General features: G+C 59.8%; 107 protein-coding genes, 1 pseudogene and 1 other annotated feature (2 of these 109 only partly in view). Of the genes and pseudogenes, 49 read left to right on the forward strand and 59 right to left on the reverse strand.

The annotated features are described in order from the left end of the window. Together CPH57_RS09235 and uspE are read left to right on the forward strand one after the other, a co-directional pair. Positions 1–97: the final stretch of an FNR family transcription factor gene (locus CPH57_RS09235; RefSeq protein ID WP_004938278.1), read on the forward strand. The gene continues 668 nt to the left of window position 1, outside the view; only the last 97 of its 765 coding nucleotides appear in the window; the start codon falls outside the window, past its left edge; its stop codon occupies positions 95–97. Between the two features lie 126 nt (positions 98–223). Then, positions 224–1186, forward strand: coding sequence for a universal stress protein UspE (gene uspE, locus CPH57_RS09240; protein WP_004938281.1), 963 nt, complete (start codon positions 224–226; stop codon positions 1184–1186). A 61-nt stretch (positions 1187–1247) separates the two neighbouring features. Here uspE and pntB read toward each other — a convergent pair whose 3' ends face one another. Then, a complete protein-coding gene (gene pntB / locus CPH57_RS09245) occupies positions 1248–2642 on the reverse strand; it encodes a Re/Si-specific NAD(P)(+) transhydrogenase subunit beta (protein WP_025159771.1) in 1395 nt (464 codons plus the stop codon). 10 nt (positions 2643–2652) lie between these two features. Continuing rightward, positions 2653–4182: a Re/Si-specific NAD(P)(+) transhydrogenase subunit alpha gene (gene pntA / locus CPH57_RS09250; protein WP_033643207.1), complete on the reverse strand. Its 1530-nt coding sequence runs from the start codon at positions 4180–4182 to the stop codon at positions 2653–2655. Between the two features lie 537 nt (positions 4183–4719). Here pntA and ydgH point away from each other — a divergent pair. Then, on the forward strand, positions 4720–5670 hold the full coding sequence (gene ydgH / locus CPH57_RS09255; protein ID WP_025302966.1) for a DUF1471 family protein YdgH: 951 nt from the start codon (positions 4720–4722) through the stop codon (positions 5668–5670). On the opposite strand, the gene CPH57_RS24330 is transcribed toward ydgH, so the two are convergent. Then, positions 5663–5857 carry a hypothetical protein gene (locus CPH57_RS24330; protein WP_127897184.1) on the reverse strand — a complete coding sequence of 65 codons (195 nt, stop codon included), beginning with the start codon at positions 5855–5857 and terminating at the stop codon, positions 5663–5665. The two genes, ydgH and CPH57_RS24330, sit on opposite strands and share 8 nt — an antisense overlap. A 57-nt stretch (positions 5858–5914) precedes the next feature. On the opposite strand from CPH57_RS24330, the gene CPH57_RS09260 reads away from it, so the two are divergent. The 3 genes from CPH57_RS09260 to CPH57_RS09270 all read left to right on the forward strand — a co-directional run bounded on the left by CPH57_RS09260 (position 5915) and on the right by CPH57_RS09270 (position 8441). After that, on the forward strand, positions 5915–7306 hold the full coding sequence (locus CPH57_RS09260; RefSeq protein WP_033643208.1) for an amino acid permease: 1392 nt from the start codon (positions 5915–5917) through the stop codon (positions 7304–7306). 222 nt (positions 7307–7528) lie between these two features. Beyond that, on the forward strand, positions 7529–8014 hold the full coding sequence (locus CPH57_RS09265) for a hypothetical protein (protein WP_046687122.1): 486 nt from the start codon (positions 7529–7531) through the stop codon (positions 8012–8014). 31 nt (positions 8015–8045) lie between these two features. Further along, on the forward strand, positions 8046–8441 hold the full coding sequence (locus CPH57_RS09270; protein WP_033643210.1) for a pyridoxamine 5'-phosphate oxidase family protein: 396 nt from the start codon (positions 8046–8048) through the stop codon (positions 8439–8441). A 99-nt stretch (positions 8442–8540) separates the two neighbouring features. Here the strand turns inward: CPH57_RS09270 and CPH57_RS09275 are convergent, their stop codons facing one another. Then, positions 8541–8951, reverse strand: coding sequence for a hypothetical protein (locus CPH57_RS09275; protein ID WP_033643211.1), 411 nt, complete (start codon positions 8949–8951; stop codon positions 8541–8543). A gap of 183 nt (positions 8952–9134) precedes the next feature. Between CPH57_RS09275 and folM the strand changes: the two genes are divergently transcribed. The 4 genes from folM (at position 9135) to CPH57_RS09295 (ending at position 13494) form a co-directional block, all read left to right on the forward strand. Then, positions 9135–9857: a dihydromonapterin reductase gene (gene folM / locus CPH57_RS09280; protein WP_033643212.1), complete on the forward strand. Its 723-nt coding sequence runs from the start codon at positions 9135–9137 to the stop codon at positions 9855–9857. A 75-nt stretch (positions 9858–9932) separates the two neighbouring features. Then, positions 9933–10658 carry a two-component system response regulator RstA gene (gene rstA, locus CPH57_RS09285; protein WP_004938307.1) on the forward strand — a complete coding sequence of 242 codons (726 nt, stop codon included), beginning with the start codon at positions 9933–9935 and terminating at the stop codon, positions 10656–10658. Next, entirely contained in the window at positions 10655–11959 is a 1305-nt protein-coding gene (gene rstB, locus CPH57_RS09290; RefSeq protein WP_033643213.1) for a two-component system sensor histidine kinase RstB, read from the forward strand. The genes rstA and rstB overlap by 4 nt, the downstream gene beginning before the upstream one ends. 35 nt (positions 11960–11994) lie before the next feature. After that, positions 11995–13494, forward strand: a complete 1500-nt coding sequence (locus CPH57_RS09295; RefSeq protein WP_096242292.1) for a carboxypeptidase M32 — start codon at positions 11995–11997, stop codon at positions 13492–13494. Between the two features lie 170 nt (positions 13495–13664). On the opposite strand, the gene CPH57_RS09300 is transcribed toward CPH57_RS09295, so the two are convergent. Beyond that, on the reverse strand, positions 13665–14570 hold the full coding sequence (locus CPH57_RS09300; protein WP_046687124.1) for an alpha/beta fold hydrolase: 906 nt from the start codon (positions 14568–14570) through the stop codon (positions 13665–13667). A 185-nt stretch (positions 14571–14755) separates the two neighbouring features. On the opposite strand from CPH57_RS09300, the gene asr reads away from it, so the two are divergent. Both asr and CPH57_RS09310 read left to right on the forward strand, forming a co-directional pair. Further along, positions 14756–15034, forward strand: coding sequence for an acid resistance repetitive basic protein Asr (asr, locus tag CPH57_RS09305; protein WP_033643216.1), 279 nt, complete (start codon positions 14756–14758; stop codon positions 15032–15034). A gap of 295 nt (positions 15035–15329) precedes the next feature. Beyond that, a complete protein-coding gene (locus CPH57_RS09310) occupies positions 15330–16142 on the forward strand; it encodes a serine protease (RefSeq protein ID WP_096242293.1) in 813 nt (270 codons plus the stop codon). A gap of 96 nt (positions 16143–16238) precedes the next feature. Here the strand turns inward: CPH57_RS09310 and hrpA are convergent, their stop codons facing one another. Next, positions 16239–20126, reverse strand: coding sequence for an ATP-dependent RNA helicase HrpA (gene hrpA / locus CPH57_RS09315; protein WP_071991646.1), 3888 nt, complete (start codon positions 20124–20126; stop codon positions 16239–16241). A 269-nt stretch (positions 20127–20395) separates the two neighbouring features. Here hrpA and azoR point away from each other — a divergent pair, with 269 nt between their 5' ends. Beyond that, positions 20396–21001 carry an FMN-dependent NADH-azoreductase gene (azoR, locus tag CPH57_RS09320; RefSeq protein ID WP_015377994.1) on the forward strand — a complete coding sequence of 202 codons (606 nt, stop codon included), beginning with the start codon at positions 20396–20398 and terminating at the stop codon, positions 20999–21001. A gap of 119 nt (positions 21002–21120) precedes the next feature. On the opposite strand, the gene CPH57_RS09325 is transcribed toward azoR, so the two are convergent. From CPH57_RS09325 to CPH57_RS09335, 3 genes are read right to left on the reverse strand one after another with little or no spacing between them, the layout of a single operon-like run. Then, entirely contained in the window at positions 21121–21444 is a 324-nt protein-coding gene (locus CPH57_RS09325; RefSeq protein WP_033643218.1) for a YdbL family protein, read from the reverse strand. A gap of 8 nt (positions 21445–21452) precedes the next feature. After that, positions 21453–21650, reverse strand: a complete 198-nt coding sequence (locus tag CPH57_RS09330) for a YnbE family lipoprotein (RefSeq protein ID WP_025302979.1) — start codon at positions 21648–21650, stop codon at positions 21453–21455. Then, positions 21647–24259, reverse strand: a complete 2613-nt coding sequence (locus tag CPH57_RS09335) for a YdbH family protein (protein ID WP_096242294.1) — start codon at positions 24257–24259, stop codon at positions 21647–21649. Before CPH57_RS09335 ends, CPH57_RS09330 begins: the two co-directional genes overlap by 4 nt. A 443-nt stretch (positions 24260–24702) precedes the next feature. On the opposite strand from CPH57_RS09335, the gene CPH57_RS09340 reads away from it, so the two are divergent. Together CPH57_RS09340 and hslJ are read left to right on the forward strand one after the other, a co-directional pair. Beyond that, positions 24703–25695, forward strand: a complete 993-nt coding sequence (locus CPH57_RS09340) for a 2-hydroxyacid dehydrogenase (RefSeq protein WP_033650287.1) — start codon at positions 24703–24705, stop codon at positions 25693–25695. A gap of 52 nt (positions 25696–25747) precedes the next feature. Further along, positions 25748–26173: a heat shock protein HslJ gene (gene hslJ / locus CPH57_RS09345; RefSeq protein ID WP_033650286.1), complete on the forward strand. Its 426-nt coding sequence runs from the start codon at positions 25748–25750 to the stop codon at positions 26171–26173. 29 nt (positions 26174–26202) lie between these two features. Here hslJ and CPH57_RS09350 read toward each other — a convergent pair whose 3' ends face one another. Both CPH57_RS09350 and ssmE read right to left on the reverse strand, forming a co-directional pair. Continuing rightward, positions 26203–26457 (reverse strand): DUF333 domain-containing protein, encoded by a 255-nt coding sequence (locus tag CPH57_RS09350; RefSeq protein ID WP_015377999.1) that lies wholly within the window; start codon positions 26455–26457, stop codon positions 26203–26205. Positions 26458–26956: 499 nt separating this feature from the next. After that, positions 26957–27289 (reverse strand): multidrug efflux SMR transporter SsmE, encoded by a 333-nt coding sequence (ssmE, locus tag CPH57_RS09355; protein WP_033632935.1) that lies wholly within the window; start codon positions 27287–27289, stop codon positions 26957–26959. A gap of 247 nt (positions 27290–27536) precedes the next feature. Between ssmE and nifJ the strand changes: the two genes are divergently transcribed. The 3 genes from nifJ to CPH57_RS09370 all read left to right on the forward strand — a co-directional run bounded on the left by nifJ (position 27537) and on the right by CPH57_RS09370 (position 32783). Next, complete coding sequence (nifJ, locus tag CPH57_RS09360) at positions 27537–31070, forward strand: pyruvate:ferredoxin (flavodoxin) oxidoreductase (RefSeq protein WP_096242835.1); 3534 nt, start codon at positions 27537–27539, stop codon at positions 31068–31070. A 229-nt stretch (positions 31071–31299) separates the two neighbouring features. Continuing rightward, positions 31300–32238: a tRNA 2-thiocytidine(32) synthetase TtcA gene (gene ttcA, locus CPH57_RS09365; RefSeq protein ID WP_033643222.1), complete on the forward strand. Its 939-nt coding sequence runs from the start codon at positions 31300–31302 to the stop codon at positions 32236–32238. A gap of 146 nt (positions 32239–32384) precedes the next feature. Beyond that, entirely contained in the window at positions 32385–32783 is a 399-nt protein-coding gene (locus CPH57_RS09370) for a VOC family protein (RefSeq protein WP_033643223.1), read from the forward strand. A gap of 217 nt (positions 32784–33000) precedes the next feature. On the opposite strand, the gene zntB is transcribed toward CPH57_RS09370, so the two are convergent. Beyond that, entirely contained in the window at positions 33001–33984 is a 984-nt protein-coding gene (zntB, locus tag CPH57_RS09375) for a zinc transporter ZntB (RefSeq protein ID WP_033643224.1), read from the reverse strand. 155 nt (positions 33985–34139) lie between these two features. Here zntB and CPH57_RS09380 point away from each other — a divergent pair, with 155 nt between their 5' ends. From CPH57_RS09380 to CPH57_RS09390, 3 genes are all read left to right on the forward strand, one after another. After that, the gene (locus CPH57_RS09380) at positions 34140–34844 is read left to right on the forward strand and encodes a hypothetical protein (protein WP_033643225.1); all 705 of its coding nucleotides are present in this window, start codon (positions 34140–34142) and stop codon (positions 34842–34844) included. Continuing rightward, entirely contained in the window at positions 34796–35887 is a 1092-nt protein-coding gene (locus tag CPH57_RS09385; RefSeq protein ID WP_096242295.1) for a hypothetical protein, read from the forward strand. The genes CPH57_RS09380 and CPH57_RS09385 overlap by 49 nt, the downstream gene beginning before the upstream one ends. A gap of 194 nt (positions 35888–36081) precedes the next feature. Next, a complete protein-coding gene (locus CPH57_RS09390) occupies positions 36082–36330 on the forward strand; it encodes a hypothetical protein (RefSeq protein WP_004930507.1) in 249 nt (82 codons plus the stop codon). Between the two features lie 158 nt (positions 36331–36488). On the opposite strand, the gene CPH57_RS09395 is transcribed toward CPH57_RS09390, so the two are convergent. Both CPH57_RS09395 and CPH57_RS09400 read right to left on the reverse strand, forming a co-directional pair. Next, the gene (locus tag CPH57_RS09395; RefSeq protein ID WP_046687130.1) at positions 36489–38123 is read right to left on the reverse strand and encodes an ABC transporter substrate-binding protein; all 1635 of its coding nucleotides are present in this window, start codon (positions 38121–38123) and stop codon (positions 36489–36491) included. 158 nt (positions 38124–38281) lie between these two features. Beyond that, the gene (locus CPH57_RS09400) at positions 38282–38632 is read right to left on the reverse strand and encodes a hypothetical protein (RefSeq protein ID WP_015378006.1); all 351 of its coding nucleotides are present in this window, start codon (positions 38630–38632) and stop codon (positions 38282–38284) included. A gap of 206 nt (positions 38633–38838) precedes the next feature. Here CPH57_RS09400 and mpaA point away from each other — a divergent pair, with 206 nt between their 5' ends. Then, a complete protein-coding gene (gene mpaA, locus CPH57_RS09405; protein WP_033643228.1) occupies positions 38839–39546 on the forward strand; it encodes a murein tripeptide amidase MpaA in 708 nt (235 codons plus the stop codon). A gap of 3 nt (positions 39547–39549) precedes the next feature. On the opposite strand, the gene ycjG is transcribed toward mpaA, so the two are convergent. Then, a complete protein-coding gene (gene ycjG, locus CPH57_RS09410; protein ID WP_046687132.1) occupies positions 39550–40524 on the reverse strand; it encodes an L-Ala-D/L-Glu epimerase in 975 nt (324 codons plus the stop codon). A gap of 225 nt (positions 40525–40749) precedes the next feature. Here ycjG and tpx point away from each other — a divergent pair, with 225 nt between their 5' ends. Beyond that, positions 40750–41253: a thiol peroxidase gene (tpx, locus tag CPH57_RS09415; RefSeq protein ID WP_096242297.1), complete on the forward strand. Its 504-nt coding sequence runs from the start codon at positions 40750–40752 to the stop codon at positions 41251–41253. 56 nt (positions 41254–41309) lie between these two features. Here the strand turns inward: tpx and tyrR are convergent, their stop codons facing one another. From tyrR to pspA, 7 genes are all read right to left on the reverse strand, one after another. Continuing rightward, complete coding sequence (gene tyrR, locus CPH57_RS09420; RefSeq protein WP_033643230.1) at positions 41310–42881, reverse strand: transcriptional regulator TyrR; 1572 nt, start codon at positions 42879–42881, stop codon at positions 41310–41312. A gap of 313 nt (positions 42882–43194) precedes the next feature. After that, positions 43195–44256: a YcjF family protein gene (locus CPH57_RS09425; RefSeq protein ID WP_033650280.1), complete on the reverse strand. Its 1062-nt coding sequence runs from the start codon at positions 44254–44256 to the stop codon at positions 43195–43197. Further along, on the reverse strand, positions 44253–45650 hold the full coding sequence (locus CPH57_RS09430) for a YcjX family protein (protein ID WP_096242298.1): 1398 nt from the start codon (positions 45648–45650) through the stop codon (positions 44253–44255). Before CPH57_RS09430 ends, CPH57_RS09425 begins: the two co-directional genes overlap by 4 nt. Continuing rightward, on the reverse strand, positions 45631–45897 hold the full coding sequence (pspD, locus tag CPH57_RS09435) for a phage shock protein PspD (protein ID WP_071845135.1): 267 nt from the start codon (positions 45895–45897) through the stop codon (positions 45631–45633). The genes CPH57_RS09430 and pspD overlap by 20 nt, the downstream gene beginning before the upstream one ends. 96 nt (positions 45898–45993) lie before the next feature. Continuing rightward, a complete protein-coding gene (gene pspC / locus CPH57_RS09440) occupies positions 45994–46353 on the reverse strand; it encodes an envelope stress response membrane protein PspC (protein ID WP_033643233.1) in 360 nt (119 codons plus the stop codon). Then, positions 46353–46580, reverse strand: coding sequence for an envelope stress response membrane protein PspB (gene pspB, locus CPH57_RS09445; RefSeq protein WP_004930553.1), 228 nt, complete (start codon positions 46578–46580; stop codon positions 46353–46355). Before pspB ends, pspC begins: the two co-directional genes overlap by 1 nt. 63 nt (positions 46581–46643) lie before the next feature. Continuing rightward, on the reverse strand, positions 46644–47309 hold the full coding sequence (gene pspA / locus CPH57_RS09450) for a phage shock protein PspA (RefSeq protein WP_004930555.1): 666 nt from the start codon (positions 47307–47309) through the stop codon (positions 46644–46646). A gap of 184 nt (positions 47310–47493) precedes the next feature. Here pspA and pspF point away from each other — a divergent pair, with 184 nt between their 5' ends. After that, positions 47494–48501 (forward strand): phage shock protein operon transcriptional activator, encoded by a 1008-nt coding sequence (gene pspF / locus CPH57_RS09455; protein WP_096242299.1) that lies wholly within the window; start codon positions 47494–47496, stop codon positions 48499–48501. A 155-nt stretch (positions 48502–48656) separates the two neighbouring features. On the opposite strand, the gene CPH57_RS09460 is transcribed toward pspF, so the two are convergent. Beyond that, a complete protein-coding gene (locus CPH57_RS09460; protein WP_060660659.1) occupies positions 48657–49787 on the reverse strand; it encodes an MFS transporter in 1131 nt (376 codons plus the stop codon). Positions 49788–49817: 30 nt separating this feature from the next. Next, positions 49818–50717 carry an oxidoreductase gene (locus tag CPH57_RS09465; RefSeq protein ID WP_230079595.1) on the reverse strand — a complete coding sequence of 300 codons (900 nt, stop codon included), beginning with the start codon at positions 50715–50717 and terminating at the stop codon, positions 49818–49820. Between the two features lie 149 nt (positions 50718–50866). Between CPH57_RS09465 and CPH57_RS24570 the strand changes: the two genes are divergently transcribed. Further along, on the forward strand, positions 50867–51004 hold the full coding sequence (locus tag CPH57_RS24570) for a hypothetical protein (protein ID WP_154582449.1): 138 nt from the start codon (positions 50867–50869) through the stop codon (positions 51002–51004). Positions 51005–51161: 157 nt separating this feature from the next. Here CPH57_RS24570 and zigA read toward each other — a convergent pair whose 3' ends face one another. The 3 genes from zigA to folE2 are packed head-to-tail and all read right to left on the reverse strand — an operon-like array spanning position 51162 to position 53836. Then, a complete protein-coding gene (gene zigA / locus CPH57_RS09470) occupies positions 51162–52349 on the reverse strand; it encodes a zinc metallochaperone GTPase ZigA (protein ID WP_033650275.1) in 1188 nt (395 codons plus the stop codon). Between the two features lie 10 nt (positions 52350–52359). After that, on the reverse strand, positions 52360–52920 hold the full coding sequence (locus tag CPH57_RS09475; RefSeq protein ID WP_033643236.1) for a carbonate dehydratase: 561 nt from the start codon (positions 52918–52920) through the stop codon (positions 52360–52362). Further along, positions 52910–53836 carry a GTP cyclohydrolase FolE2 gene (gene folE2, locus CPH57_RS09480; protein ID WP_060660656.1) on the reverse strand — a complete coding sequence of 309 codons (927 nt, stop codon included), beginning with the start codon at positions 53834–53836 and terminating at the stop codon, positions 52910–52912. The genes CPH57_RS09475 and folE2 overlap by 11 nt, the downstream gene beginning before the upstream one ends. A gap of 204 nt (positions 53837–54040) precedes the next feature. Here folE2 and sapA point away from each other — a divergent pair, with 204 nt between their 5' ends. From sapA to sapF, 5 genes are read left to right on the forward strand one after another with little or no spacing between them, the layout of a single operon-like run. Continuing rightward, positions 54041–55690, forward strand: coding sequence for an ABC transporter substrate-binding protein SapA (gene sapA, locus CPH57_RS09485; RefSeq protein ID WP_033643238.1), 1650 nt, complete (start codon positions 54041–54043; stop codon positions 55688–55690). After that, positions 55687–56652: a putrescine export ABC transporter permease SapB gene (sapB, locus tag CPH57_RS09490; protein WP_004930575.1), complete on the forward strand. Its 966-nt coding sequence runs from the start codon at positions 55687–55689 to the stop codon at positions 56650–56652. The genes sapA and sapB overlap by 4 nt, the downstream gene beginning before the upstream one ends. Further along, positions 56639–57529 carry a putrescine export ABC transporter permease SapC gene (gene sapC, locus CPH57_RS09495; protein WP_004930580.1) on the forward strand — a complete coding sequence of 297 codons (891 nt, stop codon included), beginning with the start codon at positions 56639–56641 and terminating at the stop codon, positions 57527–57529. The genes sapB and sapC overlap by 14 nt, the downstream gene beginning before the upstream one ends. Then, complete coding sequence (gene sapD, locus CPH57_RS09500) at positions 57529–58521, forward strand: putrescine export ABC transporter ATP-binding protein SapD (RefSeq protein ID WP_016927551.1); 993 nt, start codon at positions 57529–57531, stop codon at positions 58519–58521. The genes sapC and sapD overlap by 1 nt, the downstream gene beginning before the upstream one ends. 1 nt (position 58522) lies before the next feature. After that, on the forward strand, positions 58523–59335 hold the full coding sequence (sapF, locus tag CPH57_RS09505) for a putrescine export ABC transporter ATP-binding protein SapF (RefSeq protein ID WP_016927550.1): 813 nt from the start codon (positions 58523–58525) through the stop codon (positions 59333–59335). 145 nt (positions 59336–59480) lie between these two features. Here sapF and CPH57_RS09510 read toward each other — a convergent pair whose 3' ends face one another. Beyond that, positions 59481–59738, reverse strand: coding sequence for a hypothetical protein (locus CPH57_RS09510; protein ID WP_046898217.1), 258 nt, complete (start codon positions 59736–59738; stop codon positions 59481–59483). Positions 59739–59755: 17 nt separating this feature from the next. Here CPH57_RS09510 and CPH57_RS09515 point away from each other — a divergent pair, with 17 nt between their 5' ends. After that, entirely contained in the window at positions 59756–60940 is a 1185-nt protein-coding gene (locus CPH57_RS09515; RefSeq protein ID WP_047575019.1) for a peroxidase-related enzyme, read from the forward strand. Positions 60941–61392: 452 nt separating this feature from the next. Further along, the gene (locus CPH57_RS09520; RefSeq protein WP_033643240.1) at positions 61393–61941 is read left to right on the forward strand and encodes an inclusion body family protein; all 549 of its coding nucleotides are present in this window, start codon (positions 61393–61395) and stop codon (positions 61939–61941) included. An 88-nt stretch (positions 61942–62029) separates the two neighbouring features. Here the strand turns inward: CPH57_RS09520 and CPH57_RS09525 are convergent, their stop codons facing one another. Both CPH57_RS09525 and dacD read right to left on the reverse strand, forming a co-directional pair. After that, positions 62030–62935: a LysR family transcriptional regulator gene (locus CPH57_RS09525; RefSeq protein WP_033643241.1), complete on the reverse strand. Its 906-nt coding sequence runs from the start codon at positions 62933–62935 to the stop codon at positions 62030–62032. A gap of 64 nt (positions 62936–62999) precedes the next feature. After that, a complete protein-coding gene (dacD, locus tag CPH57_RS09530; protein ID WP_096242300.1) occupies positions 63000–64169 on the reverse strand; it encodes a serine-type D-Ala-D-Ala carboxypeptidase DacD in 1170 nt (389 codons plus the stop codon). Between the two features lie 282 nt (positions 64170–64451). On the opposite strand from dacD, the gene CPH57_RS09535 reads away from it, so the two are divergent. Beyond that, positions 64452–66758 carry an FdhF/YdeP family oxidoreductase gene (locus tag CPH57_RS09535; RefSeq protein WP_047026021.1) on the forward strand — a complete coding sequence of 769 codons (2307 nt, stop codon included), beginning with the start codon at positions 64452–64454 and terminating at the stop codon, positions 66756–66758. A 15-nt stretch (positions 66759–66773) separates the two neighbouring features. On the opposite strand, the gene CPH57_RS09540 is transcribed toward CPH57_RS09535, so the two are convergent. Continuing rightward, positions 66774–67628 (reverse strand): LysR family transcriptional regulator, encoded by an 855-nt coding sequence (locus CPH57_RS09540; RefSeq protein ID WP_046687144.1) that lies wholly within the window; start codon positions 67626–67628, stop codon positions 66774–66776. A 99-nt stretch (positions 67629–67727) separates the two neighbouring features. On the opposite strand from CPH57_RS09540, the gene gloA reads away from it, so the two are divergent. Then, a complete protein-coding gene (gloA, locus tag CPH57_RS09545; RefSeq protein ID WP_019452681.1) occupies positions 67728–68255 on the forward strand; it encodes a lactoylglutathione lyase in 528 nt (175 codons plus the stop codon). 186 nt (positions 68256–68441) lie between these two features. After that, positions 68442–70376 (forward strand): exoribonuclease II, encoded by a 1935-nt coding sequence (locus tag CPH57_RS09550; protein WP_096242301.1) that lies wholly within the window; start codon positions 68442–68444, stop codon positions 70374–70376. Between the two features lie 74 nt (positions 70377–70450). On the opposite strand, the gene CPH57_RS09555 is transcribed toward CPH57_RS09550, so the two are convergent. After that, a complete protein-coding gene (locus tag CPH57_RS09555) occupies positions 70451–71761 on the reverse strand; it encodes an MFS transporter (protein ID WP_033643247.1) in 1311 nt (436 codons plus the stop codon). 30 nt (positions 71762–71791) lie between these two features. Next, positions 71792–72955, reverse strand: a complete 1164-nt coding sequence (locus tag CPH57_RS09560; protein WP_033643248.1) for a M20 aminoacylase family protein — start codon at positions 72953–72955, stop codon at positions 71792–71794. Between the two features lie 384 nt (positions 72956–73339). Here CPH57_RS09560 and CPH57_RS09565 point away from each other — a divergent pair, with 384 nt between their 5' ends. Then, positions 73340–75406, forward strand: coding sequence for a carbon starvation CstA family protein (locus CPH57_RS09565; RefSeq protein ID WP_046687146.1), 2067 nt, complete (start codon positions 73340–73342; stop codon positions 75404–75406). 48 nt (positions 75407–75454) lie between these two features. Here CPH57_RS09565 and fsa read toward each other — a convergent pair whose 3' ends face one another. Beyond that, the gene (gene fsa, locus CPH57_RS09570; RefSeq protein ID WP_033643250.1) at positions 75455–76120 is read right to left on the reverse strand and encodes a fructose-6-phosphate aldolase; all 666 of its coding nucleotides are present in this window, start codon (positions 76118–76120) and stop codon (positions 75455–75457) included. Between the two features lie 149 nt (positions 76121–76269). Here fsa and CPH57_RS09575 point away from each other — a divergent pair, with 149 nt between their 5' ends. The 4 genes from CPH57_RS09575 to osmB all read left to right on the forward strand — a co-directional run bounded on the left by CPH57_RS09575 (position 76270) and on the right by osmB (position 80879). After that, complete coding sequence (locus tag CPH57_RS09575) at positions 76270–77169, forward strand: glycyl-radical enzyme activating protein (protein ID WP_096242302.1); 900 nt, start codon at positions 76270–76272, stop codon at positions 77167–77169. Between the two features lie 4 nt (positions 77170–77173). Further along, a complete protein-coding gene (locus CPH57_RS09580) occupies positions 77174–79606 on the forward strand; it encodes a formate C-acetyltransferase/glycerol dehydratase family glycyl radical enzyme (RefSeq protein ID WP_096242303.1) in 2433 nt (810 codons plus the stop codon). A gap of 50 nt (positions 79607–79656) precedes the next feature. Next, positions 79657–80403: a DNA-binding transcriptional regulator YciT gene (locus CPH57_RS09585; protein ID WP_004930631.1), complete on the forward strand. Its 747-nt coding sequence runs from the start codon at positions 79657–79659 to the stop codon at positions 80401–80403. A gap of 257 nt (positions 80404–80660) precedes the next feature. Then, on the forward strand, positions 80661–80879 hold the full coding sequence (gene osmB / locus CPH57_RS09590) for an osmotically-inducible lipoprotein OsmB (RefSeq protein WP_004930634.1): 219 nt from the start codon (positions 80661–80663) through the stop codon (positions 80877–80879). Between the two features lie 188 nt (positions 80880–81067). Here osmB and yciH read toward each other — a convergent pair whose 3' ends face one another. Both yciH and pyrF read right to left on the reverse strand, forming a co-directional pair. Beyond that, positions 81068–81394, reverse strand: coding sequence for a stress response translation initiation inhibitor YciH (gene yciH, locus CPH57_RS09595; protein WP_047575613.1), 327 nt, complete (start codon positions 81392–81394; stop codon positions 81068–81070). Positions 81395–81404: 10 nt separating this feature from the next. Then, a complete protein-coding gene (gene pyrF / locus CPH57_RS09600) occupies positions 81405–82133 on the reverse strand; it encodes an orotidine-5'-phosphate decarboxylase (RefSeq protein WP_046898957.1) in 729 nt (242 codons plus the stop codon). Between the two features lie 329 nt (positions 82134–82462). On the opposite strand from pyrF, the gene CPH57_RS09605 reads away from it, so the two are divergent. Both CPH57_RS09605 and CPH57_RS09610 read left to right on the forward strand, forming a co-directional pair. Further along, a complete protein-coding gene (locus CPH57_RS09605) occupies positions 82463–82723 on the forward strand; it encodes a YdgH/BhsA/McbA-like domain containing protein (RefSeq protein WP_033643254.1) in 261 nt (86 codons plus the stop codon). A 172-nt stretch (positions 82724–82895) separates the two neighbouring features. Then, positions 82896–83195, forward strand: a complete 300-nt coding sequence (locus CPH57_RS09610) for a hypothetical protein (RefSeq protein WP_033643255.1) — start codon at positions 82896–82898, stop codon at positions 83193–83195. 61 nt (positions 83196–83256) lie between these two features. Here the strand turns inward: CPH57_RS09610 and lapB are convergent, their stop codons facing one another. From lapB to CPH57_RS09665, 11 genes are all read right to left on the reverse strand, one after another. Then, on the reverse strand, positions 83257–84429 hold the full coding sequence (lapB, locus tag CPH57_RS09615; protein ID WP_019452693.1) for a lipopolysaccharide assembly protein LapB: 1173 nt from the start codon (positions 84427–84429) through the stop codon (positions 83257–83259). Positions 84430–84435: 6 nt separating this feature from the next. After that, the gene (locus tag CPH57_RS09620; RefSeq protein WP_033643257.1) at positions 84436–84738 is read right to left on the reverse strand and encodes a LapA family protein; all 303 of its coding nucleotides are present in this window, start codon (positions 84736–84738) and stop codon (positions 84436–84438) included. A 292-nt stretch (positions 84739–85030) separates the two neighbouring features. Continuing rightward, the gene (locus CPH57_RS09625) at positions 85031–85828 is read right to left on the reverse strand and encodes an SDR family oxidoreductase (protein ID WP_033650258.1); all 798 of its coding nucleotides are present in this window, start codon (positions 85826–85828) and stop codon (positions 85031–85033) included. Continuing rightward, positions 85825–87348 (reverse strand): FGGY family carbohydrate kinase, encoded by a 1524-nt coding sequence (locus CPH57_RS09630; RefSeq protein ID WP_096242304.1) that lies wholly within the window; start codon positions 87346–87348, stop codon positions 85825–85827. The genes CPH57_RS09625 and CPH57_RS09630 overlap by 4 nt, the downstream gene beginning before the upstream one ends. Further along, on the reverse strand, positions 87341–88405 hold the full coding sequence (locus CPH57_RS09635; RefSeq protein ID WP_033650255.1) for an ABC transporter permease: 1065 nt from the start codon (positions 88403–88405) through the stop codon (positions 87341–87343). Before CPH57_RS09635 ends, CPH57_RS09630 begins: the two co-directional genes overlap by 8 nt. Before the next feature lie 10 nt (positions 88406–88415). Further along, complete coding sequence (locus CPH57_RS09640) at positions 88416–89915, reverse strand: sugar ABC transporter ATP-binding protein (protein WP_096242305.1); 1500 nt, start codon at positions 89913–89915, stop codon at positions 88416–88418. A 9-nt stretch (positions 89916–89924) separates the two neighbouring features. Further along, positions 89925–90542 carry a DUF2291 family protein gene (locus tag CPH57_RS09645; protein WP_096242306.1) on the reverse strand — a complete coding sequence of 206 codons (618 nt, stop codon included), beginning with the start codon at positions 90540–90542 and terminating at the stop codon, positions 89925–89927. Positions 90543–90606: 64 nt separating this feature from the next. Then, entirely contained in the window at positions 90607–91539 is a 933-nt protein-coding gene (locus CPH57_RS09650) for a D-ribose ABC transporter substrate-binding protein (protein ID WP_096242307.1), read from the reverse strand. 63 nt (positions 91540–91602) lie between these two features. Continuing rightward, entirely contained in the window at positions 91603–92403 is an 801-nt protein-coding gene (locus CPH57_RS09655; RefSeq protein WP_047574984.1) for a GolD/DthD family dehydrogenase, read from the reverse strand. A gap of 9 nt (positions 92404–92412) precedes the next feature. Then, positions 92413–93318, reverse strand: coding sequence for a transketolase family protein (locus CPH57_RS09660; protein ID WP_096242308.1), 906 nt, complete (start codon positions 93316–93318; stop codon positions 92413–92415). Positions 93319–93320: 2 nt separating this feature from the next. Next, positions 93321–94124, reverse strand: coding sequence for a transketolase (locus CPH57_RS09665; protein ID WP_047574978.1), 804 nt, complete (start codon positions 94122–94124; stop codon positions 93321–93323). Between the two features lie 388 nt (positions 94125–94512). Here CPH57_RS09665 and CPH57_RS09670 point away from each other — a divergent pair, with 388 nt between their 5' ends. Further along, the gene (locus tag CPH57_RS09670) at positions 94513–95307 is read left to right on the forward strand and encodes a DeoR/GlpR family DNA-binding transcription regulator (protein WP_072627559.1); all 795 of its coding nucleotides are present in this window, start codon (positions 94513–94515) and stop codon (positions 95305–95307) included. 22 nt (positions 95308–95329) lie between these two features. On the opposite strand, the gene pgpB is transcribed toward CPH57_RS09670, so the two are convergent. Continuing rightward, a complete protein-coding gene (gene pgpB / locus CPH57_RS09675) occupies positions 95330–96091 on the reverse strand; it encodes a phosphatidylglycerophosphatase B (protein ID WP_033650246.1) in 762 nt (253 codons plus the stop codon). A 278-nt stretch (positions 96092–96369) separates the two neighbouring features. Between pgpB and ribA the strand changes: the two genes are divergently transcribed. Further along, complete coding sequence (gene ribA, locus CPH57_RS09680) at positions 96370–96963, forward strand: GTP cyclohydrolase II (RefSeq protein ID WP_019452695.1); 594 nt, start codon at positions 96370–96372, stop codon at positions 96961–96963. 57 nt (positions 96964–97020) lie between these two features. Here the strand turns inward: ribA and acnA are convergent, their stop codons facing one another. The 5 genes from acnA to topA all read right to left on the reverse strand — a co-directional run bounded on the left by acnA (position 97021) and on the right by topA (position 104439). Next, positions 97021–99693, reverse strand: a complete 2673-nt coding sequence (gene acnA / locus CPH57_RS09685; protein ID WP_042784668.1) for an aconitate hydratase AcnA — start codon at positions 99691–99693, stop codon at positions 97021–97023. A gap of 223 nt (positions 99694–99916) precedes the next feature. Continuing rightward, a complete protein-coding gene (locus tag CPH57_RS09690; protein ID WP_050440103.1) occupies positions 99917–100153 on the reverse strand; it encodes a hypothetical protein in 237 nt (78 codons plus the stop codon). A gap of 352 nt (positions 100154–100505) precedes the next feature. Continuing rightward, a complete protein-coding gene (gene cysB, locus CPH57_RS09695) occupies positions 100506–101480 on the reverse strand; it encodes an HTH-type transcriptional regulator CysB (RefSeq protein WP_004930690.1) in 975 nt (324 codons plus the stop codon). Between the two features lie 221 nt (positions 101481–101701). After that, positions 101702–101836, reverse strand: coding sequence for a hypothetical protein (locus tag CPH57_RS24775; protein ID WP_255201708.1), 135 nt, complete (start codon positions 101834–101836; stop codon positions 101702–101704). Between the two features lie 5 nt (positions 101837–101841). After that, positions 101842–104439: a type I DNA topoisomerase gene (gene topA / locus CPH57_RS09700; protein WP_015378045.1), complete on the reverse strand. Its 2598-nt coding sequence runs from the start codon at positions 104437–104439 to the stop codon at positions 101842–101844. A 427-nt stretch (positions 104440–104866) separates the two neighbouring features. Here topA and CPH57_RS09705 point away from each other — a divergent pair, with 427 nt between their 5' ends. After that, positions 104867–105118 (forward strand): YciN family protein, encoded by a 252-nt coding sequence (locus CPH57_RS09705; protein WP_033650243.1) that lies wholly within the window; start codon positions 104867–104869, stop codon positions 105116–105118. A 50-nt stretch (positions 105119–105168) separates the two neighbouring features. Here CPH57_RS09705 and sohB read toward each other — a convergent pair whose 3' ends face one another. Then, the gene (gene sohB / locus CPH57_RS09710) at positions 105169–106215 is read right to left on the reverse strand and encodes a protease SohB (RefSeq protein ID WP_033650242.1); all 1047 of its coding nucleotides are present in this window, start codon (positions 106213–106215) and stop codon (positions 105169–105171) included. Positions 106216–106574: 359 nt separating this feature from the next. Here sohB and CPH57_RS09715 point away from each other — a divergent pair, with 359 nt between their 5' ends. Together CPH57_RS09715 and cobO are read left to right on the forward strand one after the other, a co-directional pair. Next, positions 106575–107336 carry a YciK family oxidoreductase gene (locus CPH57_RS09715; RefSeq protein ID WP_033643264.1) on the forward strand — a complete coding sequence of 254 codons (762 nt, stop codon included), beginning with the start codon at positions 106575–106577 and terminating at the stop codon, positions 107334–107336. A gap of 13 nt (positions 107337–107349) precedes the next feature. Further along, positions 107350–107940 (forward strand): cob(I)yrinic acid a,c-diamide adenosyltransferase, encoded by a 591-nt coding sequence (gene cobO, locus CPH57_RS09720; protein ID WP_033643265.1) that lies wholly within the window; start codon positions 107350–107352, stop codon positions 107938–107940. Positions 107941–107979: 39 nt separating this feature from the next. Here cobO and rluB read toward each other — a convergent pair whose 3' ends face one another. The 5 genes from rluB to CPH57_RS09745 all read right to left on the reverse strand — a co-directional run bounded on the left by rluB (position 107980) and on the right by CPH57_RS09745 (position 112015). Next, entirely contained in the window at positions 107980–108885 is a 906-nt protein-coding gene (rluB, locus tag CPH57_RS09725) for a 23S rRNA pseudouridine(2605) synthase RluB (RefSeq protein WP_033643266.1), read from the reverse strand. Positions 108886–109044: 159 nt separating this feature from the next. Further along, positions 109045–109842, reverse strand: coding sequence for an alpha/beta fold hydrolase (locus CPH57_RS09730; protein WP_033643267.1), 798 nt, complete (start codon positions 109840–109842; stop codon positions 109045–109047). A 148-nt stretch (positions 109843–109990) separates the two neighbouring features. Further along, positions 109991–110350, reverse strand: coding sequence for a Rap1a/Tai family immunity protein (locus CPH57_RS09735; RefSeq protein WP_016927523.1), 360 nt, complete (start codon positions 110348–110350; stop codon positions 109991–109993). 115 nt (positions 110351–110465) lie between these two features. Next, a complete protein-coding gene (locus CPH57_RS09740; RefSeq protein ID WP_033643268.1) occupies positions 110466–111086 on the reverse strand; it encodes an L-threonylcarbamoyladenylate synthase in 621 nt (206 codons plus the stop codon). A 47-nt stretch (positions 111087–111133) separates the two neighbouring features. Further along, on the reverse strand, positions 111134–112015 hold the full coding sequence (locus CPH57_RS09745) for a PHP domain-containing protein (RefSeq protein ID WP_042784676.1): 882 nt from the start codon (positions 112013–112015) through the stop codon (positions 111134–111136). Between the two features lie 252 nt (positions 112016–112267). Continuing rightward, positions 112268–112371 (forward strand) — a sequence feature (Trp leader region). Between the two features lie 24 nt (positions 112372–112395). On the opposite strand from CPH57_RS09745, the gene CPH57_RS09750 reads away from it, so the two are divergent. Together CPH57_RS09750 and trpD are read left to right on the forward strand one after the other, a co-directional pair. After that, positions 112396–113958, forward strand: coding sequence for an anthranilate synthase component 1 (locus CPH57_RS09750; RefSeq protein WP_096242309.1), 1563 nt, complete (start codon positions 112396–112398; stop codon positions 113956–113958). Further along, positions 113958–113963 (forward strand): annotated as a pseudogene (trpD, locus tag CPH57_RS24670) (bifunctional anthranilate synthase glutamate amidotransferase component TrpG/anthranilate phosphoribosyltransferase TrpD); it runs 1591 nt beyond the window's last position. The gene CPH57_RS09750 and the pseudogene trpD overlap by 1 nt, the downstream one beginning before the upstream one ends.

Below are 113963 nucleotides of genomic sequence, written 5' to 3' on the forward strand. Positions count from 1 at the left end.
CCTCAGCGTGAAAGGCAAATACATCACCATCGAAAACGCCGACGCCCTGTCGGTGCTGGCCGGTACGCCGCGTATCAACGTGACCGTCAACGCCTGATTCTCCTGCCGGATCACCATTTCCCCGAAATTGTTGATCCGGCACGCTTCTGTTGTTGTTCTGTTTTTCAATGTTGGGTTACTCTGTAAATTAACAGACTGTTGATTTCAGCTGTAAGGAGGCCCTATGGCGAAGTATCAGAATCTTCTGGTGGCTATTGACCCCAATCAGGACGATCAGCCGGCATTGCGCCGCGCCGTGTACCTGGTAAAACGGAACGGCGGGCGCATCAAGGCCTTCCTGCCCATCTATGACTTCTCTTACGAAATGACGACCCTGCTCTCCCCGGATGAAAGAACGGCGATGCGGCAAGGTGTGATCAGCCAACGCGCCGCCTGGATCAACGAGCAGTGCCGCTTCTATCTCAACGACGGCGTGCCGATCGAAATCAAAGTGGTCTGGCATAACCGCCCCTTCGAAGCCATCATTCAGGAAGTGCTTTCCGGCCAACATGACCTGCTGCTGAAAATGGCGCACCAACACGACCGGTTGGAGTCGGTGATCTTTACCCCCACCGACTGGCACCTGCTGCGCAAATGCCCTTGCCCGGTGTGGATGGTGAAAGACCAGCCCTGGCCGGAAGGCGGCAAGGCGCTGGTGGCGGTCAATCTGGCCAGCGAAGAACCCTATCACGACCCGCTCAATATCAAACTGGTGCAAGAAACCGTCGAACTGGCGCAAAACGTCAACCAGACCGAGGTTCACCTGGTCGGCGCCTATCCCGTTACCCCGATCAACATCGCCATCGAATTGCCCGACTTCGACCCGAGCGTCTACAACGACGCCATTCGCGGCCAGCATCTGATCGCCATGAAGGCGCTGCGGCAAAAATTCTGCATTAAGGAAGAGTTCACCCACGTGGAAAAAGGCCTGCCGGAAGAGGTGATCCCCGATTTGGCCGAACACCTGCAGGCCGGCGTGGTGGTGCTGGGCACCCTGGGCCGCACCGGCATTTCAGCCGCCTTTATCGGCAACACGGCGGAACATGTGATCGATCATCTGAAATGCGACCTGCTGGTGATTAAACCGGAAAACTTCAACTGCCCGATCGAGGCGGATGAAGACGATGAACACGACGACGAAGATTAAGCTTCGCGCATAAAGAAACGGGCCGCTGAAAAGCGGCCCGTTTTTCTTTGGTTGCCCAATTTTACTTCTGCAACGCCCGCAAAATCGCTTCCACGCTGTCTTTGGCGTCGCCAAACAGCATTTGGGTGTTCTCCTTGAAGAACAGCGGGTTCTGCACGCCGGCGTAGCCGGTGTTCATCGACCGTTTGAACGCGATCACGTTCTGCGCTTTCCACACTTCCAATACCGGCATGCCGGCGATCGGGCTGCGCGGATCTTCCAGCGCCGCCGGGTTCACCGTATCGTTGGCGCCGATCACCAGCACGGTGTCGGTATCCGGGAAATCGTCGTTGATTTCATCCATCTCCAGCACCACGTCGTACGGCACCTTCGCCTCTGCCAGCAGCACGTTCATGTGGCCCGGCAAGCGCCCCGCGACCGGGTGAATGCCGAAGCGCACCTTCACGCCGCGCGCCCGCAGTTTTTCGGTGATTTCCGCCACCGGATACTGCGCCTGCGCCACCGCCATGCCGTAGCCCGGGGTGATGATCACCGAGGTGGAGTTTTTCAACTGCTCGGCCACCTCTTCCGCCGTGGTTTCACGGTATTCGCCCATCTCTTCGGCATCGCCGGTGGATGAACCGTCGCTGCCGAAACCGCCGGCGATCACGCTGATAAACGAGCGGTTCATCGCCTTGCACATGATGTAAGACAGGATCGCCCCCGAAGAGCCCACCAGCGCGCCGGTGACGATCAGCAGATCGTTGCTCAGCATGAAGCCCGCCGCGGCCGCCGCCCACCCCGAGTAGGAGTTGAGCATCGACACCACCACCGGCATGTCGGCGCCGCCGATCGAGGCGACCAGATGCCAGCCGAACGCCAGCGCGATCGCCGTCATCAGCAGCAGCGTCACCACCTGCCAGCCCACGCTGTCGGTGCGCACGAACGCCACCAGCAGCAGGAACGAGATCACCAGCGCCGCCAGGTTCAGCTTGTGGCGATTCGGCAGCATCAACGGCTTGGAAGAAATGATGCCGCGCAGTTTGCCGAAGGCGACGATCGACCCGGTGAAGGTCACCGCACCGATAAAGATGCCGAGGAACACTTCGGTCAGATGGATATTCGCCATCACCGGTTCCATCGGCGCACCGTGATCCAGATAGCTGTTGAAACCGACCAGCACCGCGGCCAGGCCAACGAAGCTGTGCAGCACCGCCACCAGCTCCGGCATTTCGGTCATCTCGACCTTCTTCGCCAGATAGACGCCGATCGAGCCGCCGATGATCATGGCGATGATGATCCAGCCGACGTTGCCGGAATCCGGCCCCAGAATGGTCGCGATCAGCGCTATCGCCATGCCGGCGACGCCGAACAGGTTGCCCTGCTTCGACGTTTCATGACGCGACAGGCCCGCCAGGCTGAAAATAAACAAAATAGCGGCAACAATGTATGCAGCTGTAACCAATCCTCCAGACATTTGTTACCCCTTAGTTCTTGCGGAACATCTTCAGCATGCGCTGAGTGACGGTGAACCCACCGAAAATATTGATGCTGGCGATCAGCACGGCGATAAAGGAGAGGAAACTCACCCAGCCGCCGTGGCCAATTTGCAGCAGCGCACCGACCACGATAATCCCTGAGATCGCGTTGGTGACCGACATCAACGGGGTATGCAGCGCATGGCTGACGTTCCAGACCACGTAGTACCCGACCACGCAGGCCAGCGCGAACACGGTAAAGTGCGACAGGAACTCTTTCGGGGCTGCGTCCGCCAGCCAGCCGAACAGCAGGATCGCCAGAGCCATCAGGCCGTACTTCAGCCACGGCGAGGTCGGCTTGGCTTCAGGTTTGGCGACCGGTGCGGCGGCGGGCGCCGCTTTCGGCTGGGCGGAAACCTGGATCGGCGGCGCCGGCCAGGTGATTTCACCGCTGCGCACCACGGTAACGCCGCGGATCACCGTATCGTCGAAATCGATATCGATCTCGCCGTTCTTCTCTTTCGACAGCAGCTTCAGCAGGTTGACCAGGTTGGTACCGTACAGCTGCGAAGATTGTGTCGGCAAGCGGCTCGGCAGATCGGTATAGCCGATGATTTTCACGCCGTTGTCGGTCACGGTAATGGTGTCGGCCACGGTCAGTTCGCAGTTGCCGCCAGTTTGCGCCGCCAGATCGACGATCACGCTGCCCGGCTTCATCGACGCCACCATCTCTTTGGTGATCAGCTTCGGCGCCGGTTTACCCGGGATCAGCGCGGTGGTGACGATGATGTCAACCTCCGCCGCCTGTGCGGCGAACAGCGCCATCTCTGCCTTGATAAAGGCTTCGGACATCACTTTGGCGTAACCGTCGCCGCTGCCCGCTTCCTCTTCAAAATCCAGCTCGAGGAATTCCGCGCCCATGCTCTGCACCTGCTCTTTCACTTCCGGGCGGGTGTCGAAGGCGCGCACGATGGCGCCGAGGCTGCCCGCAGCGCCGATCGCCGCCAGGCCGGCCACGCCGGCGCCGATGATCATCACCTTGGCCGGCGGCACTTTGCCGGCGGCGGTGATCTGGCCGGTGAAGAAGCGGCCGAACTCATGCGCCGCCTCGACGATGGCGCGGTAGCCGGCGATGTTGGCCATCGAGCTCAGCGCATCCATCGACTGGGCGCGCGAGATGCGCGGCACCGAGTCCATCGCCAGCGCGGTGACGTTGCGCGCCGCCAGCTTGGCCATCAGCTCGGGGTTTTGCGCCGGCCAGATAAAGCTGACCAGCGTGCTGCCTTCGCGCATCAAGGCGATCTCGTCGTCTTGCGGCGCGTTGACTTTCAGGATCAGATCCGACTGCCACACGTCGTTTTCGTCGACCAGCGCCGCGCCGGCGGCTTCGTAGGCGACGTCGTCAAAACTGGCCAGTTTGCCCGCCCCGCGTTCAATCGCGACGGTAAAACCCAGCTTCAGCAGTTGTTCCACCGTTTTCGGCGTGGCTGCGACCCGGGCTTCATTGGCCAACCGCTCTCTTGGTACACCAATACGCATAATGTTCCCTTCTCACCTGTCTTGGATGATGTTTATTATTTTCCTGCCCATAGAACGGCGCCATCGGCGAGCGAGGCGTCAACTTGCCCGCACTGATTTCAGACGCCAACTATAACCTACTGAAAATAAGGTCGATGATCCATAATTGCTTACGCATTCAGCCCTGTTTTTACATAAAAACGCCGGGCGCGATATGACAAATCGCAATTTACAGTGAAAAAATGCATACAGAACAGCACATTCTGCATGGTTAGAGGTTTGCGCCCGGCGTAACGATTTATCGCCATGCGGGGCGGATAAGCATAAAAGTTATCATTTTGTGAATAATTAACACTAATGACACCAAAGCCTTTATTATGGAAACTTATGGCGGCGGCGCCATCCGTGCGACCCGCGTCACCGTCAAGGATTTGTCGCACGGGATAACATAAAATGCTGAGACAGTTTTCAGAATTACATGTAATAATCGACGGCTGAATTACACTTAAACAGTTCAGTACGTTATAAACGTTAATGCGCTAGGCGAAAGGATTTTTTATGAAGCTGAAGACCACGATCATCGCGTCAGCCTTGTTATCACTCACCGCGCTGTCCGCTCATGCGGCGCAAGAGTTAACTCCTGAGAAAGCAGCGGCGCTGAAGCCGTTTGATCGCATCACGATTACCGGCCGCTTCAATGCGATCAATGAAGCCGTCGACGCCGTATCCCGCCGTGCAGACAAACTGGGTGCCGATTCCTTCTATATCCAGGACAGCAACAACAGCAACAACGGCGGCAACTGGCGCGTCACCGCAGACCTCTATCATAAAGATGCGCCAGAAGTGAGCAAAACACCAAAATACCGCGTATTTAACGGCGTGAATGAACTGCCTAAAGAGGAAGCCTACCTGCTGGAGCCTTACGATACCGTGAGCGTCAGCGGTTTCTACCGCAGCCAGCCGGACATTAACGACGCCATCTCCAAAGAAGCGCAGAAAAAAGGCGCCGCCTCATTCTTCATCGTGCGCCAGGTTGACGCCAACTCCGGCGGCAACCAGTTCGTCACCGCCTACATCTATAAGGCCGATGCGCCGAAACGCCGCGTGCAGAGCCCGGACGCCATCCCAGCCGATTCTGACGCCGGCCGCGCTGCGCTGGCCGCCGGCGGCGCCGCAGCCGCGAAAGTCGAAATTCCTGGCGTCGCGTCTTCCGGTTCACCAAGCCGCGAAGTGGGCCGTTTCTTCGAAACCCAGTCCTCTACCGGCCAACGCTATACCGTCACGCTGCCTAACGGCACCAAGATTCAGGAAGTGAACAACGTGACCGCCGCGCAGATGGTGCCATTCGATTCCGTCACCTTCACCGGCCACTTCAACAGCATGACCGACGTGTCCACCGAAGTGGCGAAACGCGCGGCCGAGAAAGGCGCCAAGTACTACCACGTCACTCGCCAGTGGCAGAACAAGAGCGGCGGCAACCTGACCGTCAGCGCCGATCTGTTCAAATAAAACCCGCTTTTCGGTTTACCATCGGGCAGCCCTTGAGCTGCCCGTTTTTATTGCCGCTCTTTTCGCCGCTCGTTGAATAGTTTTTTGTAAATTCCGCATATTCAATCATTGCATCTCTAATCATCCCTCCGTAGAATTTGCGCCAATTTTTAGGGCTATTGTCTATTAGCGCAATGGTTGTTAACACATTGTTGCCGCCAAGCAGTTCCCTTCCAGTTGTTTATTCTGCGTTCAGGATCCGTCATTGGAAAAAAAACTCGGTCTTACCGCGCTAACCGCTTTGGTGCTCAGCTCGATGCTGGGCGCCGGCGTGTTCAGTCTGCCGCAAAACATGGCGCAGGTCGCCAGCCCCGCCGCGCTGCTGCTGGGTTGGGGGATCACCGGCGTCGGCATTCTGTTTTTGGCGTTTGCCATGCTGTTGCTTACGCGTCTGCGCCCGGATCTGGACGGCGGCATCTTCACCTACGCCAAAGAGGGATTCGGCGAGCTGATGGGCTTCTGCTCTGCCTGGGGTTACTGGCTGTGCGCCGTAATCGCCAACGTCTCGTATCTGGTGATCGTGTTCGCGGCATTGAGCATTTTCACCGATCGCGGCGGCAACGTTATTCTCGGTGACGGCAATACCTGGCAGGCGCTGATCGCCGAATCCGCCCTGCTGTGGATCGTGCACGCGCTGGTGCTGCGCGGCGTGCAAACCGCCGCCAGCATCAATCTTGCGGCCACTCTCGCCAAGCTGCTGCCGCTGGGGATGTTCGCCGTTCTGGCGGCGATCGCCTTTAAAATGGACGTGTTCACGCTGGACTTCCAGGGGATCGCCCTCGGCAAGCCGGTATGGGAACAGGTCAAGGACACCATGCTGATCACCCTGTGGGTGTTTATCGGCGTGGAAGGCGCCGTGGTGGTTTCCGCGCGCGCGCGCAATAAGAAGGACGTGGGCCGCGCGACCATGTTGGCGGTACTGTCGGCGCTGGCGGTGTATCTGATGGTCACCTTGCTGTCGCTGGGCGTGGTGCCGCGCAGCGAACTGGCCGACATGCGCAACCCGTCGATGGCAGTGCTGATGGTGGAACTGATTGGCCCGTGGGGAGACGTGATCATCGCCGCCGGTCTTATCATTTCCGTGTGCGGCGCCTACCTCAGCTGGACCATCATGGCGGCGGAAGTCCCCCTGCTGGCCGCACAGCACGGCGCATTTCCACGCGTGTTCGGCAAACAGAACCGCCATCACGCCCCATCGTCTTCGCTGTGGCTGACCAACATCGCGGTGCAGCTGGCGTTGGTGCTGATCTGGTTGACCGGCAGCAACTACAACTCGCTGTTGACCATCGCGTCGGAAATGATCCTGGTGCCTTACTTCCTGGTCGGCGCATTTCTGTTCAAGGTGGCTTACCGTCGCCGCGACAAGCGCCTGATCTTCGCCGCCACCGGCGCCTGCGTCTATGGTTTATGGCTGCTGTACGCTTCCGGGCTGATGCACTTGCTGATGTCGGTGCTGCTGTATGCGCCGGGCCTGTTGGTGTTCATGTACGCCCGCCGCGGCCATCAGGATATCAATCTGCTGAATCGCCTGGAAAAAGGCAGCATCTTACTGCTGCTGGTGGCCACGCTACCCGCCGGCTGGTTTATGCTGCACTAAAGTGTCCCGTCAATGCGGCTGCCCGTCAGCCGCATTTTGCTTCCTCTTTTTCCCCTGCTACCGCGTTCCCCCCCCCTTTGCACAGTCAGCCATGCGTCTCGCTTGCGATCTCAAATGCAATTAATTATCATTATCATTTATTGATTAGTGGTAAGACGCGAGTGCCCCTGGCGAGAGGCGTCAGGCGGCGGATGAAGACAGGCTGAAAATGGAAGGCATTTCATGGCTGAGAAACTGCTGCACGCATTACCTTTGTTTACCGCCTGGGAGGCGCTGATCGCCGAGGGCAACATGGCGTTTAATCAGCGGCACGATCGCCAGGCGATGGCGCGCTATCAACAGGCGCTGGAGGGGGCTCAGGCGATCATCGCCGAGAAGCCCTGGCTGAATGCGGACTATACCGCCAGATTTGAAGCGCTGAATATTTTCGAGTCTGCCCTTGCCGCGCTGATCGTCACGTTCAACAACATTACCCATCTGCGCCTGCGGCAGAAGCCTCTGCGCGGCGTCGAGCTGCATGTTCATCAGGCCCGAGTCGCTATCGAGCAACTGTTGGACGATACGTCGCTGTGCGAACAGATGCAGCAGATCGCCGAACGGCACCTGCTGCGCTTCAGGATTGAAACCCTGCACTTGCTGCGCGAACACCGGTTGCCGGAAACCAGCGTCTGCGCGCCGGCGGCCAACGCTTCCGCTACCTTGCATTAAAAGTGACACACCAATCTGAGGGCCATCTGTAATGAATGAATTGAATGACGAGATGAAGAAGATGCTGGCTAAACAGCTGCCTGTGCAGGCGACCAGCAGCCCGAACGGCGTTCCCGATATCGGCCCCAAGCGCTCTTTGCGCCTCTATGATGACCGTACGCTGATTTACAACGAAAATACCGGAGGCCAAACGCTGAAAAACATCAAGGCCGGCTCGAAAATGGCCGTTGTGGTCATCGATCGCGAGGCGCTGGACGGTTACCGCTTCGTTGGCACGCCCGAACTGTTTCTGGCGGGTAAGCCGTTTGACGATGCGTTGACGTTTGCGGAAAAAAACGGAATGAAGCCGCCGAAGTACGCGGTGTTAATTCATATAGACAGTATTTATACCCTGCGCTCCGGCCCGAATGCCGGGACCCAGCTCTAGACGCCGGCCGTCATGCGGCGTGAGACATCACGTTCATGGTTAGGCCATCGCGACGAGTCAATTGCCTAACCATGAACGGGCGGCCGGGTTGATGCCCGGTCAGCTTTTGGGAGGGATCGCGACGGTCATGCGTTCACCCACCAGAGTAATCGCAATGCCTTCCGCACACTCTTTCTGAATGGCCGCCAGTTGTTGAGCCTCCAGCGCATAAGGCAACTGAATATCAAACACCGCCAGGCCCTGCTGCTGCGCCAGGTCAATCAGGCGCACGATGTTGGTTTCATCGCTGACCTGCGTCGACACCACCTGCAGCGCCAACTCTTTTAACTGCTCTTTGCGCGTTTGCGAGGTGGTCACGCGCGATTTCAACACCATGCCGAAGATCGGCATCACACCATAAATAGCATCAACAAAGCGCCAGTGCTTCCTGCACGATGCGGACAGAAAATCCATATAGTCGAAACAGATTTTCTCACTGCGCGCGATGGATGCAAGGTGATTGCTGTTCATCCCCTCATTCCTCTCATGGCCAGTGTTAACCCGTGGTCTTTCAAGCCGCCGCCGGGGGCAACCTGAAATGCATTGGGGATCTTATATCCAGAAATGGATAATCATGCGAAGCTTTAACGACTTTCCGCCGTATGATGGCATAATTCCCCTATTGTTTGCCAGTCTGTCCAGGAGCTTTAATCAATGGAACACCACAACTCCGCCCCGGTGCTGATTACCGGCGGCGCACGGCGCATAGGGCTGGCGCTCGCCAGAGCGTTTCTCCAGCGCGGCGTTCCGGTCATCATCGCCTACCGCAGCGAATATCCGGCGATGGCCGAGTTGAAAGCCTTGGGCGCCTGCTGCATTCAGGGCGATTTTTCCACCCATGAAGGCATTTATCGTTTCGCCGATCAGGTGCGGCAGGCCGCGCCCAAGCTGCGCGCGGTGATCCACAACGCCAGCGCCTGGCAGGCGGAGTCACCGGAGGTGCCGCCGGAACAGGTCATGGCGGCGATGCTGCAAATTCACGTCTACACGCCCTATTTGCTCAATCAACTGCTCGAGTCCTGCCTGACCGGCCAGGGCCAGGCCGGCGCCGACATTATCCATCTGACCGACTATGTGGTGGAAAAAGGCAGCGACAAGCATATCGCCTACGCCGCCAGCAAAGCCGCGCTGGACAACATGACCCGGTCGTTCGCCCGCAAATTGGCGCCCGAAGTCAAAGTCAACGCCATCGCGCCGGCGCTGATCATCTTCAATCCGGGCGACGACGAAGCTTATCGTCGGCAGGCGCTGGCGAAGTCGCTGATGAAGGTCGCGCCGGGCGAGAGCGAAGTGGTCAATCTGGTGAACTACCTGCTGGAGAGCCGCTACGTCACCGGCCGCACCCACGGCGTCGACGGCGGGCGGCCGCTGCGCTGACGCAAAGATCCGCTTGGCGCAAGCTCGCGGGCCGCGCTATGCTGAAATCCGCTTTTCTTATTAAAACACGGGCATATGCATAAAATTGTTTTTGTGGAAGACGATCCTGAAGTCGGCAAACTGATCGCCGCCTATCTGGGCAAACACGATATCGAGGTGCTGATCGAACCGCGCGGCGACAGCGCGCAAGCGCGGATCGAGCGCGAGCAACCCGATCTGGTGCTGCTGGACATCATGCTGCCCGGCAAAGACGGCATGACGCTGTGCCGCGATCTGCGCCCCACCTTCCCCGGCCCGATCGTGCTGCTGACCTCGCTCGACAGCGACATGAACCATATCCTGTCGCTGGAGATGGGCGCCAACGACTATATCCTGAAAACCACGCCGCCGGCGGTGTTGCTGGCGCGCCTGCGTTTGCATCTGCGTCAACACAGCCAGCAGCCGAAAGAAGAGTCGGTTCAGCCGCTTACTCAGCATAACGCGCTGCATTTCGGGCTGCTGTGCATCGATCCGGTCAACCGTCAGGTTACGCTGGGCGAGGAAACCATCACCCTGTCCACCTCGGATTTCGATCTGCTGTGGGAGCTGGCGACCCACGCCGGGCAGATCATGGATCGCGAGGCGCTGCTGCAAAACCTGCGCGGCGTGAGCTACGACGGCATGGACCGCAGCATCGACGTGGCGATCTCCCGCCTGCGCCGCAAACTGTACGACAACGCGCTGGAGCCTTTCCGTATCAAGACGGTGCGCAACAAGGGCTATCTGTTCGCCCCTAACGCCTGGGCATCGGTGCAACAATGAGAAAACTTTTCGTCCAGTTCTTCCTGTTGCTGTTCGTCTGTTTTCTGGTGATGGCGATGCTGGTCGGCCTGGTGTACAAGGTGACAGCCGAGCGCGCCGGCCGCCAGTCGATGGACGATTTGATGAAAAGCTCGCTGTACCTGATGCGCAGCGAGCTGCGCGAAATCCCGCTGAAGGACTGGAACAAGACTATCGCCACGCTGGATCTCAATCTGTCGTTCAAGCTTCATATCGAACCGCTCGGCAAACAGGAACTGAGCGAGGATCTGAAAAAGCGGCTGCGGCTGGGTGAAATCATCGCCCTCGACGATCAGTACACCTTTATGCAACGCATTCCGCGCAGCCACTATGTGTTGGTGGTCGGCCCCATTCCTTATCTGTTCTATCTGCACCAGATGCGTCTGCTGGATCTGGTGTTGCTGGTGTTTATCGGCATGTCGCTGGCGCTGCCGGTGTTTCTGTGGATGCGGCCGCACTGGCAAGACCTGCTCAAACTGGAAAACGCCGCCCAGCGGCTCGGCGCCGGGCATCTGGATGAACGCACCCACTTCGATCCCACTTCCAGCCTGAGCCGGCTCGGCGTGGCGTTCAACCAGATGGCCGACAACGTCAACACCCTGATCGCCAGCAAGAAACAGCTGATCGACGGCATCGCCCACGAGCTGCGCACGCCGCTGGTGCGCCTGCGTTATCGGCTCGAGATGAGCGATAACCTGTCCGAAGGCGAGCAGCAGGCGCTGAACCGCGATATCGGCCAACTGGAGTCGCTGATCGACGAGCTGCTGACCTATGCCCGCCTGGATCGGCCGCAGGTTGCGCTAAACATTGAACCCATCGATCTGCCAAAGTGGCTGGAGGACAAGGTCGATGATATCCGCCTTATCCATCAGGAACGCGACATCCAGCTCGACATCCCGCACGTCGGCGACTTCGGCGGCGTCGATCTACGCCTGATGGAGCGCGTGCTCGATAACCTGGTCAACAACGCGCTGCGCTATTCCGAGCAGCGCCTGCGCGTTGGGTTGTGGTTCGACGGCGATCTCGCCTGTTTGCAGGTCGAGGACGACGGGCCGGGTATCCCGCCGGAAGAGCGCGAGCGGGTGTTCGAGCCTTTCGTTCGCCTCGATCCCAGCCGCGATCGCGCCACCGGCGGCTGCGGGCTGGGGCTGGCCATCGTCCATTCCATCGCCGTCGCCTACCAGGGACAGGTGTTCGTCGAAGGCAGTTCGCTCGGCGGCGCCAGCTTCCGTTTCTGCTGGCCGGTGAAGCCGACATTCAGTTTAAAAGCCGATCTGGCGTAATACCGCCGGACCCTTCTCATTGGAGCCGAATAATAATGAAATCTGCACCTTCCAACACATCTGCTTACGATCACCTGCGCGCGCTTTTTAGCCGGCTGTCGCGTTTCGGCCACCTGTCCGCCATCGCCGGTTGGGACATGCAAACCATGATGCCGCCGGGCGGCAGCAAGGCGCGCTCCGAAGCCCTGGCCGAATTGAGCGTGCTGCAGCACCAGATTTTAGCGGCACAAAGCACCGGCGCGCTGTTGGATCGCGCGCAGCAGGAGACGCTGGACGAGATCGACCGCGCCAACCTGCGCGAAATGCGCCGCCAGTATGAAGACGCGGTGCTGCTGCCGGCGTCGCTGGTCGAAGCCAAATCGCTGGCCGGCGCCCGCTGTGAACACGCCTGGCGCGCCCAGCGCCCGGCCAACGACTGGGATGGCTTCGCGGAGAATCTGCGCGACGTGGTCAAACTCAGCCGGGAAGAGGCGCAGATCCGCGCGCAGGCGGCCGACACCAGCCGTTACGATGCCCTGCTCAACCTGTATGAGCCGGGCATGCGCAGCAGCGATCTCGATCGCATCTTCGGCGATTTGAAAACCTGGCTGCCGGATTTGCTGCAGCGCGTGGTGGCCAAACAGGCCAATGAACCCTGCCTGGCGCCGCAGGGCCCGTTCAATGTGGACACCCAGCGCCAGCTAAGCCTGAGCGTGATGAAGCTGCTCGGTTTCAACTTCGACAACGGCCGCGTTGACGTCAGCGCCCACCCGTTCTGCGGCGGCGTGCCGGAAGATGTGCGCATCACCACGCGTTACAACGAGAAAGAGTTCCTGACCGCGCTGCTCGGGATCGTACACGAGACTGGCCACGCCCGTTACGAACAGAACCTGCCGCGCGATCTGCTCGGCCAGCCGGTCGCCCTGGCTCGCTCCACAGCCATCCACGAATCGCAGAGCCTGCTGTTCGAAATGCAGCTGGCGCGCGGCAATGAATTCCTGAAAATCTTGCGTCCGCTGGTTACCGCGCAGTTTGGCGAACAGCCGGCGCTGGAAGAAGCCAACTTCATTCGCCTCAACCAGCGGGTGAAACCGGGCCTGATCCGCGTCGACGCCGACGAGGTGAGCTATCCTGCCCACGTCATCCTGCGCTACGAAATTGAAAAAGCGCTGATCGAAGGCGAGATCGAAGTGGAGGACATTCCGGCGCTGTGGAATGAAAAGATGCACGCTTACCTGGGCCTCGATACCATCGGCAACTACCGCAACGGTTGCATGCAGGATATCCACTGGACCGACGGCGCCTTCGGCTACTTCCCGACTTATACTCTCGGCGCGATGTACGCCGCGCAGCTGTTCCACAGCGTGCGTCAGGCCCTGCCTTCGCTGAACGAGGACATCGCCGCCGGCAATCTGCAGCCGTTGTTCCACTGGTTGCAGCATAACATCTGGCGCCACGGCAGCCGTTTCCCGACCGACACGCTGATCGCCAATGCAACCGGTGAAGCGCTCAATCCGCGCTACTTCCGCCAGCATTTGGAAAACCGCTACCTGTAATCTCTCCCCGTGCGCGGCCACGGCCGCGCCCTTTTTCCCCTGCTTGACCTAATAATGCTACATAGCGCGCTTTCCTTGCCGGCAACGCCTTGGCTACAGGGTGGCGGGTTGTTACCTACCAATAGTATGTTGTAACTAATACCATAAACAGCCGCGCCCCTATCTGCCTCTCATCCCAGCGCATGACGGGCGATCATCGTCACCAATTGTGGTCTCAACGCGGCGGGCAGATCATGCCCCATGCCCGGCATAATCTGCAATCTGGCGTTGGCGACGGCCCGAGCGATCGCCACCCCGCCGGCCTTGCGCACCAGCCGATCGCGATCGCCGTGAATCACCAGCGTCGGCGCGGCGATGCGCCGACTGTAACGCCGCAGATCGCCGCTGCCGAGCAGCGCGGAAAGTTGCCGCTGCATGCCCTCCGGATCCAAGCCCCGCTTCAGCAACCGCTTCACCAGGGCATCCAGCTCCGCCTCCTCCGGCGGATAAGTCGCGGTGCCAAGCGCGCGCAGAAAGGCCTTCATCCCTTCCTGGCGCTGCTGAAGCGTCATATCGGCGGCAGGCCGGCGCACCAGCAACCACAGCAGCGAAGGCGCCGGCGGCGGTAACAGCGGTTGATTGGTGCTGGAAAACAAGATGCATAACGAGGCGACGCGCTGCGGGTATTCGGCGGCCAACACCTGGGCGATCATCCCCCCCATCGAGGCGCCAAGGACATGGGCCTGCGGAATGCGTAAATGATCGAGCAGATGCGCCGCGTCCGTCGCCATATCCGCCAGGGTATAAGGCACCGGCGTTTGCCAGCCGAGCTGGGCACGCAACATCAACAGCCACAGCGGCGTCTTGCGCTGCGCCCGCGTTTTACCGGAAAGGCCGACGTCGCGGTTGTCGTAGCGGATCACCCGAAATCCCTTGGCGACCAGAGCGCGGCAGAAATCGTCAGGCCACAGCAAAAGCTGCGCGCCGATGCCCATGATTAACAACAGCGGCGGATGCGCCTCATCGCCCCAGTCTTCATAGGCCAGCGGCACCTCACCCTGTTCCGTCACGCCACAACGAACCGTTATCTCGTTCATTTTAAATCCCTTTTATCGAGCCTGACGGTCATTATAGCAGCAATCCCTCCTGCCGCCGCCGCCCTGTACATTAGGTTACAAGCCGAAACCAATCACTCACGGAAAGCCGGACGCCGTTTGCCTACTATCATCTCAACGGCCCCGCAGTGGGGTTGATACCCAAAAGTCATGTTGAGGATTCTGCGATGAAAAAAGTATTAGCTCTGGTTGTTGCCGCTGCAATGGGTCTGTCTTCCGTGGCTTTCGCTGCCGAGGCTGCCACCACTACCGCGCCTGCGGCTACCGCAACCACCGCCACCGCTGCGCCGGCTAAAGCTCAGGTGAAACACCACGGCAAGAAAGCCCCGGTACAGAAAGCTCAGGCGGCCAAAAAGCATCACAAGAAAGCCGGCAAAAAAGCCCCGGCGCAAAAAGCCCAGGCGGCTAAAAAGCACCACAAGAAAGCCAGCCACAAAAAAGCGTAATGTCGTGAGGTTCCCCTCACCGCTTCAGGCTTGACGTGCACGACACCCGGTTCACCGGGTGTTTTTTCATCCGGGGGGTTCTCATTGATGCTGCGCCGCTACCTGTTCGAGATCATTCTGACCGCCCTGATCCTCTGTGGACTGATCGCCGTCTTTTTTTATCTGTAGCCTGTCGCCTCGCCGGCGGGAAATTATTGAAAAATCAGTTATTGCCCATCCACATGGCTGCTAAATCAGTCTATAGTTAGCATTCAGTGTGTTTATGGATGATCCGTATTTGTCAGGCAAGAGATCTATGCGCATATCCGTTTTACTGTTGCTGTGCTCACTCCCGCTCATCGCCTCCCAGGCGGCACGCGCCGACGGCCCGTCCAAGGCCGAGCAAACGCGTCTGTTTTTCGGCAAAGATGAACGAATCAAGGTCACGGATACCGCCGCCCAGCCGTGGCAAGCCATCGGCCAGGTCGAAACCGCCAGCGGCAATCTGTGTACCGCCACGCTGATCTCCCCACACCTGGCGCTGACCGCCGGCCATTGCGTGCTGGCGCCGCCGGGACAATTGGATAAAGCCGTCGCCCTGCGCTTCGTGGCGGGCGATAAATCATGGCAGTATCAAACCGACAATATTGAAACCCTGGTCGACAGCAAACTGGGCAAAAAACTGAAACCGGACGGCGACGGCTGGATCGTGCCGCCCGCCGCCGCCGCTTATGACTTTGCGCTGATCCGGCTGAAAGACAAAACGCCGCTGCCGATCGCCCCGCTGCCGCTGTGGCAAGGCGACAGCAAGGCGTTGACTCAGGCCCTGAAACAGGCCAAACGGCTGATCACCCAGGCGGGCTACCCGGAGGACCATCTGGATGACCTCTACAGCCACCAAAACTGCAAGGTGACCGGCTGGGCCCAGCAAGGGGTGCTGTCGCACCAGTGTGATACCCTGCCCGGCGACAGCGGCTCACCGCTGCTGTTGAAAACCGCCGACGGCTGGCAGCTGATCGCCATCCAGAGTTCGGCGCCGGCGGCGAAAGATCGTTACCGCGCCGATAACCGCGCTCTGGCGGTGCCCGGCATCCGCGAGGCGCTGGACGTCCTGGCGGCAGGCAAGTAGCTCTCGCAACGGCGCATCAAGCGCCGTTGCTGTTTCTCTGTTTCCTGAATTTCAACTTGCGCTGCGCCGGCCGTTTGCCGGCCGGCGCGCCTGAGCTTAGCCCGAAAGCTGTTCGATGGTTTGCAGAATGCGCTTGTCGGAGATAGGGTAAGGTGTGCCCAGCTGCTGCGCGAACAGGCTGACACGTAGTTCTTCAATCATCCAGCGCACCGCTTTCACCTCTTCCTCCTGCTGTCGCTTCGGCGGCAGCTTGTTCAGCCACTGCTGCCACGCCTGCTGCACCTGCTCCACCCGCAGCATCTGCGCGCGATCGCGGTGCGGATCGATAGCCAGTTTCTCCAATCGGCGTTCGATCGCCTGCAGGTAGCGCAGCGTGTCCGGCAGCCGTTTCCATCCATTGCCGGTGACGAAGCCGCGGTAGACCAGCCCGCCGAGCTGGGTCTTGATGTCCGACAGCGCCAGCGCCAACGACATGTCCACCCGGCCTTTCAGCCGTTTGTTGATGTTGAAGACCGCCGTCAGGATCTGTTCAACCTGCTTAGCCACCTCAACGACCGTGTCGTTCAGCTCGGCGCGGATCTGCTCCTGCAACCGTGCAAAGTCTTCCTCCTGCCAAACCGGGCCGCCGTGTTCGGCGATCAGTTTGTCGATGCCGCACGAAATGCAGTCGTCGATCAGCTCCAGCACCTTGCCGTACGGGTTGAAATAAAGCCCCAGCTTGGCCTTGTTCGGCAGCTTTTCATGCAGATATTTGATCGGCGAAGGAATATTCAACAACAGCAGGCGGCGCGTGCCCTGCCACATCGCCTGTTGCTGTTCGCTTTCGCTGTCGAACAGGCGGATCGCCACGCTGTCCTTTTCATCCACCAGCGCCGGATAGGCTTTCATCGAATAGCCGCCGCGCTTCTGCTCGTAGAACGCCGGCAATTGGCCAAAGCTCCAGACATGCAGGTTGCTCTGCTCCAGTCCGTCATCGGCCACCGCCGACAGCGTCTCCTGCACCTTCTCTTTCAACTGCAGGCGCAGGGCGGCCAGATCTTTGCCTTCGCGCAGCGTCTGGTTTTTCTCGCCCACCACGCGGAAAGTCATTTTCAGGTGATCGGGCACCTGATCCCACTGCCAGTCATCACGTGACACGGTCACGCCAGTCATGCGCCGCAGCTCGCGCTCCAGCGCGTCAAGCAGCGGCAATTCCAGCGCCGTTACGCGGCCAAGGAACGCTTCGGCGTAGTTCGGCGCCGGCACGAAGTTGCGACGCACCGGTTTCGGCAACGATTTGATCAGCGCGATCACCAGCTCACGGCGGATGCCGGGGATCTGCCATTCGAACCCCTGCTCCTCCACCTGATTGAGGATCGGCAGCGGGATGTGCACCGTCACGCCGTCGGCGTCAGTGCCTGGTTCGAACTGATAGCTCAGCCGCAGTTTGAGGTTGCCCTGATGCCAGAAGTTCGGGTAGTCGAGCGCGCTGATCTTGTTGGCGCCATCCTTGATCAGCATCTCTTTTTCGAAGTTCAGCAGGTCGGGCTGCTGTTTGGCGGCGGTCTTCCACCAGCTGTCGAAATGACGGCCGGACACCACATCGTTGGGGAGACGGCGATCGTAGAAGCCGAACAGCGTTTCGTCGTCTACCAGAATATCGCGGCGACGCGATTTATGCTCCAGCTCTTCCACTTCGGCGCGCAGCTTTTGGTTTTCGCGGAAGAAAGCATGGCGCGTCTGCCAGTCGCCCTCCACCAGCGCATGGCGGATAAACAGCTCGCGGCACAGCAGCGGATCGATGGCGCCGTAATTGACCTGGCGCGCCGCGACGATCGGCAGACCGAACAACGTGACCTTTTCGCTGGCCATCACCGCCCCCTGCGACTTCGACCAGTGCGGTTCGCTGTAGCTGTGTTTCACCAGGTGCTGAGCCAGCGGCTCGATCCATTCCGGTTCGATGCGCGCGGCGATGCGCCCCCACAGGCGGCTGGTTTCCACCAGTTCGGCCACCATGGTCCACTTCGGCGGCTTCTTGAACAGGCCGGAGCCGGGGAAGATCGAGAAGCGGGCGTTGCGCGCGCCGGTGTATTCCTGCTTGTCCGCATCCTTCTGGCCGATGTGCGACAACAGGCCGGTCAGCAGCGCGGTGTGGACGCTGCGGTAGTCGGAAGGCGCGCTGTTGATCGGCAGCCCCAGCTCTTTCACCACCTGGCGCAGCTGGGTATAGATATCCTGCCACTCGCGCACCCGCAGGTAGTTGAGGAAATCGTTGCGGCACAGCCGGCGGAACTGGCTGGAAGAGTTCGCCTTTTGCTGCTCCTGCAGATAATCCCACAGGTTGACGAACGCCAGGAAGTCCGAGTCTTTGTCGGCGAAGCGGCGGTGTTTTTCATCCGAGGCCTGCTGCTTGTCCATCGGGCGCTCACGCGGATCCTGAATCGACAGCGCGGCGGTGATGATCATCACCTCACGCACGCTGCCGCTCTTCTGCGCTTCCAGCACCATGCGCGCCAGACGCGGGTCGATCGGCAACTGCGCCAGCTGCCGGCCCTGCGGCGTCAGCTGATAGTGGCCGTTATCGGCGGTGGTGATCGCCCCCAGCTCTTCCAGCAGGCGCACGCCATCTTGAATGTTGCGTTTGTCCGGCGCCTCGACGAACGGAAACGCGGCGATGTCGCCCAGCCCCAGCGAGGTCATCTGCAGAATGACCGACGCCAGGTTGGTGCGCAGAATTTCCGGATCGGTAAACGCCGGCCGCGAGAGGAAATCCTGTTCGGAGTACAGACGGATGCACACCCCCTCCGACACGCGGCCGCAGCGCCCTTTACGCTGATTGGCGGAGGCCTGTGACACCGGCTCGATCGGCAGGCGCTGCACCTTGGTGCGGAAGCTGTAGCGGCTGATGCGCGCGGTGCCCGGATCGATGACGTATTTGATGCCCGGCACCGTCAGCGAGGTTTCCGCCACGTTGGTGGCCAGCACGATGCGGCGGCCGTGGTGCGACTGGAACACCCGGTTCTGCTCGCTGTTCGACAGGCGCGCATACAGCGGCAGCACCTCGGTGTGCGGCAAATTGAGGCGGTTCAAAGCGTCGGCGGTATCGCGGATCTCACGCTCGCCGCTCATGAAGATCAGAATGTCGCCCGGCCCTTCGCGCCCAAGCTCATCTACCGCATCGAAAATCGCCTGCAGCTGGTCGCGATCGGTATCGTCGCCGTCGTCGACCACCGGGCGGTAGCGAACCTCCACCGGGTAGGTGCGGCCGGAAACCTCGATGATCGGCGCATTGTTGAAGTGGCGCGAGAAACGCTGCGGATCGATGGTCGCCGAGGTGATGATCACCTTGAGATCCGGGCGCTTCGGCAGCAGTTCGCGCAGGTAACCGAGAATAAAGTCGATATTCAGGCTGCGCTCGTGCGCTTCATCGATGATCAGCGTGTCGTACTGCATCAGCAGGCGATCCTGCTGAATCTCCGCCAGCAAAATGCCGTCGGTCATCAGCTTGACCAGGGTGTTTTCCCCTACCTGATCGTTGAAGCGCACCTTGTAGCCCACGCTGCCGCCGAGCGGGGTTTCCAGCTCGTCGGCGATGCGGTTGGCGACGGTGCGCGCCGCCAGGCGGCGCGGCTGGGTATGGCCGATCAGCCCTTTCACCCCACGCCCCAGCTCCAGACAGATCTTCGGCAACTGGGTGGTTTTCCCCGAGCCGGTCTCCCCGGCGACGATCACCACCTGGTGGTCGCGGACAGCGTTTAAGATGTCCTGCTTTTTCTGGCTGACCGGCAGGCTTTCCGGATAGGTAATGCGCGGGCAAGACGCGGCGCGCGCCTGCACTTTTTGCCGCGCCGTCGCGATGTCGCTTTCCACTTCGGCGGCGACCGCCAGCTGGGCATCGGGATTTTTGATTTTTCGTGCGCCCTGCAGGCGACGACGCAGGCGTTGTTGATCGCGGAGCATCAGCTCGCCCAGTTGGGCCGGCAGTGCCTCGAGCGGAGATTTCACGTTCGGTGTTCCTTGTTTCATCGTGGCCAAGACCAGGCTTAGCAACGGTTTAATGTTTTTTTAGCGATTTTTTTGCTTTAGCCGCACAGCCTATCACAAACGGCTTTTTCCCCCTACTTTCGCGAGTAACGCCTCGGCAGGTTATTCAATAAAATCGAACGAAGATCTCGAAATATTGCGCTATCACTGTTGGGGGAATGTGAATAGCATGTAGTTCATGCAAGGGACGCTGAGTCCTGATGTCACTGTCACAACGTAAGGAATTATCGATGAGCAACGTATTGGTTCTGAAATCAAGCATCCTGGCGACCTACTCTCAGTCTAACCAACTGGCCGATTTCTTCGTAGAGCAATGGAGCAACGCCCACAGCGGCGACACCATCACCGTGCGCGATCTGGCCGCACAGCCAATCCCGGTGCTGGACGGCGAGCTGGTTGGCGCGCTGCGTCCTTCCGATGCTCCGTTGACTCCGCGTCAACAAGAAGCGCTGGCCCTGTCGGACGAACTGATCGCCGAGCTGCAGGCCAATGACGTCATCGTGATCGCCGCACCGATGTACAACTTCAACATCCCGACCCAGCTGAAAAACTATTTCGATCTGGTCGCCCGCGCCGGCGTGACTTTCCGTTACACCGAAAACGGTCCGGAAGGCCTGGTGAAAAACAAACGCGCCGTGATCCTGACCAGCCGCGGCGGCATTCATAAAGGCACCCCAACCGACCTGGTGGAACCTTACCTGCGTCTGTTCCTGGGCTTCATCGGCATCACCGACGTAGAGTTCGTCTTCGCGGAAGGCATCGCCTACGGTCCGGAAGTGGCGACCAAAGCACAGGAAGACGCCAAAGCGGCCCTGTCTCAGGTGGTTGCCGCGTAAGAGACTGCGCAGGGGCGTCATGCCCCTGCCGGACAAGAGGCAAGCCTTGTCAAACCTGCACTACCCTCATAATAATCATCTATCCGTATCATTCAGCGCGCCAGACGGCGCGCTTTTTTTTACTTCTTCAGCCACTGGCCGTTGATGCCGCGCACATACTCGCCGCTCTGCGCCCGCGTCACCAGCTTCTGGCCGGCCATGCGCGCCACTTCATCGACGGCGATATGGTTGCCGTCCGCCACTTCCTGATACTTCTCGGCGCGGCCGGCGTTGATGCGCTTCACCAGCGCCAAAGTTTCGGCGTCCTGCTGCACCGGCGCGATGTAGCCGCTCAGGGTTTCCCCCACCCGCCCTTGCTGCTTCGCCTCATCCAGCGTCAGCGCCATCGCCAGGCCGCTGAACAGCCAGGCGGCGCCGGCCAGCCACAAATAACGTTTTTTCATGTCGGCTCCTAGAACAGACCGCTTTGGGTTTTCAGCAGGTTTTCGACGTCCTTATCCACCTTGATATGAATTTCATGTTCGATCTTGACGTTCATATTGATAGTGATCGGATCCTTAGGCGTCGCCACCTCGATGCGCGGCACGCAGCCGCTCAGCAGCGAAACGCACAGCACCGCTGCCAGCGTCGACACACTCATGATTTTCATTGTTGCTCCCCAGGTTGTGAGAGGGCCTGCTCCAGCCACTCCTGTAAATTGTCGCCGAAGCGCAAACTGCGCCACAGCTGAAACACGTTTTCCTGATGACGATAGTTCAGGATCACCTCGCGCTTGGCGCTTTTCTGCGGGTTGATGCCGTCGATGCGTGCGCTCAGCGTCAGCTCGCCCAGGTTGTCGAGATCGACCCGGGCATGCGAACGGTTGATTTCCATGTAGCGCAGCCAGTCGATCGCCGCGCCGGTCGCCAGGTTGTTGCTGCCGATGGCGTCGGCCATGTCTTTGTCCAGGCGCAGCGTCAACGTGCCGGCGTTGGCGATCCAGCCGTTTTGCACCAGCCACTTCGGATGGTTCAGGAACAGCGGCAACTCGCCGTCGACGCGGCCGGACATGGCGAACTGCTTCGGTTTCAGGGCGGTAAACAGCGCGCTGAGATCGACCTTGTCCAGCTTCAGCACTGCGGCGTCATGCTGCGGCAACCGCAGCGCCGACAGGCTGATATGCCCGTTGAGCATGTCCACGCCGACGTTGCTCAACGTCAGCGGCTGCCCTTCGCTATAAGGATAGGTGCCCTGCAAATCGGCGGAAATGTTCTGCATCTCGAACAGGTTGGTGAAAGACTTGATGCGCAGCGATACCGGCTGTTTAGCTCCCAATTGCCAGTGATGCTGCTTGAACCGGTACGACAGGATGAAATCCAGGCCGCTCATCTCCCCGTCCTTCAGCCACATGCCGCCGTTTTTCACCACCCAGTGGCCACCGGCCTCGAACCCTTGTTCGCGGGCGGCGGAAAACGCCGACTGCGCGTAAAACTCGCCGTCGCGCAGCGTGAGATTGAGATCCGGCGCCAGCAGCGGTTGGAAGACCTTCAGCGACTGTTTCGGCCACCAGCCTTCGCCGCGCAGACGTTCGCCGTCCCAACGGCCGCGCAGCGCGATCGGACCGATCTGTTGCGCCTGCAGCTTGCCCTGCATCTGGAAACTGTCCGGCGAACGGCCGTTCACCTGCAGCGCCAGCACCGGCGCCGGCAGATAACCGCCATCGCTGAAGCTGACCTTATCCGCCGCCAGCTGCAGCTCACCGTTGAACTGCGGGCTTTGTTCATCACGCCGCCAGCGCAGCGGCTGGTTGAGGCTCAAGCGCGGCGCGGCGACCGTCACCAGGCCGTACTTCAACTTATCGAAGCCGGTGGAGAGTTTATCGAGCACCAACTCGCTGTCGCGCCAGCTGCCGCTGCCGGCCACGTCCCAGGCGGCCTGCAGCGGCGGCAAGCGGCCATTGCCCCAGTAGCGCCATTGCCAGTGGCCCTTGTCCGGCCAGAAATCCTGCGCCTGGCCGTCCAGATGCAGCTTGAAGCGGCCCCAGTAACTGTCGCTGGCGCTCAAAATCGCCTGCAGGCGGCCGGTAATACCGGCAGCGGTCACCTTCACGCCCGCCAGCGGCAAACGCGCCTCTTCCAGCGTCATTTCCGGCGTCACCTTGCCCCACAGGCGCAGCAACGAACCCGGCTGCAGAACCAGCGTCGGATTGAGAATGCTGCCGCCGAGCACGCCCGGGACCGACGCGGTAGCGGAGAAGTCGGCCAGATTGGCCTGGCCGGTCAGTTGGAACCGCAGATCGCTGTCGGTCAGCCCCACCTTGCCCGGCCCGAGGGTGAGCACCGCATTGCCCTTGCCGTTGTGGCCGGCCGTGATCACGTTCAGCCGCGCGCTGATCTCCGTTTCATCCAGTCCCTTGCTCCAGTCGTGCAGCGCGATGCTGAGGCCGCCGTTCAACGGCTGTCCGCTGTAGGGCCAACGCCACTCGCCCTGCTTGATGCTGACCCGCTGCGGGGTCACTTCCCACGGCAGCACCGCCAGCGGCCGATCGTCGCCTTTCTCGCTCACCGTCAACACGCCCTGCTGCTGTTGCCAGCGCATATCCAGCAAAACCGGTTTTTCCAGATAGGCCGTCTGCATTTCACCCTGCAGCGCGCCCTGCGTCGGCAGGCTGGCCAGATCCAGCGGAATGGTTATCTTGCCGGCGAGGCGCAGCGGTTGCGCGCTGTTGGGCGGAATGACGGTCAGGCTGTGCAACGTCAGCTGTTGTTTTTCATCCAACTGCGCCTCGGCGCTGAGATTCGGCCCCCGATAATGCAGACGTTGCCCGTCAGAGCCGGAGGAAAGCTGCAGCTTCCCGGCATAACGCTGCCAGGGAATGAGCGTGAGGTCATGAATGGTGAGATCCAGCGGCGGCAGCTGCCGCTGCAGTTGATCGAGCGCAAGCGGCGCGCTGTTGGCGTCGCCGCCCGGCAGTTTTGACAAACAGGCGCTATCGACGCTGACCTTATCGCTCGACAGCTGCCAGCGGCCTTGCCGATAAGCCAGCCGCGTCGGCCCGACGCTGGCCAGCAGACAATCTTGCGCGGTGAAACGCGCCCCCGCCAACGTCAGGCCGCCCTGGCGCCAATGCAATTTGCCCTGCAACTCCAGTCGGCTTCCCGCCGGCAACCAATGCGATAACACCCCCGGCAGCCAGCGCGGCAAGGTTTGCCACAACGCCAGCACCAGGATTGCGCAGCCCGCCACCGTCCCTATGAATACTTTCAATCGCCTGGTCATTAAATGATTGCTTCGTTCCTGTGTTAGGCATTGGTTAAGTCTATGCCTGAATTGACAATAATGATGGCACGAATTTGACATAGGGTGAAGCTGAGCGCGGTCGCAGAGGCGATTTGCACCCTTTTGGCGCAAGCGCGCGCGGAGTTGTAGATTTTCGTTACATATACATCACATAAATAGGACAGTTTTCAGACTTTTGTTATTGTTGTTACCGTTGATGATTAATAGTCTTGCAAGCATTCTAATAAAAGTTTAGCTGCTAGCTAACTGTGTACTAGAGAAGCCATTCCCCACACCCCCGTGGGGATTTTTTTGTCGCCCGCCTCACCGTCGCCTTCCCTTCACCGCCGCCAGCCCACAGCAGCCCTGCAGCGTGGCTAACCAATTGTCGAATTTACTAAAATCTGTTAAATTGATCACAAAATCACGGTGGAGAAACCACGATGAAATTGGCGATATACAGCACCAAACAGTATGACCGTAAATATCTCGAACTGGTGAATCAGCAGTTTGGCTATGAGCTGGAATTCTTCGACTTTTTACTCAGTAAAAAAACCGCCAAAACGGCCGCCGGTTGCAAGGCGGTGTGTATCTTCGTCAACGACGACGGTAGCCGTGAAGTGCTCGAAGAACTGGCGGCGCTGGGCGTCGAAATTCTCGCCCTGCGCTGCGCCGGTTTTAATAACGTCGATCTGGACGCCGCCAAAGCGCTGGGCATCAAGGTAGTGCGCGTGCCGGCCTACTCGCCGGAAGCCGTGGCGGAACACGCGGTAGGCATGATGATGTGCCTGAACCGCCGTATTCACCGCGCATATCAACGCACCCGCGACGCCAATTTCTCTCTCGAAGGGCTGATCGGCTTTAACATGCACAATCGCACCGCCGGCGTGATCGGCACCGGTAAAATCGGCGTGGCGACGATGCGCATTCTCAAAGGCTTCGGCATGAAGCTGCTGGCTTACGATCCGTTCCCCAGCGAACAGGCGCTGGAACTGGGCGCAGAGTATGTCGACCTGAAAACGCTGTACGCGCAATCCGACGTAATCACCCTGCACTGCCCGCTGACGCCGGAAAACCACCATCTGCTGAATGCCGACGCCTTCGCGATGATGAAAAACGGCGTAATGGTGATCAACACCAGCCGCGGCGCGCTGATCGACTCTACCGCCGCCATCGACGCGTTGAAGCAGCAAAAAATCGGCGCGCTCGGGATGGACGTCTACGAGAACGAACGCGATCTGTTCTTTGAAGACAAGTCTAACGACGTGATTCAGGATGACGTGTTCCGCCGCCTGTCGGCCTGTCACAACGTGCTGTTCACCGGCCATCAGGCTTTCCTGACCGAAGAGGCGCTGACCAGCATTTCGCAAACCACGCTGCAGAACATCAGCCAATTGGATCGCGGCGAAGCCTGCCCGAACCAGTTGAACGCGTGAACGGCATCTCAGGGCGCCCCTTGCGGCGCCCTGTTTATTTGAGAGCGCGACGATGAGAACAACGATGGCCGCCTTTGCGGCGCTGGTCTTGGGGGGATGCAGCATGAAACCACCCGCGACCGTTACGCCCGGCGATCTGATGCATCATAATTTCGTGTTGCAGAGCGTCGATGGCGAAGCGGCAAAATCCCCAACGGGCGGCGTCCTGCTCAATCTGGAGTTCGGCGAGAACCTGCATGTGTCCGGCGCGATGTGCAACCGCTTTTTCGGCCAGGGGCAATTACGCGACGGCGTACTGACGGTAAAACCGTTGGCCTCGACGCGCAGGCTGTGCCCTGATGAGCAGCGCAATCGCTGGGATCGAGTGATCGGCACCGTGCTGGAAAACGGCGCCGAAGTGACGCTGAGCGCGCAGCAGCTGACGCTCAACGGCAGCGGCCACACGCTGGTTTATGCCCTGCGCGACTGGGTATATTGATTCTGGACGCCAGGCCTAGCGCCGTGGGCTTACCCGGCGCAGCTGCCCAGGCCCAGCGTGCGTTCCTCACACTGTTTGCCGTTCGGCATCTGGCACATGCGCAACGCTTCACCGTTCAAGTTGTGCGCGATGGTGGTGACGCCGCCGACCGCCGCGCAACCGGCGCTGGTCTGCAACGTATTGATTCTGGCACTGTTGCCCTGCTGTACTGGCTCTTCGTTGTTGCTGCTGCAGGCGGCTAAAAGCAGCACGGCGCTGGCAAGCAGCCATTTTGATGTCGTCATTATCCCACTCCTGAACCCGGAACTGCGCTGTGTAAAATCGCCATTGCCGATAACGCGCGTCACTTGGCGGACACGTTTCGCTATCTTTGATGCAAACTTGTTTAATCTAGCTCGATATATAAATAATGAAAATATATTCCGGCCATTATTTGTGGTTTTTTTGCACCGGCCGGACATTTATTTTGTTTGCAGAATATTTCCGCCCCCATTGCGGGAGGTTAAACGTGACAGCGGCCCCCACCGCCCGCCCCGGCCGCAGAGAGAAAGTGATAACGTCACCGTTGCCGGCGACGGGGTTTCTTCGCATGATATCGGTATTAATTAACCCCGCGTGCTTTCGGCGTGACGGCGCATTTTTTGCTACCGGAGAGGATGATATTTGCGTCTATGCTGACGGCGCTAACTAATTAGCATTCCACTATTTTCAGTGAATGATGGCTGAATTCTTCAACCGGCGCGACTTGCTGTCACGCCGGCTTTTTTTACATCAAAATAACATTCAGTGCACAGAGGCTTTCGACAGTAAATTAATTACCAGCACGCCGGCAATAATTAATCCCATGCCGACAATCGCCGGCCAATCCAATTTTTGCTGATAAACGAATACCGCCGCGACCGACACCAGCACGATCCCCATGCCCGACCAAATCGCATACACAATGCCCAGCGGCATGCTCTTGACCACCATCGACAGCCCCCAAAACGCCACGCCGTAGCCCAGCACCACCAGCAGCGACGGCCACAGACGGGTAAAGCCCTCGGAAGCTTTCAACATGGTGGTGGCGATCACTTCCGCGACTATCGCCATCGTCAAATACATAAATCCGCTCATGGTTTTCTTCTGTCAGTTTACCGATGCGTAATTATGACGCGCCGGAAATAAATTGTCTTTAAACGGCGAAAACAATTTATTGAAGGACCTCAACCGGCGATGCAAATAGCGATGCCGGATACGCTTGCCGATTTATCACCCGCCACACAAACACGATAAAGCCGCGTTCAAACCCTCTGTTAGACTTTTTCCCATTACTGCGAAAGTGTGCTTTCGCGGCTTTGTGAGCAATGAAAAGGTAATGTCGATGATAACTACAGATGGTAATAACGCAGTCGCTTCCGTGGCCTATCGCACCAACGAAGTGATTGCCATCTACCCTATCACGCCAAGTTCCACCATGGCAGAGCAGGCGGACGCCTGGTCCGGCGATGGTCGGCAAAACATCTGGGGCGACATCCCCCGAGTGGTGGAAATGCAGTCGGAAGGCGGCGCGATCGCCACCGTGCACGGCGCCTTGCAAACCGGTGCGCTCTCGACCTCGTTCACTTCATCGCAGGGTCTGCTGCTGATGATCCCGACGCTGTACAAGCTGGCCGGCGAGCTGACGCCGTTCGTGCTGCATGTCGCCGCGCGCACCGTAGCCACACACGCGCTGTCGATCTTCGGCGACCATTCGGACGTGATGGCGGTGCGCCAGACCGGCTGCGCCATGCTGTGCGCCAGCAACGTGCAGGAGGCGCAGGACTTCGCGCTGATCTCGCAGACCGCCACCCTCAACGCACGCGTGCCGTTTATCCATTTCTTCGACGGGTTCCGCACCTCGCACGAAATCAACAAGATCGTGCCGCTCAGCGACGATACGCTGCGGCAAATGCTGCCGCAGGCGGCGATCGACGCTCACCGCAGCCGGGCGCTGTCGCCAGATCATCCGGTGGTGCGTGGCACCTCCGCCAACCCGGACACCTATTTCCAGTCGCGCGAAGCCACCAACCCGTGGTATGACGCCGCCGACCAGCACGTGATCGACGCCATGGAGGCCTTCGCCGCCCTCACCGGCCGCCACTACCGGCCGTTCGACTATTATGGCCACCCGCAGGCCGAACGCGTGGTGGTGGTGATGGGCTCCGCCGCCGGCACCTGCGAAGAAGTGATCGACACCCTGCTGACCCGCGGCGAAAAAGTCGGCGTGCTGAAAGTGCGGCTGTTCCGGCCGTTCTCCGCCAAACACCTGCTCGGCGCGCTGCCGGACAGCGTGCGCAGCGTCGCGGTGCTCGATCGCACCAAAGAACCGGGCGCGCTGGCCGAGCCGCTGTATCTGGACGTGATGACCGCGCTGGCGGAAGCCTACAGCCGGGGCGGGCGCGCCACGCTGCCGCGAGTGATCGGCGGCCGTTACGGCCTGTCGTCGAAGGAGTTCGGCCCGGACTGCGCGCTGGCGGTGTTTCGCGAGCTGGCCCAGCCGCAGCCGCGCCCGCGCTTCACCGTCGGCATCTTCGATGACGTCACCGGCCTTTCGCTGCCGCTGAGCGACGAAATCCTGCCGCAGCGCGCCTCGCTGGAAGCGCTATTCTACGGTTTGGGCAGCGACGGCTCGGTCTCGGCCACCAAGAACAACATCAAAATCATCGGCAACGCCACGCCGCTGTATGCGCAGGGCTATTTCGTCTACGACTCCAAAAAGGCCGGCGGCCTGACGGTCTCGCACCTGCGCGTCAGCGAGCAGCCGATCAATTCGGCCTATCTGGTCAGCCAGGCGGATTTCGTCGGCTGCCACCAGCTGCAGTTTATCGATAAGTACCAGATGGTTGAGCGCCTCAAACCCGGCGGCACCTTCCTGCTCAATACCCCTTACGGCGCCGACGAAGTCTGGTCGCGCCTGCCGCAGGAGGTACAGGCGCTGTTGCATCAACGCCAGGCGCGTTTCTACATCATCAACGCCGCCAAGCTGGCGCGTGAATGCCGGCTCGGCGCGCGCATCAACACCGTCATGCAGATGGCGTTTTTCCATCTGACGCAGATCCTGCCGAGCGACGTGGCGCTGCAACAGCTGCAGGACGCCATCGCCCGCAGCTACAGCAGCAAAGGCCAGGAGATCGTCGAGCGCAACTGGCAGGCGCTGGGCGCCACCCGCGGCGCGCTGATTGAAATCCCGCTGCAGCCGGTCGACGACAGCAGCCCGATGCGCCCGCCGGTGGTCTCGGACGCCGCGCCTGACTTCGTCAAAACCGTTACCGCCGCGATGCTGGCCGGACTGGGCGATGCGCTGCCGGTTTCCGCCTTCCCGCCGGACGGCACCTGGCCGGTGGGCACCACCCAGTGGGAAAAGCGCAACATCGCCGAAGCGATCCCGGTCTGGCAGCCCGACCTGTGCACCCAGTGCAACCATTGCGTCGCCGCCTGTCCGCACTCCGCCATTCGCGCCAAGGTCGTGCAGCCGGCGGAGATGGAACACGCCCCCGCCTCCCTGCAGTCGCTGGATGTCAAAGCGCGCGATATGCGTGGGCAAAAATACGTGCTGCAAGTGGCGCCGGAGGATTGCACCGGCTGTAACCTGTGCGTCGAGGTCTGCCCGGCGAAAGATCGCCAGAACCCGGAGATCAAGGCCATCAATATGGCCTCACGCCTCGATAATCTGACGGCGGAAAAAGACAACTACGATTTCTTCCTGCAGCTGCCGGAAATCGATACGGCGCAGCTGGAACGCATCGACATTCGCACCTCGCAGCTGATCACGCCGCTGTTCGAGTACTCCGGCGCCTGCTCCGGCTGCGGCGAAACGCCGTACATCAAGCTGTTGACCCAGCTCTATGGCGACCGTTTGCTGATCGCCAACGCCACCGGCTGTTCGTCGATCTACGGCGGCAACCTGCCGACCACGCCGTACACCACCAACGCCGAAGGGCGCGGGCCGGCATGGGCCAACTCGCTGTTCGAAGACAACGCCGAATTCGGCCTGGGCTTCCGTTTGACGGTCGATCAACATCGCGCGCGGGTGCTGCGCCTGCTGAATTCGCTGGCGCCGCAGCTGCCGGAGCAGTTGGTCAATGCCCTGCAGATGGAAGACGTGGCGCCGGAGCCGCGCCGCAAGCAAATCGCCGAACTGCGCGCGCTGCTGGCGAGTATTGAAGGTGAAGATGCGCGCCAGCTGGCGACCGACGCCGACTATCTGGTGGATAAATCCATCTGGCTGATCGGCGGTGACGGCTGGGCCTACGACATCGGCTTCGGCGGTTTGGATCACGTCCTCAGCCTGACGGAGAACGTCAACGTGCTGGTGCTCGACACCCAGTGCTACTCCAACACCGGCGGCCAGCAGTCGAAGGCCACGCCGCTCGGCGCGGTGACCAAATTCGGCGAGCACGGCAAGCGCAAGGCGCGCAAGGATCTGGGCGTCAGCATGATGATGTACGGCCATGTTTACGTCGCGCAGATCTCGCTGGGGGCGCAGCTCAACCAGACGGTGAAAGCGATTCAGGAGGCCGAGGCCTATCCGGGACCGTCGCTGATCATCGCCTACAGCCCGTGCGAAGAGCACGGCTACGATCTGGCGCTCAGCCACGATCAGATGAAACAGCTGACCGCCACCGGCTTCTGGCCGCTGTACCGCTTCGATCCGCGCCGCAGCGCCGAGGGCAAGGCCGCATTGGCGCTGGATTCACGGCCGCCGAACAGCAACCTGTCGGAAACGCTGCTAAAAGAACAGCGTTTCCGCCGCCTGAACGCGCAGCAGCCGGAGGTGGCCAGCGCGCTGTATCAGGCCGCCGAGAAAGAGCTGAAGGAGAAATACGATTTCCTCAGCCTGCTGGCCGGCAAGGCGGAAAAGTCCGCCGCTGAGTAACCTCCCTCAGGGCGCGAGCGATTCGCGCCCTGATCTTTTACCGTTGACGTAAGGCGTAGCAATAAAACCTGCTGGCATTCCTGCGCGCAATCCGTACCATACAGGCCTCGCGTCGGGCGCGTGGAAGCTGGATGATGAATAATGATCAAAATCGGCCGGTTGAATGGTAAACTCGCGGTCTACAACGCCATGCCCCTAGTGCCCCCCATTGAGAATGAGCACGATTTAAATGTCAGAAAAGCAATCCGTTAGCCAAAAAGAGCAGTACAACCTGAACAAATTGCAAAAACGCCTGCGCCGCAACGTGGGCGAAGCGATCGCCGATTTCAATATGATTGAAGAAGGCGACCGCATCATGGTCTGTCTGTCCGGCGGCAAAGACAGCTACACCATGCTGGAGATCCTGCGCAATCTGCAGCAGAGCGCGCCGATCAATTTCTCGCTGGTGGCGGTGAATCTCGACCAGAAACAGCCCGGCTTCCCTGAGCATATTCTGCCTGCTTACCTGGAAGGCTTGGGGGTGGAGTACAAGATCGTCGAAGAAAACACCTACAGTATCGTTAAAGACAAGATCCCGGAAGGCAAAACCACCTGTTCACTGTGCTCGCGCCTGCGCCGCGGCATTCTGTATCGCACCGCCACCGAACTGGGCGCCACCAAGATCGCGCTGGGCCACCACCGCGACGATATTCTGCAGACGCTGTTCCTCAACATGTTCTACGGCGGCAAGATGAAAGGCATGCCGCCCAAACTGATGAGCGACGACGGCAAGCACGTGGTCATTCGCCCGCTGGCCTATTGCCGCGAAAAAGACATCGAGCGTTTCTCGATCGCCAAAGCGTTCCCGATCATTCCATGCAATCTGTGCGGCTCTCAGCCTAATTTGCAGCGCCAGGTGATCGGCGACATGCTGCGCGACTGGGACAAACGTTACCCAGGCCGGCTGGAAACCATGTTCAGCGCCATGCAAAACGTGGTGCCTTCGCACCTGAGCGATATCAATCTGTTTGATTTCAAAGGCATTCACCACGGCAGCGCGGTGGTGGACGGCGGCGATTTGGCCTTCGATCGCGAAGACATTCCGATGCAGCCGGTCGGCTGGCAGCCGGAAGATTCGGACGACGCGGCGCCTGCGCCGGCGCGTTTGGACGTGCTGGAAATCAAATAAGTCCCCTCGCCGCCCGCCACCCTGCGAGCGGCGACATTCTCCTCACTCGACGATCTCGATCCTGTTCACAGTTTGCGCAAAATTTGCTGGGCGATGCCGTTTTTACCCTATACTGTGCATTTATACAGTCATATGGAGATCGCGCAATGAATATCACCCCCTGCCTGTCCCACGTCTCGCTGGGCTCGAACGATTTCGTCGCCGCCGCGGCCTTTTACGATCGCACGCTGGCCGCCTTGGGTTGCCGACGGGTGCTGGAGCATCCCGGCGCGATCGGTTATGGCCGCGACTACCCGGAGTTCTGGCTGCAGGTGCCGATCGACGGCCAGCCCGCTTCACCCGGCAACGGCACGCACGTCGGTTTTTTCGCGACCAGCAAGCAACAGGTGGATGAATTCCATCGCCAGGCGCTGCTGGCCGGCGCCGTCGATGAAGGCGCACCCGGTTCGCGGCCGCATTACGGTGAGGCTTACTACGGCTGCTTTGTCCGTGATTTGGATGGGCATAAGATTGAAGCCAGCTTCTGGGATGAAAGCGCGGCCTGAGGAAGAGAGAAATCGAATAAAAAAATGCCGGTGATTAAACCGGCATTGTACGAATCAAATGTGCTATGCAGTAATTCAAAAATAAGAAAGTAAGACAATTATGGAGCGCAACGCCCATCGCTTGACGTTGCATTCACCTGCGAGAGAGATCATGCCCCATTTCCCCCGGCTAAATGTTGATTTTGCTCAATGTTAACCGGGTTTTCGCCATTTTCGCCTACAGCCAGCGGCTGCGCTTCAGCCACCAGGCGACGCCAAGCACCAACCCGACCAGCATCAGGCAAAATGCCGCGAAACCGAAGGGGTTGCCGCCGCCCGGTATGCCGCCAAGGTTGACGCCAAACAGCCCGGTCAGGAAGGTGGTCGGCAGAAATACCATCGCCAACAGCGACATGGTGTAAGTGCGGCGGTTCATCGCGTCGGCCATCACCGTGGTAATTTCGTCGGACAAGATAGCGGTGCGTGCGATGCTGCCGTCCAGATCGTCCAACCCGCGGCCCAGGCGATCCGCGATGTCCTGCATGCGGCGGCGATCGTCGTCGCTCATCCACGGCAGGCGGTCGCTGGCCAGCCGTGCGAAAACGTCACGCTGCGGCGCCATGTAACGGCGCAGCACGATAAGCTGTTTACGGATCAACGCCAGCTGGCCACGCTCCGGCACCTGCTGTTCCAGCAAGGCGTCCTCCAGATCGATAATCTTGTCGTGCAGATCCTCAATGAATTCGCTGGTGTGATCGGTCAACGCATCGGAAATCTCCACCAGCCAGTTGCCGCTGTTGGTCGGCCCGGCGCCGCTTTGCAAATCGTTCACCACCTGATCGATGGAATACACCTTGCGGTGCCGCGTGGAGATAATCAGTTTATCGGTGATGTACACGCGAATGGTGACCAACTGGTCCGGCCGTGAGTTGGCGTTAAAGTTGATGCTGCGCAGCGTGATCATGGTGCCTTCGCCCTGGCGGCTGACGCGCGGCCGTGAGCTTTCGCCGGAGAGCGCTTCGCGCACCGAGTCCGGCAGCAGCGGCGTGGTGCTCAGCCATTCGGCGCTGGCCGGGTGCGCGTAATCAAGATGCAGCCAGCAAGGCGCGTCGCAGGTGATCTTGTCATCCCGCTCGATCGGCGTGACGCCGCCCTTGCCATCCAGCTGGTAGGCGTAGACCGCGTCGGCGACCTGCAGCTCGCTCCCCTCAATCACATCCATTCATTTATCCCCTCAGTCTTGCTTATGTTGCTGAGTCTAGCGTTAACGCCTTGGAGATCAAAGACCAAGCTGTAACGCCAGTTTTCATGTTGTCCCATAAGCGTGGTCTATACTTCTGCTGCCAGGAACGCAAGACAGCCCGAGAGGAAACTCGCATGTTACAAATCAGCACCGCAGATATCTTGAAAATCGTCCTACCGACCGTCATTACGCTGTTTATCGCCGTGGTCAAAACGCCTTTTCGCATTCGGCGGGAAAACCACGATAAGCTGTTAAACCTGCTCGAATCCGTCGAGAAGCCCCAAAGCGCCCCCATACGTCTGTTGCGGTTTCGCGACTATATCGGCAACCGCAGCGCCGGCCTTGTTGCGCTGCAGCTGCTGCTGGCATTGCCGGATAGCGTAGCGGCGCTGGAACGCTATCGTTTCACCGGTGGCCGTCAGCAAATCTTGCGCGCCACGCCCGCAGGCTTCGTTTTGCGGCCAAGCGCCAATAACGCGTTCAAGCGTTTCTTGCTTTCCTGTCGCTATTTCTTGCTGTATTTGGTGTTCGTTACGTTGCTGGTGCTGTTCCCTGCGTTGACTCAATGGGGGCTGCAGCAGTTAGGGGTATTGATTACGCCCTATTCACTCCGCTATCTGCCTAATGCGCGCATCACCGACGGCTGGCAGCTGCTGTTCCCCGGTTTATTATTTATTATCATTATGTTCAGCCTGGCATACCTGACCTTCAGGCAGCTGGCACGCGCGGGCAACCTCAGTTCGGAACGCGCCTTTTATCGCTACTATCAACGCGCACGTGAGGAACAACGATGCCGGGAAGTCCTGAGACAACTGCGTGCTGCGCTGCGCCGAACCTGACGAGAATGCGCCGCCTGCGCTGCATCGCAATGGCCGCCCTGCTGCTGTTCGGCCAATCGGCTCGTGCAGAGCCGGTGTTAGAACGCCTCGCCACACCCTATCACGCGCCGACGGCGGCGGGTTCACTGCCTTATTTTGTCGCGCACGCTCACTCCCCCCAGCCGCGCACCGCGCTGGTGGTGATGCACGGCCACCCGCGCGATGTCGCCAAGACATTGCAAGCGGCGATCGACGCCGCGCAGGGAGCGGGAGACAACAGCTTGCTGGTCGCCCCGCTGTTCCAGGTGCCGGAGACGCTTGCCGCCCGCTGCCGTTCCGCCGGGCTACCGGCGCCGCAAGAGGGGGACGCCCTGTGGCGCTGCGGCTCCTGGATCGAAGGCGGTTTGGATAATGGCGGGAAAACCGGCTCGTTCAACGCCATGGATAACCTGCTGGCCGATCTGAAACGGCGCTGGCCGTCGTTGCAGTCGATCACCGTCGCCGGTTTCTCCGCCGGCGCCCAATTCGTGCAGCATTATGTCGGCTTCGCCAACCCGCCGGACGGAGTGCGTCTGCGCTATGTCGTCGCCGATCCGGGCAGCTGGCTCTATTTTGACAACCTGCGTCCCCAGCCCCTTCACCCGGAGCGCTGTGGCAGTGAAAAAACCTGTCGCTTCCGCTGGCAAACGCTGGACGCCGGCCAGTGCCCGCAGGCTAACCAGTGGAAATATGGTCCGGAAGCGCTTCCCGCTCACCTGCAGCGCACCGCCGACGCAGCCCGCCGGCGCTATGCGGCGGCGGATATCACCTACCTGGCCGCAGACGGTGATACCGGCACCGCGCCGGGCGCCTACTATCGCATACTCGACAAATCCTGCGCCGCCCAGCTGCAGGGTCCCTACCGGTTGCAGCGCGCCCTGGCCTATGCCGACTATGACCGGCGCTATCTGGCGCCGGAGAAGCCGCATCGGTTAACCCTCGTTCCCGGCTGCGGACACAACGTCGCCTGCGTCTTTCCCGCGCCGGCGGCCAGGCAAGCGCTGTTCTCCATTAATGCAGACTAATAATAACGGCATTGAAATAAACCATTGCCGATAAATCAGACAATATCGCCGATAAAGCGCTGGTAATACCGTTATTATTATGACTTAACATATTGCTATCAATTTTAATTCAAAATGATAATAATAAATCAACACAAAGCTGTTTCAGCGCAAATTTTAGGGGCATATACTTTTCTCACTACGAGGAGGTAGTTATGTTACGCGACCATTTAAAAATAAACGCCAGCGATACGCTGGAAAAAATCAGCAATATCCATTTGCAAAACCAGGGCCAGGAAGAGATCAGTGAGTTTGTGGTGAAAAACGCCGCCGGTCTGCAGATTGGCAAGGTCTCCGTCCACGATCGTTTCAGTACCCGTCGTTCTTATCCCACCAGCTACCGCATTACTCAGACCGATATGAGCGGCCGCGTAGTGGTGGACGCCATGCGGGACTGTCTGTAAGCGTAACCGCTCTCTGAAATAGACAATATTAATGTGATGATGGCAACCCTGTTTATTATTAAACGGGGTTTATCGCATGGAAAAATTAATTAGCCGCGTGGTTTCGCCGCCGAGAAAATAACGCCCCCGCATTGCGCGGGGGCGATAAATAAACCCATTCAGTGTTTGATGATATACATCGTTTGGCTATAGGCCACATCTTCCGGATTGGTGATCGGGTAGCCTTTTACCCACGGTTTGATCAGGCGGCCGTTGGTGTATTGGTATATCGGCGCGATTGGCGCCTGATCGGCAATGATCTGTTCCATCTTGTTGTAATCGGCAGTCACCGCCGCCGGGTTGGTTTCCCGCCCCGCCTGCGCCAGCAGCTTGTCGTAGTCCGCGTTCTTGAACTTGGCGATATTGCCGCTGTGGGTGGAGGTCAGCAGCGACAGGAAGGTCGACGCCTCGTTATAGTCACCCACCCAGGAGGCGCGGATCACATCGAAATTGCCGGTATTGCGGCTGTCGATGTAGGTTTTCCACTCTTGGTTTTGCAACTTGACGTCAATCCCCAGCTTTTTCTTCCACATCGAGGCCACGGCGATGGCGATTTTCTGGTGGCTCTCGGAAGTGTTATACAGCAGCGTCAGCTTCAGCGGGTTGTTCGGGCCGTAACCGGCCGACTGCAGCAATGCCTTGGCCTGTGCGTCCAGCTCCGCCTGCGGCTGCTGTTGCAGCAAACTCGCCTCGGGTTTGAACCCGGCGGTGACGTCCGGCGTGAAATGATAAGCCGGTTTTTCACCGGTGCCCAACACTTTCTCCGCGATAATCTTGCGATCGATGGCGTAGGACAAAGCCTGACGCACCCGCACGTCGTTGGTCGGCGCACGCTGGGTGTTGAACGCGTAATAATAGGTGCCGAGCTGATCCGGGGTGTACACCTGCCCCGGGATGTCTTTCAGCAGCTTCTGATACATGTTTTTCGGGAAGGATTCGGTGATGTCGATGTCACCCGCCAGGTAACGCTTGGTGGCGTTGGATTCCTGGTTGATCGGCACGAAGGTCACTTTGGTCAGCACGGTGCGCGCATGATCCCAGTAATGGTCATTAGGCGTCAGCACCAGCTTCTCGTTCACCACCCGCTCCTGCAGTTTGAACGCGCCGTTGCCCACCAGATTGCCGACCTTGGTCCAGTCGTTGCCGTATTTTTCCACCACCGCCTTATTCACCGGGAACAGGCTGAAGTTGGCCGTCAGGCTGACGAAGTACGGCACCGGCTTGTCCAACTGCACCTTGAGCGTGTAGTCATCCGGCGCCGATACGCCCAAGCGATCGGCCGGCAGTTTGCCGCTGATGATCTGCTCGGCGTTCTGGATCCCCGCCAGCTGCGCGAACCAGGCGAACGGCGACAGATTTTTCGGTTCTACCAGCCGCTGCCAGCTGTAGACGAAGTCTTTTGCCGTGACAGGGTCACCGTTTGACCAACGCGCGTCTTTACGCAGATAGAAAATATAAGTCTGATTGTCGCTGGTCTGCCAGCGGGTGGCGACGCCGGGGATCACTTTCCCGTTGGCGTCCTGATTGACCAGCCCTTCGAACAGATCGCGCGCCAGCTGAGCCTCCGGCAAGCCAACCGCTTTGATCGGATCGAGCGAGGCCGGTTCGTCTTTAATGTGGCGCACGATTTCCTGTTTGTCCGCCAGCGCGGTGCCCGGGGGAACCTGCGCCGCCATGGCGCTGCTCATACAGGCGCCGATCGCCGCCGCGCAGAGCGCCAAACGAAAACCCCGTTGCATTTTTTTTCCCGTCATTATGATTTGTCCCCCGTTAACCATCTGAATTTTTTATCATATAGCACAAGATCCATCCGGCCTAGAGCCCGCGGGCGAGAAGTTGCAAAAAGTGCGATTCAGGCGATAAAAAACCCGTGCGGCGCAGGGCGGCACGGGTGGGATTGCGGCAGCGACCGTCAGTCGTACAGGTGGATGCTGTTGATGCGGTAGCTGAACTCTTCACCCTCTTCTTCATCGAACACGGTGAAAAAGCCTTTCTCAGCCAGCGGACGGGCCGAGATATCGGTTTTTTGCAGCTGACGCGCATCCGCGTCGTCGTAGCCGTAATCGAGATAGAAGGCATCTTTCTGGTAATCGATATGCAGGGTGAACGGATAGTTCGATTCGTCCCCGCGCCCGTCGTCATTTTTCACCACGCCGAACCATTCCCCCTGACGGATCTGGTTTTCAGCGTCTACGCCGCACAGCAGCGTGATGGTGTCATTTTCATTTTCGCTATAGCTGGCGATGATTCTGGCTACTGGCATGTTAAATCCTCTTGCGGGTGATTGGCTTAGCTCTGCCGTTAGTATAACAACAGCCTCAGGCCAGGTGCGGTTTAATTGGCGTTTTCGCCGCTACCGCATCACAGATCGCGCAAACGCCGCACAATTGCGATGGGAAAGATGTCTCAAAGCGTAATACACTGAATAAAATGACAATGACTCTCGGCCTTTAACTCAGGGACAACACCATGACCGAACATCGACCGCGCAGTGAACGTGGCCAGTTGGCCGTCGCAGGAGAGAACTACGGCAGCTCGCTGCTGGGCGCGCCGCTGCTCTATTTCCCGGCGGCGGTCAGCGGCCCGGAAACCGGGCTGATCATCGCCGGCACCCACGGCGATGAGAGCGCCGCCATCGTAACCCTGTCCTGCGCGCTGCGCAGCATCGCCCCCGAACAGTTGCGCCACCACGTGGTGCTGGCGGTCAACCCCGACGGCTGTCAGCTGGGGCTGCGCGCCAATGCCAACGGCGTCGATCTGAACCGCAACTTCCCGGCCGCCAACTGGCGCTCCGGGGACACCGTCTATCGCTGGAACAGCGCGGCGCCGGTGCGCGACGTCAGGCTCTCCACCGGCGGGCGCCCCGGCTCCGAACCGGAAACCCAGGCGCTGTGTCATCTGATCCATCGCCTGAAGCCGCATTGGGTGGTGTCGTTCCATGAGCCGCTGGCCTGCATCGAAGATCCCGCCAGCTCGCGGCTCGGCGTTTGGCTGTCGCACAAGTTCGAACTCCCGCTGGTGACCAGCGTCGGCTATGAGACGCCCGGTTCGTTCGGCAGCTGGTGCGCGGATCTGTCGCTGCCGTGCATCACCGCCGAATTCCCGCCGATCTCCGCCGATGCCGCCAGCGAGCGCTACATCGACGCCATGACCGAACTGCTGACCTACCCGAATTAATCCCTACGGGGCGAGATCGACGATCGCCCCGCATTCGAACGCCAGACCCGGTTCGACGTCCCGCGCCAGCCAGGTCGGGCCGTCCAGATCGACGAAGCGCGCCGCCGGCGCCAGCGGCAAGGCGGCGGATATCGCCCGCGACGTGCACAACATGCAGCCGAGCATGATGGCGAATCCCTGTTCGCGCGCGGCCTGCGCCAGCGCCAGCGCCTCGGTCAAGCCGCCGGTTTTGTCCAGTTTGATGTTGACCATCTGATAGCGTTGCGCCAGCCGCGGCAGATCGGCGCGGGTGTGGCAGCTCTCATCGGCGCAGATCGGCAGCGGATGAATAAAGTGTTCCAATGCGGCGTCGTCACCGGCCGGCAGCGGCTGCTCCAGCATCGCTACGCCGAGATCGGCCAACAGCTGGCAGCGTGCCGCCAGCCCTTCCGCCTGCCAGGATTCATTGGCATCGACAATCAGCGTCGCCTGCGGCACCGCGGCGCGGATCGCCACCAGCCGCTCGCTGATATAGTGATCGTCGAGTTTGATCTTCAGCAGCGTGGCGCCCTGCCGCTCCAGCTCACGCGCGGCGAAGGCCATCGCTTCCGGCGTTCCGATGCTGACGGTCTGCGCCATACGGATCTGCGCCGGCGCCGTCACGCCGCTGCGCTGCCACAGGCTCTGCCCGTGCAGACCACACTCCAAATCCCACAGCGCCGAGTCCAGCGCGTTGCGGGCCGCGCCCGCCGGCATCTGCGTCAGTAGCTGTTCGCGGGTGATGCCTTGCGCGATCGCCGGCGCCATCTCTGCCAGCTGCGTCATCACCGATTCCTCGCTCTCGCCATAGCGCGGATACGGCGTGCATTCGCCGACGCCGCGCACGCCCTGCTGTTCGATTTCGACCACCACCACCCTGGCTTCGGTGCGGCTGCCGCGCGCGATCACGAAGGCGGTGTGCAGCGGCCAGGCTTCCGGGTAAAAACGCATGTCTCTCATAACGGCTCCTGAGCGAAAACTGCGCATCCAGGCAGGCTGATGCGCCGGTGATGTTTTATAGAACAGCCTAATATATACAACTATTTAGCAAACTTTGATATCCAATCCGCCCCGCTTGTCATAAACTGGCGTCAGGGTGTGAACCTGATGTTAACAGCCGTCGCCGGCGCGCCGTTTCATCAGGTTCATACCCTTTGTATAAACACCTGTAAAAGGAATCTAGCAATGACTCAGACAGTACATTTTCAAGGCAATCCGGTCAGCGTAGCGGGCAAACTGCCACAGCAGGGCGAACAGGCCAAGGCCTTCTCGCTGGTTGCCAAAGACCTGTCAGACGTAGCGCTGAGCAGCTTCGCGGGTAAACGCAAAGTCCTGAACATCTTCCCAAGCATCGATACCGGCGTCTGCGCGACGTCGGTGCGTAAATTCAACCAGCTGGCCAGCGGCCTGGATAACACCGTGGTGCTGTGCATCTCCGCCGATCTGCCGTTCGCCCAGTCTCGTTTCTGCGGCGCGGAAGGCCTGAGCAACGTGGTCACGCTGTCCACCCTGCGCGGCGCCGAGTTCAAACAGGCGTACGGCGTTGAAATCGCCGAAGGTCCATTGGCGGGCCTGACCGCGCGTGCGGTCGTGGTGCTGGATGGCCAGGACAACGTGCTGTACAGCGAGCTGGTGAACGAAATCACCACCGAGCCGGATTACGACGCGGTGCTGGCAGCGCTGAAATAATAAAGCCGGCGAACGCCGGCTTTGGATACACGGGAAGGCGCCGCAAGGCGCCTTTTTTATTCTTCGCCCTCAGCGCCGCCTTTGCGGCTGCTCAGGCCATATTCGCGCAGCTTGTTGGCGATGGCGGTATGGGAAACGCCCAACCGCTTCGCCAGCTTGCGGGTGCTGGGATAGGTGCGATACAGGCGCGTCAGCACCGAGCGCTCGAAACGCTTGCTGATGTCGTCCAGTGAACCGTCCAGCACCTCGTCGCCCAGCGACATCTCCACCTCGAACTCCGGCAACACGATATCCTGCGGCCGCAGTTCGTAGCCTTCGGTTTGCGTCAGCGCGCGGTAGATGGCGTTTTTCAGCTGGCGCACGTTGCCCGGCCAGCCGTATTTGCTGAGGAAGCTGCCCAGATCGTTCGCCAGCTTGGGCCGCGCCACGCCCTGCTCATCGGCGAAGCGCGCCACGAACAGCTCGGTCAGCGGCATGATGTCCTGCGGGCGTTCGCGCAGCGGCGGAATGGTGATGGTCAGCACGTTGAGGCGATAATAGAGGTCTTCGCGGAATTCGCCGCGCTGCACCAGCTCGGTCAGGTTCTTCTGGGTGGCGCAGATCACGCGCACGTCGACGTGCACCTCATGCTCTTCGCCGACCCGGCGGAACGTGCCGTCATTGAGAAAACGCAACAGTTTGGTCTGCATGCGCGGCGACATTTCGCCAATCTCATCCAGCAGCACCGAACCGCCGTTGGCCTGCTCGAAGAAGCCCTTTTTGCCTTCCAGCGCGTTGGGATAAGCGCCCGGCGCATGGCCGAACAGCTCGCTCTCCACCACGTCATCCGGCAGCGCGGCGCAGTTCAGCGCCAGGAACGGCTGTTTGCCGCGCGGGCTGCGCAGGTGGCAGGCGCGAGCCAGAATATCCTTGCCGGTGCCGGTATCGCCCACGATCAGCAGCGGCGCATCGAGCATCGCCAGTTTGCGCGCCTGCTCCAGCACGTGACGCATCTTGGCGCTCACCGCGACGATGTGATCGAATTCGGTATCGTCGTTCACCGACAGATTTTGCAGTTGGCGGCCCATGCGCGCGGTGGACTTCAACATCACCACCGCGCCGACCGCAGCCGGCTGTTGTTGTTCGTCCTCCAGATAGATAGGCGTAATGTCCATCAGGAAGTCCTGGCTGCGGATCACCACCCGTTCTGAGTGCGGCGCCGTATGCTCACTCTCCAGCCAGCGGCTGAAGTTATAGCCGCCGATCAACGCCCCGGCGGTCTGGTTGCGGATCTTGTCTTCGTTCAGGCTGAACAACGCCAGCGCCGCCGGATTGGCCAGCTCGACCTTGCCCTTCATGTCGATAGAGAACACCGGCTCCGGCATCGACTCCAGCAGCGCACGCAGCGCGCGATGCTCGCGTTCGGAAGGCATAAAGCTGACGGTGCGCACGTCGGTCACGCCGGCGATGCGGCGGATCTCCGCCATCAGCGCGCGGAAAGTATCGAAGTCCAGCTGGGAGAAATTGAGGTAAATGCGGCCGATGGGATCGATCTCGATGCCACGTAAGTCAATGCTGCGCGATACCAAAAGATCGAGTAATTCTCGAGTGAGACCGAGGCGGTCTTCGCAAAATACTTCCAAACGCATCAGTGTTGGCCTTATCTCTGCAGGTGCGGGGATCGTTAGCGATGATGATACTCCCTCGCACCGGGCGGTAGAAGCGATCTGTCAGCAAAAGTTGACAGAACTCTGATTTATTGCCGTGGTTGCTGATTTTAAACGCAAGCGAATAACAGCATCGGCGTCATTTTAGCCCACAAACAGAGAGTTATCACAAACAGATTTAATTTTGCAGGTATTTATCACGCAAGCACAGGGGGATCGACTATCGTCAAGTCTCGATTACGTCCGGCGTTGGCGCCGGTGAAATAACGGCGCTGCCAGGAGCGCCGTCGCGGGGTTATTTGGCCTTGCCGTCGCTCTTTTTCAGCGTGTCTTTCAATTGGCCGATCAGCTGGCTGCGGAAATCGCCAAGCTTCGGTTTTTCCCCTTCCAGCCACGGCAGCGGGCGACACAGTTCCATCGCCTTGATGCCCAGCCGCGCGGTCAACAACCCGGCGCCGATGCCCTGCGCCGCGCGCGCCGACAGCCGCGCCGCCAGATCCTGCGACATCCAGTCCATGCCCACTTCGCGCACCAGTTCGGAGGCGCCGGCAAAGGCGATGTTGAGCAGCACCAACCGGAACAAACGAATGCGGCTGAAGTAGCCCAGTTCGATGCCATACAACGCGGCGATGCGGTTAATCAAACGGATGTTGCGCCAGGCGATAAACGCCATATCCACCAGCGCCAACGGGCTGACGGCAATCATCAGCGTCGATTCGGCGGCGGAGCGGCTGATTTCGCGCCGCGCTTGGTTGTCGAGCACCGGCTGCACCAGTTTGGCGTACAGCTCCACCACTTCACGGTCATTTTGGGTTTCATGCAGCGAGGCCTGCCAGCGCTGCAGCGCCGGATGCCCCTGATCCAGCCCGGCCTGGCGCGCCAGCTTCTCGCAGAATTCGCGCCCTTGCCCCAGTCCGTGGCTGTGCAACAGCTCGCGCGCCACGTCGCGCTCTTCCGCGCGCTGGCGCAGCCGATACAAACGCCGCCACTCGGTGACCACCGAACCGACGCCGGCGAACACGATCAGGCCTCCGGCCACGCCGCCGCCCATGGCGATCCAGTCCTGCTGCACCCAGGCGGTATGCACCCACTGCACGCCCTGCGCCACCACGCTGACGCCGAACAGCGCCAGCCCGGCGGTGACCATTTTGCGCCACAGGCTGCGTTTCGGCTTCAGCGCAGCGTTGATGATGCCCTCGGCGCGCCCTTCTTCCTCCTCCTGCTGCAGCTCCGGCGCCGCCGGAAAGAAGCTCTCCGCCTGCTCGGCGTCGAAAGCAACGCCGGCACGCAACGTCGGTTCCTGCGGCGGCTGCAACGGCTCGTCAAAATCGATACGCGGTTTGATCGGCTCGCTCATCGCAATTTGTCTCCCAGTAAAAATTCCATCACCGCATCCAGACGGATATGCGGCAACGGGCTGTCCACGCTCATGGCGCGCGGGCGAAACTCATCGAAGTGGAATCCCTGGCTCTGCCAGAACGCCGGCCCCGGCAAACGGGCCGGCACTTCGCCGGGGAACACCGTCAGCGGCGCGCCGTCGCTGAGGCGATTGCCCTTCAGCGCCGGAATACGCTGCCCCTGATGATCGACAATGCCGCTCTCGGTCGCCTGCACCGAGGCCAGGCCGACGCAATCCATGCTGATGCCTTCGAACGCCGCGTTCTGCCACGCCTCTTGCACCAGCTGTTGCAGCAACGACACCAGATTGGCGTGCTGATCGGCGGTGATGTGGTCCGCCTTGGTGGCGGCGAACATCAGTTTGTCGATGGTCGGCGAGAACAAACGGCGAAACAGCGTGCGTTTGCCGTAATGGAAACTCTGCATCAGTTGGGTCAGTGCCAGGCGCATGTCGTTGAACGCTTGCGGGCCACTGTTGAGCGGCTGCAGGCAGTCAACCAGCACGATTTGCCGATCGAAACGGACGAAATGCTCTTTATAGAAGTTTTTGACGATCGACTGGCAGTAGTAGTTGAACCGAGCGCGCAGCATGCCGATATTGGTGTGTTTGTCGGCCTGCGCCAGTTTCGACTCGCCCACCGCGGCAACATCGGGCCACGGGAAAAACTGCAGCGCCGGTGCGCCGGCCATGTCGCCCGGCAGCACGAAACGGCCCGGCTGAATGAAGTGCAGACCTTCGCTTTTGCAGCGCAACAGATAATCGGTGTAGGCCTGGGCGATCGCCGCAAGGCGATTTTCGTCGGCCGGAGCCAGCGGATCGCAGGTTTTACACAGGTCAAGCCAAGGCTTGGCCCATTCGGCGCGTTCCCCCTGCAGCAGCCCGGTCATCTGCCGCGACCAGGCCAGGTAATCCTGCTCGAGCATCGGCAGATCCAGCAACCATTCGCCCGGATAATCGACGATCTCCAGGTACAGCGTCGAGGTGTCTTTGAAATGGCGCAGCAACGAGTCGTTGGAGCGGTAGCGCAGCGCCAGCCGGATTTCGCTGACGCCGCGCGTCGGCGTCGGCCAGGCCGGCGGCGTGCCGTACAGCTGCGCCAGCCCTTCGTCGTAGGTGAAACGCTGGATGCCGAGATCGCGCTGCGGGATGCGCTTGACGCCCAGCAGGCGTTCTTCGCGCACCGGTGAAAACAGCGGCATGCGCGCGCCGCTGTGCACATGCAGCAGTTGATTGACGAAGGCGGTGATAAAGGCGGTTTTGCCGCTGCGGCTCAGGCCGGTCACCGCCAGGCGCAGATGGCGATCCATTCCGCGGTTGACCAGCGAGGTTAACTCATTTTGCAGTCGTTTCATTGCTCTCCTTGACGTAACGCCCGAATGCCTTGTTCAGGCCTTTACGGAACAGCGGTTCCAGCACCAGCGCCAGCACGACGCGCACCGGTTTGCGGCCGACGGTCTTCAGCAACCAGCCGGCGGCGCCCGCCGGGCCATAGTTCAATAACGCTATGATGATGACTTTAGCCAATGTCTTCAACATTGCCGCCGCTCCTCGTTTAAATCCACCCGTTCTGACGGTGTTCGCAACATCGATTTTATTCATGACAATGCCCTCCGGCACAAGAGATTAAGGTTACATTCAACGGGATAACGGCGGCGAAGATACCCGGCCTGCGCAGGCCGGGTATCGCAAGAAGGGTTACAGCTTGCGGAAGCGGCTCTGAACGCCGAAGGTGTCGGACGTCACGTAACGCTCGACCTGACGCAGCTGCTGTTCGCCGCTGCCCAGCTCATATTCCAGCTGATCGAGCAGCTGGCGCGGCGTCTTCTGATGCTCGCCCTCGAAACGGCTGGCCGGCGCTTCGTCCAACACGAACACCAGCGCGATATAGGCCACCAGCGTGAAGAAAAACAGCCCAAAGAACAGCGACAGCACCACCATCACGCGGATCAGGCGCACCGGCACGTCGAAATAGTGAGCCAGACCGGCGCAGACGCCTTTTACCATGCCTTCTTCGGGTACGCGATAAAGCTTTTTACTGCCCAGCGTCATGCTCATCAGGACTGTCTCCAGTTCGGGTGTTCCGCATCGAGGATCTCTTCCAGCGCCTGAATGCGTTCACGCATGCGTTTGGCGTCTTCCGCCAGCTGCGCCAGGCGCTGCATTTCTTGCTGACTCAGCTGGATGCCGGTCTGTTGCCGATTGCTGTAATGCAGCCAAAGCCAAATCGGCGCGACAAACAGCACGAAAATTGTCAGCGGAATGGCAAGTAATAAAGCACTCATTGTTATTCCTTCTTATCGGATCCTGAATAGGCGGCCACCTCCGGCGTGTGGCCGCGGTTCGCCTTACTCGGAGCGGTTCATCTTGGCTTTCAGCGCCGCCAGCTGCTCACTGATGGCGTCGTCGGCTTTCAGCTCGGCAAACTCCTGGTCCAGCGACTTCTTTTTACCGATGCTGATGCTTTCCGCTTCGGCTTCCATATGGTCGATGCGACGTTCGAACTGTTCGAAACGCGCCATCGCCTCATCCAGCTTGCCGCTGTCGAGCTGACGGCGCACCTCGCGCGAGGAAGATGCGGCCTGATGGCGCAGCGCCAGCGCCTGCTGCCGCGCGCGGGTTTCGGTCAGCTTGTTTTCCAGCTCACCGATTTCGCTCTTCATACGCGCCAACGTTTCTTCTACGGTCGCCACTTCTTGCGTCAGCGTGGCGATCAGGTCGGCAACCTTTTGTTTTTCGATCAGCGCCGCGCGGGCCAAGTCTTCTTTATCTTTGCGCAGCGCCAGCTCGGCTTTTTCCTGCCAGTCGCTTACCTGGCTTTCACCCTGCTCGATGCGACGCAGCAACTGCTTTTTCTCCGCCAGCGCGCGCGCCGACGTAGAACGGACTTCAACCAGCGTGTCTTCCATCTCTTGGATCATCAACCGCACCAGCTTCTGCGGATCTTCCGCCTTGTCCAGCAGGGTGTTGATGTTGGCGTTCACGATGTCGGCAAAACGAGAAAAAATACCCATAATTCACTTCCTCTTGGTTCTGATGGCGTCTGAAGCGCCGCGTTAAGTCGTACAGCTTGCCCAAAGAGATAATCAAAACCCGTGCCAACTTTTATCTAATTGAAAAACAACAACTCTTTATTTTTGACTCTCTGCGCGCTTGCTGTAGAGTGATTATTTTCACCAAACATTGGCGAATTTCATCATGAACGAACAGCCAGAGAATTTGTTGGGCGAAGCAAACGCCTTTGTCGAAGTATTGGAGCAAGTCTCCCAGGTGGCAAAGCTGAACAAACCGGTGCTGGTGATCGGCGAGCGCGGCACCGGTAAAGAGCTGATCGCCCATCGTCTGCACTACCTCTCCAACCGTTGGCAAGGGCCGTTCATCTCGCTCAACTGTGCGGCGCTGAATGAAAACCTGCTGGATTCCGAGCTGTTCGGCCACGAGGCCGGTGCCTTTACCGGTGCGCAGAAACGTCATCTGGGCCGCTTCGAGCGCGCCGACGGCGGCACGCTGTTCCTCGATGAGCTGGCGACCGCGCCAATGCTGGTGCAGGAGAAATTGCTGCGGGTGATCGAATACGGCCAGCTGGAACGCGTGGGCGGCAGCCAGCCGCTGCGGGTAGATGTGCGCCTGGTGTGCGCCACCAACGACGATCTGCCGGCGCTGGCGGCGGCGGGCAAGTTCCGCGCCGATCTGCTGGATCGGCTGGCGTTCGACGTGGTGCAGCTGCCGCCGCTGCGCCAACGCCGGCCCGATATCATGTTGCTGGCCGAGCACTTCGCCATTCAAATGTGCCGTGAGCTGGCGCTGCCGCTGTTTCCCGGCTTTACCGAACGCGCCAGGCAGACGTTGCTCAACTACGGCTGGCCGGGCAACGTGCGCGAACTGAAAAACGTGGTGGAACGTTCGGTCTATCGTCACGGCGACAGCGACAACCCGCTGGATGAGATCGTCATCAACCCGTTTGCGCCACGCGAGGCCTCACCGCTTACGCCTGCCCCTGAAGGCGCCAGCGCGTTGCCGGCGCTGCCGCTCGAGCTGAAAAACTGGCAGTTGGAGCAAGAGAAGGCGCTGATCGAAGCAGCGCTGCAGCAAGGGCGATTCAACCAGCGCAAGGCGGCGCAGCTGCTGGGGCTCACCTACCATCAGCTACGCGGTATGCTGAAAAAGCATGCGCTGCTGCAAAACGGCGAGCAAGACGAGGATTAGCAACGCGGGGATTGGGTGCCGGTCTTTCCCGGCCGTCAGCTATTAGCCCCAGGTTGAGAGATGTGGCCTGAGAACGGCCGCCTGGAGAGGCCGGCCTTTCTCGACGGTCACGTCTATCTGCGGATAGCCCGCCGATGAATCACCTTCTTGTAAGATCACAGCGGTATTTTTCCTGCCCGATAAATGACGCCGAGCGACAACGCGACGCAGACCAGAAAGGCATAGCGCAAACCGACAGTTTCGGATAAGAACCCGATTAACGGCGGCCCGATCAGCGTCCCCAGAAAACCGATGGTCAGCACTGCCGCGATGGCGGCGCTTGGCGCCATGGAAGAAGACCTTGCGGCCGCCCCCGCAACCAGCGGAATAATGGCGCAAATGCCAAGCCCAACCAGGAAAAAACCGATTATCGACGTCACCAAACCCGGTAACCAGGTCGTTAGCGTCATGCCGGTGAATGCCAGCATCCCGCCCCATTGCAACGTTCTTCTCACTCCGATCCGATCCACGAACCGGTTCAGCATGAGCCGGCCGATCGTCATGGCCGCCATAAATACCGTAAAACCCAGGCCGATGTATTTTCGATCGACCGAGACGACGTCCTGAAAATAAACGACGCTCCAGTCATACATAATGCCCTCACAAGCCATCGAGCAGAAAACGATCAGGCCATAGTTGAACAGCGAGCGGTCCGGGATGGCGAAAGCGCGCCCGGTCTGTTCCAGTTCCGGTTTGTCGAACAATGCCCGCCGACACAGCAAGGCGGACATCAGAGCCACCGCCGCTATGCCCGCAAAGTGCAGCGGCAAGGCGACATCCCGACCGATCATTAACGCCCCGATCCCTGCGCCGACGAACCCCGCCACGCCCCATATACCGTGAAAGAACGGCAGCCTCGTTTTACCGCTGACCGCCTCGGCGATACTGGCCTGCATGTTGTTCGAGACATTGACCGCGCTGTAAGCGAACCCGCATAAAAACAGCAGCACCGCCAGTTGCAGGACCGTCGCGGCGAAGGGCACCAGAAGCAAAAGCGTGGCGTTGAACAGAATAGCCGCGACGCCGACCACCCTGCTGCCGAGTTTGGCGATCGCCCATCCCGATATCGGCAGCGACACGACCACGCCGGCCGACATGGCGAACAGGACGGTGCCGAATACGCCGTCAGACAACGCAAGCCCTCCCTTGATCGTCGCCATCCTTGAACTCAAACTGCCGAAACACAGCCCCAGCATGAAAAACATGCTGGATATCGCCAGATTTTTTTCTTTCATCATCGACATCATGGGCTCCCCCTTATCCGATTAGCGGCCTGGTCAGGCGAAGGCATCAATGCCGGTCAGCGATGCCGAAAGCGCCCACAGACGCTGCGCCTGTTCCGGGTCGATCGCGTATTCCTTCACGCCGACCAGCGCCTGACTGTCGTGGGCGGCGATGCCGGCAATATCGCCATCCTCGCAGTAGAGGCCCCCTAATCCCTGCAACTGCGGTGAGGTGGCGGCCCAGACCTGCGTAGCAGCCCCCTGCTGAGGCGTTTTAAGGGCATCGGGATCGGCCGGATTGCCCTCTTCGTCCATCCAGCCCAGGGCTATCATCTCTGCTCTCGATATGTGCCGCTGCAGCGGCGTGGCGATGCTACCCGGATGCAGGCTAAATGCGCGGATCCCCCGCGAGCGGCCCAGAAGATCCAACCAGACGGCGAACAGGGCATTCGCCGTCTTCGACTGACCATACGCCAGCCACTTGTCGTAACCGCGTTCGAACTGCACATCTTCCCAGCGGATCGCCGAATGGTGATGCCCGGCGGAGGAGACGGTGACCACCCGCCCGCCATCGGCAATGGTCGGCCACAGCAAATTAGTCAGCGCATAGTGGCCGAGATGGTTGGTGGCGAACTGCCTTTCCCAACCGTTCCCCACCCGCGCCTCCGGGCATGCCATCACCCCGGCGTTATTGATGACGATATCCGCCCGTAGGCTCGATGCGGTAAAGTCTGCAGCGAAACGACGCACGCTGTTCAAATCGGCGAGATCGAGTTCGGCGATCTCGACGCCGGCGCTCAGCCCTAACACCGCTTTGGCTGCCGCCGGTGCCCGGCAAGCGACGATAACCCGTGCGCCGGCGTCGGCCAGCGCCAGCGTCGTCTCCAGACCGAGGCCTGAATGGCCACCGGTGACGATGGCCAGCGTGCCTGACAGATCCTGGCTCGCGAGCACCTCGCCGGCGGTCGTTTTGGGCCCGAATCCTGACTTGATGGGGGTTTGTTGGGTAATCACAGGCATTCTCCTCACGGTTAACAGTGGCCGGCCAAACGCAGCCGGCGCGTCGATGAGAAGGAGTATGAAATTCCGTCACGGGACTGTGAATGCATGAAACCCCGAACTTCTGTCGAGATCGTCCAGGTTACGCGGCGAAAAAGAAAAAAGTGGAGCATGGCGGCTCGCCAGGCGAGGTTTCCGGTCTGAAACAGGCAAAAAAAAAGCCAGCACCCGAGCTGGCTTAAAAAACACTGGAAGCAATGTGAGCAATGTCGTGCCTTCCACATCAGAGCCGCAAACTGTGGCCTTCCGTGAACTGCCAGGCGATGATAATAGTTATCAGTATCGTCTGTAAAGCACTTTGTTGAGAATTTTTCTCATTACCACACGAAGATTGCGCAATTACCACTCAGGGAACGGGTCTGCCATCTCCAGCCAATAGTCCACGCCGGCGGCCATTTCGTCGTCGCTCAGCAGGCAGTCGTCCAGCAGACGCACGATCGCCGCCTGTTGCAAGTGCTGGCCGATAAACACCAGCTCCTGGCGCATGTCGCCGAACGGCTCCACCCATTTCTCCTGAATATGCGCCCGCGTTTGCGGATCTTGCGGCCAATTGTCTTGCGGGATCGCGCGCCAAAAGGTGCCCGCCAGGCCGTAATGGGCGATGCCGCCGGCCTGGCTCCACTGCCCGGCCTGCCGCGGCCGCGTCGCCAGCCAGAAGAAGCCTTTCGAACGCAGCAGCTTGCCGCCGCCCCAGTCGCCGTTGATCACGCGGTAGAACTTGTCCGGCGCAAACGGCCGCCGCGCCTGATAGACAAAGCTGCTGATGCCGTAGCTTTCCGTCTCCGGCACGTGTTCGCCGCGCAGCTCTTTCAGCCAGCCGGGCGCCTGCTGCGCCTTTTCAAAACTGAAGCTGCCGGTATTCAGCACCGCCTCCAGCGGCAGTTTGCCCGGCGCGATCGGCACAATGCGGGCGTCGGGATTCAGGCTGGCCAGCAGCGCCATCACTTCACCCTGCTGCGTTGGCGTCAACAGATCGGTCTTGCTGACCAGGATCACGTCGCAAAATTCAATTTGCTCAATCAACAGGTCCGCCACGCTGCGCAGATCGTCCTCGCCCAGGCTTTGGCCGGCCTCCTGCAGGCTTTGCGCCTGCTGGTATTGCCGGATGAAATTCACCCCGTCGACCACCGTCACCAGGGTATCCAGCCGGGCGAACTGCGACAGGCTTTCCCCTTGTTCATCCTCAAAGGTAAAGGTTTCCGCCACCGGCAGCGGTTCGGAGATGCCGCTCGATTCGATCAACAGATAATCGAAGCGCCCGTCCTGCGCCAGCTCGCGCACCGACACCAGCAGGTCTTCGCGCAGCGTGCAGCAGATGCAGCCGTTGCTCATCTCCACCAGCTTCTCCTGCTGGCGATCGAGGCGCACTTCATTCTCCACCAGCGCAGCGTCGATATTCACCTCGCTCATGTCGTTGACGATCACCGCCACGCGCATGCCCTGCCGGTTGTTCAGGATGTGGTTCAGCACCGTAGTCTTGCCGGCGCCGAGAAAGCCGGAAAGCACGGTCACGGGAAGTTGTTTCATGGGGACCTCATTAAAATTCATTGCGTAATGCCTGGTAACCGCGCACCAGCTCGACGTTGGTGGCGGCCACTTCTTCCGAAAACTGCAGCGCGCCGCGATCGACCTGGCGATAGCGCGACAGGTCGCTGTCCGGCCCCACGCGCTCGGTCGAGGGGATATAGCGGTTTTCCGGCAGCGTTACGCCGTCCACGACCGCGTTGTAGCGCACCACGCAGCCGGACTGAACGTGGCAGTTGAACAGCACGCTGTTGAAGCCGATAAACACCCGATCGTCGATGCGGCACGGGCCGTGCACAATGGCGCGGTGGGCGATCGAGCTGTAACGGCCAATAGTCACCGCCGCCCCGCTCTTGGAATGGATCACCACGCCGTCCTGAATATTGGAGTGCGAGCCGATGACGATCGGCTCCATGTCGCCGACGGCGTTCAACTCGTCGGCGCGAATTACCGCATAAGGGCCGACGTAAACGAAGTCTTCGACGATCACCCGGCCGCAAATAATGGCAGTGGGATCGATGTAGGCCAGCGGCGAGACCTGCGGCAGATGGCCGCTGGGATTTTTACGCAGCATGGTGTTCTCCCCGCCAGCTCAGCTCCGCCACCGCATTGTGGGCATGCAGGCTCTCCTGATGCTCGACGCGCAGCGAAAAAGCGCGGTAGTCGCACTGGCTGCGCAGCATGCGATACAGACGGCGCGCCGCGTCCTCGCAAAACATCAGGTTCTGACCGTTGGCCAATGCGAAGGCCTGTTCGTCGCGGCGTTTCACCAGCGTTTGCACCGGCGTGCCCAGCGCGTGTTCGATGCGGTCAATCAGTTTCACCGGCTCAAACGCCCGTTCATTCTCGGGCGTCACGGTGATCCAGGCCCAGCTGCGCTGGCTGTGGGGGGTGGCCGGCATCCCTTGCTCCAGAAGCCATTCGCTCACCTGCCGTTGGCTGACCCGCTCCGCCGCCTGTTCAAAATCAAACTGGAACTGTTGCTGCGCCAACTGACGGCTGAGCGCCGCCGAACTCGGGCAGGTGGAGGAATAAGGCACGCCGACGGTCAGCGCCAGCGTCAGCGTATCCGTCAGAGTGGCCTCGATGCGCAGCGGATAGGCTTTCCAGCCGCGCTGCGGCGACAGCAGCGCCGGGCGTGACAGCAACAGCTCGCCGCCGATCGACAAGCTGGCGCGATCGCTGTGTTCCGGCTGCGAAGCCAAAAAGGCCTGCAGCGTTCGGCCGATGCGCTGCGGCGTCAGCTCGCCCTGCGTCAACTCGTCCAGCGCCAGATACAGCCGCGACATGTGAATGCCGCGCTCGCCCGCCGCTTCGGCGCGCAGGTTGATACCGGCGTCGACCTTCGCCATCAATGGCTTGCCGGCCAGCTCCAGCGGCAGCGCGATCCCTTGCATCCCGACCCAATCGAGCCCGACATCACTCATTTCGCCGCGCCATGCCTGAGCATCCGGCAGCGAACGGCGTGGTGGAAGTGCAACTTCGTTCATACATCCCCTTGCGTTATTGTGACTTTGCCGGGGAACGGTAACATGATTTTGTTATATTATAACATAACATGGAAAACTTTTTTCTTGCCGCTGAACGGGCTGATCAATCAAGTCGCAGAAAACTCAGCGATTTTGCTCAATGGATTGGGCTGCTGGTCAGAGTGCGATACACTAACGCTATTGCTGATTAACCCATGAGCCTCTATGCGTGGTTTACCCTTTTGGATACTGTCGTTGTGCCTGACGGGCTCTGCCCTGGCCGCGACAACACCGCCCGCGCCCAGCGCGGCGCCGCTGCCGGACATTCGCCAGAGCGGCTTTGTTTATTGCGTCAGCGGCATACTGAATACCTTCAACCCGCAAATGGCCAGCAGTGGCCTGACGGTGGATACCCTGGCCGCCCAGCTGTACGATCGCCTGCTGGACGTCGACCCCTACACCTATCGCCTGATCCCCGAGCTGGCGCAGAGCTGGGAGGTGCTGGACAACGGCGCCACCTACCGCTTCCATCTGCGCAAGGACGTGCCGTTTCAGACCACCGCCTGGTTCACGCCCACCCGCAAGATGAACGCCGACGACGTGGTATTCAGCTTCGCCCGCGTATTCGATCAGAAACACCCGTATCACGACGTGAACGGCGGCGAATACCCCTATTTCGACAGCCTGCAGTTCGGCGATTCGGTGCAGAGCGTGAGAAAGCTCGACGACTATACGGTGGAGATTCGCCTGCAGTCGCCGGACGCCTCGTTCCTGTGGCATCTGGCGACCCACTACGCGCCGGTGCTGTCCGCCGAGTACGCCGATCTGCTGACGCGTGAGGGCCATCAGGAGCTGATCGACCGCGAGCCGGTCGGCAGCGGCCCGTTCCTGCTCAACGAATACCGCTCGGGGCAATATATTCGCCTGGCGCGCAACGCCGCCTACTGGAAAGGGCTGCCGCGCATGCCGCAGGTGGTGATCGATCTGGGCGCCGGCGGCACCGGCCGCCTCTCCAAGCTGCTGACCGGCGAATGCGACGTGCTGGCTTATCCGGCGGCCAGCCAGCTGTCTATCCTGCGCGACGATCCGCGCCTGCGCCTGACGCTGCGTCCGGGGATGAACATCGCCTATCTGGCGTTCAACACCCGCAAACCGCCGCTCGACAACCTCAATGTGCGCCAGGCGATCTCGCTGGCGATCAACAACCAGCGGTTGATGCAGTCTATCTATTACGGCACGGCGGAAACCGCCGCCTCGATCTTGCCGCGCGCCTCCTGGGCCTATGACAACGACGCGCACGTCACCGAGTACGATCCGGCCAAATCTCGCGAGATGCTGCGGCAGGCCGGCGTCGGCCAGCTAAACCTGAAGCTGTGGGTGCCGACCGCCTCGCAGTCTTACAACCCGAGCCCGCTGAAAACCGCCGAGCTGATCCAGGCCGACCTCGGCCAGGTGGGCATCAACGTCACCATCGTGCCGGTGGAGGGCCGCTTCCAGGAAGCGCGCCTGATGGAAATGAACCACGATCTGACCCTGACCGGCTGGGCCACCGACAGCAACGATCCGGACAGCTTCTTCCGGCCGCTGCTGAGCTGCGCGGCAATCCGTTCGCAAACCAACTATGCTCACTGGTGTGACCCGAGCTTCGACGAAGTGCTGCAGAACGCGCTGCTGTCGCAGCAGCTGTCTCAGCGCATCGACAACTACCGCAAGGCGCAGAAAATCCTCGAGCAGCAATTGCCGGTGCTGCCGCTGGCGTCTTCCCTGCGCCTGCAGGCCTATCGTTACGACATCAAGGGATTGGTGCTGAGCCCGTTCGGCAACGCCTCGTTCGCCGGGGTGTACCGTGAATCCGCGCCGGAGGTGAAAAAGTGATTATCTTTACCCTGCGCCGCATTCTGCTGCTGCTGATCACGCTGTTCTTCCTGACGCTGGTCAGCTTCAGTCTGAGCTATTTCACGCCGCGCGCGCCGCTGAACGGCGCCGCCCTGCTGGACGCCTATCAATTCTACTTCGTCAGCCTGCTGCACTGGGACTTCGGCGTCTCCAGCATCAACGGCCAGGCGATCAGCGAACAGCTGCGCGAAGTGTTCCCGGCCACCATGGAACTGTGCCTGCTGGCCTTCGCCCTGGCGCTGTTTATCGGCATTCCGCTGGGCATCATCGCCGGCGTGCTGCGCGGCAAGTGGCAGGACACCGCCATCAGCACCTTCGCGCTGCTGGGCTTTTCGATGCCGGTGTTCTGGCTGGCGCTGCTGCTGATGCTGTTCTTCTCGCTGCATCTCGGCTGGCTGCCGGTTTCCGGCCGCTTCGATCTGCTGTATCAGGTGAAGCCCATCACCGGTTTCGCGCTGATCGACGCCTGGCTGTCGGACTCGCCGTATCGCGCCGAGATGATCGGCAGCGCCCTGCGCCACATGATCCTGCCGATCGCCGCGCTGGCGGTGGCACCCACCACCGAAGTGGTGCGGCTGATGCGCATCAGCACCGACGACGTGCTGAGCCAAAACTACATCAAGGCCGCCGCCACCCGCGGCCTGTCGCGCTTCACCATCATTCGTCGCCACGTGTTGCACAACGCGCTGCCGCCGATCGTGCCCAAACTGGGGCTGCAGTTCTCCACCATGCTCACGCTGGCGATGATCACCGAAGTGGTGTTCAGCTGGCCGGGCCTCGGCCGGTGGCTGATCAACGCCATTCGCCAACAGGACTATGCGGCGATCTCCGCCGGCGTGATGGTGGTCGGCACGCTGGTGATCACCATTAACGTTCTGGCCGACATTCTGGGTGCGGCAACCAACCCGCTGAAACATAAGGAATGGTATGCCCTTCGATAACGTATACCGCGAGAAAAAGATGCCGAGCCCGCTGCGCTACACCTGGCGGATTTTCTACGGCGACGCGCTGGCGATGATCGGTTTTTACGGCGTGATCGCCCTGTTGCTGTTGTCGCTGTTCGGTAGCCTGCTGGCGCCCTACGCGCTGGATCAGCAGTTCCTCGGCTATCAACTGCTGCCGCCGTCCTGGTCGCGCTACGGCAACGTGTCGTTCTTCCTCGGCACCGACGATCTCGGGCGCGACATCCTCAGCCGCCTGTTGACCGGCACCGCCGCCACCTTCGGTTCCGCGCTGGCGGTGACGCTGGCCGCGGCGTTCTGCGGCGTGATCCTCGGCGTGTTCGCCGGCGTCACCCACGGGCTACGCTCGGCGGTGCTCAACCACATCCTCGATACTCTGCTGTCGATTCCGTCGCTGCTGCTGGCGATCGTGGTGGTGGCGTTTATCGGCCCCAAACTTGAACACGCCATGCTGGCGGTGTGGCTCGCCTTGTTGCCGCGCATGGTGCGCACCATCTACAGCGCGGTGCACGACGAACTGGAGAAAGAGTACGTGGTGGCGGCCCGGCTTGACGGCGCTTCCACGCTGCAGATCCTGTGGTACGCGGTCATGCCGAACATCGCGGCGGTGCTGGTGACCGAGTTCACCCGCGCGCTGTCGATGGCCATTTTGGACATCGCCGCGCTCGGCTTCCTCGATCTCGGCGCGCAATTGCCTTCGCCGGAATGGGGAGCGATGCTCGGCGATTCGCTCGAGCTGGTGTACGTCGCGCCCTGGACGGTGATGCTGCCCGGCGCGGCCATTCTCGTCAGCGTGCTGCTGGTTAACCTGTTAGGCGACGGTATGCGCCGCGCAATCAATGCCGGGGTGGAATAATGCCGTTACTCGATATCCGCAATTTGACGATTGAATTTATGACCGCCGAAGGGCCGGTCAAGGCGGTCGATCGCGTCAGCATGACGCTGACCGAGGGCGAAGTGCGCGGGCTGGTGGGCGAATCGGGCTCCGGCAAGAGCCTGATCGCCAAGGCCATCTGCGGCGTAACCAAAGACAACTGGCGCGTTACCGCCGATCGCTTTCGTTTCGACGACATCGATCTGCTGCAGCTGAGCCCGCGCGAGCGGCGCAAGCTGGTGGGCCACAACGTATCAATGATCTTCCAGGAGCCGCAGTCCTGTCTCGATCCTTCCGAGAGCATCGGCCGCCAGCTTGCGCAGGCCATCCCAGGCTGGACCTATAAGGGCCACTGGTGGCAGCGCTTCAACTGGCGCAAACGCCGCGCCATCGAATTGCTGCACCGCGTCGGCATCAAGGATCATGACGACATCATGGGCAGCTTCCCGTACGAGCTGACGGAAGGCGAGTGCCAGAAAGTGATGATCGCCATCGCGCTGGCCAACCAACCGCGCCTGCTGATCGCCGATGAGCCGACCAACGCCATGGAACCGACTACGCAGGCGCAGATTTTCCGTCTGTTGGCGCGCCTCAACCAGAACAACAACACCACCATTCTGCTGATCAGCCACGACCTGCAGATGATGAGCAAGTGGGCCGATCGAGTGAACGTGCTGTACTGCGGGCAAACGGTGGAGAGCGCCCAGTGCGAAGAGTTGCTGGCGGCGCCGCACCACCCTTACACCCAGGCGCTGATCCGCGCCATGCCGGACTTCGGCCGCTCGCTGCCGCACAAAAGCCGGTTGAATACGCTGCCGGGCGCCATTCCTTCGCTGGAACACCTGCCGATCGGCTGTCGCCTGGGGCCGCGCTGTCCTTACGCGCAGAAGAAGTGCATCGAAACGCCGCGCCTGCGCCCGGTCAAAAACCACTTCTTCGCCTGCCACTTCCCGCTGAACATGGAGGAGCAATAACATGGAAACGCTGTTGGAAGTGCGCAACCTGAGCAAAACCTACCGCTACCGCACCGGGCTGTTCCGCCGCCAGCACGTCGAGGCGGTGAAATCAGTCAGCTTTACCCTGCGCGAAGGCCAGACGCTGGCGGTGATCGGCGAGAACGGCTCCGGCAAATCCACGCTGGCGAAGATGCTCTCCGGCATGGTGGAACCCACCGCCGGCGAGCTGCTGATCGACGATCATCCGCTGGCGTTCGGCGATTATCGTTACCGCAGCCAGCGTATTCGCATGATTTTTCAGGATCCGAGCACCTCGCTCAACCCGCGCCAGCGCATCGGCCAGCTGCTGGATGCGCCGCTGCGGCTGAACACCGATCTTGAGCCCGCCGAGCGCGAGCAGCGCATCAACCAAACGCTGCGCCAGGTCGGCATGCTGCCGGATCACGCCTACTACTATCCGCACATGCTGGCTTCCGGGCAAAAACAGCGCGTCGCGCTGGCCCGCGCACTGATCCTGCAACCGAAGGTGATCGTCGCCGATGAGGCGCTGGCGTCGCTGGACATGTCGATGCGCTCGCAAATCATCAACCTGATGCTGGAACTGCAGGAAAAACACGGCATTTCCTATATTTATGTCACCCAGCACCTCGGCATGATGAAACATATCAGCGACCAGGTGCTGGTGATGCACGAAGGGGAAATCGTCGAGCGCGGCAGCACCGCGGAGGTGTTGGCGGCGCCGCTGCACGAATTGACCAAGCGTCTTATCGCCAGCCACTTCGGCGAAGCGTTGACCGCCGATGCCTGGCGGCGCGACGGCGGCCGCTTCTGAGTCACGCCTTCACCTCAAACCCGCTGCGGCGGGTTTTTTATCGCCTTGCGCGCCTGCCGCTTAGCAAGAAAGCGCACATGCAAATTACATTCTTGTTATATATCCTTATATTTTATTCCTTTCAGTTATTGATTAGTCCGTAACATTATTTTATCTCGCCAGGGCGATCGGTGAGGATATCCCCTACATTGCACTTCTCATACGACAGGATATCGCACTGATGAACAGCATTCGCCATCGCCGCCTTACGCAGTTTCTGCTCACGCTGGCAGCCGGTTTTTCTGTTTACGGCCACGCCCTCTGCTGTGATGAGCTGCGCTAAAACCGCCTTTCGCCCCGCCTGCGGGCATGTTGCCTCTTTGTCCAGCCGACGCTGCCGCGCGCAGCGGCGGTTGTTGATCATGATTAAGGATTGACCCTATGGAACGACTCCGTCGACAACATAATGCCCAGTGGTATCACGAAACCCAAAGCAGCGTGCGGGGCGATGCGCCGCTGGAACCCCAGGCGGCCACCCTTCGCGATCGCTTTCTGCTGGGGCTGGGCGCCTTCGCCGATGAAGCCTTAAACAATGCGCTCAGCGCTCGCGCCGGGGTGTTCAGCGCCTCGTTGGCCGGTTACCACGCGCTGTTTCCCGACCAGGTGCCGTTGTCACGATACGTGACATTGTCACCCTACGATCGCCTCAGCACCGCGTTGACCGTCGCTCAAGTGACGGGCGTGCAATCGCTTTGTAGCCACTACGCCGCCCGCCTCGCCCCGCTGCACAGCCCGGACGCCTCCCGGGAAAGCAATATCCGCCTTGCTCAGATCACCCAATATGCCCGCCAGCTTGCCAGCCAGCCCACGCTGATTTGCCGCAAGGCGCTGCAACAACTCGCCGACGTCGGGCTGAGCCCGGCGGATATTGTCACCTTTTCGCAGGTGATCGGTTTTGTCAGCTATCAGGCGCGCGTGGTCGCCGGCGTCGCGGCGTTGGCCGGCCGCCCGGCGGTGGTGGTGCCCGGCTTTCCTAACGTCGAAGACGCCGATGGCATCGCTTTCAGCGCCGACGAACTGAATTGGTCTGCCCGCCTGCCGCCGATCGATGCGGAAACCGCCGCCGCCGAACAGCTTGATGTGTTGGATCAAAGTCACCCGCAGGCGCGCGCCGAATCTTATTATTTGCTGTTGGCCCACGACGCCGCCACCCTGCGCGAGCGCAACGGGGTGTTCAACGGCATCAATGCCGAAGGATATGGGTTATCGAGTCGCCTCAAGGCGCTGGCGACGCTGGCGGTCTCGCGCATCAATGGCAGCCGTTACTGCGCGGCCACCGTCGCGCAAGAATTGCAGGATGAAGGATTGGTTCAGGCGCTGTTCGCCGGGCTGCCTCAGGGGCTGGCGTATACCGAAGATTCGGTAAAACTCGCAGTGATGCGCACCGCCGCCGAGCTGACTCGCGCACCTGAGAAGTTCACCCCGCAGAGCGTGCAGCCGCTGTTCAACAGCGGCCTGGATCAGGCGCAGGCGCTGGAGGTGATCCTCACCGTCGCGCTCTACGCCTGGGAAAACCGCCTGCGCCAAACGCTGGGCGATGCGGAACCGGCACAGACTGCCCTGTAATCTATCAATGAGTTGGCGGCCCATTTTGCCGCTAACTCATCGCCCGTCCTTTTTAGAGATAAATATCAATAATCATTTAAATTTCAAATTTAAAACCAAATAATTTAATTAAATTAGTGTTAAACTCCATTTTTCTCTATTTTATTCTCCCGTCGCACTTCGAGAAAATTATCACTACAAACAGGATAATAGGCAGTTCGTGCTCGCCTCTCATTCTGTAACTGCATTTATCTCAGAATCATCAAAACAAGGTTTTAACCCTGCTAATTAATAGAGGCACCCATTAATTTCTCTACATTTTCACCGGTGGCTGCCTTGTTATTTAGTCTCTATGATTAAGCCGATAGCGCCGTTGTCACTCCTCATTTTAAATATCCATTCAATAAACGGCTGCCATCAACCCCATTATTTTCACTTTCTATCACAGCAAAAAAATATTGTGAGGCTAACTTATGTCTGAACAAGAACTTAAATCCAGCAACAATATCGTTAACGTTATTGTCGTCATCGATACCGATGCGCTGATAGAAGCATTCGAGAATAAAAACCCCAGTCAGGATGCCGGCAGCCCGACGGGCATCGGCCACCAATATGCCTATATGGTCGTCACTTCCGAACAGGTGATCGGCGGCTCCGGCACGGCGGACCTGAATTTTAAAGCCAATGTTGGCGACGTCATCCGTTGGACCGGCACTTCCGAATCGGCAAATTTCGATGCCGGCGTCCTGATCTATGGGCTGCCGCAGTTTGGCAGCGGCACCCAGGTTTTCTCCAACCCGACATTCAAAATGTACACGCGCAGCTCGATGATGCCTGCGCAAAATACCGTATTCCCCGTCACCTTCACCAACCAAACCTATTGGTTCATACAGGCTGACATCACCAATACCGGAACGGAAAACTATTGCATTCAATTTGGCCTTTATTATCGACCAAACGGCGGAGACCAAAAACTATTAGGTTACTTCTATTGGGATCCGACTATTACCGTCGGCAATTAACACGTATTTCAGCAACCATTAGAAGAGAAATGATTATGGCCCCTAGGGGCCATAATCATTGCCGGGCACGGGATAAACTTAAATTTTTCTATCCATTTTGCCGCCGCAACCACTCGCTGGCGGCATCGAAAAACTTCTGCGCCAACGGCGTGGCGCGCTCCGACATATCGACCACCACCGCCGCATGACGCGGCATGGCGGCGATGGCCACCGGACGCCGCTGCAATGCCGGCATCAGCGGCGATTGCAGTTGGCCGCGCGGGAACAACCCGCAGCCCAACCCGACGAAAATCCCCTCCAGCAGTTGGAAGATCGAGGTAGTTTCCAGCCGCGGGTGTAGCGTCAATCCAGCGTCACGGAAATGCTGATCGAGATAGCGGCGGAAATAACGCGTCGGCTCGGCCAGACACAGCGGCAAGGCGGCCACCGCCTCCAGCGGCAACGGCGCATCCCCCACCAGCTTAGGGAAATGCTGCGGATGAAACACCAGCTCGACGCCGGTTTCCACCAGCGGCTGCGATTGGAAATGCAGTTCTTTCAGGGTCGACAGCTCGAAAAAGCCGATGCCGATATCTACGGTGTGCGCCGTCAGCGCCTCCAGCAGCTGATCGGCGCTCAGTACCGCCAACCGATAATCAAGATGGGGATAACGTTCGCTGACCGCCTTGAGCATTTCCGCCACCGAGATGCTGCACTGCGGCACCACGCCGAGGCGCAACGTGCCGTGCAAGCCGTGCTTGAGCGACTCCACCTCCAGTTTCAGCCCTTGGTAGACCGAGACGATCTCGCGCGCCCACGCCAACACCCGTTCGCCCTCGGCGGTAAAGCCGCCGAAATGGTTGCCGCGGTTAATCAGCGAAACGCCCAGTTCTTTTTCCAGATTTTTCAATCGCATGGACAGCGTCGGCTGGCTGACGAAGCTGGCTTCCGCCGCCCGGCCGAAGTGGCGCTCCCGTTCTAAATTACACAGATAAATCAGTTGTTTAATATCCATAGCGCGGCTCAATGATCGGCATTCGCACCAGTATACCACCGGGCGCCGTCGCCCGCCCGGTGAGTCAGAGTTTGAGCTTCACGTAATCCGCCAAGCGGGAGAACACCCCGCCCTGCGGCACCGCCCGCAGCGCCACCAGTGGCAGGGTTTTCACCACCTGACCATTGTCGCTGATGCGGATCTCGCCGACGATTTGTCCTTTGTTGATCGGCGCTTCCAGCCGCGCAACGTTGAGCACGTACTGCGCCTTCAGCTTGTCCGCCTCGTTTTTCGGCAGGCTGAGCGACTGGTCCTGCGCGCTGCCGACCGGCAAGCGGTGGCTTTCACCATACCAGATCGGCTCTTCCCCCAGGCTCTGGCCGGCGCTGAACAGGTGTACCGTGCTAAAGTCGCGCAGCCCCCAGCTCAGCAGCTTGCGCGCCTGTTCCTCGCGGCCTTTTGAACTTTTGCCGCCCATCACCACGGCGATCAGACGGCGATCTCCTTCGGTGGCGGAAGCGATGATGTTGAAGCCGGCCGAGGCGGTGTGTCCGGTTTTCAGTCCGTCGACGTGCAGGGTCTTATCCCACAGCAGGCCGTTGCGGTTCTGCTGCGTGATGCCGTTCCAGGTCAGCGATTTCTCGCTGTACATATGGTATTCCGCCGGCTCGCTCATGATGATGGCGCGCGCAATCACCGCCAGATCGCCGGCGGTGGTGAACTGCCCCGGCGCATCCAGCCCGTGTACCGTTTCGAAATGGGTGTTCTGCAGGCCCAGCTGCGCGCTCTTCTCGTTCATCAGCTTGACGAAGTTGGCCTGGCTGCCCGCCACATAGTCCGCCATCGCCACGCAGGCGTCGTTGCCGGAATCGATGATGATGCCGCGGCTGAGATCGCGTACCGTGACCCTGTCACCAGGCTTCAGGAACATCAGCGAGGAGCCTTTGAACACCGGGTTGCCCTGCGCCCAGGCGTCTTTCCCCACTGTGACGACATCGTCGAGGCTAATCTTATGCTCATCGAGCGCATGATCGACCACCAACCCGGTCATCAGTTTGGTCAGGCTGGCCGGATTGCGCCGCTCGTCGGCATTGCCGGCCGCCAGCACCTGGCCGGTGGTGTGATCCATCAATACGTAAGAGGCGGCGTCTATCGCCGGTGGGGTCATGGTGGGAAAATGGGACGCCGTTTCCGCCGCCTGCGCCGCTAAAGGCAGTAAGATACCGCCGATCACCACTGATACTGAACGCTTCACGCTGTGTTCCTCAGGCCCGCAGGCTAAATAAAATGCCAATATAATCCGCGAGATAGACTGCATGAATTCACTTTCAGGCGAAACCATTACTCTTTTGCAGCGGGTGTCTTTATGCAACCATTTGTTTAGGTCAGCGTCCGCCTGCGATAGATATGCTCTATGCCGCCATTGCCCCATTCGATTAGACGCCTGCCTGCCGCGCCCCTAAACTTGTGACATAAATACGCAAGACGCATAAAAAAGCGTTTACTTTTTAGCTACAACCACCTGCGAAGTGTCACCATGAAATTCAAACCGTCAATCAAGCCTTATACCGGCCCAGCGGGCGGCTGGGGTTCGCTTGAAGCCACCACCCGCTTTGTCCTCGACAGTAAACAAACCCTAAAAAACATGCGCAACCTGATGCGCGTCAACAAGGCGCGCGGCTTCGACTGCCCCGGTTGCGCCTGGGGCGACGACAACCACAGCACCTTCAGCTTCTGTGAAAACGGCGCCAAGGCAGTCAGTTGGGAAGCGACGCGCAGCGCCGTCGAGCCTGAGTTCTTCGCCGCGCACAGCGTCAGCACCCTGCAGCAGCAGAGCGACTATTTCCTCGAATATCAGGGGCGCCTCACGCATCCGATGCGCTACAACGCCGAAACCGACCACTATGAGCCTATTCATTGGCCGGACGCGCTGGCGCTGATCGCCAGGCACATCAACGCAATGGACAACCCGAACCAAATCGAGCTGTATACCTCGGGCCGCGCCAGCAACGAAGCGTCGTACCTTTATCAACTGTTCGGCCGCATGCTCGGCACCAGCAATTTCCCCGACTGCTCCAACATGTGTCACGAGGCGAGCGGCGTCGGGCTGAAGCAAAGCATCGGCGTCGGCAAAGGCACCATCCGCATCGATGACTTCGAAAAAGCCGACGCCATCTTCGTGTTCGGTCAAAACCCCGGCACCAACCACCCGCGCATGCTGCACAGCCTGAAAAACGCCGCCCGACGCGGCGCGCGCATCGTCAGTTTCAACACCCTGCGCGAGCGCGGGCTGGAAAGATTCGCCGATCCGCAGGATCCGGTGCAGATGCTGACGCCAAAATCCTCGCCGATCAGCTCCTCCTATTACCAACCGAATCTGGGCGGCGATATGGCGGCGGTGCGCGGCATGGTGAAAGCGCTGCTGGAAACCCACCGCCAGCGGCTGGCCGCCGGTGAGCCACCCCTGTTCGACCTGGCGTTTATCGAACGGCACAGCGTCGGCGTGGAGGCATACCTGGCGCAGGTGGATGCGACCGAGTGGCGGGCCATTACCGCGCAATCGGGCCTGAGCGAAGCGCAATTGCGCCAGGCGGCGGCCACTTACCAGGGCGCCGAGCGGGTGATCTGCACCTGGGCGATGGGCGTGACTCAGCATAAGCACTCTATTGCGACGGTGCGTGAAATCACCAACCTGCAGCTGCTGTTCGGGCAACTGGGCAAACCGGGCGCCGGTCTGTGCCCGGTGCGCGGCCACAGCAACGTCCAGGGCAACCGCACCATGGGGATTGACGAGAAGTCGCCCAAGGCGCTGCTCGACAGCCTGGAACGCCACTTTAACTTCACCGCCAATCGCGCGGTGGGCCACAACACGGTGGAAGCGATCGAAGCGATGTTGCGCGGCGAAGTGAAAGTGCTGATCGCGCTGGGCGGCAATCTGGCCGCCGCGGCGCCGGACACCGAGCGCACCGCCCGCGCCCTGCGCAACTGCGATTTGACGGTACACATCAGCACCAAACTTAACCGCAGCCACCTGGTGACCGGCAAAGACGCGTTGATCCTGCCGACGCTGGGCCGCACCGAATTGGACATGCAGGCCAGCGGCTCGCAGTACATCACGGTCGAAGATTCTTTCAGCATGGTTCACGCTTCGGAAGGCATCGGCAAACCGCTGGCGGATACCCAACGTTCGGAAACGGCGATCGTCTGCGGCATCGCCGACGCGGTGCTGGGCACGCAGCAGCTGGACTGGCTGGAGTTGGCCGACGACTACTCGCTGATCCGCGATCATATCGCCGCCACCATTCCCGGCTTTGAGGATTTCAACCGTCGCTGCGAGCAGCCCGGCGGATTCTACCTGGGCAATGCCGCCGCCGAACTGCGCTTCGCCACGCCGAGCGGCAAGGCGGAATTCAGCGCCGCCGCGCTGCCGGCGACCCTGTTCCCGCAACTGGGCGACGTGCAAGCGCCGTTTACCCTGCAAACGCTGCGCTCGCACGATCAGTACAACACCACCATCTATGGCCTGGATGACCGCTACCGCGGCGTTTACGGCCAGCGCGAAGTGTTGTTCATCCATCCGGAAGATCTGGCGGCGCTGGGCCTGCAGGATGGCGAACGGGTTGAGATAGAGACCCTGTGGAACGATGGCGTGGTGCGTAAAGTGGACGGATTCAAGCTGGTGAGTTACGACATTCCGCGTGGCAACCTGGCGGCCTACTACCCGGAAACCAACCCGCTGGTGCCGCTGGCCAGCTTCGGCGACGGCACCGGCACCCCGACGTCGAAGTCGATCCCGGTGGCGATTCGCCGCAGCGAACAGCAACCCTCGCTGCGCATTGCCTGAAAACGCGCGCCCGGTTTACGCCGGGCGCTTCAATATCGCCAGGATGGTCTGTAATTCGTCGGACAGCTGATGCCGTCGCCAGACGAAATACAGATCGCTCACGCCCTCCTCGCCCATTTCCACCACCTTCAGCCCCGGAGCGGGCAAAATCTGCGGCAGCAAAGAACCCGGCACGCAAGCGACGCCGCAACCTGCCTGCACGCAGGCCGCCATCGCGGCATAAGACTCCATTTCCAGCGTCATGCGCGGTTTCAGCCCGCGCGAGGCCAGCCAGTGATCCACCTTCAGGCGAAACGAACATTCGCGGCTGAACGTGTAAAATTCCAGCGCCGCCAGCGTGGCGGCATCGGGCTGCCCGGCATCGGCCGGCATCAGCATCACCAGCTGTTCGTCAAACGCCTTTTGGCTGGCCAGCAACGGATGTTCAATCGGGCCGTCGGTGATCGCCAGATCGAGGGCACTGTCGATCAGCATGCGCTCCAGCACCAATGAATCGCGGCTGAGCACGTTGATCTGCAGATGGGGTTGTAAACGGCGCAGCCGGGCGATGCGCGCCGGCAAATGGCTGACCAGCGAGAAATCCAGCGCCCCGAGGTTCAGCAGCCCATGCTGATGTTCTCCGGCGAACAGCTGCTTGCTGCGCTCCGCCTGCGCCACGATGTCGCGCGCCTGTTGGTAGAACAGCCGGCCTTTGGGATTGACGTACAGCCGGTTTTTATCGCGGAAAAACAGCTCGCCGCCCAACGTCTCTTCCAGCTCGCGCAGCCGCAGCGTAACGTTGGAAGGCACGCAGTGCAGCTCACGGGCGGCGGCGGCGATGGTTTTGTGTTCCACCACGGTGCAGAAAAACTTCAGCTGGCTCAGCTTCATCTATCATTCACTTTTAGTTAGCGTTTTAGTTAAAAACAATCACTTTAGATTAGCATCGATTTCACCTACAGTCTGTCGACACCCTGAGGAGGATCACTGATGCCACTGAATGATTTACTGACGCTGCCCGGCGTGGCGGCCCAACCGGACGCGGTAACCGACGGTTACGTGTTCAACCACACCATGATCCGCGTGAAAGACCTGACCAAAGCGCTGGATTTCTACACTCGCGTACTGGGTTTTACCCCGGTCTATCTGGAAGAATTCAAAGAGGCCGCCTTCACCATCTGCTACCTGACGCGCAGCCCGCGCGAGCAGATCCCGCAGGATGACGACGAACGCAAACGCTGGGCGCTGAGCCAACCGGGCATTCTCGAGCTGACCCATAACCACGGCACCGAAAATCAGGCGGATTTCCATTACCACAACGGCAACGGCGAGCCGCGCGGCTTTGGCCACCTGTGCGTCACGGTGCCGGACGTGCGCGCCGCCTGCGAGCGTTTTGAGCGCCTGGGCGTCACCTTTCAGAAACGCCTGCATGAAGGCCGCATGAACTACGTCGCGTTCATTCGCGATCCGGACGATTACTGGATTGAAATCCTGCAGCCGACGCCGCTGCAGGACTGATTGCCCCCCTCCTTCACCCCGGCCTGCGCGCCGGGGTTTTTCATCGTTCGCCCTTCGATTGACCAATCTTGCGCAAAATCGCGCGGCAACGCGGGGTTCCGTGACGTTAGGCTTGCTCGCAGCGGGTGATTCGCGTAAAACTGTCAGCCGCAAATCTTGCCACTCACAACCCATTCACTGGACGATATGTTTCAAGATAACCCGCTGCTGGCGCAGCTAAAACAGCAACTTCACTCTCAGACCCCACGCGTTGAAGGCGTAGTGAAAGGGACTGAGAAAGGCTTTGGCTTTCTTGAAGTAGACGGTCAAAAAAGCTACTTCATTCCGCCGCCGTACATGAAGAAAGTCATGCACGGGGATCGCATTATCGCCACCCTGCACACCGAGAAAGAGCGCGAAATCGCCGAGCCGGAAACCCTGGTCGAGCCGTTCCTGTCGCGCTTTGTCGGCCGCGTGCAAAAGCGCGACGATCGTCTGTCCGTCGTGCCCGATCATCCGTTGCTGAAAGACGCGATTCCGTGCCGCCCGGTGCGTGAACTGACCCACAACTTCCAGGCCGGCGACTGGGCAGTGGCGGAAATGCGCCGCCATCCGCTGAAAGGCGATCGCGGCTTCAACGCCGACCTGACCCAGTTTATCACCGACGGTGAAGACCATTTCGCCCCGTGGTGGGTGACGCTGGCGCGTCACAACCTGGAAAAAGAGGCGCCGGAGATGCAGGCCCTCAGCGAGCCGGACTCTGAGCTGGTGCGTGAAGATCTGACCGCGCTAGAATTCGTCACCATCGACAGCGCCAGCACCGAAGATATGGACGATGCGCTGTACGTGACCGACAACGGTGACGGTTCGCTGCAGTTGACCATCGCCATCGCCGATCCTACTGCCTACGTAGAACAAGGCAGCAAGCTGGACGATATCGCCCGCGTGCGCGCCTTCACCAACTATCTGCCGGGCTTCAACATCCCGATGCTGCCGCGCGATCTGTCGGACAACCTGTGCTCGCTGCGCCCTAACGAGCGCCGTCAGGTGCTGGCTTGCCGCGTGACCATCGCCGCCGACGGCGCGCTGGGCGAAGATATTCAGTTCTTCGCCGCCGAGATCGAATCCAAAGCCAAACTGGTGTACGACGAAGTCTCCGACTGGCTGGACGGCATTGCCGGCTGGCAACCGCCGAGCGACGCCATCGCGCAACAGATCACCCTGCTGAAACGCGTTTGCGACGCGCGCAACGTCTGGCGCCACCAGCATGCGCTGGTATTCAAAGATCGCCCGGACTACCGCTTCGTGCTGGGTGAAAAAGGCGACGTACTGGAGATCGTTACCGAGCAGCGCCGCAGCGCCAACCGCATCGTTGAAGAGTGCATGATCGCCGCCAACGTCTGCGCCGCCATCGTGCTGCGCGATCGCCTGGGCTTCGGCGTGTACAACGTGCACACCGGTTTCGATCCTGCGCTGGTTGAGCAAGCGGTCACCGTACTGCAGGCCAACGGCGTCGAAGCCGAAGCCGAGAAGCTGCTGACCCTCGACGGTTTCTGCGAACTGCGCCGCCACCTGGATGCGCAGCCGACCCAGTTCCTCGACAGCCGCATCCGCCGCTTCCAGACCTTCGCCGAGATCAGCACTACGCCGGGGCCACACTTCGGTCTGGGGCTGGAGGCTTACGCCACCTGGACATCGCCGATCCGTAAATACGGCGATATGGTCAACCACCGCCTGCTGAAGGCGATCATCAACCAGCAGCCGGCGGAAAAACCGCAGGATGACGTGACGGTGCAGCTGGCGGAACGCCGCCGCCTGAACCGCATGGCGGAACGCGACGTCGGCGACTGGCTGTACGCCCGCTTCCTGCAGGACAAGGCCGGTACCGATACCCGCTTCAACGCCGAGATCATCGACGTGACACGCGGCGGCCTGCGCGTGCGCCTGCTGGACAACGGCGCGGTTGCCTTCATCCCGGCGCCGTTTATTCACGCGGTGCGTGACGAGATGCAGTGCAGCCAGGAAACCGGCACCGTGCAGATCAAAGGCGAAGTAGTTTATCGCCAAAGCGATACCTTGCAGGTCACCATCGCCGAAGTGCGCATGGAAACCCGCAGCGTGATCGCCCGGCCGGCGGCCTGAACGCCAGCCTGAAACGGTAGCGACGCCAAACGCCGACGGTGAAAACCGCCGGCGTTTTTTTTCGTCCGCGCTCGCTAACGCAATGGGTTACCGCCGGTTTCACGCAGCAATGGCAGCACCGCCAACGAAGCCAGCGTCGCCAGCATCAGGTAGACGGCGGGCGCCAGCAGCGAGCCGCTCAACGCGATCGACTGCGAGGCGATATATTGGGCGAAGCCGCCGAAAATCGCCACGCCGAGGCTGTAGACCAACGCAAACCCCAATGCGCGAATGCGCTGCGGAAACAGCTCCGAAATCATCAGCATGGTCGGCACCGAGCCGAGCGTGGTCAATCCGACCAATATCGCGACAATCAGCAGCAGCACCGCCGGATGCGGCGCGGCGCTCAGCCACCAAAACGCCGGCAAGGCCACGATCAAGATAGCGATGCGCGAGCCTCGGATCAGTGGCAAGCGGCCATAGCGATCGCACCAGTGCCCGACCAACAGGCTGCCGCCGAAGGTCACCAGCCCCGCCAGCAGCATCGCGGCATAGCCGTAGGCCTGCGGCATGCCTAAGTATTTCACCGCGTAAGTGCCGAGATAATACATCGAGATGTAAGTGGCGACGGTGGCACCAATGGTCAGCATCACGCCGAGCACCACCGCTCGCGAGTGCCGTCGCAGCTGCGCTGGCGGTTCATGAGCCCGCGACACCGGCGGCCGGTCGCTTTCCAATCCGAGACGCAGCCAGCAACCGAGCGGCGCCAGCGCCACGCCGATAAAGAACGGAATGCGCCATCCCCACTCGGCCATGGCATTCGGCTCGCCGGAGATCGCCGGCAACGCCGCGCTGAGCGCCAGCGCGGTGACGCCGCCGACCACGGTGGCGATGCCCTGCGTCGCCAGCGACCAACTGGAATAGAAGCCTCGCCGGTTAGGTGGCGCCGACTCCACCAGCAACGACATCGATGCGCCCACCTCGCCCCCCGCCGCCACGCCCTGGATCAAACGCGCCGCCACCAGCGTGACGGTTCCCCAATAACCGGCGCTGGCGTAGGTCGGCGCAAAGCCGATCATCGCCGTGCCGAGGCTCATCAGTGAAATCGTCAGGATCATCGCCGGCTTGCGGCCATGGCGATCGGCATAGGCGCCGATCAGAATGCCGCCCAGCGGCCGCATGAAAAAACTGACGCCAAACGTGGCGAACGCCAACAGCAACGCCAAATTGGGATCGCTCGAGGGGGGAAAAAACAATACGCTGATATAAATAACGAAGAAGTTATAGATACCGAAATCGAAAAACTCCAGCGCATTGCCGAAGGAGGCGGCAAATATCACTTTCTTGCCGCCTACCCTCGCGGGCGCGTTTATTGTTGGTTGCGTCGCCGCCGTATTTTCACTCATCATTATCTTCCCTGTTATTATTCTTCGAATTTATTTTAAATACGCTTCCGCCAACGCTCCCCAATACTGGCTGCCGGCCGCCAGACACCCATCGTTAAAGTCATATCCCGGGTTATGCACCATGCAGCTTCCTTCGCCGTCACCGTTACCGATGATCAGGTAGCAGCCTTGCGGATGCGCATCGAGCATAAAGGCGAAGTCTTCGCTGCCCATCAGCGGCCTGGCGCCGTAGTGCGCGCGGGCGGCGCCGAACTGCTGCTGCGCCACGCGGTGGGCGAAACGGGTCATCGCTTCGTCGTTGACCAACACCGGCGTGCCGTTAACGTGTTCCACCGTCGCGTGGGCGCCGAAGCTTGCCGCCTGCGCTTCGATCAGCGCCGGAATGCGCGCCAGCAGCGTAGCGCGCGCCTGGCGATCCAGCGAGCGTACGCTGAGCTTCATCTCCGCGCTATCCGGGATCACGTTGGCCGCCTCGCCGGCCTTGATGCTGCCAACGGTGATCACCGCCGCCTCCAGCGGATCGATATTGCGCGAAACGATGCTCTGCAGCGCGACGGTGATATGCGAGGCCACCAGCACCGGATCGACCGCCAGCTGCGGGATGGCGCCGTGGCCGCCGCGCCCCTGCACCCGCACGTTGAACTGATCCATCGAGGCCATGAACGGGCCGTGCTGGAAGAAGAACTCGCCGAGCGGCATCCCCGGCATGTTGTGCATGGCGAAGATGGCATCGCAGGGGAAGCGTTCGAACAGCCCCTGTTCCACCATGCGCGCGCCGCCGTTCAGCATCTCTTCCGCCGGTTGGAAAATCAGGTGCAGCGTGCCGTTGAAGTTGCGCGTTTGCGCCAGGTAGCGGGCGGCGCCGAGCAGCATAGTAGTATGGCCGTCATGGCCGCAGGCGTGCATGCGGTTGGCCACGCTGCTGCTCCAGGGTTTGCCGTTGTTTTCCTCGATCGGCAAGGCGTCCATATCGGCGCGCAGTCCGAGGCGTTTAACGCCGTCGCCCACCCGCAGCGTCCCCACCACGCCGGTGCCCGCCAATCCGCGGTGTACCTCATAGCCCCACGAGCTTAGATAATCCGCCACCAGATCGCTGGTGCGAAATTCTTCAAAACCCAACTCGGGATGCTGGTGAATATCATGCCGGATGGCCGTAAGCTGCGGTAAATACCCTTCAATGACTTTATTTATCATAATTAAATTCCTTTCGTAGCTTTATTATTTATTTAATGAATGAATAAAAGTGCGAATTGAAATAAAGGTATAACACGGCATGAGTAATTTTATTTCGGCGCGCCTCGCCAGATAAAATAATAGGCCGCCAGACGCCGTGCTCTGATAAAAAACGGCGATGATTCGCTGTATGCGAAGTGAAAGTGCAGAATGAACTTCTGCCGGGAAGCGCATGGGCCGCAGCCTGCGCCAGCGGTGTTTCATCACGTTGTTTTTACACTAAAACCCCACCTGCTTCACATTTCTCATCCGACCTGCCACGGTTCGGCGGCAAAACTTCTACTGTTAAAACGTCATTCCTAATAACAACGTCGATTTTACCTCTGCACGCCAAGGAGTTATTTCATGAGAAACATCAGGTCCGGACTTATCTGGCTGCTGGTGGCGTTGGTCGGCGCCTTCGCCTTCGCCATGCTGGCGCTCAGCCGCGGCGAGCACGTCAACGCCGTCTGGCTGGTGGTCGCCGCCGTCGCCTGCTACAGCATCGCCTACCGCTTCTACAGCCGGTTCATCGCCGACAAGGTCTTTGAACTGGATGACCGCCGTCTGACCCCGGCCGAACGCCACAACGACGGCCTGGACTACGTGCCCACCAACAAATGGGTGCTGTTCGGCCACCACTTCGCCGCCATCGCCGGCGCCGGGCCGCTGGTGGGGCCGATCCTGGCCGCGCAGATGGGCTTCCTGCCGGGAACCATCTGGATCCTGGTCGGCGTTATGTTGGCCGGCGCGGTGCAGGATTTTCTGGTGCTGTTCATCTCCACGCGCCGCGACGGGCGTTCACTGGGGGAAATGGCCAAGCAAGAGCTGGGGGCGTTCGCCGGGGTGATCACCATGCTCGGCGCGCTGGGGGTGATGATCATCATCCTGTCGGCGCTGGCGTTGGTGGTGGTGAAAGCGTTGGCCGACAGCCCGTGGGGGCTGTTCACCATCGCCGCCACCATCCCGATCGCCCTGTTCATGGGCATCTACATGCGCTTTATCCGGCCGGGCAAGATCGCTGAAATTTCGGTGATTGGCTTCGTGCTGATGCTGCTGGCGATCGTTTACGGCGGCAACGTGGCGCAAGATCCCTATTGGGGGCCGTTCTTCACGCTGCACGGCACCACCCTGACCTGGGTGCTGGTGATCTACGGCTTCGTCGCCTCGGTGCTGCCGGTGTGGCTGCTGCTGGCGCCGCGCGATTACCTTTCCACCTTTATGAAAATCGGCGTCATCATCGGCCTGGCCATCGGCATCGTCTTCGCCATGCCGGAGATGAAAATGCCGGCGGTCTCGCGCTTTATCGACGGCAGCGGCCCGGTGTTCGCCGGCGCCCTGTTCCCGTTCCTGTTCATCACCATCGCCTGCGGCGCCATTTCCGGCTTCCACGCGCTGGTCTCCAGCGGCACCACGCCTAAGCTGGTGGAACGCGAAAGCCACATTCGCTTTATTGGCTACGGTGCCATGCTGATGGAGTCTTTCGTCGCCATCATGGCGCTGATCTGCGCCTCGGTGCTGGATCCGGGCGTCTACTTCGCCATGAACTCACCGGCGGCGCTGATCGGCACCACGGTGGAAAATGCTTCGCAGGTCATTAACAGCTGGGGCTTTATCGTCACGCCGGAGACGCTGGCGCTGATCGCCAAAGAGGTGGGCGAGAACGCCATCCTGTCGCGCGCCGGCGGCGCCCCGACCTTCGCCGTGGGCATGGCGCACATCATCAGTGAGGTGTTCAACAGCCGGGCGATGATGGCGTTTTGGTACCACTTCGCCATTCTGTTCGAAGCGCTGTTCATCCTGACCGCCGTCGACGCCGGCACCCGCGCCTGCCGCTTTATGGTGCAGGATCTGGTGGGCGTGGCGGTGCCGCAGCTGGCCAATAACCGCTCCTGGTTCGGCAACCTGGCGGGCACCACGGTGGCGGTGGCCGGTTGGGGTTTCTTCGTGTATCAGGGCGTGGTCGATCCGCTCGGCGGCATCAATACCCTGTGGCCGCTGTTCGGTATCGGCAACCAGATGCTGGCGTCGATGGCGCTGATCCTCGGCACCGTGGTGCTGTTCAAGATGAAAAAGCAGCGCTACGCCTGGGTGACTATTCTGCCGACCGCCTGGCTGTTCGTGACCTCCATGACCGCCGGCTGGCAGAAGATCTTCCACGAAAAACCGAGCATCGGCTTCCTGGCGCAGGCGAAGAAGTTCTCCACCGGCATCGAGCAAGGCACGATCATTGCGCCGGCCAAATCGTTGAAAGACATGGAAACCATCGTGTTCAGCAACCAGATCAACGCCGCGCTGTGCGGGTTCTTTATGCTGGTGGCGGTGACCATGCTGATCGCCGCCTTCTTCGCGATCCGCCGGGCGCTGCGCGCCGAACAGCCGACGGCGCACGAGGTCGGCGCCGCGCTGAGGGAAGAGGCCGGCCGCAGCTAAACGAACCGAGCATCAAGCAAGGGCGCCGCGGCGCCCTTTTTACTGGCTTTAGCCTAACAGCGTGGAGCCGAACGCCCCTTGCCAATCCTGTTCGAATTTCTCGACCGCGGCCTGCACTGCCGGCGCATTCAGGAACTGCTCCGCGACGTCCACCGGCAGCGTGATGGCCTGGCAGCCCGCCAACAGGCACTCCAGCGCCTGGCGCGGCGTTTTGAAACTGGCGGCCAGCACCTGCGCCGACGGCGCATGCAGGCTCAACAGCTGCTGCAGCTCGTGCACCATTTCGATGCCGTCGCCGCCCTGCGCGTCCACCCGGTTGACGTAAGGCGCCACATATTCCGCCCCGGCCAAGGCCGCCAACAGCCCCTGTGCAGCGCCGTACACCGCGGTGCCCAACGTCGGAATGGACATCGTTTTAAGCTTCTTGATCGCCGCCAGCCCTTCGGCGGTCGCCGGGATTTTCACCACCAGCCCCGGTACCCGCTGGCTGAGCAGCGCCGCCTCCGCCACCATACGTTCCGCATCGGTCGCCATCACCTGTGCAAACAGCTTGCCGGTGCCGCCGAGGGCGTCGCGCAGCGCGGGCAGCACTTCCCAGATCGGCTTGCCTTCCTTCGCCACGATGCTCGGGTTGGTGGTGACGCCGTGCAGCGGCAGAATGCGCGCCAGGCGTTTTACCGCGGTCACATCGGCGGTATCGAGATAAAGCTCCATCACGGACTCCTGTGTCATGTTCTGTGGGCGGATTCAAACTCTGATCATCATAGGGCAAAAACCGCGCTAACTTTTGATCAAAATCAACTCAACTTTCATTCGAAACATCTTTAATGGCGAAAGATACAGCAACGCCAAACGGGTGACTCATGATCTTCAATGTGCAGCGCTACTCGACCCATGACGGCCCGGGCATCCGCAGCGTGGTCTTTTTAAAAGGCTGCCCGCTGAGCTGCCGGTGGTGTCAGAACCCGGAAAGCCGCTCGCGCCACGCAGACCTGCTGTTTGACGAACGTCTGTGCCTGAGCGGCTGCACGCTGTGCGCCGAGCGTTGTCCGCAAGGGCTGCAACGCACCGACGGGCCGCTGACGCTGCAACGCGAGCTGATTAGCGCAGACGATTATGCCGCCCTGGCCGCCGCCTGCCCGACCGGCGCACTCAGCCTGTGCGGCAGCCCGATCAACCCCGACGATATCATGGCCGAGGTGATGCGGGATAAGCCTTTCTACCTGCGCAGCGGCGGCGGTTTAACGCTGTCCGGCGGCGAACCCTTTATGCAGCCGGACATCGCGGCGGACCTGCTGCGGCGCGGCCGCGAGGCCGGCATCCACACCGCCGTCGAATCCTGCCTGCACGTCCCATGGCGTTATATCGCCCCTTCGCTGCCGTGGCTGGATCTGCTGCTGGCCGATCTCAAACACACCGACGAAGCGCGCTTCAGAGCCTGGACCGGCGGTTCCGCCCGCCGGGTGATGAGCAATTTTCGTCGGCTGGCGGCGCACGGCGCGCAAATGACCGTACGCGTGCCGCTGATCCCCGATTTCAACGCCGATCGCCGCTCTGTCCGTACCATCGTCGACTTCGCCGCCGACGAGATCGGCGTGTCGGAGATCCACTTTCTGCCGTACCACACGCTCGGCATCAACAAGTACCACCTGCTCGGCGAACCCTACCGTGCCGCCCGCACGCCACTGGACGCACCCGACCTGCTGGCCTTCGCCGAAGAGTATGCCGGCGCCAAGGGCCTGACCGCCATTTTGCGAGGATAACACCATGACCACGTTGGATTTGACTACCCTGAGCGCCCGTATCCAGGCGCATAAGAATGCGCTGATTCACATCGTCAAACCGCCGGTGTGCACCGAACGCGCGCAGCACTATACCGAGGCCTATCAGCAGCATCAGGACAAGCCGCTGCCGGTGCGCCGCGCCCTGGCGTTGGCCAACCATCTGGCGAAACGCAGCATCTGGATCGCCAACGACGAGCTGATCGTCGGCAACCAGGCCAGCGAGCTGCGCGCCGCGCCGATCTTCCCCGAATACACCGTCGGCTGGATAGAAAACGAAATAGACCAGTTGGCCGACCGGCCGGGCGCCGGTTTTTCGGTCAGCGACGAGAACAAGGCAATTTTGCATCGTCTGTGCCCCTGGTGGCGCGGCCAAACGGTGCAGGATCGCTGCTACGGCATGTTCACCGACGAACAAAAGGCGTTGCTGGCCACCGGCATCATCAAGGCCGAGGGCAATATGACCTCCGGCGACGCCCATCTGGCGGTCAACTTCCCGCTGCTGCTGGAGTTAGGCCTCGATGGCCTGCGTGAAAAGGTGCGCGCGCGCCGCAGCCGCCTGCGTCTGACCGAGTGGGAAGATCTGCACAAGGCGCAGTTTCTCAACGCTATCGATATTGTGCTGACGGCGCTGAGCGAACACATCCTGCGCTTCGCTCGCCTGGCGCGCGACATGGCGCAAAACGAAGCCCGCGACTGGCGGCGCGCCGAGCTGCTGGCTATCGCAGACAACTGCGACCGGATCGCCCATCGCCCGCCGCAAACCTTCTGGCAGGCGCTGCAGCTGTGCTATTTCATCCAGCTGACGTTGCAGATCGAATCCAACGGCCATTCGGTTTCCTTTGGCCGCCTCGATCAGTATCTCTATCCCTGGTATCGGCGCGACGTGGAGCTGGAGCAAAACCTGACGCGGGAAAACGCCATCGAGCTGCTGCACAGCTGCTGGCTGAAGCTGCTGGAGGTCAACAAGATCCGCTCCGGCTCGCACTCCAAGGCCTCCGCCGGCAGCCCGCTGTACCAGAACGTCACCATCGGCGGCCAAAAACTGGTCGATGGCCGGCCGTGCGACGCGGTCAATCCGCTGTCCTACGCCATTCTCGAATCCTGCGGCCGCCTGCGCTCCACCCAGCCCAACCTCAGCGTGCGTTACCACGCCGGGATGAGCGCCGATTTCCTCGACGCCTGCGTACAGGTGATCCGCTGCGGTTTCGGCATGCCGGCATTCAATAACGACGAAATCGTCATTCCCGAGTTCATCAAGCTGGGGGTCGAACCGCAGGACGCTTACGACTACGCCGCCATCGGCTGTATCGAGACCGCCGTCGGCGGCAAATGGGGCTATCGCTGCACCGGCATGAGCTTCATCAACTTCGCCCGCGTGCTGCTGGCGGCGCTGGAACAAGGCCGCGACGCCACGTCCGGGCAGATTTTCCTGCCGCAGGAACAGGCGCTGTCCAAAGGAAACTTCGCCGATTTCGAGCAGGTATTAACCGCCTGGGATCGGCAAATCCGCTACTACACGCGCAAGTCAATTGAGATCGAATGCGTGGTGGACAGCGTGCTGGAGGAGAACGCCCACGATATCCTCTGCTCCGCGCTGGTGGATGACTGCATTGAACGCGGCAAAAGCATCAAGCAAGGCGGCGCCAAATACGATTGGGTTTCCGGTCTGCAGGTCGGCATCGCCAACCTGGGCAACAGCCTCGCGGCGGTGCGCAAACTGGTGTTCGACCAAGGGGCGATCGGCCAGCAGCAGTTGGCGACGGCGCTGGCCGAAGACTTCGCCGGGCTGGATGGCGAGCAGCTGCGTCAGCGGCTGCTTAACGCTGCGCCCAAATACGGCAACGATGTGGACGAGGTCGATCGGCTGCTGGTGCGCGCCTACCAAACCTACATCGAAGAACTGAAGCAGTATCGCAACACCCGCTTCGGCCGTGGGCCGATCGGCGGCGGCTATTACGCCGGCACCTCGTCGATTTCGGCCAACGTGCCCTTCGGCGCTGCCACCCTGGCCACGCCGGATGGCCGCAAGGCGCACGCGCCGCTGGCGGAAGGCGCCAGCCCGGCGTCCGGCACCGACCACCTGGGGCCGACCGCGGTGTTTAATTCGCTCGCCAAGTTGCCGACCGAGGCGATCCTCGGCGGCGTGCTGCTCAACCAAAAGCTGAACCCGGCGACGCTGGACAACCCGCGCGATCGGGAGAAGCTGATGCTGATGTTGCGCACCTTCTTCGAGAGCTATCGCGGCTGGCATGTGCAGTACAACATCGTGTCGCGCGACACGCTGCTGGCGGCGAAGCAACACCCTGACCAATATCGTGATTTAGTGGTTCGCGTAGCTGGCTATTCCGCCTTCTTTACCGCATTATCCCCTGAGGCGCAGGATGATATTATTGCGCGCACAGAACATACTCTTTAAACCTTTGACTCTTAGCGGCCGCGCCTTGGCGGCCGCATCATCAGGCCGATATGAATTTACGACAACAGACCATATTGCAGTTGGTTAACGATCGCCGCCGGATCAGCGTCAATGAGCTGGCGCGCGCTTCGGGCGTCTCGGAAGTCACCATCCGGCAGGATCTCAACCTGCTGGAAAAACGCAGTTATCTGAAGCGGGTGCACGGCTCCGCCGTGGCGTTGGAAAGCGACGACGTCGACGCCCGCATGATGTCCAATTTCACCCTTAAGCAACGATTGGCGCAGTACGCCGCCGCGCAGGTCAACGACGGCGAGACGATTTTTATCGAGAGCGGCAGCGCCAATGCCCTGCTGGCGCGCTACATCGCCGAACGCAAGCGCATTACGCTGATCACCGTCAGCCACTACATCGCCAACCTGCTCAAAGAAACCGACTGCGACGTGATTGTGTTGGGCGGCATGTACCAGAAGAAAAGCGAGACCGTGGTCGGCCCGCTCACACGGCTGTGCATTCAGCAGGTGCATTTCAACAAAGCGTTTATCGGCATTGACGGCTTTCAGGCCGAAACCGGCTTTACCGGCCGCGACATGATGCGCGCCGATGTGGTCAGCGCGGTGCTGGCCAAGGGCGTGGAGAATATCGTGCTGACGGATTCCAGCAAATTCGGCCAGATCCAGCCTAACCCGCTGGCGCAGCCGGGGCAAATCAGCCGGGTGATCACCGATTCACGTTTGGCGCTGGAGTATCAGCATCAGCTGAAACGTCAGGGCGTACAGGTGGAGCTGGTCAACGAATAACGCGCCGCGCGGGCCACGCCGCCCGCCGTTTCCCTTGCGCAGCGGGATTTTAAGACTATTTACCTGTTTATCCTTCCCGAGAAACCTATACTCAGCTTCGGTAACTTTTGGGCCGTAACTCGCTAATTATTCGGCCGTTAACAAAAATGCCATTTTTTATATCGATACCGCATGGGAATCAACAGCAGGCCTGATTTATGGTTAACGCCTATACTTATAGGGCACTTCCATATAGCCAATGCTAAGGAGAAGTCATTATGATGATTATCAATAAACGTTTCGCCACCGCCGCTCTGGCTCTGACTCTGGCGTTTTCACTGAGCGCCTGTTCCAACATGTCCAAACGCGATCGCAACACCGCTATCGGCGCCGGCGCCGGTGCAGTCGGCGGCGCAGTGCTGACCAACGGCAGCGCTTTGGGCACGCTGGGTGGGGCTGCGGTGGGCGGCATCATCGGTCACCAGGTTGGCAAATAACCTGCCCGATGCTCCTCCGCCGACAGGCGGGCAAAAGCGCCTCGGCGCTTTGACGTATTAACCAATAACGATGATTTCAGGTCTGTTTTACTTTAAGTCTATGGTTCTTTCGCCGTTAACGGGTTAACCCCCGGCAGCAACAACCTCTAGCCATGCCGCAGCATTGCACTGCGGCATGGCGATTCGCCTCAACCGCCCGCCAGTTTGACCGTCATGCCTTTGGCTTCCAGCAGCTGTTTGAGCAGATCGCGTTTATCGCCCTGGATCTCGATGACTCCCTCTTTCACCGAGCCGCCGCAGCCGCATTTCTTTTTCAGTTCGGCCGCCAGTTTGTCGAGCGCGGCATCATCCAGATCGACGCCGGTAATCAGGCACACGCCCTTCCCCTTGCGGCCGCTGGTCTGGCGCTGGATGCGCACGACGCCATCGCCCTTGGCGCGTTGCGGTTTAACCTCTTCCTGCTTGATGCGACCGGTGTCCGTGGAATACACCAGACGGCTGTTATCGTCATTCATCATCGCTTCCTCAGGCCAAAGAGGCGCGGATCGCGCGCAGCGTCGCGGCCGGATCCGCAGATTGGGTGATCGGACGCCCAATCACCATATAGTCCACGCCGGCGGCCTGCGCCTGCACCGGCGTCATAATACGACGCTGATCGCCCGCCGCGCTGCCTTCAGGGCGGATCCCCGGCGTCACCAGTTGGAAAGCCTGCCCGCAGGCGGCCTTCAGGCGCTGCGCTTCGTGTGCCGAACATACCACGCCGTCCAGCCCGCAGTCGCGGGTCAGGCGCGCCAGGCGCTCGGCGTGTTCTGCCGGACTGGCCTCGATGCCGATGCCGCGAAGGTCTTCCGCTTCCATGCTGGTCAGCACCGTGACGGCGATCAGCAGCGGCGCATCCGCCCCGTATGACACCAGCGCTTCTTTAGCGGCAGTCATCATGCGCGCGCCGCCGCTGGCATGCACATTGACCATCCAAACGCCCAGCTCGGCCGCTGCGGCTACCGCATGCGCCGTGGTATTGGGAATATCGTGGAATTTCAGGTCAAGAAATACGTCGAAGCCGCGCCCGTGCAGATCGCGCACCAGCTGCGGCCCAAACAGCGTGAACATTTCCTTGCCCACTTTCAGCCGGCAGTCTTGCGGATCGATACGGTCGGCGAACGCCAGCGCAGCGTTCTTATCGGCGTAATCCAACGCCACAACGATTGGAGATGATTTTAAGTCATTGTTATTAGTGTTATTTTCAGACTTCATTTCTTCTACCTTCTGTAAAATGGAGATAATCAGGGACTCACCCGCGAAACTGACCGCCGCATTCTACATGCCAGGGGCCAGAAATCCCAGCCGCAGCGCGCACCGGCGCTCTGTCATGTTACCTTGCGTCTTTGTCATGGCGCGTCAACGTAAGCGCGTCAGCAATAAACCACGCAGCGTAAAACGCCGTAAAGATGCGTAAATTATCAATCAAATATTTTGAACCACTTGCTCAGCATTATCAGATTTTCAATCGGCCCAGATGCTTTATTATTCACCACATCGGAAGCGAATGGCTTCCTTCCTAAATAAACAGACTGGAGTCACCCATGAAAACCATCAAATATTTTGCAGCCGCTGCCGCTATCGCACTGACCTCTTTCGCCACTTTGGCCGCTGAGCCGATCAACAGCCAGCAGGCCGATAGCCTGACCGCGACCGGCGTCGTTTCCGCAGGCCACGCAACCACCCTCAGCAGCCTGGAGAAAAAACTGGCCGCTAAAGCAGATGCTCAGGGCGCCAGCAGCTACCGTATTATCTCCGCCGGCGGTAACAACATGTTGAGCGGCACCGCAATCATCTACAAATAAGGATTCCGGTACAGGGCCCGAGATTTCGGGCCCTGCCTCTGTTTCCCGCTTAAAAACCCCGCATTTGCCCCGCTCTTTATTGTTACAAAAATATTAAATTTTTATTACACACTAGACACCCGATCGCCAGTGGCTTAGCTTGAAGGCATCTTCCTGCAGAAAGGCTTTCAAAATGAGCGAGATATCGACACTTACCATTAAAATTCCTCTGGCACTGAAGGAGAAAATCCGCGCCGCCGCCGCTGAAAACGAATTTTCATTGAGCGTGGAAGTGTGCCAGCGCCTGGAAAGCAGCTTCAACGCGCCCGTCGTCAAGGCAGAAAAACCGGCCAAGAAAGCGGACGACCTGCACCACGGCGAGATCGACAATCAAAGCACCGAAGAAGAAATCGAACAGCCTCTGAGCCAAAAAGAGCTGAAGAAGCTGCGTCAGCTATTGAAAACCGGCGCTAAAGGCGGCAAGAAAAAGTAAGCGATGAACATAGAAAAACGGGGCGATCAATCGCCCCGTTTTATTTTGTCTCACCGCCGCGCTATTGTCCGTCCAGACCGCGGATCGGTTTAACCGATGACCAGGCGCGACACGACGGACAATGCCAATAGAGCGAGTGCGCGGTGAAGCCACATTTGTGGCAGCGGTAACGCGGCTTGGTGCGAATTTGCTCGCCGACCATATCGCGCAACAATAGCAGACTCTCTTTCGCACGGCCGTCTTCAGCGTCCGCCAGGTGATAATCCATCAGCCGATAAAACACCCGCATAGTGGGATGACGCTGCAGCTGGCGGTTGATATAGACCTGCACCACGTCGCGCCCTTCGTGCTGCTCGATGATTTCGGCCAGCATCAGATCGGCGGTTGCGCCAGTGTTCTCTTCCACGCAGCGCTTCAGGAAATCAGCCCAGTTGTGCTGCTGTTCCGGCAGGTGCCGGTAGCATTCCTGCAGCATCGGCAGCGTTTCGCTGACCAGCTCTTTATCCTGACTCAATACGCGTTGCAGCGACTCCGCCGCTTTGGCGTAGTCGTTTTGCGCCATGTAAATGCGCCCGAACATGATGGACACGCGCGCGCATTGTTTATCGGCCGCGTCCGCACGCTTGAGCAGGCTCATCGCCCGATCGAGATCGTCGCTGCCCATCGCCTGCAGCGCCAGTTCACAATAAAAGTGCGCGATCTCGACGCGTTGTTTCTCTTTGCCCAGCTTGACCAACTTTTCCGCCACGTCGATCGCTTTCTGCCAGTCGCTGGTCGCCTGATGGATCACCAGCAGTTGCTGCAGCGCCGAGACGCGAAAATCCGCTTCGTCAGTCAACTGGCTGAACATGTCTTCCGCGCGGTCGTAAAGCCCGGCGGCCATATAGTCACGGCCCAGCTGCTGCACCGCCAACAGGCGCTGCTCAAAGGTCAGGGAAGCGCTTTCCATCAAGGCCTGATGGATGCGGATAGCGCGGTCGACTTCGCCGCGCGAGCGGAACAGGTTGCCCAACGTCAGGTGGGCCTCAACGGTGTTGCTGTCCTCTTTCAACATGTCGAGGAACAGATCGACCGCCTTATCCTGCTGGTTTGAAAGCAGAAAGTTCACCCCTGCCACGTATTCACGCGACAGGCGGTTGGCTTCTTGCTGTTTATCCTGCTGAGCGCTTCTGCGCCCCATGTACCAACCGTACGCGGCAGCCACGGGCAGCAACAGAAACAGCAGTTCTAACATAGAGGGTTATTCCTTGCTGACAACGGCCTGAGCCGCCGGTTCAGCGGGCTGCTCAAGCTGCAGCTCCAGCCTTTTGATCTTGCGCTCGGCGCGGCCTAGCGCAATGCGCGTACGCAGATAGAACAGACCGCAAATGATCCAGCCGAGAATGAAACCGGCGCCAAACAGCGTGGCCAACAGGGTCGATACGCGATAATCGCCCTGCGCAACCAGATAGTTAAAATTGACCACCTGATCGTTATGCGCGCCCAAGGTGACGGAAATCACGAAGATCACCAGAACCAACAAAAAAATCAGCAAATATTTCACATTCTTTCCCGCGATGCCGAGTGAATCGGATGAACGATGCCAAAACGTGGCGTCCCTAACCCTTAAGTTAGCATTTCCCGTTGCGGCAGGGAAACCCTGCGGCACGATAAAACCACATATCTGCTGGCATATTCGGCAGTAAACGGCTTTAACGAACAAATTGATGAGAAAGCTTCTCAAAACGTCGAATTTATAAGGATATGGGGGCGACGGCGCGGATTGCAATGGCGGGAAAATGTAAGCGGTTAATGCGGCGCCGATCTGGCGCCGCGCTTTTTGTGACATCGTCACGCTATGACATGATTAACCCGCCATCCACATTGATGGTTTGGCCGGTGATATAATCGGCATCGTCCGAAGCAAGGAAGGCCACCAGACCCGCCACATCCTCGGGCTGACCGGCACGCTTGAGCGGAATGCCCGCCACCCACTCGGCCATCAACTCCCCTTTGCCGTAAGTTTTTTCCGGGCCGCTGAGAATTTCTCCCCAAACGCGGTCGTTATATTCCCACATCTCGCTTTCAATGATACCGGGGCAGAATGCATTGACCGTGATGCCATGTGGCGCCAGCTCAAGCGCTAAACTCTGCGTAATGCCGATCACCCCCATTTTGCTGGCGGCGTAATGCGGCGTATAAATAAACCCGTTACGCCCCTGACCGGAAGAGGTGTTGATCAGGCGCCCCTTGCGCTGGCCGACCATATATTTAGCCGCCTCCCGGCAGCAGAGCCAGACCGCCGTGGTATTTACCGCCAGCACTTTCTCAAAATCGCTTTTGGGCATCTGGTCAAAACGATCGATAGTGATCACCCCGGCGTTCTGAATGGAAACGTCGATCGCGCCAAATCGCTCCCAGACCTGACGATAAAAATCAACCACCTGTGCTTCATCGGTTACATCGAGGATGACCGGCATCACCTCAGCCCGATAACGCTGGCGCAGCGTTTCCGCCGTGGTCAGAATGCGCTCTGCATTCGACGCGATCGCCAAATTGGCGCCCAAACTGGCGAAACGCTCGGCGATACCGGCCCCAATGCCGCGGCATGCGCCGGTAATCACCACGGTTTTCCCCGTGAAGTCACGATTCATGATTGTTCTCCTGTCATCAATGAGGCCGTCTGCGGCCGCCATAAGGTGCGCTGTACCGCCTGCCGCCACGCGCTGTAGTTTTCCTGCAGCTGCCGGTGGCGCTGCATATCGGGTTTAAACTCATCATGTTGAGGCAACAGTGCCGCCAGTTGCCGATCGGTAGCTCCCCACAGGCTGCGCATCGCCATCAAAGCCGCCCCCAGGGCCGACAGTTCCGCCGTGTTGCTGCGCCACACCGGGCAACCCAGCAGATCGGCCTGAAACTGCATCAGCCAGTCATTGCGGCTGGGGCCGCCGTCTGCCATCAGCCCCTGCAGCGCAAAACCCGGTTGTTGCCGCAGTACGCCGATCACATCGGCGATTTGATAAGCCACCGATTCAAAAGCGGCCCGCACCAAATGTTCTCGCCGCGTGCCGCGGCTGAGCCCGCAAATCACGCCGCGCGCTTGCTCATCCCACCAGGGTGCGCCGGCACCGGTCAGCGCCGGTACAAAATAGACGCCACCGCTGTCGGGCACGCGAACAGGCAGTTCACTCAACGGCGCTTCGCCCTCCGACGGTATGGCGGCGACATCCAGCATCCAGGCGATAGCGTCGCCGGTGTGGGGAATATTGCCCTCCAGTGCGTACTGCATGCGTCCACCGTCATGCCAGGCGATGGTCGTTGCCAGAGCGCTCGTATCGCATTGCGCTTCGGCGATTGGCGCCATCACCGATGATCCTGTGCCATAGGTGGCTTTGACCTGCCCAGCCTGACCCAGCGCATGGCCATAAAGCGCCGCATGGGAATCCCCTACCATCGCAGCAATTGGAATGCCGTCGGCAATGCCTTCCAATCCCAACGTCGTGCCGAACAGATGGCTGGAGGGATGGATTGTCGGCAGCGCCTGACGGGGAATATTGAACAGCGCCAGCATCTGTTCGTCCCACGCCCCGGAAGCGAGATTCAGCAGTTGAGTTCGGGCGGCATTGGAGACATCACAGCCGAATGCCCGCCCCCCACTCAACTGCCACAACAACCAGGCATCGATGGTGCCCAGGCACAGTTCGCCGTTCTCCGCCAACCGCTGTCCCTCTTCGCAGTGATCGAGCAACCAGCGCATTTTCGACGCCGAGAACAACGGTGAAAGCGGCAAACCGGTGGCGCGGCGCACCGCTTCCTCCTGCCGATCGCGGCGCAGCCGTTCGCAGAAATCGGTGGAACGCGCGCATTGCCAGGTCAGAGCCGGGCCGATCGGTTGGCCGTCAGCGCGACGCCAGCCGATGGCGGTTTCACGCTGGTTGCTGATGGCGATACCGGCAATGCGGGATGCTCCGGCCAACGCAATAGCCTCCCGCAATACCGCCAGAGAGGCCGCCAGCAAGGTCTCGCCCCGTTGCTCCACCCAACCGGGCTGCGGCGTCTGCAACGTCAGTGGCCTGCTGGCCCTGGCGACGATCGTACCCTGTGCATCCACCACCACGGCCTTGGCGTTGCTGGTGCCCTCGTCCAACGCGACAATGCAGTCCGCTTTAACCATGGCTCACCTCAGCCAGCGGCTGCACCGCTTTTTTTTCCTGGCGCTGCATCAGAATGACCTTGCTTTGCAAACGCTGCTGGAACTGGTCAATCACCACGGCGGTGACGATCACCAGCCCTTTAATCACCATTTGCCAGAACTCGCTGACGCCCATCATCACCAAGCCGTCCGCCAGAAAAACGATCACAAAGGCGCCGATGATCGAACCGAATACCCTGCCGCGACCACCGCTGAGCGCCGTACCGCCCAGCACCGTCGCGCCGATGGCGTCCATTTCGAACATATTGCCGGTCATCGGGTGCGCGGTCTGCAATTGAGAAGCGATGACCAGCCCCACCAGCGCCGCACACAGCCCGGAAAACGCATAGACGAACATTTTCACTTTGACAATCGGCACCCCCGACAGCCGCGCCGCCGGCTCATTGCCGCCAATGGCATAGATATAACGGCCCAGCGGCGTTTTCTTGGTGAGATAGATCCCCAACAACACGATGGCTAACATCAGCCAAATCGGGTTGTAAATTCCCAGGAAGGTGCCAGACCCCAGGGCAGCGAAACCGGTGTTGCCCAACGCCTCCATGCCCACCAGATTGGGATAGGTTTTGCCGTCCGCCGTCAGCAACGCCGCCCCACGCGCCACGTACATCGCCCCCAGGGTGCAGATGAATGGCGCAACGCCGAGCCGCGTGATCAGCGTGCCGTTGATCAAACCCAACAACACGCCCAACAGCGCCACCGCGCCGATCACTTCAAAAACGTTGAGAAACAGCCGATTGCCATCCCACAGCGGGATACCGACGGTCAATAGCGCACCGGCAATCATCCCGCACAAACCCGCCACCGCGCCGACCGACAAGTCGATGCCGCCGGTGAGGATCACCAGTGTCATGCCAACCGCCAGCAGCCCGGTAATCGCCACGTGCTGCGTCATGATCAGCAGATTAGAAACGGTCAGAAAATTCGGCACCATGCTGCTGAAGAACAGCACCACCAGCAACAGGGCGATGAAGGTGCGCGCCTGCAGCAAATACATATACAACCGATACTTGGTTTGCATTGCCTTATCCTTATGCATGAGGGGTTGAGGCGCGGATCAGCGTTTCGCGATCGGCCCGTTCGCGCGGCAGATCGGCTGTCAGCTGCCCGTCCGCCATCACCATCACCCGGTCGGCCAGCGAGACCACCTCATCCAGCTCCGACGAAGAGAACATCACCGCCAGCCCCTGGCGCGCCATCGCGCCAATCAGGTGGTAAACGTCCGTTTTGGCACCGACGTCAATTCCGCGCGTCGGCTCATCAAGAAACACCACCTGCGGCCCGGTCAGCAGCGCCTTGCCCAACACCACTTTCTGCTGATTGCCGCCGCTCAGGCTGGTAATTGGCAGCTCCCGGTCACTGACCTTGATCGCCAGTTTTTCGATCATGCCATCGACCAACGTACACTCCCCGGCCGATGCCAACGGCCGTAGCGCATTACGTCCCAGGCTGGCCAGGGTCATGTTGGCCTTGATCGACATCATCTGCACCAACCCCTCCGCCTGCCTGTCTTCCGGCACCAGCGCCATGCCCAACGCCATGCGTTGACGGAATCCCAGCCGCTCCACGCTTTTGCCGTTGAGCAAAATGCGACCTGCCGTCTGGCGCATCACGCCGTTGAGCACTTTGAACAGTTCGGTACGGCCGGCCCCCAACAGGCCATAAATGCCGATCACTTCCCCTTTGCGCAGTGAAAAACTGACGTCGTTAAGGCAATAGCCGCCGTTTTCACGCGGCAGCGTCAGCTGTTCGACCTTCAGCACTTCATCCCCTTGTTCTGCCGCGCAATAATCGAAGCGCTTGCTCTTTTCACCCACCATCTTTTCGATGATCCACGGAATGCTGACGTTACTGACCGGTTCGGCGGCAACAAAACGCCCGTCGCGAAACACCGTGATGCGGTCGCCAATCTCCATCAGCTCTTCCAGTCGGTGAGAAATGTAGATGATGGTGACGCCGCGTTTTTTCAGATCGGCGATCACCCGAAACAGCGTGCGCACTTCGGCCTGACTCAGCGCCGACGTCGGCTCATCCATGATCAGCACCCGGGTGTCCTTCGCCAGGGCACGGGCAATTTCAACCAGTTGCTGATGACCGATACCGAGGCTGCCCAACGGCGTATGCGGTTCGATATCCAACTCCAGCCGCTGCAGCAAGGATTTGGCCAGCTGATACTGATAGTCCACATTGATACGGCCGCGCTGGAAGAACTCGTTGGCCATAAAAATGTTGTCCATGACCGACATGTTGGGGAACAGGTTCAGCTCCTGAAAAATAATGCTGATCCCGAGCCGCTCCGCCTGCTGCGTGGAGGTTAACGTCACCGCTTTCCCCTCCAGCTCGATAGTGCCGGAGGACGGGGTTTCCACCCCCGCCAGCAGCTTCATCATGGTCGACTTACCGGCGCCATTCTCGCCGATCAGTACGTTGACCTGATTGCGAAACACTTGATAACTCACGCTATCCAACGCGGTGACGCCCGGATAGAGGCGCGAAACGTTGCGCGTTTGAATAATGATCGGATCGCTCATCACGCCCCCTTAAGGTTGAATGCGCACCGGCGTGATCAACAGCGGCTCGGCAGGTGCCTGCCAGCTGCTGAATACGCCATACACGGTAATGTGGTCACCCACCTTGGGCTGGGATCCGGCCAGTTCGTCGATCGAAGCCTGGTTAATCGCCCTGGCAAAATCGCCGAACAGCGCTTGGTCATTGAAATCGCTGTAGCTCAGGCCGCGATAGCTGTCGCGTAACGCCGTACCGCGGTAGACCGGCCCGATCTGCACCTCCACGCTGCTGAGCGGCGCATCGGTCAGTTTGAGCGTTAATTTTCCGCTGCGTGAACGGGTGTTGACCGCCGCGACTTCACCGCTGACCTTAACGTTGAAGTAACAAGGAAACTCCGGTTGAGGACGGTACCCAAGCAGGCCGCAAGCGCTGTTGAAATCCTTGGCCTGGGCGATCCGGGCGAGCAGTTCACCCAGCGGCTGCGCCGTTTTGACCGCTTGCGGGGCGATTTTGCTGCGGTAAATCTCCGCCGCCTGCGCCACATGTGGATTCACCGGGGAGCGAAGCGCCGCCAGCTTTTTCTCCGAGACGATACGGCAACCGCTCAACGCCAGAACGACGATGAGGGTCAACGCAATACGCATCGACATAACAACACCTCCGATCGCACCCCGCCGCCAGGACGGGGTGGTGAAAGACGCCGCTCAGCGCGGATTACTGTTTAAAGTTGAAGTCATTGACTTGCTGGGCATTGTCTTTGCCGATCAGGATGCCGCGGAACATCACGCGCTCCTTGCCGGTATAGCTGCCGGATTGGAAGTAGCCATCCAGGATCTCGACGCCCTGCGCGGCAATCGCCTGCGCCTGCAGCATCACGCTGGCGTAGAGGCTGCCGTTAAGAATGGCATCGCGCTCATCGTTGCTGCCGTCGATCCCCACCACGGTGACATCCTGTCTGCCGGCGGCCTTCAGCGCCGCCACTGCGCCCAGCGCGACCGGACCATTGCCGCAGATCACGCCTTTGATGTCCGGATGCGCCTGCAGGATGCTGTCCATAATGCGCTTCCCTTCCAGCAGATTGCCCTTGGCGTCTTGGCGCGCCACGCTGACCATCTCCGGGTATTGGTCGATCACGTTATGGAACGATTGCGAACGTGTGACGCAGTTATTGTCCGCCAGGTTGCAGGTCAGTTCGGCGTATTTACCGGTCTCCCCCATTTTTTCCACAAACTGATTGGCGACGTCCGATCCGGCCTGGAAGTTGTTATGGGTGATCTGCGCCAGCGCTACGCCATCGACCGGGATCTCACGGTTGATCAGCACCACCGGAATGCCGGCGTTTTTCGCCTGCTGCACGGCGGCGACGCTGGCCTGGGAATCGGCGTTATCCAAAATGATGCCCTGAACCTTGCGGCCGATAACCAGGCTGATGAGCTCCCCCTGACGCTTGACGTCTTCGCCGTGCGACAGCACCAGCGTCTGGTAGCCGAGAGACTTGGCTTTGGCCTCGGCTCCCTTGGCTTCCGCGGAGTAATAAGGGTTATCCAGCGAGTTGACGAGAATGGCGATTGTGCCTTTTTCCGCCGCCATGGCAGTGGCGCAGGCAAAACCGGTAAGCAAAGTGAGGTAAGTGGCTATTTTTTTCATGATGGTGTTCTCTTATCGTTGTGTTGAACATCGTCTGGTGTTGGCGATCGCCGCGGTTGCCGCTTACCAAATGGTAAAACCGCCGTCGATCATCAGGTCCGCGCCGGTAATCATGTCGCTGCCGTTGCTGGCAAAAAACAGGATCGCCGCCGCAATTTCGTCGGTATAAGCAAAACGCCCCAGCGGGATCAGCTTTTTCATCGCCTCGCCCTTCTCGCCGCGCCAGGCTTTCTCTCCCATAGGCGTCAGCACCACGGTGGGCGATAACGTGTTGACCGTAATGCCATGCGGCGCCCATTCTTTGGCCATCACCTTGGTCATGCCCAGCAGCCCCGCCTTGGCGGAGGTATAGGCACAGTGTTCGTCAATGGCGATAGAGGCCGCCTGCGACGCGATGTTGATGATTTTCCCTCCGTGACCGGCGGCTATCGCGCGACGCGCCAACGCCTGCGAGCATAGAAAAGGTCCGGTGAGGTTGACCGCCAAATGACGCTGCCACTCCTCGAGCGTGACCTCCGTCGCCGGCTGCAGATTGACGTAGCCAGCGCAGTTGACCAAAATATCGAGGCGGCCAAAGCGCCGTTGAGCCGCAGTGAAAGCGGCGGCCACCGAGTCAGGATCCGTCACGTCGCAAACCTGGCAAAGTACCTGCTCTTCACCTAATTCCCGCAGCGCCGCCGCAGCCTTGTCTTGTTCAAAAGCCGGGTACATCAACACCAAACGCGCGCCTTTTTCCAACAGCAAGCGATTGGCGGCCATCGCGATACCGCCCAAACCGCCGGTAATCACGGCAACCTTCCCCGTCAGCGACAGTCCGCTATCTACTCCGTAGCGTAAATTAACGTCATACTCGTTCCGCTCCATCGCTTCCCCCTATTGAGTTAACTGAGCATGCAATCCTGCAGCGTCGATGGCATATTGCCGCCGCAGCGCCGCCCGGCTGCTGCTGTGGGTAAATTCGTAAGCCGGCACGCCCAGCGCGGCAAACGGCCGCGGCAGCTGATGCCGCAGCAACAATTCACCGATGATGGTGCCTAAACCACCGCTGAGCGCATGCTCCTCCATAGTCAGCACCCGGCGGTGCGAGCGCATCAACGCCACCACCGCCTCCTCATTGAGCGGCCAGAGCGAAGGGAGAGAGACAATGGTCGGGTTATCGCCCAATGCCAGCACCTTCATCGCCTCATGAGCCACCGTGCCCAAACAGAACACCAGGCTATCTTCCCCCTGATGCAACACCTCCGGCTCTCCCGGACGGAATTGGTAATCCGCGTTCAACACCGGCAGCTTGTCACTGTCCATGCGGATATAGGCCGGACCGGGTTGCGCGATGACATGACGGACAATCTCTGCCGCTTGCCGTGCATCCGCCGGCGCATAGACGCTGAGATTGCCCAACGTACGGGCGATGGCGATATCGTTCATGCAGTGGTGCGTCGCCCCCAGTGGCCCGTAACCAAATCCGGCATTCAGGCCAAGCATTTTCACGTTGGTCTCCGTGTAGCAAACATCGTTTTTCATCTGTTCGTTTGAACGAGCGAACAGGAAAGGTGCCGCGTTGGCGGTAAAGACCGTACGGCCGCTGAGCGCCATGCCGGCAGCCATGCCAACCATGTTCTGTTCGGCGATACCGACGTTCACTACCCGCTCCGGATAAGCCTGCTCAAAGGGCGCGATTTTTGACGTGGACGTGGAATCCGCCACCATCACGCTCAGATCTGCACCCGCCCGTTGCTGTTCGATCAACGCCGTCACCACCGCATCGCGTAAGTCCTGCATGTTTACCCCTCCAGTTCCGCCAGCGCCTGCGCCAGCTGTTGTTCGTCCGGTACCGCGTGATGCCAGGCGGCAACGTTAGCCATAAACGACACGCCGTGCCCCTTTTCGGTATTGGCCAAAATCACTCGCGGTTTGTCCTGGCTCGGAAGTTGGATCGCCGCCACCAGCGCCGCCGGATCGTGCCCGTCACATTCCACGGTTTCGAAACCGAAAGCGCGCCATTTTTCCGCCAGCGGTTCCAGCGGCATGATCTCCTCCGTCTTGCCCGCCAGCTGCAGCCGGTTGCGATCGACAATGGCGATCAGGTTATCCAGCTTGAATTTGCTGGCCGCCATTGCCGCCTCCCAGTTGGATCCCTCCGCCAGCTCGCCGTCGCCCAGCAGTACGAAAGCGCGGCGATGCCCACGCCCTGCCAGCTTATTGCCCAGCGCCAACCCCACGGCGATCGGCAGCCCATGCCCCAAACCGCCGGAGTTAATCTCCACCAACTCCGGCAACTTCTGCCGCACCGGATGCCCGGCCAACAAGGTGTCGTCGCCCATGAACTGATCGAGCACCGCCGGATCGAGCAAGCCCATTGCCGCACAGCTGCAGTAAAAACCGCCGGCGCCGTGCCCTTTAGACAAAATGAACCGATCCTGATCGGGCCGGGCATTGCTGCGATCCATCACTGCCATATACAAAGTGCAGATGATGTCGATTTCCGACAGATCGGCGCCGGTATGACCCTTGCCTGCCTTATGGTTCATGGTCACCACATGTCGGCGCGCCTGGCGTGCCGTATTTTTAATCGCCTGAAAGTCCATCGTCACCTCTACTTAAGCGCCTTGATTATCGTTATCGCATCAAAAACGATCCGTTAACCCATCATTGATTTTCGAATGGAAATCATATGCAGCAAAAACGATAATTAATGTGGGCAAGATCAAATTTCAAACAAAAGCGCTTACCAGACAACACTCACACCGATAAAAACCAACAAATAACAACACTATAAAAATAATTCAGCTGCTTTAATTTAGTTTTTACCGTTGATTTCATCGGATGCCAATGATTTTCGAATAAAAATCAACGCTGCTTAACTGGGTTTATCCGTGGCTTTATCAATAATCGCGAGCTAAAATTCAGCGCATCAATAAGGAGTGGCCGTGGCAAACCGCGCGGCGGGAACTGACAGGTGCAGGAGTCTTTCGATTGAAAAGCAAAAGCGAGCAGTTGGCGGAAATGCAGCAACGGCGCGAAAAGATCCTCGACATGATCCGCGAAGACGGCTCGGCGACGGTCAAAATGCTTACCGATACCTTCAAGCTGACCGAGGCGACCATTCGCACCGATCTGCGCGTCCTGCAGCAGCAAGGCTATGTGCAGCGCTTCCACGGCGGTGCAACCCTGGTTGATGGCAAGCAAAATACTCATGCCATGCTACTGGAACGCCAGGTTAACCTGACCGCCAAAGATCGCATCGGCAAACTCGCCGCCGGTTTTATCGAACCCGGCGACACCATCATTCTTGATTCGGGCACCACCACCACGGCTATCGCCAATCACCTGAATCACATAAAGAAACTGTCCGTTATCACCACCGGCGTCAATATTGCGCTGCAGCTGGGCGGCGAACCGGGCGTGAATATTTTGCTGACCGGGGGCTCATTCAAATTTCCGACGCTCTCCACCTCCGGGGACAAAGCCGCCAATTTCTTCGAAAACGTGCTGGCGCAAAAACTGTTCCTCGCGACGGCCTGCATCTCGCCCCGCCACGGGCTCAGTTTCCCAAGCGAAACCGACATCAAACTGAAAATGGCGATGATCAATGCAGCCAACACGGTGTATGTGGTGGCCGACTCCAGCAAGATCGATAAAGTTTCAATGTTTGCGCTGCCTTGTGACTGGCAGCATATCGACTATTTGATTACCGACAACGGAATTAGCGATGCCGCCATGCAGGCATTTGAAAAGGTAGGCGTTAAGGTCTTGGTGGCAGGCGCCTGAACGGCGCCTGTGAAAGAAGTGATTATTCCGGCTTGCGCGCCGCGATTTCCTGCTGCTCTTGCGGCGGCGGCGTCAGAGGACCGAACCAGCGCTGCGCCAGCCAGCAGGTGATCACCACCAGCAACCAACTGATCAACGTGGCCATTGCCAGATCGCGCGGCCAGTGCATGCCCAGCAGCAAGCGGCTGCCCATTACCCCGGCCGCCCACACCATCAGGATCGCGACGGTTTTGTAATGGCGGCGCGGCCACAGCAGCCCTACGCCCAATAGCGCCCAGGTGGCGGCGAACATGGTGTGCCCCGACGGAAAAGCAAAGCCGGTTTCAAACTGCCAGTGCTTGCGCAGCCAGCCCGGCACCAGCGTCTGGTCTTGCAGTTGCTCGCGCACCAGCGCGCTGCGCTCTTTGCGCTGCAGCGAGTAGAAATACTTGCCGTCCACGCCGTGGGTTTGCTCCAACCACACCACGAAAGGACGCGGCTCTTGCACCCGATCCTTGATCAACGACTTCACGCCCTGCCCAATCAACAGCGCGGCGAAAAGCAGCATCGCCAGACCGATGGCCGGCTTCAGCCGAAAGCGCAGGCACCACAAAAACCAACCGCAGAGGATCGCGCTGGTCAGAATGCCCCACGGCGAGGTCACGGTTTCGGTCACCCAGTACAGCGCTTTCAGCAGCCGGTCATTGCCGCCGGGTTGCCAGTGCCAGCCGGATACCCAGACCGCCAGCGGCATCAACAGCAGCAGCAACGCGCCGCCCGCCGTGCGTTTTGCTATCTCATACATTCCCGTTTTCCTCTGCGTGAATCACGCTGCAGTGTAACAAGAGTGCAATATTGATAACACGCGAAAAATTAAACAGATAGACAACCTATCGCAATAATAGGTGGCCAGAAAACGCCATCTGCTGGTTTGCTGAGCACCGCCCGGCAAGAAGTTGTGGCAAAATAGCCGATAATTAACGAAATAGAGATCGGCGTAGCACGTTTTAGTCTTGGTCAATGCACTGACCGGACTTAGGATGCGCGACAATGATTGAATCGTAGGTTTTTGTGGAGAGTGACATGCAGCTTAAACGGGTGGCAGAGGCTAAACTGCCGACACCTTGGGGCGATTTCCTGATGGTAGGATTCGAAGAACTGGCGACCGGGCACGATCATCTGGCGCTGGTATTCGGTGATATTTCCGGTGAAGCGCCGGTGCTCGCACGCGTGCATTCCGAATGTCTGACCGGCGACGCGTTGTTCAGCCTGCGCTGCGACTGCGGTTTTCAGCTGGAAGCCGCGCTGGAGCAGATCGCCGAAGAAGGCCGCGGCATCCTGCTTTATCATCGCCAGGAGGGCCGCAATATCGGCCTGTTGAACAAGATCCGCGCCTATGCCCTGCAGGATAAGGGCGCAGACACCGTGGAAGCCAACCATCAGCTCGGCTTCGCCGCCGACGAACGCGACTTCACCCTGTGCGCCGACATGTTCAAACTGCTGGGCGTCGACGCGGTGCGCTTGCTGACCAACAACCCGAAAAAGGTCGAGATCCTGACCGAAGCCGGTATCAATATCAGCGAGCGCGTGCCGCTGATCGTCGGCCGCAATCCGAAGAACGAACACTATCTGGCCACCAAGGCCGCCAAAATGGGCCATTTGCTCGACCAGAAGTGATCGCCGCCACGGTGAAAACAATCAGGGCGCCTTGCGGCGCCCTTTTTACTGCCCGATTTACAGCATTTTCCTGATTACGTAGTGCAGGATGCCGTCGTTTTCGTAGTAGGTCAGCTCATTGCCGGTATCGATGCGGCAACGAGTGTCGATCACCTCCTTGCGCCCGTCGGCATAGGTGATATGTACCGGCACCGTCTGGCCCGGCTGCAGCTGTTGCAGGCCGCCGACGCTGATCTGCTCGTCCCCGGTCAGCCCCAGCGTTTTGCGCGTCACGCCCTGCGGGAACTCCAGCGGCAAAATACCCATGCCTATCAGGTTGGAGCGGTGAATACGCTCGAAGGATTCGGCGATCACCACCCGCACGCCCAGCAGGCGCGGCCCTTTCGCCGCCCAGTCGCGGCTGGAGCCGGAACCGTACTCTTTACCGGCGATCACCGCCAGCGGCACTTGCTCCTGCTGGTACTGCATGGCGGCGTCGTAGATAGACAGTTGCTGCTGCGACGGAATATGGCGGGTATAGCCCCCCTCCACGCCCGGCACCATTTCGTTGCGGATGCGGATGTTGGCGAAGGTGCCGCGCATCATCACTTCGTGGTTACCGCGGCGCGAACCGTAGGAATTAAAGTCCTGCGGCGCCACGCCGTGCTCGCTCAGGTAACGCCCCGCCGGGCTGTCGCGCTTGATGTTGCCCGCCGGCGAGATGTGGTCGGTGGTCACCGAATCGGCCAGAATCGCCAGAATGCGCGCGTCCTTGATGTCCTGCACCGGATCCGGCTTCACCTTCATGGTGCTGAAAAACGGAGGATGGCGGATATAGGTAGAATCCTCCTGCCATTGATAGGTCGCCGAACCGGTCACCTGGATCGCCTGCCAGTTGGCGTCGCCATCGAACACTTCGCCGTATTCTTTGTGGAACATCTCGGTGCGCACTTCTTCCACCGCCTGAGCAATGTCCTGGCTGCTCGGCCAGATGTCCTTCAGGTAGACCGGTTGACCGTCATTGCCCTCGCCCAGCGGCTCTTTGGTCAGATCGATCTTCATGCTGCCCGCCAGCGCATACGCCACGACCAGCGGCGGTGAGGCCAGCCAGTTGGTTTTCACCAGCGGGTGGATGCGCCCTTCGAAGTTACGGTTGCCCGACAGCACCGCGCCCACGGTCAGATCGCCCTCTTTGATCGCCTGCTCGATAGGATCCGGCAGCGGCCCGGAGTTGCCGATACAGGTGGTACAGCCATATCCCACCAGGTTGAACCCCAGTTCTTCCAGATAAGCGGTGAGCTTGGCGCTGTCGAAGTAGTCGGTCACCACTTTGGAACCCGGCGCCAACGACGTTTTTACCCAAGGCTTGCTGCGCAGCCCTTTCTTGACGGCGTTTTTCGCCAGCAGGCCAGCCGCCATCATCACGCTCGGGTTGGAGGTGTTGGTGCAGGAGGTGATCGCCGCGATCACCACCGCGCCGTCGTGCAGCTCGTGCTGCTGCCCATCCAGCGTAAAGGGTTTGCTGTCTGCCTTGGTCTTGTGGCCGCCGATATCCAACTCGGTAGCGGCCTTGAACGCCTGCGGCACATTCGGCAGCGCGACGCGATCCTGCGGGCGTTTCGGCCCGGCGAGGCTGGCCTCGACCGTCGACATATCCAGCGCCAGCGAGCTGGTGAATACCGGCTCATCCCCCGGGTTGCGCCACATGCCCTGCGCCTTGGCGTAGGCTTCCACCAGCGCGATTTGTTCGGCGCTGCGGCCGCTGAGTTTCATGTAGCCGAGCGTGACGTCATCTACCGGGAAGAAACCGCAGGTGGCGCCGAACTCCGGCGACATGTTGGCGATGGTCGCCCGGTCCGCCAACGGCAGATCGGCCAGGCCGTCGCCGTAAAACTCGACGAACTTGCCGACAACGCCGTGCTTACGCAGCATTTGGGTGACCGTCAGCACCAGGTCGGTGGCGGTAATGCCCTCGCGGAGCTTGCCGGTCAGCTTAAAGCCGACGACGTCCGGGATCAGCATCGACACCGGCTGGCCCAGCATCGCCGCTTCCGCTTCGATACCGCCGACGCCCCAGCCGAGAATGCCCAGGCCGTTGATCATGGTGGTGTGAGAATCGGTGCCCACCAGCGTATCCGGATAGGCCACGCGGCGACCGCTTTCGTCACTGTGCCACACCGTTTGGCCGAGGTATTCGAGGTTGACCTGGTGGCAGATGCCGGTGCCCGGCGGCACCACGCGGAAACGGTTGAAGGCTTTCTGCCCCCAGCGCAGGAAGGTGTAGCGCTCGTGGTTGCGCTGCATTTCGATACGCACGTTGTCTTCGAAGGCGTTGTCATCGCCGAATTCATCGACGGTAACCGAGTGGTCAATCACCAGATCCACCGGCGACAGCGGGTTCACCTGGTCGACATTGCCGCCCAGCCGCCGCACCGCTTCACGCATCGCCGCCAGATCCACCACCGCCGGAACGCCGGTAAAATCCTGCATCAGCACGCGCGCCGGACGGTAGGCGATCTCACGGTCAGCATGGCCGGTTTGTAACCAGGCGACGATGGCCTTGAGGTCGTCAACCTGCACGGTATCGCCATCCACATGGCGCAGCAGGTTCTCCAACAGCACTTTCATTGATTTCGGCAACCGGTCGATATCACCCAGCTGCTTCGCCGCCAGCGGCAGACTGTAGTAGTAATATTCGCTATTCAGCGCAACCAGCTTATCCAGACTTGTTTCACGAAGATCGGACGACATAGCTCCTCCATTTCTTATTGTGATTAAAACAGGGTAATCAGTGAGGTCTTGTTTAAAGATACCACAAAGATAAGTTAACGTTTTGATAACAACACGATTTGATCACAGCGATAGGTGAGAACAATCAAGAAGAAGGAAGTGCGAGCGCAGCCAAGGGGTTAGGCCACGCGTCAACGAAAACGCCGCAACGAGGCGGCGTTTTGGCAGCGAAAATCTCGCGGCTTTAGCGGGGTTTGCGCACCAGGCGGCGACATACTGTGAGCACAACTGCAGCAATGATAGCAGAGACACCCAATTTAATGGCAATGACAGCCGAGTCGAAACTATTCATCCCTATTTCACCATCACCGCTAATTTCTATGTTGTTGGAAACGAAGCTGTCGAAAATTCCGTCTGGCAGGTAGCGCAACAACAAAAAGGTTAGCAACAAGAACAGAACAATCCAGAGACTTTTTTTCATTGTGATACCACGCATTTACTGTAATCAGGCTCGCCTTGAACATCTATACGACCGTACGCCATCAGCCCTCGACCTCCAGGCACTCTCACCTTTCTACGTCTTAGCAGCGCATCCCGAAGGATCTGGAAATCACTCGATAAATCAGCGTAGTTAAGCCTGCATATCTGCATAACGTTGAATTTCCATACTCAATTATCCGAACGTTTTGCAGTCTACTTAGAGGCTAACGGGTTGAAAAGAGGACGGCGGCTTTTCAGGATGATCCTGAGAAACAAGGAAGGTGCGGGTTTCCGGGCTAAAAAAACCCGGTTTAGCAGGCGCCTAACCGGGTTTGATTTGATATCGTCAACGATTACTTAATCGGCAGCTTGATGTCCTTGAACATCGCTTCAATTTCTTCGTTGGAGCGCAGCGCCACTGCGCTGTCGACCACGTCGCGCGTCAGGTGCGGCGCGAAGCGCTGAATGAAGTCGTACATGTAGCTGCGCAGGAAGGTGCTGCGGCGGAAGCCGATTTTAGTGGTGCTGTAGGTGAAGATATCGCGCGCATCCACCGTCACCAGATCCGGATCCTGCACCGGATCCACCGCCATGCTGGCGATCACCCCTACCCCCAATCCCAAACGAACATAGGTTTTAATCACGTCGGCGTCAGTGGCGGTAAAGACGATGCGCGGCGTCAGGCCGGCGCGGTTGAAGGCGGTGTCCAGCTCCGAGCGACCGGTAAAGCCGAAGGTGTAAGTGACGATCGGGTAAGCCGCCAGTTCTTCAATGCTGATGCTGCTTTTGCCCGCCAAAGGATGATCGGGCTTCACCACCACCGCACGGTTCCAGTGGTAGCACGGCAGCATGATAAGATCGTCATACAGGTGCAGCGCTTCGGTGGCGATGGCGAAATCTGCGGTGCCCTTGGAGACCGCTTCGGCGATCTGCGTCGGCGAGCCCTGATGCATGTGCAGCGAGACACGCGGGTAACGCTCAATGAAGCCTTTGATCACGTTAGGCAAGGCGTAACGAGCCTGGGTATGCGTGGTGGCGACGTACAGCGAGCCTTTGTCCGGGTAGGTGTGTTCACCGGCGACGGCCTTGATGGCGTCTACCTTGGACAGCACTTCACGCGCGATGCGAATGATTTCCTGGCCGGCCGGGGTGACCTGGGTCAGGTGCTTGCCGCTGCGGGCGAAAATCTGGATGCCCAGCTCATCTTCGAGCATGCGCACCTGTTTGCTGATGCCGGGTTGAGAGGTATAGAGCCCTTCTGCCGTCGAGGAGACATTCAGGTTGTGGTTAACCACTTCCACAATGTAACGAAGCTGCTGCAATTTCATATCTTATACCATCCTAGGTTAAACACTGCGGCTTACCCGCAGCCAGGTATATCGGTGTCGCCCCGGTATGCTGAAACTCACAAGCCATAAACCCCGTGTTCTACCCTGATGGTGAAGAAAACGCCGTTGTTAATAAGCTTTAATAATAAAAAAACTTTTTATATAACCACTATACCACGATGCAGCTTCAAGTATAGATCCGCGTCACACTATGATAACGATTATTTTGCATGGGTATCAACGTGAAACGGCGGTGTCGGAGGGATAAAAACAGCAAAGGATAGATCCGTTTGCCCCTTTTCACCAATAAAAAAACCAGCCGCCAGGGCTGGTTTTTCATCTTGCGGGCAGGACATCGGCCTTACTTCTTGCCTTCGACCCACTTGCCGTCCACGTAGAACGCGGACCAACCGGTCGCCTTGCCGTCTTTTTCAGAGGAGACGTACTGCTGCTTGGTTTTACGGCTGAAACGCACCAGCGTTTTGTTGCCTTCGGCATCCGCCACCGGCGCATCGGCCAGGTAGCGCAGTTTCTCCGGCAGACGATCCTTGAAGCGAGCCAGTTCTTCCACCAGCGGCGCGCGGGTCTCGCGCGATTTAGGGAAGGTGTTGGCCGCCAGGAACACGCCGGCAGCGCCGTCACGCAGCACGAAATAGGCGTCGGACTTCTCGCACGGCAGCTCCGGCAACGGCACCGGATCTTCCTTCGGCGGCGCGACATCGCCGTTACGCAGGATCTTGCGGGTGTTTTTGCAGTTCTCGTTGGTGCAGCCCATGTACTTGCCGAAACGCCCCATTTTCAGGTGCATTTCCGAGCCGCACTTGTCGCACTCCACCACCGGGCCATCATAGCCTTTCAGACGGAACTCGCCCTCTTCGATCTCATAGCCGTCACACGCCGGGTTGTTACCGCAGACGTGCAGCTTGCGCTGGTTGTCGATCAGATAGCTGTCCATCGCCGTACCGCATTTCTGGCAGCGGCGGCGGGCGCGCAGCGCGTTGGTTTCCGCGTCGTCGCCTTCGAGGATGTTGAGCACTTCCGCTTCCGGCACCAGGTTGATGGTGGTTTTGCAACGTTCCTTCGGCGGCAGCGCGTAGCCGGAACAGCCGAGGAAGACCCCGGTGCTGGCGGTACGGATGCCCATCTTGCGGCCGCAGGTCGGGCAGTCGATGCTGGTCATCACCATCTGGTTAGGCCGCATGCCGCCTTCTTCCGGATCCTTCTCCGCCGTTTCAAGCTGCTCGCTGAAGTCGACGAAGAATTCGTCCAGCACCGCTTTCCACTCGGCCTGGTTGTTGGCGACCTCATCGAGGCCGTCTTCCATGCGCGCGGTGAAGTCATAGTTCATCAGCTCGCGGAAGTTCTCTTCCAGACGATCGGTGACGATCTCACCCATTTTCTCGGCATAGAAACGGCGGCTTTCCACCCGCACATAACCGCGATCCTGAATGGTCGAGATGATGGAGGCGTAAGTGGACGGACGGCCGATGCCGCGTTTCTCCAGCTCTTTCACCAGCGAGGCTTCGCTGTAACGCGCCGGCGGCTTGGTGAAGTGCTGGCTCGGGATCAGTTTCTGCAGATCCAGCTCGCTGCCGATTTCGACGAACGGCAACGTGCGATCTTCATCGCCTTTGCGCAGAGCCGGCATCACCTTAGTCCAGCCGTCAAAGCGCAGCGTACGGCCCTTGGCGCGCAGCTGATAATCGCCGGCTTTCACCGTCAGCGTGGTGGAATCGTATTGCGCCGGCGTCATCTGACAGGCGACGAACTGACGCCAGATCAGCTGATACAGCTTCTGCGCGTCCGCTTCCATGTCTTTGAGCTGTTCGGCGAGCACGTTCACGTCCGAAGGACGGATGGCTTCGTGCGCTTCCTGTGAATTCTCTTTGCTGCTGTACTGATTCGGCGCCTTCGGCAGGTATTTATCGCCGAAGTTGTCGCCGATGTAGCCACGCACCATGTTGAGCGCATCCTGGCTCAGGTTGGTGGAGTCGGTACGCATATAGGTGATGTGGCCGGCTTCATACAGCCGTTGTGCCATCATCATGGTTTTCTTCACGCCGAAGCTCAGGCGGGTGCTGGCGGCCTGTTGCAACGTGGAGGTAATGAAAGGCGCGCCCGGCTTGCTGCTGGTCGGTTTGTCTTCGCGATCCAGCACCGTGTAGCGGGCTTTTTCCAGCAGCTTGACCGCGGCGTGCGTCTGCTCGCGGTTGACCGGCTTGAACGGTTTGTCGTGCGCGTGAGTCACTTCCATCTGCAGCGCGGTTTCACCCTTCGCCAGCAGATCGGCATGCAGCTCCCAGTACTCTTCCGGCACGAACGCCTTGATGTCGCGTTCGCGCTCAACCACCAGACGCACCGCCACCGACTGTACGCGGCCGGCGGACAGGCCGCGGGCAATTTTTTTCCACAGCAGCGGCGAGACCATATAGCCCACCACGCGGTCCATAAACCGGCGCGCCTGCTGCGCGTTGACGCGGTCAATGTTCAACTCGCCCGGCTGTTTGAACGCCTGTTGGATCGCGTTTTTGGTGATTTCGTTAAACACCACGCGGCTAAAGCGTTTGTCATCCCCACCGATCACTTCCCGCAGGTGCCAGGCGATGGCTTCCCCTTCGCGGTCAAGGTCGGTTGCGAGATAAATGTGGTCGGCGTTTTCCGCCAACGATTTTAACTCGGCGACCACTTTTTCTTTACCCGGCAGGATTTCATAATGCGCTTTCCAGCCGTGGTAAGGGTCGACGCCCATGCGATTTACCAGCGCCGCCTTCTCATCTTTTTTAACTTTTTTCTTGGCTTTGTCTTCGGTTGAGTCAGCGCTCTTTTTGCTGGCTGAGCCACTGGTCGGCAAATCACGGATATGACCGACGCTGGACTTCACCACGTAGTCACTTCCTAAATATTTATTAATAGTTTTGGCTTTTGCCGGGGACTCAACTATTACGAGAGCTTTACCCATATTTACCTTTACCTAATTTATTTCTTCTAAAAAGAAGTCTTTTATCTCGCCGTGCCGCGGCAATTCGTGTCTCTTTTTTTATATTGCGGCAGTCTGGCAAGAGATCAACAGATTTTTTTCTTTTGGTTGCCCAACTGCTCAACCTGAACGCAAGTTGTTGATCCTGCCTGCTATTCACCCATGCCCCAGAAGTATGGCTGCGTGATTTTTATTCATGGCGTAAACAAAACCTTCCACCCGACGCCGCAAAATCCCACACTGTACCTGATAAAAAGCGTCACGCAACCTAATTAGCACGGAAAGGCAGATTTCGCCAACCGGCCGCCGCCCATGGCCATCCAGACGGCAAATAAACCTTAGTCGGTTTGCGGATAAAAGCGAACCGGCGTTAGAATATGCGCAGCGTTTTTTGTTTGGAGTCTAATAAATGCACAAGAATACTGCACCTATCGGCCGCGAGGCCCTGCTGGCGGAAGCAAATAACATCATCCGCCAACACGAAGATTATCTGCACGGCATGATCGCCACCGACGTTGAACAAAAAAGCGGCGTTTTAGTTTTTCGCGGCGAATACTTTTTAGATGCCGATGGATTGCCCACCGCCAAAACCACCGCCGTATTTAATATGTTTAAACATTTGGCTCACCTGCTTTCGGAAAAATACCATTTGGTCGATTGAGAAAACAAAACGGGGGCGCCTGGCCCCCGTTGATTCCTGCTCTTCTCGCCTTACAACAACGGCTTTTCCCCGCGCTGCCACCAGCGCAACAGCAAACGATCGACGCTTTCCGCCGCGCTGCCGGTGAAACGATCCATCAAACGTTTACGACGCGCATAGCGCACGGCGATCACTTCGTGGTTATCCAACTCGGCGATCAACAAATCGTCGCTGGTGCCGATGGCGTCGATCAGGCCTTTCTCTTTGGCCTGGGTCCCGAACCAGTGCTCACCGGTGGCGACGCTGTCGATGTCCAGCGACGGGCGCTGCTCGTGCACGAAGCGTTTGAACAGCTCGTGCGTTTCGTTCAGATCTTCGCGGAACTTCTCGCGCCCCTGCTCGGTATTTTCACCGAACAGCGTCAGCGTACGTTTAAACTGCCCGGCGGTATGCAGCTCCACGTCGATGTCGTTCTTCTTCAGCAGGCGGTGGAAATTCGGGATCTGCGCCACCACGCCGATGGAACCGATGATGGCGAACGGCGCCGCCACGATGCGATCCGCGACGCAGGCCATCATGTAGCCGCCGCTGGCCGCCACTTTATCCACCGCCACCGTCAGGCGGATGCCGCCTTTGCGCAAGCGCTCCAGCTGCGAAGCCGCCAGGCCGTAGCCGTGCACCACCCCGCCCGGGCTTTCCAGACGCAGCAGGACTTCATCCTGCGCCGAGGCCACCGCCAGCACCGCGGAGATCTCTTCGCGCAGCGACGTCACCTCGTGCGCATCCATGCTGCCCTTGAAGTCCAACACGTACAGGCACGGCTTGGCCACTTCCACCGCGCCGGATTTGGCGCGCTGCTTCTTCAATTTGTCATCAGATTTGGTCTGCTTCTTGAACTGTTTCAGCCAAACCTTTTGCTCGGCAGTATCCATACGCGCCAGGCGCATATCGCGCTGCATTTCGCGATACTGCTCACCGAGATCGGTCAACTGCAGCTCCCCTTTCTGACGGCTCTTGCGTTGCCCCAGACTGACCGCCAGGATGGCCAACGCGGCGATGGCGAGCACCACCGTGGCGACCTTGGCCAGAAACAGGCCATAAACAGATATAAACTCCACAGATTCCGCCTTTATTTACAGGTTGTTAGTATGATTCTTTCCATTTTAGCCAACCGCAGCGCCTGCTGTCGCGGCTAAATGAAAATTCATTGCGTTCTGCACGTCACTATGGAGACGATTCAAGGCCGAACCAAGCCGCCGCCGCGCCGCTTTTGTTACAAAAGAATGTCATTTCAGCCTGCTACGCATTGAAAATGCGTACGGATTAAGGCATATAACACCCATTATTCATCAATATGATGAGACAGATTCGCTGCGCGGCCCGCAGAAGGTCGAGCTCTCGCTCCCGCCCTGGCCGCGCGTTTCACCCTTGCTCCCCACGATACGCGGGAGAACAGCCACCCAGGCGAGGATTTATCGTGCATTACCAACCCAAACAAGATCTACTCGAACAACGCATTATTTTGGTCACCGGCGCCGGAGACGGCATCGGCCGCGAAGCGGCGCTGACCTACGCTCGCTTCGGCGCCCAGTTAGTGCTGCTGGGACGCACCGAGAGCAAACTGCTGGCGGTACAACAAGAGATCGCGGCCCAGGGCGGCGCCCCGGCCCTGGTGGTCACGCTCGACTTACTGCACGCCACGCCGGAGCAATGCCGGCAGATAGCCGACGATCTGGCGCGCCAAATTCCGCGCCTGGACGGCGTGCTGCACAACGCCGGCCTGCTGGGCGACATTGCGCCGATGGCCGACCTGTCGATAACCATGTGGCAAGAGGTGATGCAGGTTAACGTCAACGCCACCTTTATGCTGACTCAGGCGCTGCTGCCGCTGCTGCTGAAATCCCACGCCGGGTCGCTGGTGTTCACCAGTTCCAGCGTCGGGCGCACCGGCCGCGCCGACTGGGGCGCTTATGCGGTGTCGAAGTTCGCCACCGAAGGCATGATGCAGGTATTGGCCGATGAATACAAAAATCGTAATTTGCGGGTAAACTGCATCAATCCGGGCGGAACTCGCACCAAAATGCGCGCATCCGCCTTCCCGCACGAAGACAAAAACAAGCTGAAAACCCCGGCTGACATCATGCCGCTGTACCTGTATCTGATGGGCGAGGACAGCCGGCGAAAAACCGGCATGAGCTTCGACGCCCAGCCGAACCGCAAACCCGGCGCGGCCGAATAATAAGGAGCGTTTCATGGCGGAAGATCGTCATCAACAGCGCCAGCAGCGCCTGAAAGAACAGGTCGATGCACGCATCGCCGCGGCGCAGGACACCCGCGGCCTGCTGCTGGTGTTTACCGGCAACGGCAAAGGCAAAACCACCGCCGCCTTCGGCACCGTCACCCGCGCGGTCGGTCACGGCATGCGCGCCGGGGTGATCCAGTTCATCAAGGGCGAGTGGCCCAATGGCGAAAAGAATCTGCTGCAGCAACATGGCGTTGAATTTCAGGTGATGGCTACCGGCTTCACCTGGGAGACGCAGAACAAGGCAGGCGACACCGCCGCCTGCCAGGCGGTGTGGCAGCACGGCAAACGCATGCTGGCCGACAGCGGCCTGGATCTGGTGCTGCTGGACGAAGTGACCTACATGTTGACCTACGGCTATCTGGAGCTGGAAGAGCTCAAAGAAGCGCTGCGGCAGCGCCCTGCGCACCAAACGGTGATACTGACCGGGCGCGGTTGCCATCGCGAGCTGCTGGAAATGGCGGATACGGTTACGGAGATGCGGCCGGTGAAACACGCGTTCGACGCGGGCATCAAGGCGCAACAGGGGATCGATTGGTAACAAAACGTTCTGGCCCCGAACGGGGCCAGAATGACGGGATTAGCTGCGTTTGCTCGGTTTGCCCGATTTACTCGGTTTGCTGCCCGGCGCACTGCGACGGCCGCTGCCGGCCACCTGCGAGTGACGCTTGACCGCGCGACGGATTTGGTTAGCCTTCACGCGGCGGCGCTCACGCTCCACCGGCATCTTGCTGACCGTTTCCGGTTTCAATTCAACCAGCTCGCGCAGGTAGTTGATCGCCGGCAGATCCAGCTCGGCCCAGCCGCCGCGCGGCAGGCCTTTCGGCAGATCGATGTCGCCGTAGCGTACGCGGATCAGGCGGCTCACCTGCACGCCCACCGCTTCCCACAGGCGACGCACTTCACGGTTGCGGCCTTCGGTCAGGGTCACGTTGTACCATTGGTTGAGGCCTTCACCGCCCTGGAAGCTGATGGTGCGGAACGCGGCCGGGCCGTCTTCCAGTTGCACGCCTTTGCTCAGCTGCTTCACTTTCGCATCGTCGACCTGGCCAAACACGCGCACCGCGTACTCGCGTTCCACTTCACGGCTTGGGTGCATCAGACGGTTGGCCAGTTCGCCATCGGTGGTGAACAGCAGCAGACCAGAAGTGTTGACGTCCAGTCGCCCTACCGCCACCCAGCGCGAACCGCGCAGCTTCGGCAAGCGATCGAACACCGTCGGGCGGCCTTCAGGATCGCTGCGGGTACACAGCTCACCTTCCGGTTTGTAGTAAGCCAGCACGCGGCAGACCACCTCTTCGGACTCTTTGATCGACAGGACATGACCATCCAGACGAATTTTCATCGCCGGGGTCACTTCAACGCGATCGCCCAGCTTGGCGACCTTGCCGTCGACGCTGACGCGCCCGGCTTCAATCATGGTTTCGATTTCACGACGCGAGCCGTGCCCGGCGCGCGCTAATACTTTCTGTAACTTTTCGCTCATTGAGCAACCTCTAATGTCGCCTTCACAGGCGTCGGGGGGATAACCGCCGCGGCCAATCGCCGCAACGGTAATAATACGTTTATCAAGATCGAACCGCGCATTATACAGGCTTTCTAAGGTGTTGAAACCCACTTTATCGGCGGTGCCCCCAAGCGGCGTTCACGGCGCCAAGAAGTCCTCCACCGCCCTCAGCACCGCGTCGGGCCGTTCCAGAATGCCGAGGTGAGTGCGGGCCTCTTCTAAACGCGCCACGGAGAAAAACGGCCGCTCGGCGGCAAATGCCTGCTGTTGCCGCAGATAGTCATCGCGGCGATCCAGCGAGTAAATATGCCGGCACGGCGGCGGCGCGCTCATTCCCGCCAGGCGTTGCAGCGGCGAGCCGAACTGCCGGTAGGCCTGTTCGATGGCCACGCCGGCGGCGCGCCAGAGCCGGTCATCTTCCTGCGCCATCTCGACCTCCAGATGGCATTTGACCCGATCGTGGCGGATGCCGCCCTGCCAGAAGTCGAACAAGGCGTCGCGCGCCGCCAGCCACTGCTGCGGCTGCTGCATGCGGCTCACCGCCGCAAAGAACGCTGGCTCCGGCTGCGTCATGATCCAATCGAGAAACACCATGCCCTGCACCTGCTGCGGCAACGCCTCGGCCAACGCCACCGCCAACCAACTGGCGTGCGCCACCGACAGGGTGATCACGTTGTCCAAACGCAGCGCCGTCAGCAATTGGCGCACATCCTCCAGCAAATCGTCCGCCGTCAGCGACATCTCCGCCGCTTTTGACGACAGGCCGTGGCCACGCCAATCGATGCTGATCGTCCGATAACCGTCGGCCGCCAGCGCGATGAACGGCTCAAACACGGTTTTCGGTTCGCACCAGCCGGGCAGCAACACCAACGTGAGCGGCCCTGAGCCGATATCCTGATAATCGAGCGTCATGTTGGCACTGTGAAATGCGGTCATATTACCTCCTGCGCGTCTCTCCCCGACCCGTTCGGGAATTACCGACGGGCTAAGGGTGACAGCGCAGCAGGTCATGATCTATTGAAGTTCGTGCGGAAAAGACCCGAGCGCACCTTATGAAAAAATGCGCACTTATTGGAATGGGAATTTAATGGCGCACGCAGGGATAGGCGGCGCTCAACGCCAGCATAATCACCGACGGTGCGGAATAATGCAGTTGCTCGGGATGTTCGTTCAAGTACTGCATTACCGCGTCGGCGGCTACGCCGATGCTCATTCCGGCCTCTGGGCAGATATTGCGATTGCCCTGCATGGAATAGGTATCGAATACGCCGGCGACGTATCCCATAAACATGCCGCCATTCAGCGCTTCGGCCACGGTGGCTTCACCGCTTTTATTTTTTACGTAACCGCCGGATTCCGCCAGCAAACCGCTGCCCGAATAAAAACCCGCATTCGCCATTGAGGAAAATAATAAGGCCGCTAAAAAAGAAACCTGTTTAATCATTGCTGCGCATCCTGCCCATTATCAATTCTGAAGTCTTCAAGAATAGCGGCTTTCACGCGAAATAGCGTCGCTTCAGCCGTTTTTCAGACAATGGGCAAGGTGGCAATATTTTACATCAGCGGAAAGGCGCCGCGTCGCCGGCGCCTTCGCGCACCACTTCCGGCGAGGATTCGGTCAGATCGATAACCGTGGTCGGCTGTTGGCCGAGGAAGCCGCCGTGGATCACCAGATCGACCACCTTGCCCAAATGATCGCTGATCTCTTCCGGATCGGACTCGGCGAAATCATTGCCCGGCAGCATCAGCGTGGTGGACATCATCGGTTCGTTCAACGCCTCCAACAGCGCCAGCGCGATCGGGTTCGACGGCACGCGCAGGCCGATGGTTTTGCGCTTTTCATTCATCAGGCGGCGCGGCACTTCTTTGGTCGCTTTCAGAATGAACGTGTAGTTGCCCGGCGTATTGTTTTTGATCAGACGGAACGCCGTATTATCGACGTGAGCATAGGTCGACAACTCGGACAGATCGCGGCACATCAGGGTAAAGTTGTGGTTGCCGTCCAGCTGACGGATGCGGCAAATGCGCTCCATCGCCGCCTTCTCTTCCAGCATGCAGCCCAGCGCATAGCCGGAATCGGTGGGATAGACGATCACCCCCCCTTTGCGCAGCACCTCTACCGCCTGGTTGATCAGGCGCGGCTGCGGGTTGTCCGGGTGAATATAAAAAAGCTGACTCATGACTTGCTCCTAAAATAATGCCCGCGCGCGTTGCCACGCGCGTAAAATCAGACCGCCTGGCCCGGCTGCGGCCAATCGCGCCACACCGGCTCGACGCCGCCCGGCAGCCACAGCTTGCGCCCCAGTTCGATCCACGAGCAAGGTTGATGGAAATCAGAGCCTTGCGAGGCCAACAGGCGGTAGTCTTGCGCGTATTTCGCCAGCTGAGTGCGCTCATGCGGCGCCTGCTGACACTGCGCCACTTCCATGGCGTCGCCGCCGTGTTCGGCGAAATGCGCCAGCAAGCGTTTCAGCCATTTCGCGGTCAAATCGTAACGGCCCGGGTGCGCCATCACCGCCTGGCCGCCCGATTGATGAATCGCATCAATGGCTTGTTCTATTGTACACCACTGCGGCGGTACATAGCCGGTTTTCCCCTTGGCCAGGTATTTCTTGAACACCTGAGCCATATTGTCCGCCACACCGATCTCCACCAGGTAACGGGCGAAATGGCCGCGGGTCACCGCGCCGGCTCCGGCCAGGCGCTGGGCGCCGGCATAGGCGTCGGGAATACGCGCCTTGCCCAGCCGCACGCCGATCTCCTGCGCCCGCCGGTTGCGGCGTTCGGTTTGTTCCGCCAACAGCGCCACCAGCGCCGGATGCGCGACGTCCATACCCAACCCAACAATATGGATTTCATGATTTTCCCACAGCGTCGAGATTTCCACTCCATTGACCAACCGCAACGGCAACGCCTGCTCCGCGATGGCGGCGGCGGCCTCGGCCAGCCCGGCGGTCGTGTCGTGATCGGTGATCGCCAACACCCCCACGCGCATCTCTACCGCCCGCTGCACCAGCTGCGTCGGCGTCAGGTAGCCGTCGGAGGCGGTCGTATGGCTGTGGAGATCGTACAGGGTAAAAGCGGTGGATTGAGGGTTACTGTCTGTCAAAACGGCTATCCGGCAATGGCTTGGTTTTCTATCATACCTGCGATCGGCGGCCGGACGGAAATCTATTCTGCCCCGGCTGGGCGCGCGGGCGGGATGATGAACAGAATTCACGCTGACCGCTAAAACATTGTACAAAAAGGGGGTTGACTTTGCCCTCGCGAACCAGTTAACTAGTACACAAGTTCACGGCAGTGGCCGTGTCGGATGAGAGTTAACAAAGAGAGTCTGCAAATGAACACATACATTTCTCTTCACGGTTGGTGGCGTACCTCCCTCTTGCGGGCGGTGTAATCGCGCATAGCTGTCATCTGACAATGCAGATTTCCTGAGCCCGCACCTGATGCGGGCTTTTTTATGGACAGAATTCACTGGAACCACCGATGATGAACATCAAACCACAATTGACATTACTGAAGGCGCAGGCCAGTTACCGGGGCGATCCCACCACCCTTTTCCACCAGCTGTGCGGCGCCCGGCCGGCCACCCTGCTGCTGGAGTCGGCGGAAATCAACAGTAAACAGAATCTGCAGAGCCTGCTGGTGATCGACAGCGCGCTGCGCATCACCGCGCTGGGTCACACCGTCAGCGTGCAGGCGCTCACCGCCAATGGCGCGGCGCTGCTGCCGCTGCTGGACGAAGCGCTGCCGCCCGAGGTCAGCATTCAGGCGCGCCCAAACGGCCGCGAGCTGACCTTCCCGGCGATCGACGAGGTGCAGGACGAAGACGCGCGCCTGCGCTCCCTGTCGGTATTCGACGCGCTGCGCACGCTGCTGACCCTGGTCGACTCCCCGGCGGACGAGCGTGAAGCCGTGATGCTGGGCGGCCTGTTCGCCTACGATCTGGTCGCCGGTTTCGAAAACCTGCCGACGCTGCGCCAGGATCAACGTTGCCCGGACTTCTGCTTCTATCTGGCGGAAACCCTGCTGGTGCTGGATCATCAACGCGGTTCCGCCCGATTGCAGGCCAGCGTCTTCAGCGAGCAAGCGAGTGAAATACAACGCCTGCAGCAGCGTCTGGCGCAATTGCAGACCGAATTGAAACAAACCCCGCAGCCAATCCCGCACCAAAAGCTGGAAAACATGCAGCTGAGCTGCAACCAGAGCGACGAAGAGTACGGCGCGGTGGTCAGCGGGCTGCAGGAAGCGATCCGTCACGGCGAGATTTTCCAGGTGGTGCCGTCGCGCCGCTTCTCCCTGCCGTGCCCGGCGCCGCTGGCGGCCTACCAGACGTTGAAAGACAACAACCCCAGCCCGTACATGTTCTTCATGCAAGATGACGAGTTCACCCTGTTCGGCGCTTCGCCGGAGAGCGCGCTGAAATACGACGCGGGCAATCGCCAGATCGAAATCTACCCGATCGCCGGCACCCGCCCGCGCGGCCGCCGAGCCGATGGTTCACTGGATCAGGATCTCGACAGCCGCATCGAGCTGGAAATGCGCACCGACCACAAAGAGCTGGCCGAGCACCTGATGCTGGTCGATCTGGCGCGCAACGATCTGGCGCGCATCTGCCAGGCCGGCAGCCGCTACGTGGCCGACCTGACCAAAGTGGATCGCTATTCGTTCGTCATGCACCTGGTTTCCCGCGTGGTGGGCACCCTGCGCGCCGATCTCGACGTGCTGCACGCCTACCAGGCCTGCATGAATATGGGCACCCTGAGCGGCGCGCCCAAAGTGCGGGCGATGCAGCTGATCGCCGCCTCCGAAGGCACGCGCCGCGGCAGCTACGGCGGCGCGGTAGGCTACTTTACCGCCACCGGCGATCTGGATACCTGCATCGTCATTCGCTCAGCCTACGTCGAAGACGGCATCGCCACCGTGCAGGCCGGCGCCGGCGTCGTGCTGGACTCCATCCCGCAGGCGGAAGCCGACGAAACCCGTAATAAAGCCCGTGCCGTGCTGCGCGCCATCGCCACTGCGCACCATGCCAAGGAGGTGTTCTGATGGCC

The sequence above is a fragment of the Serratia sp. JKS000199 genome (assembly GCF_900215455.1).
GTDB lineage: Bacteria > Pseudomonadota > Gammaproteobacteria > Enterobacterales > Enterobacteriaceae > Serratia > Serratia ureilytica.

Coding starts and splice junctions, on each gene's coding strand:
- sapF (WP_016927550.1), top strand. CDS start 58,523: ATGGAAACGCTGTTGGAAGTGCGCAACCTGAGCAAAACCTACCGCTAC.
- CPH57_RS09425 (WP_033650280.1), bottom strand. CDS start 44,256: ATGAGCGAGCCGATCAAACCGCGTATCGATTTTGACGAGCCGTTGCAG.
- CPH57_RS09350 (WP_015377999.1), bottom strand. CDS start 26,457: ATGACGACATCAAAATGGCTGCTTGCCAGCGCCGTGCTGCTTTTAGCC.
- ycjG (WP_046687132.1), bottom strand. CDS start 40,524: ATGAGAGACATGCGTTTTTACCCGGAAGCCTGGCCGCTGCACACCGCC.
- CPH57_RS09370 (WP_033643223.1), top strand. CDS start 32,385: ATGAATATCACCCCCTGCCTGTCCCACGTCTCGCTGGGCTCGAACGAT.
- ttcA (WP_033643222.1), top strand. CDS start 31,300: ATGTCAGAAAAGCAATCCGTTAGCCAAAAAGAGCAGTACAACCTGAAC.
- sapC (WP_004930580.1), top strand. CDS start 56,639: ATGCCCTTCGATAACGTATACCGCGAGAAAAAGATGCCGAGCCCGCTG.
- CPH57_RS09640 (WP_096242305.1), bottom strand. CDS start 89,915: ATGAGCGATCCGATCATTATTCAAACGCGCAACGTTTCGCGCCTCTAT.
- CPH57_RS09730 (WP_033643267.1), bottom strand. CDS start 109,842: ATGACCGCATTTCACAGTGCCAACATGACGCTCGATTATCAGGATATC.
- CPH57_RS09750 (WP_096242309.1), top strand. CDS start 112,396: ATGATGAACATCAAACCACAATTGACATTACTGAAGGCGCAGGCCAGT.
- nifJ (WP_096242835.1), top strand. CDS start 27,537: ATGATAACTACAGATGGTAATAACGCAGTCGCTTCCGTGGCCTATCGC.
- tpx (WP_096242297.1), top strand. CDS start 40,750: ATGACTCAGACAGTACATTTTCAAGGCAATCCGGTCAGCGTAGCGGGC.
- azoR (WP_015377994.1), top strand. CDS start 20,396: ATGAGCAACGTATTGGTTCTGAAATCAAGCATCCTGGCGACCTACTCT.
- uspE (WP_004938281.1), top strand. CDS start 224: ATGGCGAAGTATCAGAATCTTCTGGTGGCTATTGACCCCAATCAGGAC.
- rstB (WP_033643213.1), top strand. CDS start 10,655: ATGAGAAAACTTTTCGTCCAGTTCTTCCTGTTGCTGTTCGTCTGTTTT.
- CPH57_RS09515 (WP_047575019.1), top strand. CDS start 59,756: ATGGAACGACTCCGTCGACAACATAATGCCCAGTGGTATCACGAAACC.
- CPH57_RS09400 (WP_015378006.1), bottom strand. CDS start 38,632: ATGCCAGTAGCCAGAATCATCGCCAGCTATAGCGAAAATGAAAATGAC.
- CPH57_RS09660 (WP_096242308.1), bottom strand. CDS start 93,318: ATGCAGGACTTACGCGATGCGGTGGTGACGGCGTTGATCGAACAGCAA.
- CPH57_RS09510 (WP_046898217.1), bottom strand. CDS start 59,738: ATGATCAACAACCGCCGCTGCGCGCGGCAGCGTCGGCTGGACAAAGAG.
- CPH57_RS09430 (WP_096242298.1), bottom strand. CDS start 45,650: ATGAAACGACTGCAAAATGAGTTAACCTCGCTGGTCAACCGCGGAATG.
- pspC (WP_033643233.1), bottom strand. CDS start 46,353: ATGAGCATGACGCTGGGCAGTAAAAAGCTTTATCGCGTACCCGAAGAA.
- topA (WP_015378045.1), bottom strand. CDS start 104,439: ATGGGTAAAGCTCTCGTAATAGTTGAGTCCCCGGCAAAAGCCAAAACT.
- CPH57_RS09555 (WP_033643247.1), bottom strand. CDS start 71,761: ATGAGTGAAAATACGGCGGCGACGCAACCAACAATAAACGCGCCCGCG.
- CPH57_RS09585 (WP_004930631.1), top strand. CDS start 79,657: ATGAATTTACGACAACAGACCATATTGCAGTTGGTTAACGATCGCCGC.
- CPH57_RS09395 (WP_046687130.1), bottom strand. CDS start 38,123: ATGACGGGAAAAAAAATGCAACGGGGTTTTCGTTTGGCGCTCTGCGCG.
- ribA (WP_019452695.1), top strand. CDS start 96,370: ATGCAGCTTAAACGGGTGGCAGAGGCTAAACTGCCGACACCTTGGGGC.
- folM (WP_033643212.1), top strand. CDS start 9,135: ATGGAACACCACAACTCCGCCCCGGTGCTGATTACCGGCGGCGCACGG.
- CPH57_RS09520 (WP_033643240.1), top strand. CDS start 61,393: ATGTCTGAACAAGAACTTAAATCCAGCAACAATATCGTTAACGTTATT.
- pspD (WP_071845135.1), bottom strand. CDS start 45,897: ATGAATAAAATCGATGTTGCGAACACCGTCAGAACGGGTGGATTTAAA.
- fsa (WP_033643250.1), bottom strand. CDS start 76,120: ATGGAGCTTTATCTCGATACCGCCGATGTGACCGCGGTAAAACGCCTG.
- CPH57_RS09550 (WP_096242301.1), top strand. CDS start 68,442: ATGTTTCAAGATAACCCGCTGCTGGCGCAGCTAAAACAGCAACTTCAC.
- CPH57_RS09335 (WP_096242294.1), bottom strand. CDS start 24,259: ATGACCAGGCGATTGAAAGTATTCATAGGGACGGTGGCGGGCTGCGCA.
- CPH57_RS09740 (WP_033643268.1), bottom strand. CDS start 111,086: ATGAGTCAGCTTTTTTATATTCACCCGGACAACCCGCAGCCGCGCCTG.
- CPH57_RS09690 (WP_050440103.1), bottom strand. CDS start 100,153: ATGAAAAAAAGTCTCTGGATTGTTCTGTTCTTGTTGCTAACCTTTTTG.
- ydgH (WP_025302966.1), top strand. CDS start 4,720: ATGAAGCTGAAGACCACGATCATCGCGTCAGCCTTGTTATCACTCACC.
- CPH57_RS09270 (WP_033643210.1), top strand. CDS start 8,046: ATGAATGAATTGAATGACGAGATGAAGAAGATGCTGGCTAAACAGCTG.
- CPH57_RS09565 (WP_046687146.1), top strand. CDS start 73,340: ATGAGAAACATCAGGTCCGGACTTATCTGGCTGCTGGTGGCGTTGGTC.
- CPH57_RS09575 (WP_096242302.1), top strand. CDS start 76,270: ATGATCTTCAATGTGCAGCGCTACTCGACCCATGACGGCCCGGGCATC.
- sapD (WP_016927551.1), top strand. CDS start 57,529: ATGCCGTTACTCGATATCCGCAATTTGACGATTGAATTTATGACCGCC.
- ssmE (WP_033632935.1), bottom strand. CDS start 27,289: ATGAGCGGATTTATGTATTTGACGATGGCGATAGTCGCGGAAGTGATC.
- CPH57_RS09340 (WP_033650287.1), top strand. CDS start 24,703: ATGAAATTGGCGATATACAGCACCAAACAGTATGACCGTAAATATCTC.
- CPH57_RS09540 (WP_046687144.1), bottom strand. CDS start 67,628: ATGAAGCTGAGCCAGCTGAAGTTTTTCTGCACCGTGGTGGAACACAAA.
- CPH57_RS09560 (WP_033643248.1), bottom strand. CDS start 72,955: ATGATAAATAAAGTCATTGAAGGGTATTTACCGCAGCTTACGGCCATC.
- tyrR (WP_033643230.1), bottom strand. CDS start 42,881: ATGCGTTTGGAAGTATTTTGCGAAGACCGCCTCGGTCTCACTCGAGAA.
- CPH57_RS09735 (WP_016927523.1), bottom strand. CDS start 110,350: ATGATTAAACAGGTTTCTTTTTTAGCGGCCTTATTATTTTCCTCAATG.
- asr (WP_033643216.1), top strand. CDS start 14,756: ATGAAAAAAGTATTAGCTCTGGTTGTTGCCGCTGCAATGGGTCTGTCT.
- CPH57_RS09300 (WP_046687124.1), bottom strand. CDS start 14,570: ATGAACGAGATAACGGTTCGTTGTGGCGTGACGGAACAGGGTGAGGTG.
- rstA (WP_004938307.1), top strand. CDS start 9,933: ATGCATAAAATTGTTTTTGTGGAAGACGATCCTGAAGTCGGCAAACTG.
- rluB (WP_033643266.1), bottom strand. CDS start 108,885: ATGAGCGAAAAGTTACAGAAAGTATTAGCGCGCGCCGGGCACGGCTCG.
- CPH57_RS09650 (WP_096242307.1), bottom strand. CDS start 91,539: ATGAAAAAAATAGCCACTTACCTCACTTTGCTTACCGGTTTTGCCTGC.
- CPH57_RS09610 (WP_033643255.1), top strand. CDS start 82,896: ATGAGCGAGATATCGACACTTACCATTAAAATTCCTCTGGCACTGAAG.
- CPH57_RS09385 (WP_096242295.1), top strand. CDS start 34,796: ATGCCGGGAAGTCCTGAGACAACTGCGTGCTGCGCTGCGCCGAACCTG.
- pspB (WP_004930553.1), bottom strand. CDS start 46,580: ATGAGTGCTTTATTACTTGCCATTCCGCTGACAATTTTCGTGCTGTTT.
- pgpB (WP_033650246.1), bottom strand. CDS start 96,091: ATGTATGAGATAGCAAAACGCACGGCGGGCGGCGCGTTGCTGCTGCTG.
- CPH57_RS09460 (WP_060660659.1), bottom strand. CDS start 49,787: ATGATGTCGATGATGAAAGAAAAAAATCTGGCGATATCCAGCATGTTT.
- CPH57_RS09295 (WP_096242292.1), top strand. CDS start 11,995: ATGAAATCTGCACCTTCCAACACATCTGCTTACGATCACCTGCGCGCG.
- CPH57_RS09525 (WP_033643241.1), bottom strand. CDS start 62,935: ATGGATATTAAACAACTGATTTATCTGTGTAATTTAGAACGGGAGCGC.
- hslJ (WP_033650286.1), top strand. CDS start 25,748: ATGAGAACAACGATGGCCGCCTTTGCGGCGCTGGTCTTGGGGGGATGC.
- lapB (WP_019452693.1), bottom strand. CDS start 84,429: ATGTTAGAACTGCTGTTTCTGTTGCTGCCCGTGGCTGCCGCGTACGGT.
- CPH57_RS09330 (WP_025302979.1), bottom strand. CDS start 21,650: ATGAAAATCATGAGTGTGTCGACGCTGGCAGCGGTGCTGTGCGTTTCG.
- pntB (WP_025159771.1), bottom strand. CDS start 2,642: ATGTCTGGAGGATTGGTTACAGCTGCATACATTGTTGCCGCTATTTTG.
- mpaA (WP_033643228.1), top strand. CDS start 38,839: ATGACCGAACATCGACCGCGCAGTGAACGTGGCCAGTTGGCCGTCGCA.
- CPH57_RS09630 (WP_096242304.1), bottom strand. CDS start 87,348: ATGGTTAAAGCGGACTGCATTGTCGCGTTGGACGAGGGCACCAGCAAC.
- CPH57_RS09265 (WP_046687122.1), top strand. CDS start 7,529: ATGGCTGAGAAACTGCTGCACGCATTACCTTTGTTTACCGCCTGGGAG.
- CPH57_RS09605 (WP_033643254.1), top strand. CDS start 82,463: ATGAAAACCATCAAATATTTTGCAGCCGCTGCCGCTATCGCACTGACC.
- CPH57_RS09705 (WP_033650243.1), top strand. CDS start 104,867: ATGCACAAGAATACTGCACCTATCGGCCGCGAGGCCCTGCTGGCGGAA.
- cysB (WP_004930690.1), bottom strand. CDS start 101,480: ATGAAATTGCAGCAGCTTCGTTACATTGTGGAAGTGGTTAACCACAAC.
- CPH57_RS09310 (WP_096242293.1), top strand. CDS start 15,330: ATGCGCATATCCGTTTTACTGTTGCTGTGCTCACTCCCGCTCATCGCC.
- sapA (WP_033643238.1), top strand. CDS start 54,041: ATGCGTGGTTTACCCTTTTGGATACTGTCGTTGTGCCTGACGGGCTCT.
- CPH57_RS24570 (WP_154582449.1), top strand. CDS start 50,867: ATGCATGAAACCCCGAACTTCTGTCGAGATCGTCCAGGTTACGCGGCG.
- pntA (WP_033643207.1), bottom strand. CDS start 4,182: ATGCGTATTGGTGTACCAAGAGAGCGGTTGGCCAATGAAGCCCGGGTC.
- CPH57_RS24775 (WP_255201708.1), bottom strand. CDS start 101,836: ATGTCCTGCCCGCAAGATGAAAAACCAGCCCTGGCGGCTGGTTTTTTT.
- CPH57_RS09390 (WP_004930507.1), top strand. CDS start 36,082: ATGTTACGCGACCATTTAAAAATAAACGCCAGCGATACGCTGGAAAAA.
- CPH57_RS09580 (WP_096242303.1), top strand. CDS start 77,174: ATGACCACGTTGGATTTGACTACCCTGAGCGCCCGTATCCAGGCGCAT.
- CPH57_RS09645 (WP_096242306.1), bottom strand. CDS start 90,542: ATGTCGATGCGTATTGCGTTGACCCTCATCGTCGTTCTGGCGTTGAGC.
- pspF (WP_096242299.1), top strand. CDS start 47,494: ATGAACGAACAGCCAGAGAATTTGTTGGGCGAAGCAAACGCCTTTGTC.
- gloA (WP_019452681.1), top strand. CDS start 67,728: ATGCCACTGAATGATTTACTGACGCTGCCCGGCGTGGCGGCCCAACCG.
- CPH57_RS09535 (WP_047026021.1), top strand. CDS start 64,452: ATGAAATTCAAACCGTCAATCAAGCCTTATACCGGCCCAGCGGGCGGC.
- osmB (WP_004930634.1), top strand. CDS start 80,661: ATGATGATTATCAATAAACGTTTCGCCACCGCCGCTCTGGCTCTGACT.
- folE2 (WP_060660656.1), bottom strand. CDS start 53,836: ATGAACGAAGTTGCACTTCCACCACGCCGTTCGCTGCCGGATGCTCAG.
- pspA (WP_004930555.1), bottom strand. CDS start 47,309: ATGGGTATTTTTTCTCGTTTTGCCGACATCGTGAACGCCAACATCAAC.
- acnA (WP_042784668.1), bottom strand. CDS start 99,693: ATGTCGTCCGATCTTCGTGAAACAAGTCTGGATAAGCTGGTTGCGCTG.
- CPH57_RS09275 (WP_033643211.1), bottom strand. CDS start 8,951: ATGAACAGCAATCACCTTGCATCCATCGCGCGCAGTGAGAAAATCTGT.
- CPH57_RS09325 (WP_033643218.1), bottom strand. CDS start 21,444: ATGAAAAAACGTTATTTGTGGCTGGCCGGCGCCGCCTGGCTGTTCAGC.
- zntB (WP_033643224.1), bottom strand. CDS start 33,984: ATGGATGTGATTGAGGGGAGCGAGCTGCAGGTCGCCGACGCGGTCTAC.
- CPH57_RS09380 (WP_033643225.1), top strand. CDS start 34,140: ATGTTACAAATCAGCACCGCAGATATCTTGAAAATCGTCCTACCGACC.
- pyrF (WP_046898957.1), bottom strand. CDS start 82,133: ATGAAGTCTGAAAATAACACTAATAACAATGACTTAAAATCATCTCCA.
- CPH57_RS09665 (WP_047574978.1), bottom strand. CDS start 94,124: ATGGACTTTCAGGCGATTAAAAATACGGCACGCCAGGCGCGCCGACAT.
- zigA (WP_033650275.1), bottom strand. CDS start 52,349: ATGAAACAACTTCCCGTGACCGTGCTTTCCGGCTTTCTCGGCGCCGGC.
- yciH (WP_047575613.1), bottom strand. CDS start 81,394: ATGAATGACGATAACAGCCGTCTGGTGTATTCCACGGACACCGGTCGC.
- CPH57_RS09655 (WP_047574984.1), bottom strand. CDS start 92,403: ATGGAGCGGAACGAGTATGACGTTAATTTACGCTACGGAGTAGATAGC.
- CPH57_RS09635 (WP_033650255.1), bottom strand. CDS start 88,405: ATGCAAACCAAGTATCGGTTGTATATGTATTTGCTGCAGGCGCGCACC.
- CPH57_RS09475 (WP_033643236.1), bottom strand. CDS start 52,920: ATGCTGCGTAAAAATCCCAGCGGCCATCTGCCGCAGGTCTCGCCGCTG.
- CPH57_RS09625 (WP_033650258.1), bottom strand. CDS start 85,828: ATGAATCGTGACTTCACGGGGAAAACCGTGGTGATTACCGGCGCATGC.
- cobO (WP_033643265.1), top strand. CDS start 107,350: ATGGCGGAAGATCGTCATCAACAGCGCCAGCAGCGCCTGAAAGAACAG.